This is a genomic window from Pedobacter nanyangensis (assembly GCF_003313505.1).
Lineage (GTDB): Bacteria > Bacteroidota > Bacteroidia > Sphingobacteriales > Sphingobacteriaceae > Pedobacter > Pedobacter nanyangensis.
Genome location: NZ_QMHO01000008.1, coordinates 1 through 115,343 on the forward strand (window position 1 = coordinate 1; position 115,343 = coordinate 115,343).

The 115,343-nt window shown below is 41.1% G+C and carries 112 protein-coding genes (1 of these 112 running past the window's edge); 63 read left to right on the forward strand and 49 right to left on the reverse strand.

The window, feature by feature from the left end; genetic code table 11:
• Nucleotides 1-288, forward strand: a 288-nt coding sequence (locus DUT71_RS20385; RefSeq protein ID WP_205313946.1) for a hypothetical protein, incomplete at its 5' end; no start/stop codon positions are given.
• 25 nt (nucleotides 289-313) lie between these two features.
• Complete coding sequence (locus DUT71_RS13580) at nucleotides 314-1,102, forward strand: acetolactate decarboxylase (protein ID WP_113663091.1); 789 nt, start codon at nucleotides 314-316, stop codon at nucleotides 1,100-1,102.
• Nucleotides 1,103-1,104: 2 nt separating this feature from the next.
• Here DUT71_RS13580 and DUT71_RS13585 read toward each other — a convergent pair whose 3' ends face one another.
• Nucleotides 1,105-2,007, reverse strand: coding sequence for an MBL fold metallo-hydrolase (locus DUT71_RS13585; protein ID WP_113663092.1), 903 nt, complete (start codon nucleotides 2,005-2,007; stop codon nucleotides 1,105-1,107).
• A gap of 59 nt (nucleotides 2,008-2,066) precedes the next feature.
• Entirely contained in the window at nucleotides 2,067-2,270 is a 204-nt protein-coding gene (locus DUT71_RS13590) for a hypothetical protein (RefSeq protein WP_113663093.1), read from the reverse strand.
• A 79-nt stretch (nucleotides 2,271-2,349) separates the two neighbouring features.
• Here DUT71_RS13590 and DUT71_RS13595 point away from each other — a divergent pair, with 79 nt between their 5' ends.
• The 3 genes from DUT71_RS13595 (at nucleotide 2,350) to DUT71_RS13605 (ending at nucleotide 4,128) form a co-directional block, all read left to right on the forward strand.
• The gene (locus DUT71_RS13595; protein ID WP_113663094.1) at nucleotides 2,350-3,006 is read left to right on the forward strand and encodes an NAD(P)H-binding protein; all 657 of its coding nucleotides are present in this window, start codon (nucleotides 2,350-2,352) and stop codon (nucleotides 3,004-3,006) included.
• A 63-nt stretch (nucleotides 3,007-3,069) separates the two neighbouring features.
• Nucleotides 3,070-3,543 carry a YdeI/OmpD-associated family protein gene (locus tag DUT71_RS13600; RefSeq protein ID WP_113663095.1) on the forward strand — a complete coding sequence of 158 codons (474 nt, stop codon included), beginning with the start codon at nucleotides 3,070-3,072 and terminating at the stop codon, nucleotides 3,541-3,543.
• 33 nt (nucleotides 3,544-3,576) lie between these two features.
• Entirely contained in the window at nucleotides 3,577-4,128 is a 552-nt protein-coding gene (locus DUT71_RS13605) for a DNA-3-methyladenine glycosylase I (protein WP_113663096.1), read from the forward strand.
• Nucleotides 4,129-4,328: 200 nt separating this feature from the next.
• Here DUT71_RS13605 and DUT71_RS13610 read toward each other — a convergent pair whose 3' ends face one another.
• A complete protein-coding gene (locus DUT71_RS13610; RefSeq protein WP_113663097.1) occupies nucleotides 4,329-5,477 on the reverse strand; it encodes a cysteine desulfurase family protein in 1,149 nt (382 codons plus the stop codon).
• A gap of 94 nt (nucleotides 5,478-5,571) precedes the next feature.
• Entirely contained in the window at nucleotides 5,572-6,960 is a 1,389-nt protein-coding gene (gene glmM, locus DUT71_RS13615) for a phosphoglucosamine mutase (RefSeq protein WP_113663098.1), read from the reverse strand.
• A 229-nt stretch (nucleotides 6,961-7,189) separates the two neighbouring features.
• On the opposite strand from glmM, the gene DUT71_RS13620 reads away from it, so the two are divergent.
• The 15 genes from DUT71_RS13620 (at nucleotide 7,190) to DUT71_RS13695 (ending at nucleotide 19,276) form a co-directional block, all read left to right on the forward strand.
• The gene (locus tag DUT71_RS13620; RefSeq protein ID WP_113663099.1) at nucleotides 7,190-7,921 is read left to right on the forward strand and encodes a class I SAM-dependent methyltransferase; all 732 of its coding nucleotides are present in this window, start codon (nucleotides 7,190-7,192) and stop codon (nucleotides 7,919-7,921) included.
• A complete protein-coding gene (locus DUT71_RS13625) occupies nucleotides 7,918-8,481 on the forward strand; it encodes a phosphatase PAP2 family protein (RefSeq protein ID WP_113663100.1) in 564 nt (187 codons plus the stop codon). Before DUT71_RS13620 ends, DUT71_RS13625 begins: the two co-directional genes overlap by 4 nt.
• The gene (locus tag DUT71_RS13630; RefSeq protein ID WP_113663101.1) at nucleotides 8,481-9,203 is read left to right on the forward strand and encodes a ZIP family metal transporter; all 723 of its coding nucleotides are present in this window, start codon (nucleotides 8,481-8,483) and stop codon (nucleotides 9,201-9,203) included. Before DUT71_RS13625 ends, DUT71_RS13630 begins: the two co-directional genes overlap by 1 nt.
• Nucleotides 9,204-9,326: 123 nt before the next feature.
• Nucleotides 9,327-9,989, forward strand: coding sequence for a heme exporter protein CcmB (locus tag DUT71_RS13635; protein ID WP_113663102.1), 663 nt, complete (start codon nucleotides 9,327-9,329; stop codon nucleotides 9,987-9,989).
• Between the two features lie 99 nt (nucleotides 9,990-10,088).
• On the forward strand, nucleotides 10,089-10,751 hold the full coding sequence (gene ccsA, locus DUT71_RS13640; RefSeq protein ID WP_113663103.1) for a cytochrome c biogenesis protein CcsA: 663 nt from the start codon (nucleotides 10,089-10,091) through the stop codon (nucleotides 10,749-10,751).
• The gene (locus DUT71_RS13645) at nucleotides 10,751-10,969 is read left to right on the forward strand and encodes a CcmD family protein (protein ID WP_113663104.1); all 219 of its coding nucleotides are present in this window, start codon (nucleotides 10,751-10,753) and stop codon (nucleotides 10,967-10,969) included. Before ccsA ends, DUT71_RS13645 begins: the two co-directional genes overlap by 1 nt.
• Nucleotides 10,970-11,107: 138 nt before the next feature.
• Nucleotides 11,108-12,529, forward strand: coding sequence for a Glu/Leu/Phe/Val family dehydrogenase (locus DUT71_RS13650; protein WP_113663105.1), 1,422 nt, complete (start codon nucleotides 11,108-11,110; stop codon nucleotides 12,527-12,529).
• Between the two features lie 170 nt (nucleotides 12,530-12,699).
• A complete protein-coding gene (locus tag DUT71_RS13655; protein WP_113663106.1) occupies nucleotides 12,700-13,131 on the forward strand; it encodes a cytochrome c maturation protein CcmE domain-containing protein in 432 nt (143 codons plus the stop codon).
• Nucleotides 13,131-15,599 (forward strand): heme lyase CcmF/NrfE family subunit, encoded by a 2,469-nt coding sequence (locus DUT71_RS13660; RefSeq protein WP_113663107.1) that lies wholly within the window; start codon nucleotides 13,131-13,133, stop codon nucleotides 15,597-15,599. Before DUT71_RS13655 ends, DUT71_RS13660 begins: the two co-directional genes overlap by 1 nt.
• Entirely contained in the window at nucleotides 15,599-16,360 is a 762-nt protein-coding gene (locus DUT71_RS13665) for a Rossmann-like and DUF2520 domain-containing protein (protein ID WP_113663108.1), read from the forward strand. The genes DUT71_RS13660 and DUT71_RS13665 overlap by 1 nt, the downstream gene beginning before the upstream one ends.
• A 42-nt stretch (nucleotides 16,361-16,402) precedes the next feature.
• Nucleotides 16,403-16,735 carry a 2Fe-2S iron-sulfur cluster-binding protein gene (locus DUT71_RS13670; protein ID WP_113663109.1) on the forward strand — a complete coding sequence of 111 codons (333 nt, stop codon included), beginning with the start codon at nucleotides 16,403-16,405 and terminating at the stop codon, nucleotides 16,733-16,735.
• Between the two features lie 85 nt (nucleotides 16,736-16,820).
• Entirely contained in the window at nucleotides 16,821-17,063 is a 243-nt protein-coding gene (gene iscX, locus DUT71_RS13675) for a Fe-S cluster assembly protein IscX (protein WP_113663110.1), read from the forward strand.
• A gap of 76 nt (nucleotides 17,064-17,139) precedes the next feature.
• On the forward strand, nucleotides 17,140-17,664 hold the full coding sequence (locus DUT71_RS13680; protein WP_113663111.1) for a KdsC family phosphatase: 525 nt from the start codon (nucleotides 17,140-17,142) through the stop codon (nucleotides 17,662-17,664).
• Nucleotides 17,665-17,870: 206 nt separating this feature from the next.
• Nucleotides 17,871-18,263, forward strand: coding sequence for a hypothetical protein (locus DUT71_RS13685; protein ID WP_113663239.1), 393 nt, complete (start codon nucleotides 17,871-17,873; stop codon nucleotides 18,261-18,263).
• 437 nt (nucleotides 18,264-18,700) lie between these two features.
• Nucleotides 18,701-19,276 carry a Maf family protein gene (locus DUT71_RS13695; protein ID WP_113663113.1) on the forward strand — a complete coding sequence of 192 codons (576 nt, stop codon included), beginning with the start codon at nucleotides 18,701-18,703 and terminating at the stop codon, nucleotides 19,274-19,276.
• Between the two features lie 93 nt (nucleotides 19,277-19,369).
• Here DUT71_RS13695 and DUT71_RS13700 read toward each other — a convergent pair whose 3' ends face one another.
• The 8 genes from DUT71_RS13700 to DUT71_RS13735 all read right to left on the reverse strand — a co-directional run bounded on the left by DUT71_RS13700 (nucleotide 19,370) and on the right by DUT71_RS13735 (nucleotide 29,900).
• On the reverse strand, nucleotides 19,370-20,641 hold the full coding sequence (locus DUT71_RS13700; protein ID WP_113663114.1) for an efflux RND transporter periplasmic adaptor subunit: 1,272 nt from the start codon (nucleotides 20,639-20,641) through the stop codon (nucleotides 19,370-19,372).
• A 9-nt stretch (nucleotides 20,642-20,650) separates the two neighbouring features.
• Nucleotides 20,651-21,934, reverse strand: coding sequence for a TolC family protein (locus DUT71_RS20390; RefSeq protein WP_205313948.1), 1,284 nt, complete (start codon nucleotides 21,932-21,934; stop codon nucleotides 20,651-20,653).
• A 34-nt stretch (nucleotides 21,935-21,968) separates the two neighbouring features.
• Nucleotides 21,969-25,151, reverse strand: a complete 3,183-nt coding sequence (locus DUT71_RS13705) for an efflux RND transporter permease subunit (RefSeq protein WP_394341148.1) — start codon at nucleotides 25,149-25,151, stop codon at nucleotides 21,969-21,971.
• A gap of 145 nt (nucleotides 25,152-25,296) precedes the next feature.
• Nucleotides 25,297-25,623 (reverse strand): DUF6660 family protein, encoded by a 327-nt coding sequence (locus DUT71_RS13710; protein WP_113663115.1) that lies wholly within the window; start codon nucleotides 25,621-25,623, stop codon nucleotides 25,297-25,299.
• A 22-nt stretch (nucleotides 25,624-25,645) separates the two neighbouring features.
• Nucleotides 25,646-26,050: a hypothetical protein gene (locus tag DUT71_RS13715; protein WP_113663116.1), complete on the reverse strand. Its 405-nt coding sequence runs from the start codon at nucleotides 26,048-26,050 to the stop codon at nucleotides 25,646-25,648.
• Nucleotides 26,051-26,067: 17 nt separating this feature from the next.
• The gene (locus DUT71_RS13720; RefSeq protein ID WP_113663117.1) at nucleotides 26,068-27,903 is read right to left on the reverse strand and encodes a response regulator; all 1,836 of its coding nucleotides are present in this window, start codon (nucleotides 27,901-27,903) and stop codon (nucleotides 26,068-26,070) included.
• 34 nt (nucleotides 27,904-27,937) lie between these two features.
• The gene (gene gldC / locus DUT71_RS13725; RefSeq protein WP_113663240.1) at nucleotides 27,938-28,273 is read right to left on the reverse strand and encodes a gliding motility protein GldC; all 336 of its coding nucleotides are present in this window, start codon (nucleotides 28,271-28,273) and stop codon (nucleotides 27,938-27,940) included.
• A 316-nt stretch (nucleotides 28,274-28,589) separates the two neighbouring features.
• Nucleotides 28,590-29,900 carry a DEAD/DEAH box helicase gene (locus tag DUT71_RS13735; protein ID WP_113663119.1) on the reverse strand — a complete coding sequence of 437 codons (1,311 nt, stop codon included), beginning with the start codon at nucleotides 29,898-29,900 and terminating at the stop codon, nucleotides 28,590-28,592.
• Nucleotides 29,901-30,055: 155 nt separating this feature from the next.
• On the opposite strand from DUT71_RS13735, the gene DUT71_RS13740 reads away from it, so the two are divergent.
• Together DUT71_RS13740 and DUT71_RS13745 are read left to right on the forward strand one after the other, a co-directional pair.
• Entirely contained in the window at nucleotides 30,056-31,390 is a 1,335-nt protein-coding gene (locus DUT71_RS13740) for a dihydroorotase (RefSeq protein WP_113663120.1), read from the forward strand.
• Nucleotides 31,391-31,445: 55 nt separating this feature from the next.
• Complete coding sequence (locus DUT71_RS13745; protein ID WP_240186935.1) at nucleotides 31,446-32,480, forward strand: DUF3810 domain-containing protein; 1,035 nt, start codon at nucleotides 31,446-31,448, stop codon at nucleotides 32,478-32,480.
• 43 nt (nucleotides 32,481-32,523) lie between these two features.
• On the opposite strand, the gene miaE is transcribed toward DUT71_RS13745, so the two are convergent.
• Nucleotides 32,524-33,105, reverse strand: a complete 582-nt coding sequence (gene miaE / locus DUT71_RS13750) for a tRNA-(ms[2]io[6]A)-hydroxylase (protein ID WP_113663241.1) — start codon at nucleotides 33,103-33,105, stop codon at nucleotides 32,524-32,526.
• A gap of 180 nt (nucleotides 33,106-33,285) precedes the next feature.
• On the opposite strand from miaE, the gene DUT71_RS13755 reads away from it, so the two are divergent.
• The 4 genes from DUT71_RS13755 to hscA all read left to right on the forward strand — a co-directional run bounded on the left by DUT71_RS13755 (nucleotide 33,286) and on the right by hscA (nucleotide 37,740).
• Complete coding sequence (locus tag DUT71_RS13755) at nucleotides 33,286-34,515, forward strand: glycosyltransferase (RefSeq protein WP_113663122.1); 1,230 nt, start codon at nucleotides 33,286-33,288, stop codon at nucleotides 34,513-34,515.
• 20 nt (nucleotides 34,516-34,535) lie between these two features.
• Nucleotides 34,536-34,883: a hypothetical protein gene (locus DUT71_RS13760; RefSeq protein ID WP_113663123.1), complete on the forward strand. Its 348-nt coding sequence runs from the start codon at nucleotides 34,536-34,538 to the stop codon at nucleotides 34,881-34,883.
• 64 nt (nucleotides 34,884-34,947) lie between these two features.
• Nucleotides 34,948-35,796, forward strand: coding sequence for a hypothetical protein (locus DUT71_RS13765; RefSeq protein ID WP_113663124.1), 849 nt, complete (start codon nucleotides 34,948-34,950; stop codon nucleotides 35,794-35,796).
• 84 nt (nucleotides 35,797-35,880) lie between these two features.
• On the forward strand, nucleotides 35,881-37,740 hold the full coding sequence (gene hscA / locus DUT71_RS13770) for a Fe-S protein assembly chaperone HscA (protein WP_113663125.1): 1,860 nt from the start codon (nucleotides 35,881-35,883) through the stop codon (nucleotides 37,738-37,740).
• 44 nt (nucleotides 37,741-37,784) lie between these two features.
• On the opposite strand, the gene DUT71_RS13775 is transcribed toward hscA, so the two are convergent.
• Nucleotides 37,785-38,231, reverse strand: a complete 447-nt coding sequence (locus DUT71_RS13775) for a DUF2059 domain-containing protein (protein WP_113663126.1) — start codon at nucleotides 38,229-38,231, stop codon at nucleotides 37,785-37,787.
• Nucleotides 38,232-38,375: 144 nt separating this feature from the next.
• On the opposite strand from DUT71_RS13775, the gene DUT71_RS13780 reads away from it, so the two are divergent.
• The 4 genes from DUT71_RS13780 to DUT71_RS13795 all read left to right on the forward strand — a co-directional run bounded on the left by DUT71_RS13780 (nucleotide 38,376) and on the right by DUT71_RS13795 (nucleotide 42,539).
• Complete coding sequence (locus tag DUT71_RS13780; RefSeq protein ID WP_113663127.1) at nucleotides 38,376-39,635, forward strand: DUF2268 domain-containing putative Zn-dependent protease; 1,260 nt, start codon at nucleotides 38,376-38,378, stop codon at nucleotides 39,633-39,635.
• Nucleotides 39,636-39,693: 58 nt separating this feature from the next.
• Entirely contained in the window at nucleotides 39,694-40,224 is a 531-nt protein-coding gene (locus DUT71_RS13785) for a PH domain-containing protein (RefSeq protein ID WP_113663128.1), read from the forward strand.
• The gene (locus DUT71_RS13790) at nucleotides 40,224-41,726 is read left to right on the forward strand and encodes a PH domain-containing protein (RefSeq protein ID WP_113663129.1); all 1,503 of its coding nucleotides are present in this window, start codon (nucleotides 40,224-40,226) and stop codon (nucleotides 41,724-41,726) included. Before DUT71_RS13785 ends, DUT71_RS13790 begins: the two co-directional genes overlap by 1 nt.
• A gap of 159 nt (nucleotides 41,727-41,885) precedes the next feature.
• Nucleotides 41,886-42,539: an alpha/beta fold hydrolase gene (locus DUT71_RS13795; RefSeq protein WP_113663130.1), complete on the forward strand. Its 654-nt coding sequence runs from the start codon at nucleotides 41,886-41,888 to the stop codon at nucleotides 42,537-42,539.
• 129 nt (nucleotides 42,540-42,668) lie between these two features.
• Here DUT71_RS13795 and DUT71_RS13800 read toward each other — a convergent pair whose 3' ends face one another.
• On the reverse strand, nucleotides 42,669-42,986 hold the full coding sequence (locus DUT71_RS13800; RefSeq protein ID WP_113663131.1) for a DUF493 domain-containing protein: 318 nt from the start codon (nucleotides 42,984-42,986) through the stop codon (nucleotides 42,669-42,671).
• Between the two features lie 192 nt (nucleotides 42,987-43,178).
• Here DUT71_RS13800 and DUT71_RS13805 point away from each other — a divergent pair, with 192 nt between their 5' ends.
• From DUT71_RS13805 to DUT71_RS13830, 5 genes are all read left to right on the forward strand, one after another.
• A complete protein-coding gene (locus DUT71_RS13805) occupies nucleotides 43,179-45,467 on the forward strand; it encodes an ATP-dependent helicase (protein WP_113663132.1) in 2,289 nt (762 codons plus the stop codon).
• A 594-nt stretch (nucleotides 45,468-46,061) separates the two neighbouring features.
• The gene (locus tag DUT71_RS13815; RefSeq protein ID WP_113663134.1) at nucleotides 46,062-46,712 is read left to right on the forward strand and encodes a DUF4290 domain-containing protein; all 651 of its coding nucleotides are present in this window, start codon (nucleotides 46,062-46,064) and stop codon (nucleotides 46,710-46,712) included.
• A 16-nt stretch (nucleotides 46,713-46,728) separates the two neighbouring features.
• Nucleotides 46,729-48,054 (forward strand): UDP-N-acetylglucosamine 1-carboxyvinyltransferase, encoded by a 1,326-nt coding sequence (murA, locus tag DUT71_RS13820; RefSeq protein WP_113663135.1) that lies wholly within the window; start codon nucleotides 46,729-46,731, stop codon nucleotides 48,052-48,054.
• 313 nt (nucleotides 48,055-48,367) lie between these two features.
• A complete protein-coding gene (locus tag DUT71_RS13825; protein WP_162796047.1) occupies nucleotides 48,368-49,474 on the forward strand; it encodes an acyltransferase in 1,107 nt (368 codons plus the stop codon).
• Nucleotides 49,475-49,505: 31 nt separating this feature from the next.
• Nucleotides 49,506-50,009 (forward strand): GNAT family N-acetyltransferase, encoded by a 504-nt coding sequence (locus DUT71_RS13830; RefSeq protein ID WP_113663137.1) that lies wholly within the window; start codon nucleotides 49,506-49,508, stop codon nucleotides 50,007-50,009.
• A 150-nt stretch (nucleotides 50,010-50,159) separates the two neighbouring features.
• Here DUT71_RS13830 and DUT71_RS13835 read toward each other — a convergent pair whose 3' ends face one another.
• Entirely contained in the window at nucleotides 50,160-52,727 is a 2,568-nt protein-coding gene (locus tag DUT71_RS13835; RefSeq protein ID WP_113663138.1) for a zinc-dependent metalloprotease, read from the reverse strand.
• A 121-nt stretch (nucleotides 52,728-52,848) separates the two neighbouring features.
• Nucleotides 52,849-53,868, reverse strand: coding sequence for a DNA polymerase III subunit delta (gene holA / locus DUT71_RS13840; protein WP_113663139.1), 1,020 nt, complete (start codon nucleotides 53,866-53,868; stop codon nucleotides 52,849-52,851).
• Between the two features lie 96 nt (nucleotides 53,869-53,964).
• Here holA and DUT71_RS13845 point away from each other — a divergent pair, with 96 nt between their 5' ends.
• Nucleotides 53,965-54,429 (forward strand): type I restriction enzyme HsdR N-terminal domain-containing protein, encoded by a 465-nt coding sequence (locus DUT71_RS13845; RefSeq protein WP_113663140.1) that lies wholly within the window; start codon nucleotides 53,965-53,967, stop codon nucleotides 54,427-54,429.
• 285 nt (nucleotides 54,430-54,714) lie between these two features.
• On the opposite strand, the gene DUT71_RS13850 is transcribed toward DUT71_RS13845, so the two are convergent.
• From DUT71_RS13850 to ubiE, 14 genes are all read right to left on the reverse strand, one after another.
• Entirely contained in the window at nucleotides 54,715-56,616 is a 1,902-nt protein-coding gene (locus DUT71_RS13850) for an amidophosphoribosyltransferase (protein ID WP_113663141.1), read from the reverse strand.
• A 114-nt stretch (nucleotides 56,617-56,730) separates the two neighbouring features.
• The gene (gene murI, locus DUT71_RS13855) at nucleotides 56,731-57,555 is read right to left on the reverse strand and encodes a glutamate racemase (RefSeq protein WP_113663142.1); all 825 of its coding nucleotides are present in this window, start codon (nucleotides 57,553-57,555) and stop codon (nucleotides 56,731-56,733) included.
• 63 nt (nucleotides 57,556-57,618) lie between these two features.
• The gene (locus DUT71_RS13860) at nucleotides 57,619-58,215 is read right to left on the reverse strand and encodes an OmpH family outer membrane protein (protein ID WP_113663143.1); all 597 of its coding nucleotides are present in this window, start codon (nucleotides 58,213-58,215) and stop codon (nucleotides 57,619-57,621) included.
• Nucleotides 58,216-58,251: 36 nt separating this feature from the next.
• On the reverse strand, nucleotides 58,252-58,782 hold the full coding sequence (locus tag DUT71_RS13865) for an OmpH family outer membrane protein (RefSeq protein WP_113663144.1): 531 nt from the start codon (nucleotides 58,780-58,782) through the stop codon (nucleotides 58,252-58,254).
• A gap of 21 nt (nucleotides 58,783-58,803) precedes the next feature.
• The gene (bamA, locus tag DUT71_RS13870) at nucleotides 58,804-61,341 is read right to left on the reverse strand and encodes an outer membrane protein assembly factor BamA (RefSeq protein WP_113663145.1); all 2,538 of its coding nucleotides are present in this window, start codon (nucleotides 61,339-61,341) and stop codon (nucleotides 58,804-58,806) included.
• A 63-nt stretch (nucleotides 61,342-61,404) separates the two neighbouring features.
• Nucleotides 61,405-62,145, reverse strand: a complete 741-nt coding sequence (locus tag DUT71_RS13875) for an isoprenyl transferase (RefSeq protein WP_113663146.1) — start codon at nucleotides 62,143-62,145, stop codon at nucleotides 61,405-61,407.
• Between the two features lie 25 nt (nucleotides 62,146-62,170).
• Nucleotides 62,171-62,989, reverse strand: coding sequence for a type IX secretion system protein PorG (gene porG / locus DUT71_RS13880; RefSeq protein WP_162796048.1), 819 nt, complete (start codon nucleotides 62,987-62,989; stop codon nucleotides 62,171-62,173).
• A 1-nt stretch (nucleotide 62,990) separates the two neighbouring features.
• Nucleotides 62,991-63,872: an NAD kinase gene (locus tag DUT71_RS13885; RefSeq protein ID WP_113663243.1), complete on the reverse strand. Its 882-nt coding sequence runs from the start codon at nucleotides 63,870-63,872 to the stop codon at nucleotides 62,991-62,993.
• 7 nt (nucleotides 63,873-63,879) lie between these two features.
• A complete protein-coding gene (locus DUT71_RS13890) occupies nucleotides 63,880-64,542 on the reverse strand; it encodes a CBS domain-containing protein (protein ID WP_113663147.1) in 663 nt (220 codons plus the stop codon).
• A gap of 5 nt (nucleotides 64,543-64,547) precedes the next feature.
• Nucleotides 64,548-65,312, reverse strand: a complete 765-nt coding sequence (locus DUT71_RS13895) for an alpha/beta fold hydrolase (protein WP_113663148.1) — start codon at nucleotides 65,310-65,312, stop codon at nucleotides 64,548-64,550.
• Nucleotides 65,313-65,424: 112 nt separating this feature from the next.
• Nucleotides 65,425-65,874 carry a GatB/YqeY domain-containing protein gene (locus DUT71_RS13900; protein WP_113663149.1) on the reverse strand — a complete coding sequence of 150 codons (450 nt, stop codon included), beginning with the start codon at nucleotides 65,872-65,874 and terminating at the stop codon, nucleotides 65,425-65,427.
• A 101-nt stretch (nucleotides 65,875-65,975) separates the two neighbouring features.
• On the reverse strand, nucleotides 65,976-66,734 hold the full coding sequence (locus DUT71_RS13905) for an SDR family NAD(P)-dependent oxidoreductase (RefSeq protein ID WP_113663244.1): 759 nt from the start codon (nucleotides 66,732-66,734) through the stop codon (nucleotides 65,976-65,978).
• Nucleotides 66,735-66,783: 49 nt separating this feature from the next.
• Nucleotides 66,784-67,518: a type IX secretion/gliding motility protein PorT/SprT gene (gene porT, locus DUT71_RS13910; protein ID WP_113663150.1), complete on the reverse strand. Its 735-nt coding sequence runs from the start codon at nucleotides 67,516-67,518 to the stop codon at nucleotides 66,784-66,786.
• Entirely contained in the window at nucleotides 67,515-68,243 is a 729-nt protein-coding gene (gene ubiE / locus DUT71_RS13915; protein ID WP_113663151.1) for a bifunctional demethylmenaquinone methyltransferase/2-methoxy-6-polyprenyl-1,4-benzoquinol methylase UbiE, read from the reverse strand. The genes porT and ubiE overlap by 4 nt, the downstream gene beginning before the upstream one ends.
• A 123-nt stretch (nucleotides 68,244-68,366) precedes the next feature.
• Here ubiE and yihA point away from each other — a divergent pair, with 123 nt between their 5' ends.
• The gene (gene yihA, locus DUT71_RS13920; RefSeq protein WP_113663152.1) at nucleotides 68,367-69,011 is read left to right on the forward strand and encodes a ribosome biogenesis GTP-binding protein YihA/YsxC; all 645 of its coding nucleotides are present in this window, start codon (nucleotides 68,367-68,369) and stop codon (nucleotides 69,009-69,011) included.
• Between the two features lie 20 nt (nucleotides 69,012-69,031).
• Entirely contained in the window at nucleotides 69,032-69,889 is an 858-nt protein-coding gene (locus DUT71_RS13925) for a UbiA-like polyprenyltransferase (protein ID WP_113663153.1), read from the forward strand.
• Between the two features lie 110 nt (nucleotides 69,890-69,999).
• On the opposite strand, the gene DUT71_RS13930 is transcribed toward DUT71_RS13925, so the two are convergent.
• Nucleotides 70,000-71,964 (reverse strand): KUP/HAK/KT family potassium transporter, encoded by a 1,965-nt coding sequence (locus DUT71_RS13930; RefSeq protein ID WP_113663154.1) that lies wholly within the window; start codon nucleotides 71,962-71,964, stop codon nucleotides 70,000-70,002.
• 196 nt (nucleotides 71,965-72,160) lie between these two features.
• Between DUT71_RS13930 and DUT71_RS13935 the strand changes: the two genes are divergently transcribed.
• The 4 genes from DUT71_RS13935 (at nucleotide 72,161) to bcp (ending at nucleotide 75,678) form a co-directional block, all read left to right on the forward strand.
• On the forward strand, nucleotides 72,161-72,682 hold the full coding sequence (locus tag DUT71_RS13935; RefSeq protein WP_240186936.1) for a T9SS type A sorting domain-containing protein: 522 nt from the start codon (nucleotides 72,161-72,163) through the stop codon (nucleotides 72,680-72,682).
• Nucleotides 72,683-72,789: 107 nt separating this feature from the next.
• On the forward strand, nucleotides 72,790-73,401 hold the full coding sequence (locus DUT71_RS13940) for a fumarylacetoacetate hydrolase family protein (protein WP_113663155.1): 612 nt from the start codon (nucleotides 72,790-72,792) through the stop codon (nucleotides 73,399-73,401).
• A 3-nt stretch (nucleotides 73,402-73,404) separates the two neighbouring features.
• Nucleotides 73,405-75,129 carry a M23 family metallopeptidase gene (locus DUT71_RS13945; RefSeq protein ID WP_113663156.1) on the forward strand — a complete coding sequence of 575 codons (1,725 nt, stop codon included), beginning with the start codon at nucleotides 73,405-73,407 and terminating at the stop codon, nucleotides 75,127-75,129.
• A gap of 87 nt (nucleotides 75,130-75,216) precedes the next feature.
• Nucleotides 75,217-75,678, forward strand: a complete 462-nt coding sequence (gene bcp, locus DUT71_RS13950) for a thioredoxin-dependent thiol peroxidase (protein WP_113663157.1) — start codon at nucleotides 75,217-75,219, stop codon at nucleotides 75,676-75,678.
• Between the two features lie 354 nt (nucleotides 75,679-76,032).
• Here the strand turns inward: bcp and DUT71_RS13955 are convergent, their stop codons facing one another.
• Genes DUT71_RS13955 through DUT71_RS13970 form a run of 4 tightly spaced genes read right to left on the reverse strand, consistent with a single transcriptional unit; the run spans nucleotide 76,033 to nucleotide 82,032 of the window.
• Nucleotides 76,033-78,012, reverse strand: a complete 1,980-nt coding sequence (locus tag DUT71_RS13955) for an OmpA family protein (protein ID WP_113663158.1) — start codon at nucleotides 78,010-78,012, stop codon at nucleotides 76,033-76,035.
• Nucleotides 78,013-78,024: 12 nt separating this feature from the next.
• On the reverse strand, nucleotides 78,025-78,999 hold the full coding sequence (locus DUT71_RS13960) for a PorP/SprF family type IX secretion system membrane protein (RefSeq protein ID WP_113663159.1): 975 nt from the start codon (nucleotides 78,997-78,999) through the stop codon (nucleotides 78,025-78,027).
• Between the two features lie 4 nt (nucleotides 79,000-79,003).
• Entirely contained in the window at nucleotides 79,004-80,197 is a 1,194-nt protein-coding gene (locus tag DUT71_RS13965) for a gliding motility-associated C-terminal domain-containing protein (RefSeq protein ID WP_113663160.1), read from the reverse strand.
• Complete coding sequence (locus DUT71_RS13970; protein ID WP_113663161.1) at nucleotides 80,194-82,032, reverse strand: collagen-like domain-containing protein; 1,839 nt, start codon at nucleotides 82,030-82,032, stop codon at nucleotides 80,194-80,196. Before DUT71_RS13970 ends, DUT71_RS13965 begins: the two co-directional genes overlap by 4 nt.
• Before the next feature lie 224 nt (nucleotides 82,033-82,256).
• On the opposite strand from DUT71_RS13970, the gene DUT71_RS13975 reads away from it, so the two are divergent.
• The 10 genes from DUT71_RS13975 (at nucleotide 82,257) to DUT71_RS14020 (ending at nucleotide 89,879) form a co-directional block, all read left to right on the forward strand.
• Nucleotides 82,257-83,102: a transketolase gene (locus tag DUT71_RS13975; protein ID WP_113663162.1), complete on the forward strand. Its 846-nt coding sequence runs from the start codon at nucleotides 82,257-82,259 to the stop codon at nucleotides 83,100-83,102.
• A gap of 72 nt (nucleotides 83,103-83,174) precedes the next feature.
• Nucleotides 83,175-84,134, forward strand: coding sequence for a transketolase family protein (locus DUT71_RS13980; protein ID WP_113663163.1), 960 nt, complete (start codon nucleotides 83,175-83,177; stop codon nucleotides 84,132-84,134).
• Between the two features lie 3 nt (nucleotides 84,135-84,137).
• On the forward strand, nucleotides 84,138-84,689 hold the full coding sequence (locus tag DUT71_RS13985; RefSeq protein WP_113663164.1) for an RNA polymerase sigma factor: 552 nt from the start codon (nucleotides 84,138-84,140) through the stop codon (nucleotides 84,687-84,689).
• A gap of 60 nt (nucleotides 84,690-84,749) precedes the next feature.
• Nucleotides 84,750-85,340: a hypothetical protein gene (locus DUT71_RS13990; RefSeq protein WP_162796049.1), complete on the forward strand. Its 591-nt coding sequence runs from the start codon at nucleotides 84,750-84,752 to the stop codon at nucleotides 85,338-85,340.
• Between the two features lie 59 nt (nucleotides 85,341-85,399).
• Nucleotides 85,400-85,855 carry a hypothetical protein gene (locus tag DUT71_RS13995; protein ID WP_113663166.1) on the forward strand — a complete coding sequence of 152 codons (456 nt, stop codon included), beginning with the start codon at nucleotides 85,400-85,402 and terminating at the stop codon, nucleotides 85,853-85,855.
• 162 nt (nucleotides 85,856-86,017) lie between these two features.
• Entirely contained in the window at nucleotides 86,018-87,154 is a 1,137-nt protein-coding gene (locus DUT71_RS14000) for an aspartate aminotransferase family protein (protein ID WP_240186937.1), read from the forward strand.
• A 6-nt stretch (nucleotides 87,155-87,160) separates the two neighbouring features.
• A complete protein-coding gene (locus DUT71_RS14005) occupies nucleotides 87,161-87,838 on the forward strand; it encodes a response regulator transcription factor (RefSeq protein ID WP_113663168.1) in 678 nt (225 codons plus the stop codon).
• A gap of 10 nt (nucleotides 87,839-87,848) precedes the next feature.
• Nucleotides 87,849-89,174: a sensor histidine kinase gene (locus tag DUT71_RS14010; protein ID WP_113663169.1), complete on the forward strand. Its 1,326-nt coding sequence runs from the start codon at nucleotides 87,849-87,851 to the stop codon at nucleotides 89,172-89,174.
• A 102-nt stretch (nucleotides 89,175-89,276) separates the two neighbouring features.
• The gene (locus DUT71_RS14015; RefSeq protein WP_113663170.1) at nucleotides 89,277-89,489 is read left to right on the forward strand and encodes a hypothetical protein; all 213 of its coding nucleotides are present in this window, start codon (nucleotides 89,277-89,279) and stop codon (nucleotides 89,487-89,489) included.
• Nucleotides 89,490-89,597: 108 nt separating this feature from the next.
• Nucleotides 89,598-89,879, forward strand: a complete 282-nt coding sequence (locus DUT71_RS14020; protein WP_113663171.1) for a GNAT family N-acetyltransferase — start codon at nucleotides 89,598-89,600, stop codon at nucleotides 89,877-89,879.
• A 96-nt stretch (nucleotides 89,880-89,975) separates the two neighbouring features.
• Here DUT71_RS14020 and DUT71_RS14025 read toward each other — a convergent pair whose 3' ends face one another.
• On the reverse strand, nucleotides 89,976-90,896 hold the full coding sequence (locus tag DUT71_RS14025; protein ID WP_113663172.1) for a DUF58 domain-containing protein: 921 nt from the start codon (nucleotides 90,894-90,896) through the stop codon (nucleotides 89,976-89,978).
• A 58-nt stretch (nucleotides 90,897-90,954) separates the two neighbouring features.
• On the opposite strand from DUT71_RS14025, the gene DUT71_RS14030 reads away from it, so the two are divergent.
• Nucleotides 90,955-91,890, forward strand: coding sequence for a DUF3078 domain-containing protein (locus DUT71_RS14030; RefSeq protein WP_113663173.1), 936 nt, complete (start codon nucleotides 90,955-90,957; stop codon nucleotides 91,888-91,890).
• Nucleotides 91,891-92,116: 226 nt separating this feature from the next.
• Here the strand turns inward: DUT71_RS14030 and DUT71_RS20235 are convergent, their stop codons facing one another.
• The 3 genes from DUT71_RS20235 to dnaE all read right to left on the reverse strand — a co-directional run bounded on the left by DUT71_RS20235 (nucleotide 92,117) and on the right by dnaE (nucleotide 97,334).
• Nucleotides 92,117-92,275, reverse strand: coding sequence for a hypothetical protein (locus DUT71_RS20235; protein WP_162796050.1), 159 nt, complete (start codon nucleotides 92,273-92,275; stop codon nucleotides 92,117-92,119).
• Nucleotides 92,276-92,326: 51 nt separating this feature from the next.
• On the reverse strand, nucleotides 92,327-92,644 hold the full coding sequence (gene trxA / locus DUT71_RS14035) for a thioredoxin (RefSeq protein ID WP_113663246.1): 318 nt from the start codon (nucleotides 92,642-92,644) through the stop codon (nucleotides 92,327-92,329).
• Nucleotides 92,645-92,903: 259 nt separating this feature from the next.
• Nucleotides 92,904-97,334 (reverse strand): DNA polymerase III subunit alpha, encoded by a 4,431-nt coding sequence (gene dnaE, locus DUT71_RS14040; RefSeq protein WP_113663174.1) that lies wholly within the window; start codon nucleotides 97,332-97,334, stop codon nucleotides 92,904-92,906.
• A gap of 185 nt (nucleotides 97,335-97,519) precedes the next feature.
• On the opposite strand from dnaE, the gene DUT71_RS14045 reads away from it, so the two are divergent.
• The gene (locus DUT71_RS14045; RefSeq protein WP_113663175.1) at nucleotides 97,520-99,283 is read left to right on the forward strand and encodes a sensor histidine kinase; all 1,764 of its coding nucleotides are present in this window, start codon (nucleotides 97,520-97,522) and stop codon (nucleotides 99,281-99,283) included.
• A 112-nt stretch (nucleotides 99,284-99,395) separates the two neighbouring features.
• Here DUT71_RS14045 and DUT71_RS14050 read toward each other — a convergent pair whose 3' ends face one another.
• Complete coding sequence (locus DUT71_RS14050) at nucleotides 99,396-99,695, reverse strand: hypothetical protein (protein ID WP_113663247.1); 300 nt, start codon at nucleotides 99,693-99,695, stop codon at nucleotides 99,396-99,398.
• Nucleotides 99,696-99,822: 127 nt separating this feature from the next.
• Between DUT71_RS14050 and DUT71_RS14055 the strand changes: the two genes are divergently transcribed.
• Nucleotides 99,823-100,959, forward strand: coding sequence for a tetratricopeptide repeat protein (locus DUT71_RS14055; RefSeq protein WP_113663176.1), 1,137 nt, complete (start codon nucleotides 99,823-99,825; stop codon nucleotides 100,957-100,959).
• 5 nt (nucleotides 100,960-100,964) lie between these two features.
• On the opposite strand, the gene DUT71_RS14060 is transcribed toward DUT71_RS14055, so the two are convergent.
• The 3 genes from DUT71_RS14060 to accC form a co-directional block, all read right to left on the reverse strand.
• Entirely contained in the window at nucleotides 100,965-101,426 is a 462-nt protein-coding gene (locus DUT71_RS14060; protein WP_113663177.1) for a DUF4268 domain-containing protein, read from the reverse strand.
• Between the two features lie 277 nt (nucleotides 101,427-101,703).
• Nucleotides 101,704-102,291: a riboflavin synthase gene (locus DUT71_RS14065; protein WP_113663178.1), complete on the reverse strand. Its 588-nt coding sequence runs from the start codon at nucleotides 102,289-102,291 to the stop codon at nucleotides 101,704-101,706.
• A gap of 76 nt (nucleotides 102,292-102,367) precedes the next feature.
• Complete coding sequence (gene accC / locus DUT71_RS14070) at nucleotides 102,368-103,855, reverse strand: acetyl-CoA carboxylase biotin carboxylase subunit (RefSeq protein WP_113663179.1); 1,488 nt, start codon at nucleotides 103,853-103,855, stop codon at nucleotides 102,368-102,370.
• Nucleotides 103,856-104,165: 310 nt separating this feature from the next.
• Between accC and DUT71_RS14075 the strand changes: the two genes are divergently transcribed.
• On the forward strand, nucleotides 104,166-104,597 hold the full coding sequence (locus DUT71_RS14075) for a DUF2721 domain-containing protein (protein WP_113663180.1): 432 nt from the start codon (nucleotides 104,166-104,168) through the stop codon (nucleotides 104,595-104,597).
• Nucleotide 104,598: 1 nt separating this feature from the next.
• Here the strand turns inward: DUT71_RS14075 and DUT71_RS14080 are convergent, their stop codons facing one another.
• Nucleotides 104,599-105,627 (reverse strand): threonine aldolase family protein, encoded by a 1,029-nt coding sequence (locus DUT71_RS14080; protein WP_113663181.1) that lies wholly within the window; start codon nucleotides 105,625-105,627, stop codon nucleotides 104,599-104,601.
• A gap of 317 nt (nucleotides 105,628-105,944) precedes the next feature.
• On the opposite strand from DUT71_RS14080, the gene DUT71_RS14085 reads away from it, so the two are divergent.
• Nucleotides 105,945-106,796, forward strand: a complete 852-nt coding sequence (locus tag DUT71_RS14085) for a BadF/BadG/BcrA/BcrD ATPase family protein (RefSeq protein ID WP_113663182.1) — start codon at nucleotides 105,945-105,947, stop codon at nucleotides 106,794-106,796.
• Between the two features lie 465 nt (nucleotides 106,797-107,261).
• Here DUT71_RS14085 and DUT71_RS14090 read toward each other — a convergent pair whose 3' ends face one another.
• Nucleotides 107,262-107,951 (reverse strand): NUDIX hydrolase, encoded by a 690-nt coding sequence (locus DUT71_RS14090; RefSeq protein ID WP_113663183.1) that lies wholly within the window; start codon nucleotides 107,949-107,951, stop codon nucleotides 107,262-107,264.
• A gap of 122 nt (nucleotides 107,952-108,073) precedes the next feature.
• Between DUT71_RS14090 and pfkA the strand changes: the two genes are divergently transcribed.
• The 3 genes from pfkA to gap all read left to right on the forward strand — a co-directional run bounded on the left by pfkA (nucleotide 108,074) and on the right by gap (nucleotide 110,982).
• The gene (gene pfkA, locus DUT71_RS14095; RefSeq protein WP_113663184.1) at nucleotides 108,074-109,063 is read left to right on the forward strand and encodes a 6-phosphofructokinase; all 990 of its coding nucleotides are present in this window, start codon (nucleotides 108,074-108,076) and stop codon (nucleotides 109,061-109,063) included.
• A gap of 6 nt (nucleotides 109,064-109,069) precedes the next feature.
• Nucleotides 109,070-109,912: a hypothetical protein gene (locus DUT71_RS14100; RefSeq protein WP_113663185.1), complete on the forward strand. Its 843-nt coding sequence runs from the start codon at nucleotides 109,070-109,072 to the stop codon at nucleotides 109,910-109,912.
• 71 nt (nucleotides 109,913-109,983) lie between these two features.
• Nucleotides 109,984-110,982 carry a type I glyceraldehyde-3-phosphate dehydrogenase gene (gene gap, locus DUT71_RS14105; protein WP_113663186.1) on the forward strand — a complete coding sequence of 333 codons (999 nt, stop codon included), beginning with the start codon at nucleotides 109,984-109,986 and terminating at the stop codon, nucleotides 110,980-110,982.
• A gap of 892 nt (nucleotides 110,983-111,874) precedes the next feature.
• Here the strand turns inward: gap and DUT71_RS14110 are convergent.
• The gene (locus tag DUT71_RS14110) at nucleotides 111,875-112,423 is read right to left on the reverse strand and encodes a hypothetical protein (protein ID WP_113663187.1); all 549 of its coding nucleotides are present in this window, start codon (nucleotides 112,421-112,423) and stop codon (nucleotides 111,875-111,877) included.
• A gap of 180 nt (nucleotides 112,424-112,603) precedes the next feature.
• Here DUT71_RS14110 and DUT71_RS20240 point away from each other — a divergent pair, with 180 nt between their 5' ends.
• Nucleotides 112,604-112,780 carry a hypothetical protein gene (locus DUT71_RS20240; RefSeq protein WP_162796051.1) on the forward strand — a complete coding sequence of 59 codons (177 nt, stop codon included), beginning with the start codon at nucleotides 112,604-112,606 and terminating at the stop codon, nucleotides 112,778-112,780.
• 125 nt (nucleotides 112,781-112,905) lie between these two features.
• Here the strand turns inward: DUT71_RS20240 and DUT71_RS14115 are convergent, their stop codons facing one another.
• Nucleotides 112,906-113,157 (reverse strand): helix-turn-helix domain-containing protein, encoded by a 252-nt coding sequence (locus DUT71_RS14115; RefSeq protein WP_113663188.1) that lies wholly within the window; start codon nucleotides 113,155-113,157, stop codon nucleotides 112,906-112,908.
• Nucleotides 113,158-113,286: 129 nt separating this feature from the next.
• Here DUT71_RS14115 and DUT71_RS14120 point away from each other — a divergent pair, with 129 nt between their 5' ends.
• Together DUT71_RS14120 and DUT71_RS14125 are read left to right on the forward strand one after the other, a co-directional pair.
• Nucleotides 113,287-114,117 carry a hypothetical protein gene (locus DUT71_RS14120; protein ID WP_113663189.1) on the forward strand — a complete coding sequence of 277 codons (831 nt, stop codon included), beginning with the start codon at nucleotides 113,287-113,289 and terminating at the stop codon, nucleotides 114,115-114,117.
• A 5-nt stretch (nucleotides 114,118-114,122) separates the two neighbouring features.
• A complete protein-coding gene (locus tag DUT71_RS14125) occupies nucleotides 114,123-114,614 on the forward strand; it encodes a hypothetical protein (protein WP_113663190.1) in 492 nt (163 codons plus the stop codon).
• A gap of 10 nt (nucleotides 114,615-114,624) precedes the next feature.
• On the opposite strand, the gene DUT71_RS14130 is transcribed toward DUT71_RS14125, so the two are convergent.
• Nucleotides 114,625-115,343 carry the 3' portion of a hypothetical protein gene (locus DUT71_RS14130; RefSeq protein WP_113663191.1) on the reverse strand. Its footprint extends 28 nt past the window's final position, so the window shows 719 of its 747 coding nt (coding positions 29-747); the start codon falls outside the window, past its right edge; the stop codon is at nucleotides 114,625-114,627.

Genomic DNA, 115,343 nt, shown 5'->3' on the forward strand with positions numbered 1-115,343 from the left:
ATTTTTGAGAAGCAATGTTCGTCAGCTTTTCATCGCAGCATTAGTCCCGCTATCCGCTACAATCTTTTGCCAGGTTCGTCATTGCCGAAACAGAGCAATCTCAAGCAAAAGTATTTACGCTGCTATCGGGTTTATTCAACTTCGGCCTATGAAACTATGATAGAGCTGCCCGCCATTTTCGTTTATCAACCGCAACCCCGTACATACGGGATAAACATTCGCAAAGGAACGCACAGTTTAAAATGCAGTAAATCTGTAGAACGCATTAAATATTTTAAACTATCTTAGGTCTACAAATCAAATTAAACAACTAATGGCTTCTCGTTCAACGCTTCTAATTTTATGCTATTTCTTATCCAATCATTTATTTGCCCAAACCAGCAAGCCCAACCACCTTTACACTTTTGGTCATGCCAGCGCTTTTATTGGAGGTTTATACGATGCACACATCAGCTATGAACAAATAAAACCTTATGGAAATTTTGGATTGGGCGCCCCCGATAAGCTAGATGGAGAAATCGTCATTTTCAACAATAAGTTTTACCAAACACAATCCTCTGGAAAAACCTTTGAAGTTAAATACACCGAGAAGACTCCTTTTGTCATCATCAACAATTTCAAGAGCGATCAAACCATCAACAAAACAGGTCCTTTCACCAAAAGCCAGCTCTTTCAGTTTTTAGATAGCGTTTTAACCAAAAAGAACGGCATGTATGCCATACATATCAAAGCGAAATTTGCCTTCATAAAAACACGTGCATTTCCAACAATTACCCAAAAACCCTACCCACCCCTGGCACAACTGTTGCCTCTTCAGCATTTTTTTGCCTCACAGGATATTGAAGGTGATTTAATAGGGTATCGACTTCCAAGCTACATGGAAGGAGCAAATATTACTGGCTATCATTTCCACTTCCTTTCCAACGATAAAACCAAAGGAGGCCATTTAATCGATGTTATCCTCAACAACATGACCATCGAAATTGATGAACTGGATGGTTTTTCCGTTTTTCCGCCACCAACCGAAGCTTTTCAAAAATTTGATTTAGAAAAAGACCGCAGCAGCGAAGTAAAAGCAGTGGAACTGGGCAAGAAAAACTGAACCTATTTCACTGCTAATTCTGCGTAAGCCGCATTCAAGCTCCTCGCAATACCATCGCCCTGCCATTCTGGTGCACCAGGAATTTCCGTCGCTTTTAAAATGTCGTCCTTTGATTTTCCCGCTTTAATCTCTTTCCCCACAAAGTCAAGCAACGATTGCAGATAGTTCTTAAATGCCAATACATCGGCCTTGCCGCCCGTAATTTTTTCAGGATCGCGACTGTGCCCAAAAACAAACACAGTATCTTGATCAAATTGTGCTGTAATCCTATCTAAAACATTTACCCAGTTGGCAATATTTGCGCCATTGGCAGTATCAATAAACGGATAGCGGCGATTGAATACCAAATCGCCCAGATGGGCAATATTTGCATTTTCAAAATGATAAATGCTGTCGCCATTGGTATGACCAGGCCCAAAATAATAGGCCGTTATTTTTTCTGTGCCAACATTTGTTTTCCAGCCATCATTCCCAAAAGCAAGGTCAGGCAACAATTGCTTATCCAAACTGTTGGCTTTTTCGGCCGTAGCACGCTGATTTTTCAAGGAATTTTCATGTGCCACTACATGTTCTGCTAAGCCCCTAAAAGCAATATTCCCGCCCGTATGATCGCCATGATGATGGGTATTCAACAGATATTTAAAAGGTTTATTGCCTAGTTTCTTCAATTCTTCGATCACATGCGGCGCAGAATTTGGAAACTGCGAATCAACTACGGTAAAACCAGCTTGGCTGTTTAGCCAAGCAATAGTACCACCCTGTTCGGTAAAAACCCCCACGTTGTTCCGTAAAGGCTTAAACTGATAGGCCTGTTGAAAAATACCATGAGCAAAGGCGTTGGATTTATAAATAGAAAGCATGGCTAATGCCAAGGCTGATTGTTGGATGAATTGTCGACGTTCCATGATATGAAATAAAAAACCACGACTTAATTGCCGTGGCCTAAATTTAATAAATATGTTGATTAAAAACCGGTGCCCGGTGTAGTTCCAGGCTCATGGCCATCGCCAAGTGGCTCATGCTTGCGAGGATGTCTTTTACCAAAATTAGTATTGATCGTTGACGAGGAAGTACTTTCTATGTTTTCCTTGGTCCTGGTCGGTTTTGTTTCGTCAATATCAATCAGGTCGTTCCTCACTTTCTTTTCTTTCTTATCTTTATTTTCCATGATCTTTAAGTTTTTGGTACACTTGTTTAACAAAACTCATTTAGCGATTGTTTGTAACATAGCTATACTAATTTAACGGATGAAAAAGGCAATCTTATTTGGCGCCAGTGGCTTCGTTGGCAGTTATCTACTTCGTGATTTGCTACAAAACGATATTTATGAGGAAGTGATAATCGTAGTACGCAAACCTTTGGGACTGCAACATCCCAAATTAAAAACCATTATTGCCCACTATGAAACTTTAGCGCAGCATCAAAATGAACTCGTGGCCGATGAGGTCTTTATTGCATTGGGCACAACCAAGAAGAAAACTCCCGACGAGAAAATCTATTATCAAATAGACCACGATTATCCTGTATTGGCAGCACAGCTAACCAAAGCTAATGGCGCCAAATCTGTGCTTATGGTAAGTGCCGTGGGTGCCAACGTCAATTCTTCTATTTTCTACGTTAAAACAAAGGGCGAAACCGAAAGGGATGTCATTGCCGTTGGTTTTGAGCAAACGCATATTTTCCGGCCATCCATGATTATGGGCAACAGGGCAGAAAGCAGACCTCTGGAAAAAGTCTTTATCAATATTTTCAGTGTAGTAAATGTCTTATTGATTGGGAAACTGAATAAATATAAAGGCATTACTGCTTCAAATATTGCAAAAGCAATGTTGGCAGCAGCCCAGCGGCCTGCCGAAAAAGTAAAGTTTTACCACTGGAAAGAAATGCAGGAATTATTGCATTAATTTTTTCGGACTGCCATAGGGTTGTCAGTGCGAATTTTATTTTTGCCACAAATCACCTATCAAATGTCACCACAGAAACCACTTGTAGAAAAAGAATACCTCCTTAAAAAATTCAACGGGAAAGGTGGCTGGACTTTTATTGAACTCCCAGAAATAAAATCGGATAGGAAACGCTATTTTAGTTGGGTAAAAGTAAGCGGTTTTATCGACGACTATGAACTTCGGCATTACCCTTTGCAGTCTATGGGTAACGGCAATTTGTTTTTGCCTGTTAAAGCAGAAATACGCAAGCACATTAACAAACAAGCGGGAGATGTGGTGAGAGTGGTTTTATTTAGCGATATTGATACCGATACGAATATCACAGAAGAACTGAAAGCGTGTTTGGAAGAAGTTCCAGAAGCTTATGATAAATTCAGCACCCTTTCTGCAGGTAAGCAAAAAGCTTATATCGATTGGATTTCTGCCGCTAAAAACGACGACACTAAAGTTCAGCGCATTATCAGTACCATTGACCAAATTTTGGCATTAAAATAATCATTAGAAACAGCATTTAACGATCAACAAAATATGAGCTATTGTAGCGTTATCCCCAGCATGCAGCCCGACGAGCGCAGGGCCTTACATTCCAACTACCATGATAACCATTACGGTTTTCCCATTCACGACGATAATGAGCTTTTTGGAAGGTTAATTTTAGAGATTAACCAGGCTGGCTTAAGCTGGGAAACCATTTTAAAGAAAGAAGAGGGTTTTAGAAAAGCCTATGCCGGTTTCGATATTAAAAAAGTGGCGAATTTTAGCGAAACTGATCGAGAACGTTTATTGCAAGACCCTGGTATTATCCGCAATAAGTTAAAGGTAAATGCCGCCATTGAAAACGCTAAAACCATTCTACAACTGCAACAAGAATTTGGCAGTTTTGAGCAATGGCTGGAAAACCATCATCCTAAAACCAAAGCAGAATGGGTAAAGCTGTTTAAAAAGACTTTTAAGTTTACCGGAGGAGAAATTGTGGGCGAGTTTTTAATGAGCATTGGCTTTTTGCCAGGTGCGCATGATGCCAGTTGTCCTGTTCATGGGAAAGTGTTAAAGAGCAATCCGAAGTGGGTTAATCAGTAAATGTATCATATGCAATAAACCTTTTAGGTTTTAACATCCTTTCACGATGAGTTCTGAAGGTAGTCAACATTGCAAGCAAACCTCGTAGGTTTTAAAAACCTACGAGGTTTAAAGATTCCTCGTTCCTTGGAATGACCGCGAAAACCAACAAAAAAGGGAAATCTTTTCAGATCTCCCTTTTTTATGGATCAATATTCAGCTTAGGCCAAAGCATTCTGCTTTACAACCATTTTAACTTTCTCCAACGTATAGTCAATTTCTTCTTTAGTGGTGTATTTACTAAATGAGAAACGAACCGCAGGACGATTTGGATCGGCTTTGATGCCATTAAGTACGTGCGAACCGATATTAGAACCCGATGAGCAGGCACTGCCACCAGAAGCGCAGATACCGTTAATATCCAAGTTGAACAACAGCATATCCGCCATTTCCATTTCAGGGAAAGATACGTTCAACACGGTGTACAAACTTTTATCCGCATCGGTTTCGCCGTTGAAAGAAATCCCAGGAATTTCGGCAATCAGCTGCTGCTTCATGTAGTCCTTTAAACCTTGTATATGGCTTTGGTGCTGTTCCATTTCGGCATAGGCAATTTCCAGTGCTTTGGCCAAACCCACAATGCCATACACATTTTCGGTCCCACCACGCATGTTGCGCTCTTGTGCACCACCATAAATCATTGGCGGAATTTTAATGCTATTGTTCACATATAAAAATCCTACACCTTTTGGCCCGTGCAATTTATGTGCCGCACAAACAACAAAGTGGGCCTTCAGTTTGCGCACATCATGTTGGTAATGGCCCATCGTTTGCACCGTATCGGCATGGTAAATGGCATTATATTTTTCACATAAATCGCCTACTTTCTCCATGTCGGTTAAAGTACCCAACTCGTTATTGGCATGCATTAAAGAAACAAAACTGCGTTCATTGCTCTGCAAAAGCTCCTCTAAATGGGCATAGTCTATATTCCCTTTTTCATCGATATTTACAAAACTAAGTTTATCTATCACGCCATCTTTAAGCAACATGTTCAAGGTATGCTCTACCGCATGGTGTTCAATGGTAGAGGTAATGGCATGTTTAATCCCATAAGCGGCAATTCCGCAACGAATGGCGGTATTATCTGCTTCGGTACCGCCTGAGGTAAAGAAAACTTCCGAAGGCGACGCATTAAGCAGTGTAGCTACCGTTTTGCGTGCTTTCTCTACCAAGGTCCTTACCTCGCGGCCCAGCGCATGTATGGCAGAAGGATTTCCGTAGTAATTTTGCATTACATTGGTCATTTCTTCTATTACAGCAGGATCCAGTGGCGTAGTTGCTGCATTATCTAAATAAACTCGTTTCATTTTTATGTGTGTTAGTTAGTATTTTTCAGTGGTTAGGTATCAATGGCTAGGCCTTGGTAGTTAGTTTATCTAATTCCTAGTATCAAAACCCACGCTAGTTGATCTGTAATATTTCTTTAATATCAGAGATGATTTTTTGTGCTAAGTTTTCTGCGGTAGTCTCGTTTTCGGCCTCGCTGTAAATACGGATAATTGGCTCTGTATTCGATCGACGCAAATGCACCCATTCTTTATCAAATTCGATTTTAAGCCCGTCAATGGTGCTATGAGGTTGTTTTTGGTATTTTTCTTGCACTTTCTCCAACAACAGGTCAATGTCCATTTCTGGAGTGAGGGTGATTTTGTTTTTTGAAATATGGTAAGCTGGATAACTTGCCCTTAGGATAGAAATAGGTTTACCAAATTTAGCCAAATGAGACAAGAAAAGTGCAATTCCTACCAGCGCATCTCTACCGTAGTGAGATTCTGGATAGATGATTCCTCCATTTCCTTCGCCCCCAATGATGGCATTAGTGGCCTTCATCTGATTCACCACGTTTACTTCACCAACAGCCGCCGCATTGTATGCCATGCCTGCTTTCTCGGTCACATCTCTTAATGCTCGGGTAGAAGAAAGATTGGAAACCGTATTGCCTGGCGTATGTTTCAGCACATAATCAGCTACGGCAACCAAGGTATATTCCTCGCCAAACATCGAGCCATCTTCGTTTACAAAGCACAGCCTGTCCACATCTGGGTCAACCACAATCCCTAAATCAGCATTTTTTTGCTGTACAACTTTGGCAATTTCAGTTAAATTTTCGGGTAGCGGCTCAGGGTTGTGCGGAAATTGTCCGTTAGGTTCACAATAAAGCTCATAAACGGTATCAACGCCCAAAGCTTTCAATAAAGGTGGCAGAAAAATCCCTCCTGTGGAGTTCACACAGTCAATAGCTACCTTAAAGCTGGCCTTCTTAATGGCCTCAACATCAACCAAAGGAAGCGCCAAAATCGCATCGATATGTTTTTGGATATAAGTATCGTTTTTAATTACCTGTCCCAAGTGGTCTACTTCGGCAAAGCTGAAATCTGAATTTTCGGCAATGTCCAGTACTTCTTTTCCATCGGCATCGCTAATGAATTCGCCTTTGGCGTTTAAAAGCTTTAAAGCATTCCATTGTTTTGGGTTGTGGCTAGCCGTTAAAATAATTCCACCAGCAGCTTTTTCCATAGGTACGGCAATCTCCACGGTAGGCGTAGTAGAAAGTCCCAGATCAATCACTTCTATGCCCAAACCCTGCAAGGTGCCCACCACCAGGTTGTTTACCATTTCGCCAGAGATACGTGCATCACGCCCAATAACAATCCTTTTATGTGCTGCTTTGCTAATTACCCATGAACCAAAAGCAGCCGTAAATTTTACAATATCAATGGGGGTTAAACCTTCGCCAGCCTTGCCGCCAATAGTTCCCCTAATGCCTGAGATAGATTTTATTAAAGTCAAGTCTTCTATTTTTCGTCAAAATTAAGAAAAATAAATGCTTTAACTTTAGCTTAATTATCATGATTTTGAAATTTAAACTTCAAGTAAATCTATGAGTTAAGTAGTTGATAGCTCTTGCCAATGGCTTTTGTTTAGCGTATTTTTGGGCGTGCAAACAAGATAAGCCGCAACATTTTATTGCAACATTATTGCACAAACACTATATTTGTCGTCCTAAATTTGAATAGAAATGCAACGCAAATGGTTTCAGTACTGGTTTAACTCGCCCTATTACCACATTCTTTACGGCAACAGAAATGATGAAGAGGCGGAGCTGCTCATCGATAATCTACTGGCCCATTTAAAGCCAAGTGTGGATAGCAAAATTATCGATATTGCTTGCGGCAGAGGCCGGCACTCCATTTACCTCAATAAAAAGGGATACGATGTAACGGGCATTGACCTTTCTGAGCAGAACATTAAATATGCGCAGCAGTTTGAGCAAAAGAACCTGCATTTTTATGTACATGATATGCGCAAGCTGTCGTACATCAATTATTTTGACATCGCACTCAACCTGTTTACCAGTTTTGGCTATTTCGAAACGGAGAAAGACCATGTAAATGCACTGAAAGCTTTCAGAAAAAGTTTGAAGGCTGATGGTACTTTTGTGATTGACTATTTCAATACGCAGAAAATCCTCAAAAACCTTACTAATCAGGAAATCAAGACCGTTGATGGCATTGAGTTTCACCTGCACAAATTTGTGGCCGACGGAAAAATCATCAAACATATTAATTTCGAGCACAAACTAAAGGATTATGCTTTTGAAGAGCGTGTACAGGCATTTTTATTGAGTGATTTCGAAAACATGCTTGAGAAAGCTGGCATGCAGATCATCGAAAAATTTGGCAACTACCATCTGGAAGAGTTTGATGAACTGAAATCTGACCGTTTGATTCTTATTTGCAAAAAAGCATGATGCAAGAACTTTTACAGTTTGATACCGAGTTATTTTTAAAGATACACCGTGGTTTGAGCAATGGCTTTTTCGATTGGCTGATGCCTTTGTTGCGCAATCGCTTTTTTTGGTCGCCGCTGTATTTGTTTATCGTAATTTTCTGTATCAAGCAGTATAAAAAAGCAGGCCTTTACATTATTGGCGGCGTATTGCTAACATTTGCCCTGGGCGATATGATTTCGTCGAGGATCATTAAGCCAAATGTAAACCGCACCAGGCCCTGCAACGAAGTCCGTTTGGCTGATCAAATTATACACAGGGTACCCTGCGGTAGCGGCAAAAGCTTTCCTTCTTCGCACGCCACCAACCATTTTGGTATTGCGGTATTTTTAATTGGTGTTTTTTACCGAAAGTGGAAACCTATTTTACCTATCGGCATTTTATGGGCGTGTTCTATCAGCTTTGCGCAAGTATATGTAGGCGTACACTACCCTATCGATGTTTTTTGCGGCAGCCTACTCGGAATTAGTTTAGGATTGCTCACTACATTTATCTATCATAAAATAAAACCAGCTCAATAATGGAAATTTGGAAATTTTCGGTTTTGTTCTTTTCTGCCTTTTTAGGAGGGTTGGCCATTTTTTTGGTTAAAAACGATAAATCGCAGCTTCTAAAACTAATCTTGTCCTTTAGTGGTGCTTATTTATTTTCCATCACCGTGTTGCATCTTATTCCCGATGCCTACAGCGGCAACGATGGGCACGAGATTGGCATCTATATTCTGATTGGTTTTTTGCTACAGGTTTTCTTGGAGCAGTTTTCGGAAGGTGTTGAACATGGGCATATCCATAAGCATCATCATGAGCATTCTTTTCCTTACGGGATCATGATCAGTTTATGTTTGCATGCTTTTTTAGAGGGGATGCCTCTGGCCAAAGACCATCACAACGAGTTTATCTTTGGCATAGCACTGCACCACATACCAGCAGCTTTTGCTTTAGCCAGTATCTTGTTACAAAACCATATTAAAAAAGGCTCCATTATTTCCTTACTGATTTTATTTGCCGTAATGGCACCTTTGGGCTACTGGGTAAGTTTAGGATTAAGCAACGGAAGTTTGGGAGGAATTGAAGCCTATTTCAATAAAATCATGGGGATTGTGATCGGTATTTTCCTTCATATATCTACCACCATTTTATTTGAATCAAGTGCCGATCATAAAATCAACAAACGCAAAATGCTGGCCGTATTATTGGGCATAGGCGTAGCGCTGATTGGTTTTTATGCAGGACACGGGCATTAACCCCTCTCTGTCCGTTGGGCAAGGTAAAGAGCTACCTCGGGAGCAACTTGCCTCAATAATTTATGACATTTTAACCAAAGTCCCCTTTAGGGGATTTAGGGGTTAATTTCTATCTTTGCCACAATGCACTTAGCTCAACAGGTAAAACATTTAATCAAAAAGGAAATCATTTTAGAGTGGCGATCCAAGTACGCCCTTAATGGGGTGTTGCTCTATGTCGTTTCTACCGTTTTTGTTTGTTTCATGTCATTCCAAATTATTGATAAGATTACCTGGAACGCACTTTTTTGGATCATCATGCTTTTTGCATCCATTAACGCCATTGCCAAAAGCTTTCTTCAGGAAAGTAGAGGCCGGCAGTTATATATCTACACTTTAGTAAGCCCCGTAGCCCTAATTATTGCCAAAACCATCTACAACAGCTTGTTAATGATGATCCTTACGGTAATTGCTCTGGCATTTTATAGCTTGGTATTTGCACCCAACCAAGATATTGACATTTTAATGTACCTATTAGCCGCTGTATTGGGCAGTTTAAGCTTTTCCACCATTTTTACCATGGTATCGGCCATTGCCTCAAAAACTGGCAACGGAGGAATGCTAATGGCGATTTTAAGCTTCCCCATCATTATCCCCGTACTAATTGTACTAATCAAATTTGCCAAAAATGCGATGGACGGATTGGATAGAAGCGTGAGTTTAGATGAAATTGGCCTTTTGGCCTTGATAAATGTAATGGTGATGACAGTTGCTTTATTGTTATTTCCTTACCTTTGGCGAGATTAAAAACAAATGATTAAATGAAAGGATTAGTGAATGCTTGTTTTTTAGCGCCCCACACTATCCAATCATTCAAAATTCATTCAATCAATAATTATAAACCGTATGTATAAAACCTGGTGGAAAATATTAGCCGCTGTTTTAGTAGTGTATACCGCAATTGCGGGTTTATTGTTAGAAGTACCGCGATTGGCGATCTTAAATGAGACCATCCGAAATTTGTATTTCCACGTGCCCATGTGGTTTGCCATGGTGGTGCTATTTACCATCTCTGTTTTCTATAGCATAAAATCTTTAAGCACGCAAAGCGAAGCTGATGATATTAGAGCTGTAGAAAGTGCCAATGCCGGGATTATCTTTGGCGTGCTAGGCATTATCACCGGAGCGGTTTGGGCCAAATTTACCTGGGGCCAATTTTGGAGCTTCGATCCAAAACAGAACTTCGCAGCCATTTCGCTGCTGCTTTACTTTGCCTATTTTGTATTGAGAAATGCGATAGACGAAGAGCAGAAAAGAGCCAAAATTGCGGCAATCTACAATATTTTTGCTTTTCCAATGATGGTAGTACTCCTATTTGTATTGCCACGTCTACAGGATTCGCTACACCCCGGCAACGGTGGCAACCCAGGCTTTAACAGCTACGATTTGGACAGTCGCATGCGCTTGGTATTTTACCCAGCCTGCTTGGGCTGGATTTTGGTAGGCTATTGGGTCTACACTTTACGATTCAGAATAAAAACATTAGAAAATAAACACAACAATTTGTAATGAAGAAGATTTTAACCATACTCATTCTCCTTTTTTCATCGCTCAACCTGCTAGCTCAAAATAGCGATATCGAAATGGCCGACAAGCTGCGTGCTGATGGAAAAATTTATATTGTAGTGATTTGTATCGTCATTATTTTGGCAGGCCTGCTATTTTATCTTTTCACCTTAGACAAACGTTTGAAATTGTTGGAAAAAAAATCAACCAGCAAAAACTAATTTTAAATGCATTAGGCACGTTTTTTTGAACCAAAATGCAATAGTGTTTACCATACACTAAGCAAAATATTCTTGCAAGAATGGTTTATTTTACTGCAATTTTGCACCCGTAAAAGCATAAAACCAAAATTCAAAAAAATGGCTAGTACAGCAAATGAAACAAGTTTTTTCAGCGATGTCTGCAAGAACTTTGACAACGCCGCCAAATTCACCTCACACCCTGAAGGTTTATTGGCACAAATTAAAGCATGTAACAGTGTATACCGTTTCCAATTTCCTATTCGCAGAGGAAACGGATTTGAAGTAATTGACGCATGGCGTGTAGAGCACTCGCACCACATGAGCCCTACCAAGGGTGGTATTCGTTACAGTGACATGGTTAACGAAGATGAGGTGATGGCTCTAGCAGCGCTGATGACCTATAAATGTGCCATCGTAAATGTACCATTTGGTGGTGCAAAAGGCGGTATCTGCATCAACCCTAAGAATTATACCGTTGCCGAATTAGAAACCATTACACGCCGTTATACTACAGAGTTAATCAAGAAAAACTTTATTGGCCCAGGTATCGACGTGCCTGCTCCCGATTATGGATCGGGAGAGCGTGAAATGAGCTGGATTGCAGATACGTATATGACCATGAACCCGGGCTCTTTGGATGCCCTTGGCTGTGTGACAGGAAAACCTATCGCATTGCACGGTATCCGTGGACGCAAAGAAGCCACCGGCCGTGGGGTTGCCTACGCCGTTCGCGAGTGCGTAAGCCATGCTGACGACATGAAAAAGCTAGGCCTTACCGCGGGTTTGGCCGACAAAAAAATCATTGTACAAGGTTTGGGTAACGTAGGTTACCACTCGGCTAAATTCTTAACTGAATTTGGCGGCACCATTGTAGGGGTTTGCGAATTTGAAGGTGCAATATACAACGCAAACGGACTTAACATCGACGAGGTTTTTGCGCACCGTAAAAACACCGGTTCAATTTTAGGTTTCCCAGGCGCTACAGATTTCAAAAACTCTAAAGAAGGTTTGGAACAGCCATGTGACATCTTGGTTCCTGCCGCTTTAGAAAACCAAATCACCGCCGAAAACATCCGCAACATCAAAGCTAAGGTAATTGCCGAAGGCGCAAATGGACCATGTACACCAGAAGCCGAGGAAATCTTCACTGAAATGGGCGGCATCATTATCCCAGATATGTATTGCAACGCCGGTGGTGTAACCGTTTCCTATTTCGAGTGGTTGAAAAACCTTTCGCACGTAGCTTTTGGCCGCATGGAAAATCGCTATGCAGAAAACTCAAATGCTAATTTGATCAATACCCTGGAAAGCCTTACCGGAAAAACCATCCCGGCTGAGCACCGTTTAATGATTGTTAAAGGGGCATCAGAACTGGAACTGGTAAACTCTGGTTTAGAAGATACCATGATCCACTCCTACCGCGAGATTAGGCAAACTCTGATTGACAAACCAGAAGTTAAAACCTTAAGAACTGCTGCTTTTGTAAATTCGATCGACAAAATTGCCGTTTCTTACATGAATTTAGGCGTTTGGCCATAGATTGGTTCTAAATAACACACAAAGCCCCGTAATTAATCTGTTACGGGGCTTTTTTGTTTATCAATTAATTGTCAAGATATAGATAAATGGAGTAGCATAATGCCCTAGCCTATATAGTTTTCCTATCTTTGTTGACTGTATTTTAAATCATACCAACACCATTTGTACAGATGAGAAAAAGTGCCATCATCGGTTTAATTACCATTGCTATTTGCATAGGCTTTTTAGTTAGCCTAAATGCCGACACCGACTCTTACGCAAACTTCAATGAAGCTGCCGAATCACAAAAAGAAGAACACGTGATGGGCTATTGGGAAAAAGACAAAGGCATGTACTATGATGCCGTTAAAGACCCTAACCATTTTGCGTTTTATATGAAGGATGAAAAAGGCACCGTAAACAAGGTGGTGCTTAACGGCTCCAAGCCTCAGGATTTTGAGCGCTCTGAAAAATTGGTATTGATTGGAAAAATGGAAAACAACACTTTCTACGCTTCAAAGATTTTAATGAAATGTCCTTCAAAATACAATGATAATATGGTTGAAGTAAACCAGGACGGGACAGTTAAAGAGATAAAGGGGACAAAAGAATCAAAATCTTAATGGATATACAGTTTATTGGAGAGAACCTCCTTCCGGGCAAGATAGGCCAATTTTTCATCGTACTTTCGTTTGGCGCATCACTACTTTCAACCATTGCCTATTTTTTTGCTACAAAAAACAAAAATCTAGAAGACAAATCATGGACCAGAATTGGCAGAATAGGCTTTTGGACCAACGCCATCAGTATTATTGGTATAGGAGCTACCTTATTCTACCTGATCTTAAATCACTACAACGAATACAACTACGTTTATTCACACTCTTCAAAGGAACTCCCTGTTTATTATATCGTTTCTGCATTTTGGCAAGGACAGGAAGGTAGTTTTTGGCTTTGGGCATTGTGGCAAACCGTTTTGGGCCTAATCCTAATCTTTAGGGCTAAATCATGGGAAAATGGGGTAATGACCATCATTGCGCTTTCCCAAACCTTTTTAGCTTCAATGCTTTTAGGGGTTGATGTTTTAGGCCTCCGTGTAGGTTCTTCGCCTTTTATCTTATTAAGAGATGCGATGGACCTAAAGTCTATGGCACCTATTTTTGCCGATCCGGAAAATTATAAAAACTATTTGAGTTTCATTACCGATGGCCGTGGCTTAAACCCGCTGCTGCAAAACTATTGGATGGTAATACACCCTCCAACCCTATTTTTAGGTTTCGCCAGTATGATCGTTCCTTTTGCTTACGGCATTACGGCGCTTTGGCAAAAACGTTATAAAGAATGGGTTAAACCGGTATTGCCTTGGGTATCATTTGCGGTAATGATTTTGGGCACGGGAATTATCATGGGTTCTTTTTGGGCCTACGAAGCGCTTAATTTCGGTGGCTTTTGGGCCTGGGATCCAGTAGAAAATGCTTCTATCATTCCCTGGCTTACCTTAATTGGTGGTTTGCACGTTATCATTGCCTATAAAAATACCGGCCATGCTTATTTTACGGCAATGGCCTTAATCCTGGTAAGTTTCATCTTGGTTTTATACGCATCGTTTTTAACCAGGAGCGGTATTTTGGGCGAAACTTCCGTACACTCATTCACCGACCTAGGGATGTTTGGCCAATTGGTTTCCTATATTGTAGTCTTTTTGGGCATTGCCGTTTTCTTTGTTGCTTGGCGGTGGAAAGAACTTCCCATCACCCACAAAGACGAAGAAACTTATTCACGTGAATTTTGGATGTTTATTGGCGCATTGGTGGTTACTGTTTCTTGTATCCACATCATTTTTGCCACCTCGGTACCGGTATTTAATGCCGCCTTTGGCACCAACTACGCTCCTATTAAAGATGCCGTAAAGTTTTATAACCAATGGCAGGCGCCTTTTGCGGTGTTAATTGCGTTGATTTCTGGCTTTTCCCAATTCCTTAAATACAAACGTACCGACCCCCGCAAGTTCTACAGCAGTTTAATTTCTTCGGTGGTATTTGCTATGGTAATTACCGCTGCCATGGTGTGGGTAACGGGTATTTACACCAACTTAATGTACATTATCCTTACTTTTAGCTGTATTTTCGCCATACTGGCCAACGCCAGATTGCTAACCGGCATTTTCACCAAAAAAGGAAGCAAATTGGCTGGTTCGGCCATTGCACACATCGGCTTTGCCCTTTTATTAATTGGTGCTTTGATTGCCGCGGCCACCAGCAACCCAATTTCCATCAACGAAACTAATTTTATCCCGGTTAAGGACTTCGAAAAAGCGGCCAAACCAGGTGAAAATATCATGCTTTATAAAAACGAGCCCAAAAAAATGGGCAAATACACCGTTACTTATGTAAGCGATACCACCATTCAGCCAAATACCTATTATAAACTTAACTTTAGGGTAATTGACGAGCAAACAGGTAAAGTAAAAGAAGATTTTTCTGTTAACCCCAGCATTCAGGAAAATGATAGAATGGGCTTAATTGCTTCTCCAGATACCAAACATTACCTGTTAAAAGATATTTATACCCACATTACCAGTGCGGCGCAGAAAAAAGAAGAGCATGCCGACCACGAAGGGCATACGGAAGATGAAAACTACAAAGCTCCCCGTATTGTAACTTTAAAGGTGGGTGATACCGTACATACCAGCAGCGGTGTGTTAACGGTAAAAGCACTGAATAACAAACCTGTGGTTAGGGACCTTAAAATAGAGCAGGAAGATTTAGCGGTAAGCCTGCCGTTGGAAATTAACGTAAGCGGCAAAATTTACCATGCCGAGCCGTTGTTCCTGATCAAGGGCAACAATACCTTTGATTTTGCCCGCAAAATTGACGAACTAGGTTTAAGGGTTAGGTTTACCAGGATTATTCCCGACCAAGACAGGTTTGAACTTCAGATTTTCGAGAAACCTCAGCAAGCAAAAGATTGGGTGGTGTTCAAATCCATCGAATTTCCTTATATCAACTTATACTGGATTGGCACCATTGTGATGGTAATTGGTTTCTTGATGTCTATCTTCAGACGGAAAAAAGAACTGAAAACTGATTAATGAGAGCGTCCATCATAGGTTCGGGAAATGTAGCTACACACTTAGCCAAAGCTTTACACCAAGCCCAAGTAGAAATACATGGCATTTGGTCGCACCAATTTGAAAACGCCGTACTATTGGCCAAACAAGTTGGGGCAAAGGCTGTCCGCCAGATTTCCGAAATCATCCAGGATGAAAGTGATATCGTTTTAATTTCAGTTAAAGATGATGCCATTGCCGAAGTTGCCGCACAGCTAAGAAACTATCGCGGTATTGTGGCCCATACTTCGGGGGCAATTGCTTTAAATGCCTTGAGCGGAAATGCTAATTACGGGGTGTTTTATCCATTGCAAACTTTTTCAAAACATAAGAACTTGGATTTTTCACAGGTGCCATTGTGTTTGGAAGCCAACACCAACCAAAACCTGCAGCAATTGAAAATGCTGGCGGCGCTGCTCAGCAATAGTGTTTTTGAGGTGGATACCGAGCAGCGGAAAATATTGCACCTTGCTGCCGTTTTTGCCTGTAATTTCCCCAACTATCTCTATGGCGTTGCCCAACAATTGCTGGCACAACACCAACTTGATTTTGACATCATCAGGCCTTTAATTGCCGAAACTGCCCAAAAGGTACAAACGGCGCTACCTATTGAAATGCAAACTGGCCCGGCGATTAGAAATGACCAACAGACCCTAAAAAAACATGAAGATTTGCTTAAAGGGCATGCTGATTGGTTAACGATTTATAAACTATTGAGCGAGCAGATTAAAAAAAACAGATAATACCGTTTTTTTGATTTTGGCTGCTTACTTTTGCATTGTATTATGAGTATTTTCAAACTAAAGATAAATTTCGAAGAAGAGGGAAAAGAACCCGTTGAGCTCCCTATTGCTGCTGGTGAAGATGTATTAGATGTGGTTTTAGACAACGGCATTGAACTACAACACAATTGCGGCGGCGTTTGCGGCTGCAGTACCTGCCACATTTACGTGAACAAAGGCATGGACAATATTCAGGAAATTTCCGAAAAGGAAGAAGATTTTATTGACCGTGCAGTGAGGCCAAGGATTACTTCTAGACTGGCCTGCCAATGCATCGTTTTGGATGGTGATATTGAAGTAACCATTCCAGACCAATCAGGCTTTTTGGGCCATTAGATAGTTTTCAGTTAACAGTCGTTAGATATCAGTTGACCGAACAACCAACTAAACAGTTAAACTACATTACAAACCTTACAATAATATGAACAACGATAGATTTGCACTCCCTATTTACTGGAAAGACCACGAGGATATTGCCTTGGAACTTTACGAAAAATTTGGAGACGACTTTGATGAGCCAAAAATCTACAGAATTAGGTTTACTGAACTTATTGAATGGGTTTTGGAACTTCCTAATTTTGCGGGCACCAGAGAAGAGTGCAACGAAGGCCACTTGGAACAAATCCAATCTGCTTGGGTTTACGAGTGGAGAGATAATCAGTAATTAGTTACGAGTTGAAGGTTACGTGTTGTAAGCTTGAAAACTCCTAACCCATAACTAAAAAACACGCAATCTAACTATGTTAGAAAACCTTAAAAACATTAGCACGTTTATTTTTGATGTTGATGGCGTATTGACCAATGGAACCGTGATAGCCACTGAAAACGGTGAACTGCTCCGCTCTTTCAATATCAAAGATGGCTACGCCCTACAGTTGGCGGCCAAAAAAGGTTACCATATCTGCATCATTTCGGGAGGTAAAGGCCTTGCCATGAACAAGCGCTTTGAAAGTTTGGGCGTTGCCGATGTTTTTCTTGGTGTGAGCGATAAAGTAGAGATTTTCAACAACTACCTTCAACAAAAAGGAATTAGCCCCAACCAGGTACTGTACATGGGCGACGATATTCCCGATCTTGAAGTGATGAAACTTGTAGGTATCGCTACCTGCCCATCAGATGCCGTAGAAGAGATTAAGGCCGTTAGCCACTATATTTCTCCCCAAAAAGGTGGCGAAGCCGCTGTTAGAGACGTTATAGAAAAGGTACTTAAAGTGCAGCACAATTGGCACGGAAGTACGCCTTCCGCAGCAGAAGCCAGCAGATAGCAATCATTTTCGTATATAAAACCACGAAAAACCCTATAAAACCTCCCTAACGCATTGCCCGGCAACAACCGTAATTATAAAACAATGCCTAAGCACGCCACCTACTCTTCCCTTAACATTTTTTAACACAATATCTTTTCAAGCAAATTAAACCTCTTGTTAGTTTTATGCTCCAAAGAAAAAACAAAAACAATAATTCTAAACACATGAAAAAATTGATGATGATTTGCGGGCTATTATTTGGTATGGTAGCATTTGCACAGGCACAACAGGAAGGTGCAAGACCAGGTGGCCGCATGGGAATTAATCCGGAAGCCAGAGTTAAACAATTAGATGAAAAACTTAAGCTTTCCGATGACCAAAAAGCAAAGTTAACCACCCTTTTTACCGAGCAAACGGAAGCACAAAAAAAATTACGCGACGAAACAGCTGGCGACAGAAAAGCGATGATGGAAAAAATGCAGAAAATGAGAGCCGACCTTGAAACCAAAATAAGCGCTGTACTAAACGATGAGCAAAAGAAAACCTACAAAGCCATGGTTGAGGAGCAAAGAGCTGAAATGGAAAAAAGAATGAAAGAACGCCAAGGAGGCAATTAATTTCAGTTTAACTAAAATAAACAAAGCGGCCCTGCGCCGCTTTTGTTGTTTAATTCCTCAGAAATCCATACAACATTTATAAAAATTCATACAGAACCTGCAAAAGTTCATACAGAACTTGAAAAAATTCATGCAGAATCTGAAAAAAATCGTATAAGATTTACAAAATGCTATACAGCAATCACAAAAATCTATACAACATTTGCAATATTTCATACAAAAAACAAAAAAAGTCATACAGAAATTTCAAGATATTATACAGAATTTACCAATTTCCATATAGAAAACACCAGCTGTAGCGTATCAAACCAAAGCCCTAGCCTTAAACCTATGGCACAAAGCGCTAACCGGCCAAAGGGCCGTACTAAATGCCAAATAGATAAGCAGCCTTGTACAATTGTTTATTTTATTTTTAAATTTGGCCAATAACTAAGCGCATGTTTCAACCTACCAGTCCAATTATACTCGCTTCAAAATCGCCCCGCCGACAGGAACTCCTGCGCTTAATGGGCCTAAGTTTTTCCATCGAACTTAAAGATGTTGACGAAAGCTTTCCTGCAAGCCTAAGTGCACCTGAAATTGCGGTTTTTATTGCCGAAAAAAAAGCAAAGGCATTTATTGGCGATGCCAACCATATGGTAATTACCGCTGATACCATTGTGGCCATTAATGGTGAAATTTTGGGCAAACCCCAGCACCATGCCGAGGCCCAGGAAATGCTTGCCAAGCTATCAGGCAGTAGCCACGAGGTTTACACCGGCGTAAGTATCAGTTACCAGGGCAAAATCACTTCCTTTTACGATAAAACCACGGTGTTTTGCCGTGTACTAAAAAGCCAAGAAATTACCTACTATATTGATAACTACCAACCGTTTGACAAAGCGGGCAGTTATGGTATCCAAGATTGGTTTGGCCTTGCCGCAGTGCAAAGGATAGAAGGCTCCTACACCAACGTTATGGGCCTTCCTACCGAGAAACTATATGAACATTTGTGCAGGCTAGCTGGCTGCTGACAAAAAGATGATGGGCAAAAGACGACAGTGCTTAAAACGACCGTCACCTTTTGCCCATTCCTACCAGCTCCTGGCCACTAATTCCTAGCTCCTCTAATGCTCATGCCCACCGGTATTACTGAGCTTGGCGTTCACAAAAAAGGCTCCTTTTACCACTATGGAGGCATTTGGAGGAATTTCGTTGATAAAAGTTACGGCAGTATATCCCATATCAGACACCCCTTTAATTATCTCTACCCTTTCAAAATTCAAACTGCCCTTGCTTTCCTTTTTGGGTTGTCCTTCCTTTTCATCATGCTCATGGCCCTCCGCTTCTTGGTGGCTTTCGGCAACTTCGGCTGTTTTCAAGAACACGTAGTACTTCCCATCGGCAGCCACAATGGCCTCATTGGGTACCGCAGGAGTCATCACATGGTTAAGGCTTACTAAGCCGGTAATGTTCATCCCATCAATAAGTCCCTTTTTGTTACCATTTACCCTACAATGTACGGCAATGGTTTTGCTATCATTTTCAAACGAAGATCCTATACTGAACACTGTAGCATCATACTCGGCAGTGGGGTTGTTGGTAAGCGTAAAATGGATGGTTTGCCCTACTTTCACCAAGGGCAAGTCCTTTTCAAACACATGAAGATCCAAATGCAGCGAGCTATTGTCCACCACTTCTATTACCGGCGACGATACATCCACGTAACTTCCAATTTTGGCAAACACATTGCTTACCGTGCCACTTAACGGACTGGCAACCACCAATGCCGATTTTAAATTGCCATTATTTACCAGGTTTGGATTAATGCCCATCAGCGTTAGCTGCTGGTACAATGACGCCCTACGGGTACGCAAGGTATTAAGCTCCGTAGTTGCATTTTCTAGGTTTTTGCCCGTACCGGCATTACCTTGGTTCAAAACCTTTTGCCGCTGTAGCTCCTGCTCGGCAAGCATAATTTTGCTGGCAATGGTTAAATATTCTTCCTGCAACTGTATAAACTGCGGATTTGTAATGGTGGCAATAACCTGCCCCTTTTTCACATAATCTCCTATTTGTACCTGAAGTGATTTAACCACTCCCCCATAAAGCGAAGTGGCATTGGCTTTATTATTATTGGGTACGCTTAATATTCCGTTGGCCCTAATGGTAGCCGTAAGCTCCTTATGTTCAACGGGCGCCCATCTTATTCCCACGGTTTCTATCTGTTCTTGCGTGAGCGTGGCAATACGGGTATTTTCCGCATGGTGAGCATGGCTTTCTACGGCCTGGCCACCTTCCCTTTGGGTACTATCTGTAGGTTTGCCACCATTGCAGGCCATAAATACGCCCGCGGTTGCAAGGGCTATCCAAAATTGTTTATTGATGCTGAATTTCATGATGTTTTCTTATTGATTGATGATTGCATAGATATTGATGACAGATTGGTTTACCTGCTGGATACTTTTGAGATAGTTCAGCTGGATATCGGTTGCGGTTTGCAGGGCGTACAGATATTCCAGATAACTGGCATCGCCGGTTTTGTAGCCCAACTGTGCCGCAGCCAATATCTCTTTGGCATTTGGCAGGGCATCATTCACAAAATACTGGTATTGTTTCATGTCCTGCTGATATTGCAGCAGCGCATTCTGCATTTGCGCCATCAAATTTTTTTGCTGCTGCTGTGCATTGGCTTCTGCAGCCTGCTGGCTATAATCCAGGGAACGAACCCGGGCCTTATTGGCCCCAAAAGTTAGCGGAATGGCCAAACCAATATTTACCGAACTGAACCTGTTGCCTGCACCAAAATACGTTTCGGTACCGTTTACGGTTTGAAAGCCAATTAATGACTGGTTCACGTAGCCCAGGGTAATATCAGGCAGGCCTTGCGATTTTTCGACCTTTTTGCTTCGTGCCGCAATTAACGCCTGCTGATAAAAGGACTGTACCGCCGGATGACTGGCCACGGCGGCACTGTCCAACAGTTGGTTAATTTGCAAGGGTACAAAAGCATTTGGTCCAAGCAGTTCAAAATCTTCCTTGGTATTTAACAAAGCAGCCAAGCTGGTATGCGCACTGGCCAGATATACCTCGTTTTGTTTTAACAGCAAATTAATTTCTCCCTGCTTGGCCTGGGCAGTACTTACATCTACCTTTTTGGTATCCCCTGTTTTATACCTTAACCGAGCAATCCTGATAAAGTCCGTGTAAAGACTATCCAGCTGTTTCAGTTGCTGGTGGTTGTGCCGCAGGTAAAGGATCTGGTAATAATAACTGCGCACCTGGCTTTTTAGCTCTAGTACGGTAAGCTCCCTTTGCAATTGCTTGCCCTTAATTTCGGCATTGATAAGCTGCTTCCTGGCGCCAAACAAAGTTGGGAACGGTATCGTTTGTGACACCTGGTACGATTGGTCAAAGTGGGTACTGTTGTACTGTCCCAGTTGGGCGTTCAAATCAAGCTTGGGCAGTTCGCTGGCGGTTTTCATCAATGATTGGCTGGCCTTAATGTCCAAATTGCTTGCCTTAAGGTTTAAATTACCGTTAAGGGCCATTTGTATGGCTTGGTCAATGCTCAGCTGCATTTTGTTTTGGGCATGGGCCCCAAGGCTAAATATCAGCAGCACCAACAAACTGGGTAGTTGAAATAACGGTGAATATGTGCCCGTTGTGCTGTTTCTTAAAATCTCTTTCATGATAAATATTTTGATGTTTTTAATCGTGTAGGGCTCAATTATCCTGCTTTCTTTTGTTAAAAATCATATACAGCAAGGGCAACACAAACAAGGTGAGGAAAGTGGCCGTAACCAAGCCGCCTATTACCACGGTAGCCAAAGGTTTTTGCACCTCGGCTCCGGCACTGGTACTTAAAGCCATTGGCAAAAAGCCCAAGCTGGCCACGGTGGCGGTCATAAGTACGGGACGCAAACGTATTTTAGTGCCTTCCAACACCCTTTGGAGCGTATTGCTCCAACCTTCTTTTTGCAATTGGTTAAAGGTGCCAACCATTACAATGCCATTAAGTACCGCAACCCCAAAGAGCGCAATAAAGCCTATGCCCGCACTAATGCTAAAGGGCATGCCTCGAAACATTAAGGCCAATACCCCGCCAATGGCACTCATGGGAATGGCCGTAAATATCAGGGCCGCCTGTTTAAAGGAATGGAAAGTAAAATAAAGGAGTACAAAAATGAGCAGCAGCGATACAGGAACGGCAATCAATAATCTATTGTTCGCCTCCTGCAGATTTTCAAACTGTCCGCCATAGGTAAAATAATAACCCGTTGGTAGTTTTATTTGCTGGTTCAGCTTTTGCTGGATATCCTGTACTACGCTCTGTACATCCCTGCCTGATACATTAAAACCGATTACAATTCTGCGCTTGCCCGCCTCGCGGCTAATTTGGGCAGGGCCTAACTTGTATCCAATGGTTGCCACTTGCGACAAGGGGATTTGATTTCCCTTTGCGGTGGCAATCATCAAATTGCTAACATCGTCTATATCGCCGCGGTGTGCGCTGTCCAAACGTACTACCAAATCAAAACGGCGTTCATTCTCGTACACCACTCCCGCACGCTTACCAGCAAAAGCGGCACTCAATACATCGTTCACTTCCTCCACGTTGAGGCCATAATTGGCCATCCTTGTCCGGTCGTAAGTAACATTTATTTGCGGCAAGCCACTTACCTGTTCCACCTGAGGTGATGTAGCCCCCTCCACCTTTTGTATTACTTTGCTCACTTGGTTGGCGTAAACTGAAAGTGTATCAAGGTTTTCGCCAAATATTTTTACGGCAACATCTTGCCTTATGCCCGTCATCAATTCATTAAAGCGCATTTGTATCGGTTGGTTCTTCTCAAAAAACACCCCGGGTATAGCATCCAGTTTTTCCATAATAGCATCAGCCAGTTCTTCGTAGCTCCTATCGCTTTTCCAGTCTTCCCTGGGCTTCAGCAAAATCATCAAGTCGCTGGCTTCGGGCGGCATGGGATCGGTAGGCACTTCGGCGGCTCCCGTTTTCCCCACTACCATCCTCACTTCATCAAACTGTTTGATAATGCGGGACGCCTGCATGGAAGTTTCGATACTTTGGCTCAACGAACTGCCCTGCGGCAAAATACAATGGAAAGCAAAATCCCCTTCCTGTAACTGCGGAATAAACTCGCCACCCATATTTTTGAACAGCAATAAACAAAAGGCAAAAACGGCTATCGTAGCCCCTACCAACCAGTATTTAATGCCAATGGCTTTTTGTAGCAAAGGCTGATATTTGCCTTGCAGCCAGTTCATCATCCTATCGGAAATGGTTACCTTGTGCGATACCTTTTTAGAAAGGAACAGGGCGCACATCATGGGAATATAGGTAAGCGACAGCAACAGCGCACCAAAAATGGCAAAGCTTACGGCTTGCGCCATAGGGCGAAACATTTTCCCTTCAATACCTACCAAAGTGAGGATAGGAATATATACCATCAGAATGATGATTTCGCCAAATGCGGCACTGCTGCGAATTTTGGAGGCCGATTCGAAAACCTCGTGGTCCATTTCCTGTTGGGTAAGCTTGTTCACCGATTTACGCAGTCCCAAATGATGCAGGGTGGCCTCCACAATAATTACGGCTCCATCTACTATCAGCCCAAAATCAATGGCTCCCAAGCTCATCAGGTTGGCACTTACCCCAAATACGTTCATGAGCCCTAGGGCAAATAACATGGAAAGCGGAATGGCCGATGCTACGATAAGGCCCGCCCTTAAATTGCCCAGAAAAAGCACCAGCACAAAAATCACGATGAGCGCACCTTCGATAAGGTTTTTCTCGACGGTGCTAATGGCACGGTCCACCAAATCTGTTCGGTCAAGATAAGGCTCAACCACCACGTCCGGTGGCAACGATTTTTGGATAACCGGCAGTTTCTCCTTGATCCGTTTTACTACTTCATTGCTATTTTCGCCCTTCAGCATCATCACAACACCGCCTACAGCATCCACTTGGCCATTGTAGGTTATGGCCCCATATCTGATGGCATGCCCAAAGCGCACTTCGGCCACATCTTTAATAAAAATAGGAACGTTGCCCGTTTTGTTCTTTACGCTGATATTCCTTACATCGTCCAGCGAAGTGGCTAAACCAATGCCCCTGATAAAATAGGCGTTGGGCTTTTTATCGATATAGGCTCCGCCCGTATTTTGGTTATTTTTTTCGAGGGCGTTAAACACTTCGGTTATCCCAATGCCCATGGCCCGCAAACGGTTCGGGTTAACGGCTACTTCATATTGTTTCAGTTCGCCGCCAAAGCTGTTCACCTCGGCAATACCTTTGGTGCCGTACAGTTGACGGGCCACAATCCAATCCTGCATGGTACGCAGGTCTTTGGCATTGTATTGATGTTCACTTCCCTTTTTAGGGTGTATGATGTATTGGTACACTTCTCCCAATCCGGTACTTACGGGAGCAAGTTCAGGCGTACCAATTCCCTTAGGTATCTTTTCTTCGGCTTCTTTCAATTTTTCGTTGATAAGCTGCCTGGCAAAATAAATGTCTACTTCGTCCTTAAACACCACGGTAATTACAGAAAGTCCAAACCTTGATATGCTTCGGGTTTCTAGCAGGCCAGGAATATTGGCAATGCCCTGTTCAATAGGAAAAGTTACCAACTGCTCCACTTCCTGCCCCGCCAAGGTAGGGCAAACGGTAATAATCTGTACCTGGTTGTTGGTAATATCAGGCACGGCATCAATAGGTAGCTTGGTGGCGCTCCATACGCCCCAAACCATTAGCAACAGGGTCATTGCACCAATAACCAACTTGTTTTTTATGCTAAATTTTATAATACTGTCTAACACGGTAATGTGGTTAATTTTTTTAATAGATTGGTAGCCCCTTTTAAGCGGCAACCTTAAATAATTAAGCACCAGTTAGCACTAATTGAAACGATTTAAGCAGATTGTTTGGGCAGCAACAGCCACAAACGCAGGGATATACCTTGCCTTAGGGCCATACCAAACCAAAAGCTTTTGCCTAGGCTGTTTCAACCAGCAACATGGTGATCTAAAAAAATTAAGCGGTAAGTTTTGGAGGGTTCCAAATGTTTCCGTAGTAGTTGGAAACTAACTGGTGGTGATGTAAAGCAAGGTTCTTTTCTGCAAAGATTGCTTTAGGTTGCGCAATCTCTATTAATTTAAAATCAAACGAAGCAAGACTTACGCTGCAACAGCTGCAGTAGCAGAAAGGAGCACACTTATCGTCCTTGTCTTTCTCGTGGTTGTGAGCTTTTACGGTCTCCATTTTTGGCCCATCATCTTTACATTGGTTACCGACATCGCTACAGGGCAACGAAGCAAGTCCCAACAAATAAAAGGCCCATATGAAAAGTAACCATTTCATTACAATCCAAATATAGATTATTTTATGCGTTTAGTGATTCTTTTTTGACACTGAAAAGTAAAAGTACGGTACCGATAGCCAAAATAATCCATCCCCATTGGAAATGGATGGCCTTGCCCAAAATGTTATCGGCAAACTTAAGCCCAAAATAATGGGTTGATTTAAAATATACGGCTGCCGCCATTAAAAGCACCCAAACAAATATCAACCTGCTGAGCAGCCTAAAAGCTTTTAACTGCCTTACAAAAAAACATAAGGCCGTTAATGCAATAAGCGAATAGGTGATTAAAAAAAGACGGATATCTGTTTTATATAGGCCCCAGTTTACCCATTCGAAGATAATTTTAACCTGTAACATTGGGCAAAACCCCGCTACAAATACTAAAACTAGCCCTAAAAGCGCCATTGGTTTATTTACAATTAGCATAACATGTATTTAGGCTGCTAACTTAAAAAAATAGATTGGGTTTTGGCTTTGTAATTGACAATTTTTGGCGCCCATTTTTTAATAACTTCTTCTATTTCGGCGGGCTTAAACGGTTTTGCAATGAAATCTTGCATTCCGGCTTCCAGGCATTTATCCTTCCCGTCGCCAAGTGCATTGGCCGTAAGGGCTATAACCACCGGATATTCGTACACCCGATAATGCTTCCTGATTTCGGTAGTGGCTACCGTACCGTCCATGATAGGCATCTGCATATCCATAAAAATGAGGTCAAATTCATTTTCCTTGACCAGCTCTACCGCCAACTGCCCATTAGATGCCTTTTTACAATTGTATCCCAGCTTGCTCAATGTTTTGGTGATCAGCATCAGGTTAATTTCGTTGTCGTCAACCACAAGGATATCCAAGGGGTAAATGCTAGCCAAAGCTACATCCAGTACAGGTTGCTGCCCAAACGCGGTCTTGGTCTTTTGTCCATCGCTCATTTCCTTGGTTACGATAAAAAAAGTAAATATGGATCCTTTTCCAACAATGCTGTCAACCTTTACCTTACCTTCCATCATCGAGATGAGGTTATAGGCAATGTTAAGGCCCAGGCCAGTACCGCCGTATTTTCGTACGGTGGTGTGGTCAACCTGTACAAAAGGCTTAAAAAGAAGCTTAATACGGTCTTCGGCGATGCCTATTCCCGTATCTTTTATGATAAAGCCCAAACGCATAAAACCATTTTCGTCGCGATCTATCACCTTACACTCTAACGAAATGCTGCCTTTTTCAGTAAATTTCGCAGCGTTTCCCAAAAAGTTCAGCAACACTTGTTTTAATCTTATTTGGTCGATATAAACAAACTGCGGCACGTTTTCATCAACCCAATAGTTGATGGTTAGCTGTTCCGAAGATTTTTTGGGAAGTATGGCAAAGGTTTGGGCGATAAGCTCACGAATATTGGTAGTGGTTTTGTCCAGCTGTACCTTTCCCGCCTCTATTCTGGAGAAATCGAGCACATCATTTACAATACGTAGCAATGACTCTGCGCTGTTGTGGATCGTTTTTGCATATTCCTTCTGCTCATCGTTAAGCGAGCCCTGTAACAAAAGGTTGGACATGCCCAGTACGCCGTTCATAGGGGTACGGATTTCGTGGCTAATCATGGCAAGATATTCGGACTTGGCGTTATTTGCCGATTGTGCAGCAAGTTTAGCATTCTGGATCTCTTTGGCATGGGCCAATTGTTTATGCAGCGCCTTTTGCGAACGGAAATAAAGAATAATGATCATGATCATGACCAAAATGCCTATACCTACTACAAGCAAAGCAAGATTTTGATAAAAGCTTTCGTTTTGCGAGATCTTCATTTTCAGATCGTCCCGTTCTTGTTTAACCAGTTTATTTAACAGTGGCAAGGTGGCGCCTGCTTGCTTACCAGTTCCGCCTACATCTAAAACATTGCCGGTTTGTACCAGCTGGCCACTGTAAAAGCGAATCTCGGTTTCCAGGCTGTTCAGGATAGAATTTACTTCTGCCTTATTGGATTCGGCCTCTTGTGATAGCACCTCCAATACTTCTTTGTTCCTGCCCAAAGTATTGAGGTAGGCGCTTAGGCTATCTGCCTGGGCCGAGTCGGCGCCAAGCAGGTTTATATAAGCATAATTGGCGCTTTGCAGCACATTGCTCAATGACACCAATTGATCTACAAGATGTTGCTTATGTTTAAAATATGCTGTATTTTCCTTGTTGTAGGAAAATAGCGAAATACCCCCGCCAATAATGGCGAGGATCAGCAACAACTTAACCATAAAGTTGACAAACAATTTCTTCGACGCAGGCAGACTCATAATTTTTATCAAACTTTATTACAGGTTAATTTGGTTAACCTTTGGTATTGATGCCCATTTTGTCTGCAAAATGCGCACAATAGTCCCTCAGGTCCTCAACAATATTTTTTTCGCCTGTAGCCCTTAAAAAACTATCGCCCATGGTTTGCAAGGTTTCGTAAAAGAAACGTTTCATCTCGTCAACAGGCATATCTTTGGTCCATAAATCTATCCTCATCGAGTTTTTATAGTTATGGTCCCAAAGCGCCAGCATCATAGATTTTGCGGCCATTTGGTCTTGGTTCTGTGAGTCTGTCGATTCCCAAAGGATGTTTTCGGGAACATTTTTCTCATCTAACTCTACGGTAATCTTTATTTCTGCTTTTTTCATTTCTTTACTTCTCATTATGATCTGCTGTTCGGTTACCCGAAAACAGTTATTTTCAAAACCAAGATGAATATGGCAGTTAAGACTACAAGCACAAGTTGTATTAGCCAAAGTCTTGCCAAACTTGGTATAAATTTTCTAAAAATTTGATCGCTTAAAAAAGACACGAAGAAAACCAACAAGCCCAAGGCTATAAAAACACCCTTAAATTCTTCGTTGGCGGGTGCCAAAATCCAGCGTTTATTAACAATTAGACTAAAAACAGCCATAATACTCAACGCTGAAACAATGTTCAATGGGGTCAGTTTTACTCTCAAAGCTATCTGCGTTTTGGTTTTGGTTTGTTTATTTTTTTTGTACCTTTTTTTGTATTGTTGCCAAACGACTTCTTTTTTTCGTGGAACGCTCCCTTAAAGTCGGGATTTTCTTTCCGCTTTTGGGCATCAATTTCCCGAGCTATGGTTTGCCTTTCCTCATAGGGGGTTTCTTCTACAAAAACTTCGGCAGGTAATTGTACTTCTGGAATTTGCTGCCTGATAAGTTTTTCAATCTTTTCCACGTAGTACTTCTCGGCTTCGTTATAAAAGGTAATGGCGGTTCCTTCATTAAATGCCCTGCCTGTTCTGCCAATACGATGTACATAATCTTCGATAACGATGGGTACATCAAAGTTAATTACATGGCTAACTTGGCTTACGTCAATCCCTCGGGAAGCTACATCGGTAGCCACCAATACCCTAATGTTCCCTTCCTTAAAGCTGTTGATGGAGTTGATGCGTGTATTTTGTCCCTTATTGGCATGGATTACCCGCACTGCCTCCTCTCCAAAGCGCCGCGAAATAAAATTGTTGATGTTATCGGCAACGGTTTTGGTTTTACAAAAGATGATCAGCTTCTTAAATTCTTCATCGTTCTTGAGCAAATATTGCAACAGGTTAATTTTAGTTTTGAAATTAGGCACTGCATATAACACCTGTGTTACGGTTTGTGCAGGCGTGGCTTGCGCTGCCACTTCAATGGTCAGTGGGTTTTTGAGGAAATCGCCCGCTATTTTTTGCACCAAATCACTCATGGTAGCAGAAAACAGCAAGTTTTGGCGCTTTCGCGGCACTACTTCCAAAATACGATGGATGGAACCAATGAAACCCATATCCATCATTTTATCGGCTTCATCCAGCACTAAGAACTGTAAGCTTCGGGTATTGATATCCCCGGCAAGGTAAAGGTCTAAAAAGCGGCCAGGTGTGGCCACCAAAATATCCAAGCCTTTTGCAATTTGTTCTTTTTGAGTTTTAGGCCCAATCCCTCCAAAAATGACCACGGTACGGAGATCGGTATAGGTTGAAAACAATTTTACCTGCTCCTCTATTTGCAGGGCCAGCTCACGGGTAGGCACCAAAATCAGCGCACGCGGATTTTCGCCCTGCGCATATTTCAGTTTCATGAGCATAGGCAGCACATAGGCGGCAGTTTTTCCGGTTCCCGTTTGCGCAATGCCAAACAAATCCTGACCAGACAAAACCGGACCTATGGCTTTTTCCTGTATCGGGGTGGCTTCTACAAAGCCTGCTTCTTCCACTGCGTTCAGTATTTGTCTGTTGAGCTTAAACTCGTCGAATTTTTTTGGCATAGCTGCAAATTTACGATTATTAGTTAGAAGTGCGATGTTCGAGGATAGAAGTTCAGCAGGATAGGTATAAACTTACAACCATTCAACAATCGAAAAACGACTTTTCTTCGGGTGGTCAACTTCCGACTTACGACTTTATCTATTACCTTTGAAGCATGAGCACAATCTTGATTAAAGCAGCCAGTATTGTAAACGAGGGCAACATATTTACTTCAGATCTTTTCATCGAAAACGGAAGGATAGCAAAAATTGATTCGAACATTAACGCCACCGCCGATATAGAAATCAATGCAGAGGGCTTACACCTTTTACCGGGTATGATTGATGACCAGGTGCACTTTCGTGAGCCGGGGCTAACGCATAAGGCGGATATTTTTACGGAAAGCATGGCGGCTGTGGCTGGAGGTATTACCTCTTTCATGGAAATGCCTAACACCGTGCCCAACACTTTAACTCAAGAACTTTTGGCAGATAAATATGCCATCGCCAAGCATACTTCATTGGCCAACTATTCCTTTTATATGGGTGCCAGTAACGATAACATTGAAGAGGTGCTCAAAACCGATCCGAAAAATGTTTGCGGCATTAAGGTTTTTATGGGCTCTTCAACGGGCAACATGCTGGTTGACAACGAAAAAACCTTGGAGAATATTTTTAGCAAGGCACCAATGTTGGTGGCCACGCATTGCGAAGATGAAGCCACCATTCGGCACAACCTTGCCACTTATAAAGCGCAATATGGAGAGGATATCACCATCGATATGCACCCGCTCATCAGAAGTGCGGAGGCTTGCTACAAATCGTCGTCGCTGGCGGTTGAACTTGCCAAACGTTACCAAACCCGCTTACATATCTTACATATTTCCACTGCTCAGGAAGTAAGCTTATTTGACAATACCCTTCCTTTGGCAGAGAAGAAAATTACCGCCGAAGCTTGCGTACATCACCTTTGGTTTAACGATACCGATTATGCTACAAAAGGTAATTTCATCAAATGGAACCCTGCCGTAAAAACCGCAGCAGATCAAGCGGGCATTTTACAGGGCTTATTGGATAACCATATCGATGTGATTGCCACCGACCACGCTCCCCACACCATCGAGGAAAAAAGCCAAGCTTATTTACGGGCACCTTCTGGTGGCCCATTGGTACAACATGCCCTACCGGCCTTGCTAGAAATGCACTTGCAAGGTAAAATATCCCTGGAAAAGATTGTAGAAAAGGCTTCGCACAATGTGGCTACCTGTTTTAATTTGAGCGAGCGTGGCTTTGTAAGGGAAGGCTATTGGGCTGATTTGGTTTTGGTTGATTTAAACGACCCTTTCAAAGTGACCAAATTAAACTCTTTATATAAATGCGGGTGGTCGCCATTTGAAGGGCAAACTTTTGGCGCCAGCATTACCCACACTTTCGTTTCCGGAAATTTGGCTTACCAAAAGGGAAAATTCATGACCAGCGAAACGGGACAGCGCTTAGCTTTTAACAGGTAATTTTTGTTTTAAATTGACATCCATTAGGCATACACGCAACAAGACCTTTGCCCTGTTGGCAATCGCATTGATCATCTTTGTTTTAGGACTTTATCCTGAAGCGATTGAAAACTATTACAGCGAATTAGTCTATCCTGTAATTTCGATGGTACAACGTTGCATTGCTTCGTTTTTCCCTTTTGCCATTGGCGATTTACTTTATGTTTTGCTGATCATTTATGTCATCAGAAAGGTAGTGACCTTTATTAGCAAAACTAAAAAGGATCAGGATGCCTATCTTTGCTTCGCTTTGCAAGGGCTAAACTTTTTCCTCATCATCTATATTTCTTTTAAAGTATTGTGGGGCTTGAATTACTCTCGCCCACAAATTAATGAGCAACTTCAAATCAATAAAATGCCTTACCAAAAAGCGCAGCTTTTGAACCTCAGCTCCCTGTTCATCAATAAACTAGAGAAATTAGGCAAAGCCATTGGTGATACCCCTGCCAATTACACCATAGAAGAACTACAGGATCGTGCCGCAACCAGCTACAACGCTTTAGCCATACAACAGCCTTTGTTCGAATACAAATACCAGGCGGTAAAAGCTGTACTTAGCGGCTGGCTCACCAGCAAAATGGGCATAGAAGGCTATTATAACCCTTTATCTGGCGAAGCCAATATCAATACCAAACTCCCTGAATTTGTTTTGCCTTTTGTGGTTTGTCATGAAATGGCGCATCAAGTAGGTGTTGCCCGTGAAGACGAAGCCAATTTGGTAGGATACTTGGCTGCCATACACCATGAGGATATCCATTTCCAATATTCTGCCTACTACAACATGCTAAGGTATGTGCTATTCGAAATCAGGATGAAATATCCCGAGGATTACAATGTGCTCATTACCAAAATACCGCAGCAAGTGATGGACAATTTTAAGCGGGAAAGAGCATTTTGGGCCAAATACAATGGCTCCATGTCTGTTTATATGGGTAAAACCTTTGATAAGATCCTAAAGCTCAACAACCAACAAAAGGGTATCAATAGCTATCAGGACATTGTGCTCTGGCTGGTGAATTATCACGAGAAAGAATTAGCAGTTCTCCATTAACAGTTTTCAGTTTTACCTGCCAATAAATAATGCTAACCGAATGTTATCCGTGTATAGCCTCTTTATTGCCGTAGCTTTTGATCAGGTTGCCTTCAAATTCCAACCATTCCTTCCAACGTTTATCCACGTCAACATCAACGGCGTACTTACGTGCAAAGTTTAGGAAAGTGGTATAGTGCGTAGCTTCGGAAACCATTAGCTCATGATAGAATTTAGCCAGTGCTTCGTCTTTAATGTTTTGCGATAAAACCCTGAAACGTTCACAGCTACGGGCCTCAATCATGGCTGCAAACAGTAATCTGTCAATAAAAGCCTGGTTTCGGCTACCGTCTTTTTTGCTGAACTTTACCAATTTACCTACATAATCGTCCTTACGCTCGCGCCCCAGGGTATAGCCGCGTTCTTTGATGATGTTGACCACCATCTGAAAATGTTGCATTTCCTCCAAAGCTATGGTTGTAAGTTCATCTACCAAATCCTGATGTTCCGAGTTCTGCGTAATTAGCGTAATGGCATTACTAGCCGCCTTCTGTTCGCACCAAGCATGATCAGTCAAAATTTCTTCCAGGTTAGCTTCGGCAATGTTTGCCCAACGAGGGTCGGTAAGTAACTTAAGTCCTAACATGGCCGCAAAATTAAGAAAATAGCTACAGATGCACAGTTTTTTTGTTTTGAAACTGATTTCCTCCCATTCATTGGCATTCATTTTTCGTCATTGCGAGCTAGCGAAGCAATCTCTATCGATAGCTAATATTTTAAAAAACATCTGTGCATCTGTGGCTGATTAAATGCACCTTTGTAAAACATGGCAACTAGAAAAGTTTTGTTCATTGGCTTGGTTTGGCCAGAGCCTACGTCATCGGCGGCGGGTACCAGAATAGTGCAGTTGGTGCAATTGTTTTTAGCCAATGGCGATGAAGTTCATTTTGCTTCGGCTGCTTCCAAAAATGAGTTTAGCTTTAACTTGGCAAGTTTGGGAGTAATCAACCATCAGATCAGGCTTAACGACAGTTCTTTTGATCCGTGGCTTGCAGCCTTAAACCCCAATGTTGTGGTTTTCGACAGGTTCATGATTGAAGAGCAATATGGCTGGCGGGTACAGGAAGCCTGTCCAAATGCCTTGAGAATTTTAGATACGGAAGACCTCCATTTTTTACGACAAGCCCGACAAACAGCCCTTAAACACAAAAAAAGCCTTGCACAAATTGATTTTTTATACAACGACGTAACCAAACGGGAACTGGCCGCTATTTTACGTTGTGATTTGTCGTTAATCATTTCTCAAGCGGAAATGGAGCTTCTGCAAATGTTCAACATCAGTCCGCAAATCCTTTACTATCTGCCCTTTTTAGAGGATGAAATTACCGCTGCCACAAACTGGAATGCTTTTGAGCAACGAAAAGATTTGGTGTTCATTGGGAATTACCTGCACGAACCCAACTGGCAAACCCTTCAACACTTAAAAACAGCGGTTTGGCCACTACTGAGAAAAAAACTACCCGAAGCTACCTTACATATCTACGGAGCTTATGCTTCGGAAAAGGTGACTCAATTACATAACCCGAGAGAGAAATTTGTGGTACACGGCAGGGCCGAAAACGCCAGAACAACCATTGCCAAGCATCGGATATTGTTGGCTCCCCTCCTATTTGGAGCAGGCGCCAAAGGCAAATTTGTGGATGCCATGCAAACCGGAACGCCCATTGCCTCCAGCAGTATTGGTGCAGAGGGAATGGCCAATGGTTTGGATTGGGCGGGAATCATTAACGACAATTTAGAGCAATTGGTTGACGAAACCGCTAAGCTTTACCATGACCAAATCAGTTGGAAACAAGCACAGCAAAACGGTATTCAAATCATCAACCAATTATACTCGAAAAGCAAGTTTGAAGTCCCGTTTTTGAAACAACTTTCTCGTCTGGAGGAAAGCCTTACAGCGCATCGACAACAAAATTTTTTGGGGGAAATATTGAAACATCACACCTTGCAAAGTACCAAGTACATGTCGCTGTGGATTGAGGAAAAGAATAAGTAAACAAGTATATTTATCAAAATATGGAAAACATTAGTGAATTAGAAGCCATCTTATTAAATGGCCTAACCGAAAAATATCCATCGTTAAAACCACATATTCCGCACTTAAAGGTTTCCAAAAGACAAATATCAGGCTTCAGCTTATACGTATATTTTTCGTATGTTGATTTTAACGAAGAACCAGAAATGATCAATAGCCTATTTAGCAATGGCGAAAAAATTATGACACCTGCGCTAAAAGATGGTTTAAGCTATGTGATTGACGTTACCGCAGGAATGATTGAACATATCGAGTTTTCTACCTACAAAGAACAGTGGGACGGCACTTTTGGAGAATATCAAATTGTAGAAAGCGAAATAGGTAATTAGTCTATCTAAAATTGTAGTTTTAAGCTTGAATTAACCTCATTATCACCTCTAAATTCATCTCAGCATGGCTAAAGAACAAAAACAACTCGATCTAGAAAAATATCATACCGTTGTATTAGCCACTATAGATTATTTGAGGGAACGTTTTGAACGCAGCTTTGTTTTTGATGGCATTGATTCAGTTGCAGAATATTATCACGAACAAAAAATACAAGCGGAGAAGAATTTCAAACAGCGTCGCTTAGATAGACTTCAAAAAAGATTGACTAGCCTTACCAAAGGTCTACAGCATAAAGTCGACCTGAACTTCTCAACCTATATCCAAGAAAAAACCGGATATGAAGTAGATATTTTCGATGATTTGCGAAAACATACCGAAGTTATTATCGCAAAAGACAAGATATCTGACCAACAAGACCTCAACAATGTTTCCAATGCCTTGCAATGGTACAAGCAAATCCCAAATGAGGAAGAAAAAGTTAAGAAACTTAATGAACTACTTGTTAAATACTCGGAAGATCAATCCATCTCAAAACCACGCAACATAACGGTAATTAAAAGAGTGGTTACAAAACCTGATGGCGGAAGCGAAGAAGTAAGGCTAACCGAGACATCTGGTCCCAAACCGAAGCGTTTCGAAGAAGAGATACAAATTTCTCCAGATGGCAAACGAAGGGTGCGTACCACTCAATGGGCAGACAAGCATTCTGCATCCACCTATGTTTCAATAGATTTCCCAACAGCCAACGGTCCAATTTATGGCACAAGTGGCATTAACCCAATAATTAAAGCTTGGTGGAAAGATAATTCGACCATTGTTATTGAAACAAGCAAAGAGCTTACTGCGAATACACAATTGAGAGAAGTAAGTAGTTTCGACGACCTAATCTCCATCGAATACGTAGAACGCTAATTAGCGCTTAAGTATAACTCACCTTTTTACAACATTCAAACATTCCAAGCCCCAAAGCTTACAACATTATCGTAAATTTGCCGCATGGCAAAAATATCCATCAACCTGGCAACAGGTTCATTACAACAAGAAGAAATCATTGTAGGCATTGATTTAGGCACCACCAATAGCTTGGTTGCATTTATCAATCCAGAAAAAAATCCGCAAGTGATTAACGATGCAGGTAAAGGCGTACTCGTGCCTTCGGTGATTCACTTTAACGAACAAGGCGATGCCGAGGTTGGGAATGAAGCAAAAGCTTACTTAACTACCGATCCCACCAACACTATTTTTTCCGTAAAACGATTGTTAGGCCGTTCTTACAAGGACGTTGCTGAACACCGTGATATTTTCAGCTACAAAGTTATTGACGACGATACGGATGCTTTAGTGAAAATTAAAGCAGGCGATAAATTCTATACCCCCATTGAACTCTCGGCCGAGATTTTAAAGGAGTTGAAAGCCCGTGCCGAACACGCCTTAAAAACTCCTGTAAATCGTGCAGTAATTACTGTTCCTGCCTATTTTAACGATAGTCAGCGGCAAGCCACCCGCGATGCAGGAAAACTTGCAGGCCTTGATGTGCTGCGTATTGTAAATGAACCTACCGCGGCAAGTTTAGCTTATGGTTTGGGCCTAGACCCTTCGCAACAAAAAACCATTGCCGTGTATGATTTAGGTGGTGGCACCTTTGATGTTTCCATTCTTCAAATCCAGAATGGCATTTTTGAAGTGTTGAGCACCAATGGCAACACCTTTTTAGGTGGCGATGATTTTGACCGTGCCATCTTCAATTATTGGATAGAGAAAAACCAGCTTGATGCAGCTAAAATTGCCAAAGACAGCGTATTGACCCAAAACTTACGACTACAAGCAGAGGCCGCAAAGAAAGCGCTGACGACCCAAAACCTCTATAATGAACCATTAGGAGAGATTTGGTGTACACTAGATAAACAGACGTTTGAAAGTTTGATTGCAGCCAAAGTACAAGAAACCATCGAAGCCTGTCAATTGGCTTTAAATGATGCCTCATTAAGCATCGCTGATATAGACGAGGTTGTTCTGGTTGGCGGTTCTACCCGTACTCCCTATGTGAAAAAAGCAGTAAGTGAGTTCTTCGGAAAAACAGCCCACGACAATATCAACCCTGATGAAGTAGTAGCTTTGGGTGCTGCAGTACAAGCTGATATTTTAGCGGGTAATCGTTCGGACATTTTATTGTTAGACGTTACGCCGCTATCCCTTGGCATCGAAACCATGGGCGGCTTAATGGATGTTATCATCGCCAGAAATAGCAAAGTACCAACCAAAGCCGGTCGTCAATATACCACCTCTATAGACGGACAGGTGAACATGAAAATATCCGTTTACCAGGGAGAGCGTGACTTGGTCAAAGAAAACCGTAAACTGGCCGAGTTTGACCTGAAAGGCATTCCTGCCATGCCTGCCGGATTACCTAAAGTAGATATTAATTTCCTGCTCAATGCGGATGGTATTTTAACCGTTCAGGCCATTGAATTACGTTCTGGCGTGAAGCAGGAAATTGAGGTTAAACCCAGCTATGGCCTGAATGACGAAACTGTAGAAAAAATGTTGATCGACAGCATTACCAATGCGCAAAGCGATGTGGCCCAACGCATGCTGATTGAAGCACGCAGCGAAGGTGAACAATTGGTTTATACCGCCGAGCGTTTTATAGAAAAAAACAAAGCACTGCTTACCGAAACCGAAATTACAGATACCCAAGCTTATATCCAGCAGGTAAAAGATGCCCTCAATACGGGTGAGAAAGATTTAATCCTGAAGAAAACAGATGAGCTGAATGAATTTACCCGCCCATTTGCGGAAAGGGTAATGGATACCGCCATTGGACAAGCCATGAAAGGCAAAAAAATAGACGAATAGAAATAAAAAAAGCCATTAGTGATAATGGCTTTTTTATGAACTTCTTATTGCTTGAAGGCTTCTTTGATCATTCTTTCGAGCTCTGGCTTATGTTCTTCAACCAACTTGCGGCCCAATTCCATGCCTTTTTGCGTTAAACCGGCCATTTTACCCGCAAATTTCTTTCCCGTTGCAGACGAATAAAATTTAGTCAGCTCATTTAGTTCCTCTTCCGTAAACTCGTCGGCATACATTTTCGCAAAGCTTGGTTTCAACACTTCATAGCTGAAATATTTTCCCATAAATTTTTTCATCACGCCTATAAACTTCTCTCTATACTGTTCTGGAACAGCTCCAGTTTGTGTGTTGAGGATCATCCCAACCATATCATCAAAACTAGATTTTAGGCCCGATACTTCAACAAATTGCTCACTGGCTTTTAAATGCTGTGCAGTTTGCGAAAAAGCCAAACTTGGTAATGCAACTAATATTGCAATCAAAAATTTCTTCATAAACTTGTTTAAAAATTGCCTTAATATAGGGAGAATTCTTACAGGGAGTAAAAAATTAATTAGTTTAGCAACATAAACCTATTGCTAACTTTATACACATTCGTGAAAAAAACCCTATTCCTCGCCAGCCTTTTGCTAATTTGTATGAATATAGCTTCGGCGCAACAGCAGATCATTACTACCGATATCAAAAATTTTTGGCAAGCTTACGATCAAATCAAACTCACTACCGATAGCGCCAGGCAAATTGATTTAATCAACCAACTTTATATCCAAAAAGGGACCCCTGGCTTAAAAGCGCTCATGCGGGTAAGGAACTACCATGCACAGGGCTTTGTATATGCCATTAAAAACTATCCGAAATTTTGGGCATCTGTTAGAAACAACACCCTAAAAGCCGATGGTTATGCCAAGGAAATTGAGAAAGCCATGGTATTGCTTCGAAAACTGTATCCCGAGCTGAAACCAGCCAGTATTTACTTTAGCATTGGTGCACTACGTACCGGCGGCACTACACTTGCCAACAAAGTATTAATTGGTGCCGAGATTTCGATGGCCGACGAGCAAACCAATACCGAAGAAATTCAAAAGGATTTCCCGCACTTACCTAGCTTCTTTAAAACCAGGCCTATTGGCGGGTTGGTTTTTACCAATACGCATGAGTATGTGCATACCCAACAAAAAAGTACTATCGGCAATACGTTGTTAGCTCAGGTGGTTATCGAAGGCGTTGCCGAATTGTTGGCAGAAAAATCTTTAAAGGCAGCCTCTCCCAATCCACAAATAGCATTTGGAAAAGTTAATGATGCGCAAATAAAAGTTGCGTTTGAAAAAGAAATGTTCTCAAGTTCGATGGCGAACTGGCTATACAACAGTTTGGCCAACCAGTTTAAGATGCGTGATTTAGGTTATTACGTAGGCTATGCTATTTGCGAGCAGTTCTACAACCAGTCAAAGAATAAAAAAGCCGCCATCAAAGAAATGATCGAGCTGGACTACAACAAAGAAGAGGAACTGGTTGCCTTTGTAGAAAAGTCGAAGTATTTTGCAAAACCTTTAGCGGTTTATAAAGAAGCCTTCGAAAAATCGAGGCCACAGGTGATCGGCATCAAAGAATTTGAGAATAATAGCCAAAATGTAAATGTGAACACCAAAACGGTAACCTTATACTTTTCGCAGCCAATGAACGTCAACTATCGAGGTTTTGATTATGGGCCAACTGGCGAAAAAAATGTGTTAATGGTACAAAAAGTACTTGGCTTTTCGGAAGATAAAAAATCTTTCAGTTATGAAGTAAAGCTTGAACCCAACAGGCATTATCAAAGTGTAGTTACCGAGAGTTTTAGAAATGAGGCGGGCATTCCCTTGAAAGCTTATTTGATCAACTTCAAAACGGCAGAATAATAGATCACTCCCAAATCATTATCGAAACAACTATCTTTCAATTCTACAAATTTACCGCATGCAATATTTCACTAACGAAACGATAGATTTAAACACGCTTCCCAAATACGAAGAAACGACATTAGCCAATCCAGACCCAAAATACTGGAAGGTCATTGTCATTAACCTATTTATTTTCTTGTTATTGATCGCAATTGGTCTTGGTATATTTATTCTTTTTAATGAAAGTGTACGTATCAATTGGATCTTATGGACCTCGCTCTATATCATTTTTGCGGCATTGCTATACTTAATTTCTCGTGCGAGTTTTAAAAAAAGAGGCTTCGCCTTAAGAGAAAAAGATGTTTTGTACAAAAGCGGCATCGTTGCCGAAAAAACGACCATTATTCCTTTAAATCGCATCCAACATGTGGCCCTAAACGAAGGAATGTTCTCGAGGATGTTCGGTTTGGGTACGCTACAAATTTATACAGCTAGTGGTTCAAGCGGCGACATGCACATTGCAGGAATTGAAATAGAACAAGCCAAAGCCTTCAAAGAAGCGCTGGTACAACGATTGGACATTAACACCAAAGCAGAAAACGAATAATGTCTTTAGATTTTAGCCAACCTCAACGACAATCTGCTGCAGGCATCATTATCAATGGCGCATATGTGGCGCAGCATTTGGTAAGGGCCATGTTTATCCCTTTGGCACTTTTCATTGTTAAAGCCAATAAAACAGCACTATTATATACGGCATTTGGTATTATCGCATTGGTAGTGCTGGCATTGGTGTACGGCTATTTGTACTACCTCAAGTTCACTTTCTACCTTAATCCCCTTAAACAGGAGTTTGTGATTGAAAAGGGCATTTTTAGCCGTAAACATTTAACCATTCCCGTAGAAAAAATACAGCAGGTAAATATTAACCAAGGTTTTTTGCAGAAGTTAATTGGCGTTTATCAATTGCAAATTGATACCGCTGGCGCAGACAGCAAAGAGGTTGACATTAGAGCCATTAGCGGGGAAATTGCGCAAGCATTGCGACAGCATTTATTGCATGGACAACAAGCGCCCGCAGTTCAGGAAATCGGTATAGAAACTTCAACGAACACTGATATTCCTTTGATTAAGATTAAGGCCTCGACCTTGTTAAAAATTGGTCTTACCAGCAATTATGGACAAAGTTTTGCCTTGTTAATTGGTTTTGGTTATGCGGCTTTTCACAATATCAAAGAATTGCTTAAAGCTTTTGACAACGACAACGGACAAATAGAACAATTTGTTAAAAGTGGTTTTACCTTGTTCTCTATTGGCATTCTATTGGCTGCCATTGCAGTGCTACTGTTGGCCACCAACATCATCAAGACTTTTATAAAATATTTCGACTTTCAACTAAGCAAGCACAGTCAATCATTGTTAATTTCTGCTGGACTGTTAACCAAGAAAAATACCCTGCTTCACCCCAATAAGGTGCAAATTACCGAGTATAGTCAAAACTATCTGCAAAAGAAAATTGGCCTGTTCAAGATGCTGTTAAAGCAAGCTCATGCGGGCCGCGAGCAATCGGAAAAGGAAATGAAGAACAACAACACGGAAATTCCTGGTTGTAGCGCAGCAGAAAAAGATGAGCTTTTAAGGATGATTCTGGATAAACTGCCCGAGGAAGGCAGTACATTTAAACCAAATTGGCGTTACCTTAACCTACCTGTTTTATTCCAAGTGTTTTTGCAGATGTTGATCTACAGCACCTTCTACTATTTTATTCCGGAAGTAAGCGCATATTATCCGCTGGCTGTCGCTTATTTTGTCATTGCATTCATTATGACCTACATCGGTTATACCAAACATCGCATCACAGTATCTGAAAACTACATCATTAAACAAAGTGGCATATGGGACATTTCCCAAGAAATTATAGAGCCCCATAAAATACAATCCATTAGCACTTCACAATATCCTTGGCACAAAAAGCTAGATATTGGGCATGTAACCTTTCACACCGCAGCGGGTAGCATTTCCTTCGGCTACGGAAACTTCACCGAAATAAACACATTAGTGAATTATTGGCTTTATCAAGTAGAAAGCAGTGATGAAGAGTGGATGTAGAAGGGTTTGAGGAATAAAGAGCAAAGAACAAGGAGTAAAGATTAACTCTATCAAAAAATAAACTTAAATGTCTGATGTAGCAAAAAAGTAATCATTAAGAAATTAAGATGTTCTTAAATACATTAAGATAGCAAATAACTATACTCAACCCCCAAGCAAATGAAGAAAATCTATATACTAAGCGGATTAGGAGCAGATGAGAAGGTGTTCAGATATTTAGATTTTAAAGATTTAGACGTCACGTTTGTACAATGGATCAAACCCTTAGCCAATGAAACCATCATCCACTATACTCAAAGAATAAGTGAACAAGTCCTAAGCAAAAACCCAATTCTTATAGGCCTATCGTTTGGGGGTATTATTGCTACCGAGCTTGCTAAAATAATTCCTGTTGAGCAGCTCATCTTAATTTCTTCATTAAAAACAAGAGCGGAAATCCCATTCATTTATCGATTAGTGGGTCAACTTAATTTACATCGATTGATCCCCTATTCATTCCTGAAAAAAGACCATGCTTTAAACAGATGGTTATTTGGGGTGATTCGTAAAAGCGATAAAGACTTATTCAAGAGAGTATTAGCTGATACCGACCTCGATTTTCTAAAATGGGCCATTAACATCATTGTCACTTGGAAAAACACTCACTTACACTCGCACTTACAACATATCCATGGAACTAAGGACAAATTACTTCCTTTTAAAAATGCTGAAAAGGCTATCGCTATTGAAAACGGTGGGCATTTGATGGTATTGGATAAAGCTAAGCAGGTTAGCGAGGTGTTACATCAGGTTATTAACATAAAAACCACCTAAAACACCTAAGAGCATTTAAGATAATTAAGGAATAACCGAGCTAAAAACTTAATGTTCCTTAATGCCTTAATGGTTCAAAAACTAAGATATTATTAAACGTATAAGGTGGTAATAAACAGCTTTCAACTCCTAAAGCAGCATAATTCCTTTAATGGCACTGGCCTGCTTGTAAATATCCACTACTTCATCAGCATTTTGCACCTGCTTATTCACTGTAATAGCGATGTATTTACCCGTTTTGGAAGGCTTTTCTACAAACTCGTCGTTAGGCAAAACCGCCCTTAGTTCCTCAATTTTGGTATGGTCACCGGTAATGATGAACTTGAAGGTATAAGTTCCCGGAAAGCTTTGTACATTTTCCAGCTTTTCCTTAAAGTTTGCATATACATCGGCATTGCTCCCTTCAGGAATATCGTTAAAATCTATGTTTATTTTTTTATCATCCATACCCTTACCTATCAAATTCTGTTCCTAAGCACAATCATGCTATTTTGTCATAAAGTTAAATATTCAAAAATATAAGGCAAAAAGTGGAAAGCATAACCCAAATGGGTGCTTTAAACTTTCAACACCTCCATTTTTAACTTTAATAAGCGCTCTGCTTTTGTTATTTTTGGGCTTTAAAAAGGATATAAGATTTTGGATTATTTAGCAGGATTAAACCCACAGCAAAGAGCAGCAGTAGAGAATACCGAAGGTCCGGCAATGATTGTAGCCGGTGCAGGTTCAGGAAAAACGAGGGTAATTACCTATCGTGTGGCACATTTGATACAGAAAGGTGTTGATCCGTTCAATATTTTGGTATTAACCTTTACCAACAAAGCCAGTAAGGAAATGCGTGAGCGTATCGAAAAAGTGGTTGGTGCCGATGCCAAAAGCATTTGGATGGGAACTTTCCACTCGGTGTTTGCCAAAATTTTACGTGTGGAAGCGGAAAAAATCGGTTATCCCAGCAATTTTACCATTTACGACACCGATGATTGCAAAAGTTTAATCCGTACTATCCTTAAAGAAATGCAGCTAGATGACAAGCTGTATGCCGCAAATATTGTTTACAACCGTATTTCCCAGGCAAAAAACAATCTCATATCCGTTGCCGAATATGTCAATAACCCTACCATACAGGCAGAAGATATTGGCAATAAAAGACCCGAGTTAGGCAAAATTTACGAAACCTATGCCAAACGTTGCTACAAAGCGGGTGCCATGGATTTCGACGATTTATTGTTCAAGACCAACGTGCTACTCAAAAAACATCCAGAGGTACTGCACAAGTACCAGCACAAGTTTAAATATTTGATGGTAGATGAGTATCAGGATACCAACTTTTCCCAATACACCATTGTAAAAAAACTTGCCGCAGCGCATGAAAATTTATGTGTAGTGGGCGATGATGCACAAAGCATTTACGCTTTCCGTGGAGCAAATATCCAGAACATCCTCAATTTCGAACGTGATTATCCGGATTTGAAGGTTTACAAATTGGAGCAGAACTATCGTTCTACGCAAAACATCGTTGAAGTGGCTAACAGCATCATTGCCAATAACAAAAACCAGTTAGAGAAAAATGTATTCTCGGCTAATGAGCAGGGCGATAAAATCAAGATATCAAGGGCTTTTACCGATAACGAAGAGGGTAAATTAGTGGCCGAGGCCATTGTACAGGAACGTACGGGAAATGGCCTTAACTATACCGATTTTGCGATCCTTTACCGTACCAACGCACAAAGTAGGGCCATGGAGGAAGCTTTGCGTAAGCTCAATGTTCCTTATAAAATTTACGGTGGACTTTCTTTCTACCAACGCAAGGAAATCAAGGATTTGATTGCCTATTTCCGTTTAACTTTTAACCCTGCCGATGAGGAAGCGCTGAAACGTGTAATCAATTACCCCCGCCGTGGTTTGGGCGATACTACCTTGGAAAAAGTATCGGTAGCAGCCAACGAGCATGGCATTACGATGTGGGAAGTGATCTGTAATCCGCAACAATACTTGGGCGGACGCATACCTAGCCAACTGAATGATTTTGCCATGATGATCAGAGCGTTTGCTGCAGAATCAAAAAAATTAGATGCCTACGAAACGGCGTTATACATTGCGCAACACTCAGGCATTTTAAAAGAACTGCACAGCGATGATAGCGTGGAAGGCAGGGCCCGGTACGAAAATATCCAGGAGTTATTGGCCGGTATTAAAGAGTTTTCCGAACGTGAAGATATTGAAGACCGTAGCTTAGCAATTTTCATGCAAGATGTGGCCTTGTTAACCAATGATGATAAAGACAAGGACAAAGACGCAGATACGGTTTCTTTAATGACCATCCACTCGGCCAAAGGTTTGGAATTTAAAAATGTGTTTGTGGTTGGCTTGGAAGAAAACCTGTTCCCATCGCAAATGTCGCTGACCTCGAGAACCGACCTGGAAGAAGAGCGCCGTTTGTTCTACGTAGCCATTACCAGAGCCGAGAAAAAACTGACTTTAACTTACGCTACCTCACGTTACCGTTGGGGACAATTAACTTCGTGTGAACCTAGCCGTTTTATCAATGAAATTAGCCCTAAATACCTGGAGTTAGATGCCATTAAACAGGCCAAACCTAGCTTTAGCAGTGGCGGTTTTGATACAGAGCGCAAAACATGGAGCCAACAAAGGGAGCTTCAGCCAAAACCTGCTTCGCAACAAACGGCATTTAAACCCAAACCAACAACCTCTATCCTACCCAAAGCGCACGTACCAACCGCTGGCTTTACCCCCAATGCAGCGCATGAATTTCAGAATGGCATGGAAGTAGAACACGAAAAATTTGGTTTCGGAAAAATTGTACAGCTCGAAGGAATACTGCCTGATGTTAAAGCAACGGTGTTTTTCCAAGGTTTGGGCAATAAACAATTATTGCTAAAGTTTGCGAAGTTAAGAATAGTGAAGTAGTTGTTTTTTGGGGATTAGTTTCAAGCACTAATTATGCCCGAAGTTATTCAACAACGAAACGGCCCCAATTTAGGACAATGTTGTAAACCGGCATCTCCAAAGATGTTTTTGCTGTCCCCGGAAATGACGAAACACCAATGGCATTACAAAACCTGAACTTGTACCCCTAAACTTATCACTTATTCCCCAAAACTTTACTATCTTTGCGAGCAACAAGCCATTCCGGTGAATTTCATAACTGAAAACATCTTTGGAAGTTGAGGGTTTTCCCTTAGTCTGTAACTTCTGTTTCAGTTATTTCATAATGGTAAGAAAAGATCATTGAGTTATTTCGGTTTTTGCAACAATAAAGGAATAAGCAATGGCTGTTTTGGACAGGCCCTTGTTTAATAAACCTGATGGTAGTGAAAATACTTTTTGTGACACCTGCGTACCACAAACCTCGCAGGTTTTAAAAACCTGTGAGGTTTTTAGCATTAACGTTAGCAAAAAGATTGCAACGTACAGCAGGGCTGCCCTGGCCATGAAATGCCTAACACCGTTTTTCAAATTGTGATAAGATTGAAATAACCTATAACCGTTAATTTTATTAAAATGAATTTTGATTATAATACCACCAGAAGCGAATTGATTTTGGCCGAGTACGGACGTAACGTACAAAACATGGTAAAGTACATTATTACCCTGCCTACCAAAGAAGAACGTAACAAATATGCACAGGCCGTGATTGATTTGATGGGCTTTTTAAACCCGCATTTGCGTGATGTAGCCGATTTTAAGCACAAGCTTTGGGACCATCTGCACATTATCTCCAACTACCAGATTGATGTGGACAGCCCCTACCCTAAACCTACGCCTGAAACGAAGGAATTTAGGCCAGCACACATTGGCTATCCGCACCAACGCATTAAATACAAGCACTACGGCAAAACGGTTGAAAAACTGATTGCCAATGCCATTGAAGAGCCCAATCCAGAACGCAAAGCGGCCATGGTGCAAGGCATTGCCAATTTCATGAAAATGGCTTATGTACAATGGAATAAGGATAATGTTGCCGATGAGGTGATCATTAAAAACCTGAGAGAACTTTCGGGAGGTGCTTTAACCTTGGAAGAGCATGTGAACCTTCAAAAAGTGGAGTTCAAATCTCAAAACAACCGACAAAACAATAATCGCGGTCGTCAGAACAATAAAAAGAACCGTCAGCGCAACAACAATAATAACAATAATAAACAGAGACATTAACCAGAAAATTATTGCAATGAACGCATTTGAAATTATTGGTGGTAAAAAATTAAAGGGCGAAATTACCCCCCAGGGAGCCAAAAACGAGGCTCTACAAATTGTATCGGCAGTATTGTTAACCGAAGAAAAGGTAACCATCAGCAATATTCCTGATATTAAAGACGTCAATAAACTGATTGATCTTTTAGCTGATTTAGGCGTAAAAGTTGAGCGATTAAGCAAAGACACCTACACATTTGAAGCTAAAAATATCGACCTGGACTTCTTCCAGTCGGAAACTTTTAAATCAAAAGGTGGTAGCCTACGTGGCTCTATCATGATCGTAGGACCATTATTGGCCCGTTTTGGCAAGGCGGCTATCCCTAAACCGGGAGGCGATAAAATTGGCCGCCGCCGTTTGGACACCCACTTTTTAGGCTTCGAGAAATTGGGCGCCAAATTTGTTTACGACAGTAAAAAATCTTTCTTCAATGTAGATGCCACCAACCTTAAGGGCACTTACATTTTGTTAGACGAGGCCTCGGTAACGGGAACGGCCAACATTGTAATGGCAGCCGTTTTGGCCAAAGGTACTACCACCATCTACAACGCCGCCTGCGAGCCTTACCTGCAACAGCTTTGCAAAATGCTGAACCGCATGGGCGCCAAAATTAGTGGCATTGGCTCTAACCTGCTAACCATCGAAGGCGTTAAAAAACTGGGCGGAACCGAACACCGCATGTTGCCTGATATGATTGAAATTGGTTCCTTTATTGGCTTGGCAGCCATGACCGAATCGGAAATCACCATTAAAAATGTGCAATACGATGAGCTGGGCATTATTCCAGAGGTGTTTAAAAAACTGGGAATCAAACTGGAGCGCCGTGGCGACGACATTTATGTGCCGTCTCAAAAGCACTACGAACTGGACACCTTTATTGATGGCTCTATCCTTACCATTGCCGACGCCCCTTGGCCGGGCTTTACGCCAGATTTACTGAGCATTGTTTTGGTAGTGGCCACACAAGCTAAAGGCAACGTACTGATCCACCAAAAAATGTTCGAAAGCCGCTTATTCTTTGTTGATAAACTGATTGACATGGGGGCGCAAATTATCCTCTGCGACCCGCACCGTGCCACCGTGAACGGTATCGACAAAAAGTATAAGCTACGTGGCATCAGCATGACTTCGCCAGATATCAGAGCGGGTGTTTCCCTGTTAATCGCGGCCCTGTCTGCCGAAGGGAAATCAACCATCTTCAACATTGAGCAAATTGAGCGTGGCTATCAGGATATCGACACCCGTTTGCGCGCCCTTGGGGCCCAAATTAAACGTGTTGATGCCGCAGCACCAAGCCACTAATATTTACCATTTTAGCCATACAAGCTAATCCATATTTAGAAAAGCAGGACCAGTACCCTTAACCATGTTAGTCCTGCTTTCTCTTTTAGTCCTCGCTACGTTTCACTCCGCTGTGGGCTAACCGTTCAATCAGGTTTAATGCACAAAGGCCTGTGCTTCAAAAACCACATCATTTTCGAGCGCTATATCGCTTCTATGTAGTTGTATTTACGCTTTAGAGGGTCTACACCTCCAAATGAACCACATACACACATCGTAAACCCATCGCACTAAAATTATTATTGTCTGTTATAATGGCAAAATGACGACCTATGTGGTTATATTTTCCCTTCAACAACGATCTTTAGTTTTCGCCAAAAGCTTTACGTTAAATATTCCTATTTTTGACGCACAAAACAGCAGATTGAAAAACTACATCAGCAACTTGAGGAACATTGCCACCTTTGCAGTTATTTTACTGCATGTAGCCGCCCCTTTTGTGCTACAATTCAACAAAATCAGCTTTGCCTCGTGGCAATTGGCCAACCTGCTGGATTCGATGCTCCGCTTTGGTGTTCCTGTATTTGTGATGATTTCTGGAGCAGTATTGCTTGACCGCAGCGAACCATTGAGCACTTTCCTATCCAAACGCTTAAAGCGGGTGTTGCTCCCGTTTTTATTTTGGAGCATTGTTTATTTCGTTTTTGTATATGCAGGCAGCTTCCAAAAGCTTTCAATGCTGCAACTTTTGCAAACACTCTTTAATAAACTACTTAAAGGCACCTATTATCATTTGTGGTATGTGTACATGATTTTGGGCATTTACCTGTTTGTTCCCATTATTAGGAAATGGGCTCAAAACAGTACCAAACAAGAACTACAATACTTCCTGTTTTTATGGGCAGTTACGCTATTGATCAACACCAACGTAGCCAAATATTTGCCCAGCGTAGAAGTTTTATATTTTAGCAGATATTTGGGCTATTTTATATTAGGTTACTATCTAGACAAGCATGTAAGCACCTCCAGGCCTAAAAACAATCTATATTTAATGTGCTTTGTGTTTGGGGCTGCACTAACTTTCCTGTCCACCAGTTACCTTTCCGTGAAACAAAACCATCTTAACATAACTTATTATAACTACCTGTCGCCAAATGTTTGCCTGCTTTCTATAGGCATTTTTCTGTCGGGAAAAAGCTTATTGCACAATTCCAGCAAGCTTTCCATTAATTTGGACAAGCATAGCTACGGCATTTACTTGGTGCATGTATTAGTACTACATTATGTTTATCGTTTTACGGCCTATCTTACCTTTGATAAAAATTCGCCGTTATGGCTGCTGATGTACATCATTTCAATATCGATAATTACGTATCTAGTTTCTTACGCATTGATTTGGGTTTTGGCCCTTCCTAAAAAACTTCGCCCATTAATTACCTAGCTGTCTTGTTAACACTGGAAAAACCGATGTCATGATTTTAAGAAAAGCGAAATCCACAGAAATAAACCAAATTTGGGAAATTATCCAATACGCCATTGCGCAGAGAAAAGCCGATGGGAGTACACAGTGGCAAGATGGCTACCCCAATGAAAACACCATACAAGCAGACATTGAACAGGGCTATGGCTATATCATTGAAGAAAAAGGCACTGTACTATTGTATGCAGCTGTGATATTTGGTACAGAACCCGCCTACGAGAACATCGTGGGAAAATGGTTAAGCAATCAAGATTATGTGGTGATCCACCGTGTTGCCGCCTCGCCGCTGGCCAAAGGGAAATCCATTGCCACCAAATTTTTCCAAATGGTTGAAGGCCTTTGCCTGGAGAAAAAGGTGTACAGCATTAAAGTTGATACTAATTTTGATAACATGGCCATGTTGAGGATCTTGGAAAAACTAGCTTATACCTATTGTGGCGAAGTATATTTTAGGGGCGCAGCCAGAAAAGCTTTCGAAAAAGTTTTGCCGAGGTAACGCTTAAGGATGGAAAAATGCGGGCATTTTTTGGATAAAGTGCTTGCGAAAAAGAGATTCTTTGTTACGGCCAAAATCACAAAGCCATCGCATATAAAAAATCCCCTTGGAGCTATCCAAGGGGACTGCGGTATGCAACAAATCAAAAGATTATTTTTTCTTCTCTAATGCTTGCTCAATACGGTCAGATAAATCCTCTAAGTGATATTTACTTAAAGTATCTGCCTGTGAACTTGCTTTGATGGCTTTATCCAACTCACGCAATTGCCCCTTAACCACTGAAATTGCATCAGTTTGGCTGGCCGTTAAACCTGTAGGCGCACCAGCACCTCGGCCAAAAGCAGCCGCCGTACCAGTAGGAGCAGCAGGAGGGTTTACAATGGCAATTAATCTATCTACATAAGCTTTTTGTAAGTTTCGGCGGTAAACATCAATTGCTGCTCCACCTTTCAGCTCCGTGAAAATTGAAGCATTCAGATCCTTAAATAAATCAGAGATTTTATAAGCAGTAGCACCGTCAGTAGCTTCGGCCACAATTAAGTTGCCTAAAACTCTGGTGGAAACAATGCGTGATAAAGCCGCATTTTGCAATCTAGAAACGACTACCAGTGGGCTTTCGTTAATATTATCTAAAATAGACTGGTCTAACAACCATTTTGGTGTAGTAAATACTTGCCTGTTTAAAAATTCCATGGCTTCTTTTTGAGTTGCCGCAGGAGTACGCTCATACACCAAACCTTCTTGGTCTACTGTTTTAGGGTTTTCGTAGATACCGCCAATGTTTTTGCTTACGTGGCCAACGTAACGGCCAAACTGAGTAGTTAACTGGCCGTACATATTACCTAGTTCATCATAGTTCTCTCCAGGTTGTTTAGTCCAAGTTTTGAGGTTGGCTAAAATTACCTTTAAGTTTTTGATACCATAATCACTAGCTTTCATGGCGTTATCACCTAAATCCTCATTTTGTGAATGCGGATCATCAGGGTTGATCTCGGTACCAAACCACAAGCGTCTGTTCTTAGCAGCTTCAACAGTCATCTTATCTAATATTTTCATATCAGAAGCTACCGTTTTGCTATCAGGGAAATATCTATATCCCCACTCAATTGCCCATTTGTCATAATCGCCAATGCGAGGGTACAAACCTGATTTAGAAATGTTATCCTCTGGCTGTGCCACATAGTTGAAACGAGCATAGTCCATGATTGATGGCGTGTGGCCATTTTCTTCTACCCATTTCTTGTTACGTAAATTTTCTACCGGTACAGATGAGCTTGAGCCATAGTTATGGCGTAATCCTAAAGTATGGCCCACTTCGTGAGAAGATACAAAACGGATCAAATCGCCCATTAATTCATCGCTAAAGTTAACAGTACGGGCTCTTTTATCCACTGCTGCCGTTTGGATAAAATACCAATCACGAACCAGTTTCATCACATTATGGTACCAGTTGATATGGCTTTCCATGATCTCGCCGGTACGTGGGTCTGAAATACTCGGTCCGCTTGCATTAGGAATTTCTGAGGGTTTGTAAACGATGGCAGAGTTACGTGCATCATCCAAACTCCAGGTAGAATCCTGTGCTTTTGTTGGAGCCATTTTACCTATTACCGCATTTTTAAAGCCAGCTTTTTCAAAAGCTTTTTGCCAATCGTTAACTCCTGCAATTAAATATGGCACCCATTTTTTCGGCGTAGCCGGATCAATATAAAAAACGATAGGTTTAGCCGGCTCTACCAATTCGCCGCGTTTATATTTGGCCATATCCTGCGGCTTTGGCTCTAATCTCCAACGTTTCACCAATTCAACCTCTTTAACACCTTGTGGGTTTAAATCAAAATCAGTATAGCCTACTGCGAAGTAGCCTACACGAGGGTCGAAATAACGAGGTTTCATAGGAACTTTAGGTAAAATCACCAATGAAGTGTTCAATTCTAAAGTAACGGAACCTGTTGGGGCACCACCGCCACCAAATGAAGGCATGCCGCCACCGCCACCCATTCCTGAGCTTTGCGCAGCCTTGGCATAAGTTTTTACGGTTTTGATTTCCACATTGGTAGGGAAACTTTTAACATCTTGGATATAACTTCTATCTGCTTGTTGTGCGCCAATGCCAAATCTAGATTTGAACATCGAAGAGCCAAAATAGAAAATATCATTATCGCTGTTGATATATGTAGTTACGTCAATTACACTACCATTTTTGCCTGGCGTATAAGCAGCAATATCAAATGCAGCGGCAATAGGCTGTACACTTGAGTTTTTCAAAGACTGGTACATCGACGAGGTGCTATCGGCACCGTAAGCCCTAAAGCTCACCTTACGCATGAAAATACGGTTGTTTGGTCCTTTTTCAAAACGGATTACCGAGCTGCCAATTTGGTCGCCGGCGTAACCTTGGGCAGCACGTACCTCGGCTCCCGATTTTGAGATACGGCTTACCACCAAAATATCTCTGTTTAGGGTACTGTCCGCAATTTCAAAATAGAATTTATCTTCAATTCTATGGGCGGTGATCATTCCCTTGCGAGTAAGCGCCTTATTGGTGATCACCTGATCATAAGGTTTTGGTTGGGTTCTGGCAGCGGTTGGAGCACCAAATGCGCCTGGGGCTCTGCGTGTGCTATCGCTGGGCACACCACCACCTTGTGGTCTTTGGGCATGTGCAAAAGTCACCGCACCAGCAACCATTAATAGGGTAAATAAATTTTTCTTCATCAATTTTTTGAATAAGTTAATTGCTAGGAGTAAAAATAAGTTTAGCGCTACGATAATTTCAGAATTACGTATAACTTCTTAGTTACATCTAAAAGATTTTAGCGTAAGGGCCTATGGAGCCTTAATGAAGAATCTTAAAAACCAATTCTTTCAACAAATCGCCATCTGAAATATTGCCCGTACTCTCTAAACCCTTGCTCTTTAGATCATATTCCCGAAGCAAGCTGATGATATCGAAAGTTTTTCCGGCACTAAAGGTTCTGGCAGCAGCTTCATAATCCTTAATAAAGTATGGACTCACGCCGAGCTCCCTTGGGGCATCAGCCTTATTGGGCAGATAGTGGTATTTTAATATCTTGGAAAAGTACGAATTAAGATTTGCCATGACCATGATCATGGGATTGGCTTTTGGGTTGCCCGCAAAATAATTGATGATCTGGTTGCTTTTAACCACATTTCTGCTAGCCAACGCTTTCTGCAGTTCGAACACATTATATTCTTTACTTATTCCAATATTCCTTTGGATATGGTCTGTTTGAATGGTAGTTGCCTTATCAATATTTAAACAAAGTTTTTCTACTTCATTGGCAATCTTCGAAAGGTCAGTGCCCAGGTATTCAGCCATCAAGGCAACCGCCTGCGGTTCTATTTTATAGCCTTTGCTTTTAATATGGTCTTCTATCCATGGCACTAACTTATAGTCGCGTACGGGGTCGCTCTGAAAAACAATTCCATTACTGTTAATGGCTTTGTAAATTTTCTTACGCTTATCAAAATTAGCATATTTATAGGCCAGTACCAGAATAGTGCTTGGCAAAGGTTTTTCAAAATAAGCCAGTGTAAAATCTGCCTCCTTGCTGGTCCCTTCGTTTGCCCATTTCAAATCCTGCGCCTCTTTGACAATAATCAATTGATATTCGGACATCATGGGATAGCGCTTTGCGGCGTTCATAATGGTTGCCATATCGGTATCTTTTCCGTACAGAACCGTTTGGTTAAAACCTTTTTCACCTTCAGCGAGTACGTTTGCTTCCATATAATCTACAATCTGATCTATATAAAAGGGTTCTTCTCCCTGCAAAAGGTAAACTGGCTTAAACTTTCTTGCTTTTATATCCTTGATGATTTCATCGGCGCTCATTAGCCAAAATTACGATTTTCGATTTACGATTTTAGATTTGTGAATGATTGTGAGTAATTTTTGGCTTTTAGCGTTTAGCTTTCTACTTTTGGGGCAATGTCATTCAACCCTACACCGCTTAACTTGCCATTTTATCCTTTTAAAATTACCGAAAAGGATGGCATTCATTATATTTTTGATGAGGCCAGAAAGAAGCATCTGGTACTCACTCCCGAAGAATGGGTACGGCAGCATTTCATCAAATATCTGATCAGCGAAAAACGGTTTCCGGTAAGTTTAATGCAAATTGAGGGAGGCTTAAACCTTAACCAAACAAGGAAACGTAGCGATATTTTGATTTATACCAATACTGGAGAAAAATTGATGGTGGTAGAATGTAAAGCGCCTTCGGTAAACATCACTCAAGCTACCTTTGACCAGGCAGCCAGATACAATTCTGTTTACAAAGCCAAATGGATTGTAATTACCAATGGGCTTAACCATTATTACGCACAAATAGACCACGAAAACAAGGGCTTTCTTTTTGTAGAAGATTTGCCAATTTATAGTGTGTTAGTTTAGTGGAATTTAATAGCGCTTCATTGGGGGCTTTGCGAAGCAATCTTACAACAAATGATTGTGCAAGTTAGCGTTACGCTATTATTCTTACACCTGCATGTGTAGGTGGTTTTGAAATTGTAAATAAACCACAAATAGAAACACAACGTTAAATAACCTTTCTTTAAGATTGTTTCGTAGTGCCTCCCGCAATAACGCAAAGTATTTTCCATAAAAAAGGGAGAAACCTTACTAGATTTCTCCCCTTAGTTAAAATAACGGCCATTTATTTTTGCCGTTTCATTTAGCTTAATATGCTCTTTGGTTGTTTCCTTCTTTCCAGTTCACAAAAGCCTTGTTTACTACTTTGTTGCCTCCTGGTGTTGGATAATCTCCTGAAAAATACCAATCGCCCACGTGATGCGGACAAGCTTCGTGCAAGTTTTCTAAAGTTTGATAAATCACCTCCACTTCTGCAACGGTTTCCGCAGGAGTAATGATTTTAGCAATCTGATCTGAAATTTCCTGAGGGGTAAACGGAGCGTAAATCTCTTTTACGTGGTTTACAATTTCCTCTTTAGGCAATTCTAGCGAAGCTTTACATTTTTGGTAAACTTCTTCAATGATATTTGCCTGCCCTCTTTCTTTCAACAGCTGGATTGCTGCATCGAAAGCAACAAATTGCCCCATCTTAGACATGTCGATGCCATAGCAATCAGGATACCTGATTTGCGGTGCGGATGATACAATGATGATCTTTTTGGGGTGCAACCTGTCAATAATTTTGATGATACTTTGCTTCAAAGTAGTTCCTCTCACAATCGAATCATCTACGGCCACCAATGTATCTGTATGGTTTTTGATTACGCCATAAGTAGTATCATAAACGTGAGCTACCATTTCTCCCCTATCCGCATCCTGCGTAATAAAAGTACGGAGCTTCACATCTTTAATCGCTAATTTTTCTACTCGAGGACGCATTGACAATAAATCATCCAGTGCAGCATCATCCAAAACCTCCTTGCGCTGCAACAAAGTTTCTTTCTGCACATCCGTGATGTATTTATGCAACCCATCCACCATTCCATAAAACGATACCTCTGCAGTATTAGGAATAAATGAGAAAACGGTATTCTTCAAATCGTAGTTTACGGTTTTCAATACTTGTGGGCACAATAGCTCGCCCAGTTTTTTACGCTCTTTATAGATATCGGCGTCGCTACCTCTTGAGAAATAAATTCGTTCAAAAGAGCATGCCTTTTTCTCTAAAGGTTCACGGAACATCTCTTCCGAAACAGTTCCATCTTTCTTGATAACCAAAGCATGTCCTGGTTTAATTTCCTTTACGCTATTGATCTGCACTTTAAATGCGGTTTGTATGGCGGGGCGCTCTGAAGCAGCTACCACTACTTCATCGTCCACGTAGTAAAATGCCGGACGAATACCTGCGGGATCCCTCATGACAAAGGCATCTCCATTGCCTACAATCCCCGACATGGCATAACCACCATCCCAATTTTTGGCCGAACGACGCAGGATATTAGCTACGTTAAGGTTTTTAGATATCTTTTGGGTAATTTCTACGTTGCTCAGTCCTTCTTTTTTATATTCATCAAACAGAAGCTGATTTTCATCATCCAAAAAATGTCCAATTTTTTCCAAAACGGTTACGGTATCGGCTTTCTCTTTTGGATGCTGCCCCAACTCGTACAACTGTTCCAACAGTTCATCAACGTTGGTCATGTTAAAGTTGCCGGCAATAACCAAATTTCTGGTCATCCAGTTGTTTTGGCGTAAAAAGGGGTGGCAGTTTTCGATACTGTTTTTGCCGTGTGTGCCATACCGTAGGTGCCCTAGTAAAACCTCTCCAATGAAACTTACGTTCTGCTTTAGGAACTCAGTGTCTTTCATTAGTTCGGGGGTTTCTTCCTGTATACCTACAAATTTGTTCTGCACGTAACCAAAAATATCTGCAACGGCATTTTGCGCCATGGAGCGATAGCGGCTGATATAGCGGCTGCCCGGTTTCATGTCTAACTTAATGGTGGCAATACCCGCTCCGTCCTGGCCACGGTTATGCTGTTTTTCCATCAACAAGTATAATTTGTTGAGGCCATAAAGCGCAGTACCGTATTTTTCCTGGTAATATGAGAGAGGTTTTAACAAGCGGATAAAGGCTATTCCGCACTCGTGTTTGATTTGTTCGCTCATTGATTGTGAATGAAGGGGCAAATTTACCCTTTTGCACAATGAAAACCTAGTAAGAAAATACTTGATTTTCTACGGATACATCATTTTTGTGTTATATTTTTGAGAAAGAAAAAGTTACACTTTAACTTTTATGGATTTGATGCTTCTTTCTAAAAATACCGAAGCGTGTTCATCGAACGTTTGGGTATCCCCGGTGGTGTAAAAAGACTGCATGCTTTGCTGTCCTAAATGCGCATTTACCTCAGGGTGTCTTTCCAGATAGTTGAGCAAACTTTTGGCTACAATATCACCTTGGGCTACCACGTTAATGTTTGCACCAATTTGCGCCTTTATTTTAGGCACCAACAGGGGATAATGTGTGCAGGCCAGCAAAATTGTATCTATTTGGCTTGATTGCCGCAATAACTCATCCAGGTATTTCCTAACAAAATAATCAGCGCCTTCGTTTTCATGTTCGCCATTTTCGATCAGTGGCACCCACATGGGGCAACTTTGCTGATATACCTTAACTTCGGGAAAAAATTTATGTATTTCAATCAAGTAGGATTCGGAACGCACAGTTCCCCTTGTTCCCAATACGCCTATTGATTTGCTTTGGCTCATCTCGCCAATTACTTCTGCCGTGGGCCTAATTACGCCCAACACTTTATTTGAAGGGTATTTTTTGGGCAAATCAAGCTGTTGGATATTTCTTAAAGCTTTAGCGGATGCGGTGTTACACGCCAAAATCACCAAGGGGCAACCCTGGGCAAATAGCCATTCTACGCATTCTAGCGTGTACTGGTAAACCGTATCAAAAGAATGATCACCATAGGGCGAGCGGGCGTTATCCCCTAAATAAATATAATTGTAATTGGGCATTTGCTGGGCTATAGCTTTGAAAACCGTTAAACCGCCAAATCCGGAGTCAAATACACCTATCGCATTTTCAACATTCATGTCATAAAAAAAGCGGAATTAAGCTCTCCTAATTCCGCCAGTTAAAATTCATTTATTTAAAAACTATGGTTTTTTAGTTGGCCCTGCGGCAGGTTTTGAGGCTGCTGGAGCGCTTGCCGAAATTCCCAATTTAGCTTTAATTGCGGCGGTAATATCTTCGCCACCATCAAAATATACCAAGTTGTTGAAACCTTGCGAGGCAGCAGTATCAAAAACATAAGCCAAACCTTTTTCTTTTGCAATTGAATTGATCGCGGTAGCTACTTTTTGTTGCAAAGGAGGATATAATTCTGATTGTTTATCTCTCAGGTCTTTATCTGCTTTTGTACGTGCATCTTCAATTCTTTTTTGCAAGTCCTGCAACTCAACTTGAGCGGCTTGTAGTTCTTTAACCACTACCTCTCTATTGGCCTCACTCAAGGTTCGCTCTTTTTCTTGAAAACCTTTTAACTTAGTTTGATATTCAGCAATCATCTTGTCAATTTCAGCTTGCTTTGATTTTGCTAAATTTTCGATAGTAGTGGAAGCGGTTTTGGCTTCTGGCAATACTGCAAAAATCTCGTCTGAGTTTAAATGACCTAATTTTTGTTGAGCGTTTACAACCTGAGTAGTTAAAAGTAATCCCGCAGCTACAAATAATCCTTTAATTAACTTTTTCATTTTTTATTTTTCCTAATGTTTGTTTTCTATTGTGTGTTACTTAACCAATGTACCTGGCTTAAATCCTAGTCTAATAATTACATCGTTGCTGATATCGTAGTTGGCACTTGCGTAAATCATCATGGTGCTTTCGCTACTTTTATCAAAAACGAAGTCAATGTATTTGTTTTTTGCAACTTCTGCAACGGTAGTTGAAACTTTTTCTTGGATAGGTTTCAACAATTTCGTCCTGGTTTGGAACAAATCTCCCTCAGGGCCAAATCTTTGGCGTTGCAATTCCTTGGCTTTTTTTTCTTTTTCGATGATATCGTTTTCTCTACGTTTACGCATATCATCTGTTAAAAGTACCTGATCGGCCTGGTAAGTTCTATACATGGCATCTACCTCTTTAAATACATCGTCAACTTCTTTCTGATATTGTTTAGATAAACCTTCTATCTGCGTTAACGATGATTTATAATCAGGAATATGTTTCAGGATATATTCTGTATCAACATAAGCTGTTTTTTGTGCCGATACTCCCAATGCCATCAGAAGTAGGCAACTTATAAAAAATATCTTTTTCATAATGGTTTCCAAATTGTGTTATTAATTAAATCCGCCTAATTGTTGGGCTATACTAAATGTAAAGCTTTGCTTTCCTCCATCTTGTACACCTGGAATTCTATCAAAGGCATGTCCATAATCGATACCCAATAATCCAAATATCGGTAAAAATATTTTAGCACCCACACCTGCTGACCTTCTCACATTAAACGGGTTAAAATCTCCAAACTTATTCCAAGTGTTACCCGCCTCGCCAAAAACAGTTAAGAAAGCGGTTGCCTGCTGCGAATTAATTACCGGATAACGCAATTCCATTACGTACTTGGTAAAAATTGGGCTACCTGAACTTTGCGCAATGGATGGGTTTGCACCTACCGGAATTACGGCATTATTGGCATAGCCACGCATGGCGATAATTTCTGATCCTTGCAGGAAGTCGAAACCTTGCATACCATCGCCACCTAGTTTAAAACGCTCAAAGGCCGATTGTCCGACCGCACTGTTATACGACCCCAGGAAACCAAACTGAGCTTGGCCCTTAAATACCAATTTGCCCACTACAGTTTCAAAAAACTGTGCCTCAAATTTCCACTTGTGGTATTCGGTAAATTTATAGCGCTGCTTATCTGATGCGGTAGCATAGTTTACATTATTAAGCAGCGAGTATGGTGGTGTAGCCTGTATGGTAAATCTTAAATAGGCACCGCCTGTAGGGAAAATGTGGTGGTTTCTTGAATCCCTTGCAATTTCCTGGGTAATGTTTAAGTTGTACGACTCGCCCGTGCTGAACAAGTAACCCGGATAGTTGTTTAAAACATATTGGTTTAAGTTGATAGAGTGAACCAAGGAGAACCAGTTATCTGGCCATTTCAGTTTTCTACCCAGGCTAAACGAAACCCCGTTCAAACGGATACCATAATAGTCAACATTGCTCTTGGAAAGGCCGTTGGACTGCAAGGAAGTAAATGCGCTCACCCCAAAACTTACCGGCTTTTTACCTCCAAACCAAGGCTCCGAGAATGAGAAGCTGTATGATTGGTAGTATTTACCGTTAGTTTGTCCACGTAAGCTTAGCTTTTGCCCGTCGCCTTTAGGTAATGGCCTGTAAGCTTCGCCTTTAAATAAATTCTTTAACGAGAAGTTGTTGAAGGTTAAACCTAGGGTACCAATTACACGGCCGCCACCAAAACCGCCTGATAGTTCAATCTGATCTGAGGGCTTTTCCTCAACATGGTACACAATGTCTACTGTACCATCTTGGTTAGGCTTAGGTACCGGGTTGGTTTTGGATTCGTCGAAATTACCCAATTGGCCAATTTCACGTACACCACGGATCAAAGCTTCTTTTGAGAAATAATCCCCAGGTTTTGTACGGATTTCCCTTAACACTACCCTATCATTGGTAATAGTGTTACCTACTACGCTTACTTTGTTCACGGTGTATTTCGGGCCTTCGTAAATACGCATTTCAACGTCAACGGTATCTCCATAAATTCTGGTTTGCACGGGATCAACGTTAAAGGTCAAATAACCATCGTTCAAATAAAGACTCGACACGTCATCGCCGTTGGCGCTACCTCTTAGCTTTTTCTCCAGTTTTTCTTCGCTAAATACTTCGCCCTTTTCGATCCCGAAAATTTTTGCTAATATTTCTGTGGGATATTTGGCATTGCCTACCCAGCTGATATTACCGAAATAATATTTGGGCCCCTCATACATCTTGATTTTGATGCCTACGGTTTTATCGTTATAGCGATATACGCTATCGCTGATCAGTGCGGCGTCACGGTATCCTTTTTCGTGCAATTTGGCCACGAAATTAAGCTTATCTTCTTCGTATTTCTCTTTATTGAACTTACCGCTGCCAAAAATTTTGTAGAAAGCACGTTGTTTGGTTTTCTTTAGGTACTTTCTAAGCTTGGCCGATTTAAATTCTTTGTTTCCTTCGAATTCGATTTTCTGAACTTTAACCCTTTTGCCCCTATCAATGTTTACCTGAAGAATCATACTGTTCTCCTGATTTGGGTCGGGCTTTGTTTTATAATCGATTTTGGTATAGAAAAATCCTTTTTCGAACAAGTATTTAGTGATGATTGACCTTGTAGTATTGTAAAGGTTATCGTTAATGATCGTTTTACCTACCTTATCGCCCAATTTTTCCTGGATATCGGTTTTTTGGGATTTGCTAATGCCGGTAAATTCCAAACCGCTCAAACGTGGAAGCTCAACTACTTCAATATCAAAATAAACGGTGTCTCCGTTAATTTTAGATACGTTTAGCTTAATATCGTCGAATAGGCCCTGCGCCCATAAGTTTTTAATGGCATTGGCTGTTCCCTCACCTGGGAGCATGATGGTTTCTCCCTTTGTTAATTTAGAAAGCACGATGATTACATCTTTATCTAAATATTTAGCGCCAGTAAGTGTTGTTCCTCCAATGATGTATTCTCTTGGGGCAAAATAATCTAAGTTTAGACCATTTACTTTTAATGAAGGTACGGCTTGTTGTGGGTTACGAATTTGAGCTAGTGCTGGGGACCCCATCAATAGCAAAAATACTAGGTGATATATTCTTCTCATTTACAATCTAAAAAACGTTGCTAAGTTAATTTAAACTCCTGTTAAAAAGTGTTAAAAGAAAAATTAGTTAAGTTGTTCACTAATTTTGCCGAAGCGACGTTCGCGTTTTTGGTAATTTACAATGGCTTCGTAGAGGTGTTCTCTTCTGAAATCGGGCCATAAGGTTTCGGTGAAATACAATTCTGTATAGGCCATTTGCCACAAAAGATAATTGCTGATACGGTGCTCTCCGCTGGTACGGATCATGAGCTCTGGATCAGGAATATTTGCCGTGGTAAGTTTAGCGGCGAAAAGCTGTTCGTCAATTTGATCAATACCAAGCTGTCCGGCTTTAACCTGCTCGGCTATTTTCTTTGCTGCCTCCACAATTTCCCATTTTGCACTGTAGCTTAAGGCTAATGTTAAGGTACATTTGGTATTGTCCTTGGTTTTGTTCATGGCATCGGCTAAGTCATCAATACATTTTTGCGGCAGCGATTTTAAATCGCCTATGGCATTTAGCCTGATGTTATTTTTGTTAAGTGTTTCGGCTTCCTGGTTGATGGTAGAAATCAGTAGTTCCATTAATGCGTTTACTTCCTCAATTGGACGATTCCAGTTTTCTGTTGAAAAAGCATAAACAGTAAGATATTTAACGCCTATTTCTACACAGCCTTCCACGATATCCTTCACGGAAAGCACACCACTCTCATGGCCAAAAACCCTAAATTTGCCCTGGTTTTTTGCCCAACGGCCATTACCATCCATAATGATGGCAATATGCTCTGGCAAGCGACTAATATCTATTTGATCTTTAAAATTCATTTACTGTTTTAGAGGGCGTTAAGAGTTAAAAACACTTTTGGCTCACAAAGGTATAAGTTATGCCAATACCTACAAACATATAAGTATCTCTTTTTCTAAAATCTCCACGCTGGGTGTTGGGCACTCCAATGTAATTGCCGGTGATTTCTCCCGAGCGATCCGACAGAATTTGCTGCATTTGACGGATAGGGGCATCGTTAGATAGTTTACTTGGATCTGGATAGTTGCCGCTTACATCGTCTAAATAGCGGGTATAGGCATTTCTATAGCCTATATTGCTCATTACACTCCATCTTTCGCCAACCCTGTATTTCACGCCCAATCCAAAGGGAATACTCAATGCGTAAGTTTTATAGGCTTCTCCTTCTGTTTGATAATCGGCCAGGTCATATTTTTTCCCCTGGTAAATTGCTGTTGGATTAAAAATCACGCCGCCAATCCCAGTAAAAAGGTAGGGTGAAAATTTGGAGAAGCCTCCTCCGGCAAAATAATCAAAAAAGTTAAAGTCGACCATCAAACTAATTTCATGGAGATTATTGCTGAAACTGAGATTACGCGTCCTGAAACCTTCGTTAGAGGATTTTGCGTCGTCAGCCTTTATCTTGCCAAAATTATAGTTGAGGGAGAGCGCCCAATTGGGATCGAAATTAATTTTCGCAAAACCACCAAAGGAAATCCCACTGATTTTTAGGGGCTGTGTAGGATTTAAATCGCCCATGTATCCAGCCCCGCCGGCCTGGGCACCTAGTTCCCATACCTGGGCACTGGCATTAAGAGCGTTAAGAACGTTAAAGGTAAAAAACGTACTTAAAACGATGGCTAATAGCGTTCTTTTATACCTCATCCTAATAGTTACGGGTATCAATACCCCAAAGCAGTTTATTCCTTAACGTAGTTAAAAACGTTTCATTGTTAAGACGGATAAGATTTATGTTAAATTTTGCTTTGTTGATATTAATTTTCACACTTCGGTCTACCGTTTCGGTTCGGGAATCGCAAGTGAGCAAAAATTTGGTGCTGCGTGCTTCTACCTCAAAAGTAAGTTCTACGTTATCAGGCACAATGATGGGCCTTACGTTTAGGTTATGCGGTGCTACCGGGGTAATTACAAAGTTTTGGGCACTAGGCAAGATAATTGGCCCGCCGCAGCTTAATGAATAGGCGGTTGATCCAGTTGGTGTGGCAATGATCAGCCCATCGGCCCAATAGGAGTTTACAAACTCCCCGTTCATATAGGCATGGATGATCATCATGGCTGAATCATCCCTACGGTGAATGGTAATGTCGTTCAATGCGAAATTTTCATCGTTAAACAACCCCGTTTTTGATTCCAGGTTGAGTAAACTGCGCTTGTCGATGGTGTATTCTCCATTGACCAGTGCTTTTATTGCGGCATTGATTTCGGCTTTATTGATACTTGCCAAAAAGCCCAAGCGGCCAAAATTGATCCCTATTACCGGAATTTGCGAATCGCGAACGAATGAAAGCGTGTCCAACAAAGTTCCATCGCCACCTAAGCTTAACAGGATATCTGCACGGTTTACCAATTCCAGGTGTCCTGAAAAAGTGGTGAGGGTATTTGGCAAAACCAGTTTGTTTTTGATAAAATCAAAAAACTTTTGATAAACGGTTATTTCAATTTGTTGTGCCACAAGGGCATCAAATACCTCTTGTACGAAGGGCAGCACACTGTTGTTAAAATCTCTCCCGTATAAGGCTATCTTCATGTAAGAATTATACATTTAAATAGTTCATGAACGAATCAAATCTATCCATTGAACCATCATCATGACTGCTGTTGTTAAATACTGCTTTAACTTCATAATCGTAGCGCTCAAAAGCAGCCACTATTGCAGAAATTTCTGTTTTATTAATTTTCAAGGTCACTTCCAACCTCGTGGAATCGGGGTAGGAACTGATGTACGAGGAAAGGATCTGGGCGTTATCTGCCTCCACTATTTGCGCCATGTGTGCCAAAGAGTTGTTCCTATTGCTAATAGAAAGTATAATGATCCCGCCTGGTTCATTTACCGAATAAAGGTTGGCGGTAAAATTGAGCAGGTTATTAATGGATATGAGCCCCAGATAGTTCTTTTGCTGATCAAGTACGGGCACTACCGATAGTTGCAGTTCACTAAAAAGCCTGATTACTTCGTAAATATGTACATTTTCGAATGTAAAGGTATTCAATAGCTTTACGGGCAATGCTCCAATGGCAATTTCCATATCTCTGGCTTCCATCAGTTCCTCCTCAGAAACCAAGCCCAAGTATTGGGTTTCGTTAACGATAGGCAAATGGTATAGCTTAAACTCATTCATGCGCTCCAAGGCCTTCCGCACAGTATCGGAGGTACGCAATGGAGGTATGATGTTCGATATGAGTTTTCCTGCAAGCATATCATTTACTTAAGCAAAATTCTGTCCAAAAATTTTTGCAGATAATTGTTAAATATTTCGGGCTGCTCCATCATTGGGGCATGGCCACATTTATCTACCCAGTTCAATTCAGAGTTGGGCAGTAATTCATGAAATTCCTCGGCAACGTCCGGAGGGGTTACCTTGTCCTGTTTTCCCCAAATTAACGACACAGGAATGGTAATTTTTTTAAGTTCTTTGGCCATGTTGTGCCTAATGGCCGATTTGGCAAGCGCTAATATCCTAATTACACGCGAGCGGTCGTTAACGGTTTGGAATACCTCGTCAACCAGTTCCTTGGTTGCTGTTGCCGGATCGTAAAAAGTGAATTCGACTTTTTCTTTGATAAAATCATAGCTCTCCCTACGTGGGAATGATCCTCCAAAAGCATTTTCGTACAAACCCGAGCTTCCGGTAAGCACCAATGCTTTTACAAATTCCTGATGGGCCACAGTGAACACCAGCCCTACATGGCCGCCCAAAGAATTGCCCACCAAAACTACTTGGCCCAGCTTTTTGAACTTAAGGAACCGATGCAAGTACTTAGACAAACTTTTTACTCCCAGAGTTAGGATGGGCAGTTCGTAAATTGGCAAAATAGGTACCAGCACCCGATAATTCGATTTGAATTTATCCACGGTATGTTCCCAGTTGCTTAGTTCGCCCATTAAACCATGAAGTAATACTAAAGGCTCTCCTTCTCCAACCTCAATAAATTTAAATCCCTCTTGTTCAATTACTTCGTAATTCATAAATATAATTATGTATTGTCTTGGTATATGCCACTAAGTTAATAGAGTAAATGTAATTAATGAGAATTAAAATCACATTTTAACATTTATAGTGCTTAATGATACTTTTAAATTACTGGGAAAGTTGGCTTTTTACAATTTCTCCGATCAACTTACCTTCAGCTTTTCCTGCCAGTTCTTTATTGGCAATGCCCATCACCTTTCCCATTTCTTTGATAGAGCTGGCGCCAGTTTCGGCAATAATTTTAGCAATAATGGCCTCAATTTCTGATCTTTCCAGCTGCTTTGGCAAAAACTGTGAGATCACCTCAATTTCTTCCTGCTCTACCTGGTAAAGGTCATCCCTTCCCTGCGATTGATAAATATCAGCCGATTCTTTACGTTGCTTAACCAGCTTTTGTAAAATTTTTATTTCAGCTTCCTCATTGATCTGTTCAGTTTGGCCTTTTTCTGTTTTTGCCAATAGCAATGCAGATTTTATAGCCCTTAGGCCTCTCAATTTTACCTGGTCTTTAGCCAACATGGCTTGTTTTATTTCCTGATCTATGTTTGTTGATATCATATCTGAGTTATATGTGATGCGTTATCGGCTGCGTGCTGCTATTCATTATCATTTTTAAGTTGGTGGCTTAAGCTTATAACTTGCAGCTCAAAACAATGTTTTTAGTCTCTTTTTACAATGGTTCCTGTGGCCTGTGCAGTTGGCATAATCAGCATATCATTGATATTGACATGCGCTGGCCTACTTACCACGTACCAAATGGCATCGGCAATATCCTGTGCAATTAGGGGTTCCAAGCCATCGTAAACTTTTTTGGCTCGGTTCTCGTCACCCTTGAAACGCACAATAGAAAATTCCGTTTCTACCATTCCCGGGTTAATTTCCGTTACTTTAATGCCGTGGGGCAAAAGATCAATACGCATTCCCTTGCTGAGGGCATCAACGGCATGTTTACTGGCACAGTACACATTCCCGTTGGGATAAACTTCTTTACCGGCAATGGAACCTATATTGATGATATGTCCCTGCTTCCTTTCCACCATCCATGGAGCTACCGCTCTGGTTACATAGAGCAGGCCTTTTACGTTAGTGTCTATCATCCTGTCCCAGTCTTCGGTGTCCCCCTTATCAATGGGATCTAGTCCCTGGCTTAAACCTGCGTTGTTTACCAGCACATTTACATTCTTCCACGCTGCGGGCAAAGTTTCCAGCACATAATTGATATTTTCTTTATCTCTTACGTCGGCAATCAATTTCTTGATTTTAACTCCGTAATTTCCGATAAGCTGTTGTGCTTGGCTATCAAGTAGGTTTTCTCTGCGTGCAATGAGGATCAAATCATAACCTTGTGCGGCAAAAGTATCAGCACAGGCAGCACCAATGCCAGATGTTGCCCCGGTAATTAAAGCTATTTTGGCCATTTGTTTTTGTTGGATTTTGCACAAAGTTATGCTTTTTATTAAAAGCGCTTTACTCAAAAAACAAGCTAAAAGTAAAATTTCGCAAAATTGCCCGATCTATCGGGGTATCATAAGGGTGTCCCTCCCTTTTGGTAACATCTTTAAAAGAGTGACTTACTTTAATTTCTGGAGACATTTTAAAGTACTCGAAATAAAGATCAAAACCTATACCGGCTTCGTATGATGTATACCTGTTTTTGTTCTTCAACATCCGCTCGGCCCATGCAAAGCCTTCGTCTTTCGGCTTTTTACCTGCACCTAAGTCCATCGAGTACTTAAGCCCCAAAAGCACGTAAGCCCTGAAGTCCTTGCGCCTTTCTGATTTCAACTTGATGCCCAAAGGTAAATCCACAATCACTGGACTAACTTTCTGTTCTTTAACTGTGCCGTCGTTGAAACTATAGTCTACCAGTTTATCGGCAAAAATCAAACTGGGGGTGCTCCGCAAATCGAGATTGTTATTGAGTTTATAATTAACCACAAAACCAATCCCAAATCCTACCGTGGGCTTGGCCTTAATTCCTGTAAGTGGTGGTGTTACTGGCCCTAACGGGCCTTCCTGAGGGTCGGTATTGATGAAAGGCTCACGCCAGTTGGATTTTGTAATAATTTTGTATTCCGAAAGTACATATTGGAAACTGAATCCCCAGTTAAAATCCTGCTGATCGATACCGCCACCCCAATTTTGGGCATTGGCGGCTTTAGCAAACAGGAAACATAAGAGAATCAATAGCGGTTTCTTCATTTAATACCCGTATAGATGGCACTTATACCAAACGTTAACGAACGGTGTTTGGTATGCTGGTACCCGATTTTTTCCATCAAAGCCGTAAAGTCCTTCCCGTCAGGGAAAGCCTGTACTGATTCTTCTAAATATGCGTAGGCTTTTTTATCCTTCGAAAACAACCCTCCAAAAAATGGTGTAGCGTATTTAAAATAGAAGTGATACAGCTGCTTCACGGGGAATACTCTAGGTTTAGAAAACTCCAAAATCACTACCTTTCCACCAGGTTTAAGCACGCGGAACATATCGGCCAATCCCTTTTCGAGATTTTCGTAATTGCGCACCCCAAAGGCTACCGTAATGGCGTCAAAAGCATCATTTTCAAAATGCAGGCCTTCCGAATCGCCCTTTTGCACTGAAAAAACATCTCCCAAATTTCTTTCGGCGATTTTCTTTTTCGCGACCTCCAGCATCCCTTCCGAAATATCTACGCCAATGATCTGTTGTGGTTTCAAAATCTTGATGGATTCTAAAGCAAAATCACCTGTTCCGGTGGCTACGTCTAATATTTTTTGTGGCCTGGAAGGCAAGAGCTCTTTAATGGCCTTTTTACGCCAGATAATATCGATACCCAGGGACAAAAAATGATTGAGAAAATCGTAAGTACCAGAGATATTGTTGAACATGCTGGCCACCTGCTCTTTTTTTGTTTCGGTACCTGAATAGGGAGTGATTTGTGGATTCATAATGTTGTGCAAAGTTACGATTTTAGATTTACGAATTACGATTTGAAAACCTAGATATTGATGATTCCTTTATCTGGTTTTTTCAACTTTCGGTCTTTCGGACTTAAACGTTACCTTTGCAATATGATTATTAAATCGGCAACCTTTGTAGTTAGCAACACCAAAGTATCGGCTTTGCCCTTACCAGACATGCCCGAGTATGCGTTTATTGGTCGTTCTAACGTGGGAAAATCATCATTGATCAACATGTTGGTGAACCAGCAAGGCTTGGCAAAAACCTCCCAAAAACCAGGCAAAACACAGTTAATTAATCATTTTTTAGTTAACGAGAAATGGTATATTGTAGATTTGCCGGGTTATGGCTATGCCAGGGTTTCTAAAACCAGTAGAGAAAAATGGGAGAAATTTATCAGGGCATACCTTACCAAGAGGGAGAACCTGCAATGTGTTTTTGTATTGATAGACAGCCGCTTGGAGCCACAAAAAATTGACCTAGAGTTTTGTTCTTGGTTGGGCGAATGCCAAATTCCTTTTGCTTTGGTGTACACCAAGGCCGATAAGCAGTCTGGCCCAAAAACTGATCAGCATGTTGCCAAGTTTAACAAAGCTTTGCTGGGCTGGTTTGAGGAGGTGCCTCCATATTTTATCACTTCCTCTGAAAAAGGGCAAGGCCGAGAAAAATTACTGCAATTTGTACAGGAGGTAAATGAAGACTTTGTAAAACCTGTAATCGATCCTCAATTTTATACGGCCAGCAAATCGGAATAATCAGTTTTTTTAACATTTCAATGAAGAAGTTTTTTTCGTTAGTTTTATTTGCCCACTCCATATTTGCAATGCCTTTTGCTTTCATCGGGTTCTTTTTGGGCGTAACCACCACTGATCAGCCTTTTAACTGGTATTTGTTACTGGCTGTGGTACTATGTATGGTTTTTGCCCGAAATGCTGCCATGGCATTCAACAGATATTTGGACAGAGATATAGATGCCAGAAACCCTCGTACCGTAATGAGGGATATCCCTTCCGGGAAGGTTTCGGCCAAGGAAGCGCTCATTTTTGTGATTATCAACGGTGTGCTTTTTATTGCTACCACCTATTTAATCAACCCGCTTTGTTTCTACTTATCGCCCGTAGCCATTTTTGTGGTGCTGTTTTACAGTTACACCAAGCGTTTTACCGCCTTATGCCATTTGGTACTAGGACTTGGATTGGGACTAGCTCCAATAGGTGCCTACATTGCGGTAACGGGTCAATTCAACATTGTTCCGGTATTATATTCATTTGCGGTATTGTTCTGGGTGAGTGGTTTTGATATTATCTATGCGCTTCAGGATGAAGAGTTTGACCGCTCGGAAAAACTACATTCTATTCCTTCGGCTCTAGGTCGCAAAAATGCGTTAAAGCTTTCTTCGTTCCTGCATGTTTTGTCGGCCGCCTGTGTAATTGCACCAATTTATTTCATGGATTTTGGCTGGCCCTACTATGCTGGTGTGGTATTTTTCTGTGCAATGCTTATCTACCAACATCGCTTGGTTAAACCTAACGACATCAGTAAAGTGGATAGAGCTTTTGCCACAACCAATGGCTATGCCTCAGTAGTTTTTGCAATTTGCTTTTTAGCGGACGCTTATTTAAGAGGTAGATAGTTTTAGGTTAATGGCTTAGTTTTTTCCGCTGATTTGGGCAGATTGATTTACAAAACATACTACCTTCCCGATTTCTGACACCCGCTCCTAACTATCCATACCAGTCCATACTAAACGGGCAACCTGTTCAATTCAATATCATCAGGGCTCACAAAAATTAACGGTACTTTTTCTACATCTACATAACTTGAATCTAATCCAAAACTGGTTACTTCAGATAAACTAAGTTTTTTAAGGATAAAATAATAATCCATTATGGTTTCTTCGTAGAAACTCAGGTTGGTAAACTTGCTCAGGTGTTTCTCCAACAATACAAACCTAAAATCGCCTGCAATATTATGTTTGTTTAAGGAGGTATATTGGCTGGTGATATCTACTTCTCCGTTTTTCACCAGCTCCTCAACTACTTTGCGATAGAGCAAATTTACACGCTGTTCGATCCTAAAACCTAGCTTAAAATCAATCCTGATCAGTTTTCCAGGGATAAGGAATTCAACCTTATAGTCCATCGTATAAGGTTCGTCCATTACATCAACATGCACCAACCAATAAACATCGGCCCGCTTAGGTTCTTTTTGAATGATAGAATAAATGATCTTCGACTCTATTTCTGTTTTGAAGTTGGCGCTGGTCAGATACACCAGCTGTGATGAAAATTTAGGTACAGAGGTATCATTGCTAAGTTCTTTTATGATCTCGTAGTAGTCTTCAATTTCCACATATTTAACAAATCTATTTTTGATCTTGCGGGATGCGTACCAAGTCCACATTACGCTTAGCAATACCATGCTGATCAAGAGCGTTACCCAACCACCATGTACAAATTTAGCCATGTTACCAATGAGGAACGACAGTTCAATTGCCATATAAATAGTCACGAAAGCCACAATTAAATACATCGGGAACTTTTTCCTCAACATATAAACCGCCACCAAAATGGTGGTCATCAAAAAGGTAAGGTTAATGGCCAAACCGTAAGCTCCCTCCATGTTGTCGGACTTCTGGAAAACCAATACAATGATGATACAGCCAATACAAAGCAACCAATTGATAGAGGGCACATACAATTGTCCTTTTTGCACGCTTGGATAGTTAATGCGCACCTTTGGCCATAGGTTTAGCCTTACCGCTTCCGAAATTAAGGTGAAAGAGCCAGAAATCATTGCCTGTGAAGCAATTACCGCCGCTGTAGTAGCTAAAATTACCAAGTACAGCACCAGGTTTTCGGGCACCAACTTAAAAAATGGATTAGAAAGAGCGTCGTGGGGGTCGTAACTTCCAGCGTTTTTCAGCACCCACACTCCCTGACCTAAATAATTGAGGATCAGCATTATCTTCACAAAGATCCAACTAATACGAATGTTGTTTCTGCCACAGTGTCCCAAATCGCTGTAAAGAGCTTCGGCCCCGGTAGTACAAAGAAAAACCCCGCCCAAAATTAGCAGTGCCCCTGGGTTGGTGGCCATTAAATGTATTGCATAATAAGGATTTAGCGCTTTAAAGATCCAAGGATCGTGGACAACCTGCAATAATCCGATCACCCCTAAGGTACCAAACCAGAACATCATGATGGGTCCGAAAAGTTTACCCACCAAGTTGGTTCCAAATTGCTGAATGATAAACAACAGAGCGATGATAGAAATTACGATAGGAATAACCTGTACCTCAGGGAACTTCAGTTTTAAACCTTCTATTGCCGAGGTTACGGTAATACTTGGCGTGATCATCCCATCGGCTAAAAGCGCAGCCCCGCCAATAATTGCAGGCACCACCAGCCACTTGGCCTTTTTTCGTACCAGTGAATAGAGCGAAAAAATCCCGCCTTCGCCCTTATTATCGGCCCTAAGCGTGATAATTACATATTTGATCGTGGTTTGCAGGGTTAACGTCCAAATGATACACGACAAGGCTCCGAGCACTAAATCGGGCGTAATGTGCTGCCCCGTATCTATTACTGATTTAAAAATTGCTTTTAGTGTATAAAGGGGAGATGTCCCTATATCACCAAACACTATTCCCAGTGTAACTAATAACCCTCCGGCAGTAAGGGCATTAACGTTTTTATGACTTGACACTTACTTAAAAATTTGACTGCAAAATTACATTAAATAATCAGGATAAAAATCTATTTCATCAAAAAGCCAAAACTTTCCAAAAATATGAGCGCCAGGTGCGGCATTTATACCTTGTTAAATATTGTTAAATAATACCGCAACACCATCTTTTGTTTGAATTCTTTGTTTATTTATTTATATTTTTGTGAAACATTTAATGAAAGCAAAAGGAGTAAAAATAGCGCTCAAATCACACATGGCATCCCTTACGGTTATGCTCTTGCTTTTATGCTCTGCTGTTTTTGCGCAAAAAGCTGATACCAGTCGAATTTCAGTAAGGCCTAAAACCAAGCCTGCCGCTAAATTCCCAACCATAAAAGGCAGCGTACAGCCCTACAGGCCAAATATTTACAATTACCTACCAGCTACCAACCCAACCCACAACGCACCTGTTGCCAACAAGGAAAAGGGCGAAAAAAACCTGACCATCCTGAAAATATACCCTAACCCGGTGTTAGAACAGCTGAACATTAACCTTCGTTTGGATAAGGAAACTAGCATATCCATCAAAATTACAGACTTACTGGGTAACGATATTGTAACACTTGCCAATGAAAGATTACCGCACGGCGAGCATACCAAAACATACAATATGCCTTCGAAACTAAACGCAGGCATCTATTTTTTACGTATCGTGGCTGGCGGCGAACCTGTGATTAAAAGAATATCGGTACTCTAATATCAGTTTTTCTTTTGCTAGCTTTGCCATACGAAACCGTCGATGATTTTTCAGTGGCTTGAAAAACCTGACAGCTTCATCACAATTGAAAAGCAAATTACAAACAGATGAAAATCATTGCAATAGGCAGAAATTACGCCGCCCATGCCGCAGAACTCAACAATGCCATTCCAACCAAACCTATCATTTTTTTAAAGCCTGACACCGCTGTTTTAAAAGACAATAAACCCTTTTACCTTCCTGGCTTTTCTAATGATGTGCATTACGAATTAGAAATTGTTCTAAAGGTTTGCAAAGAGGGCAAACATATTGCCGAGAAATTTGCGGCCAACTATTATGACCAGATTGGCCTGGGCGTTGATTTTACCGCTAGGGACATTCAGGCCGAACATAAGGAAAAAGGCCTACCTTGGGAACTTGCCAAAGCCTTTGACAACTCAGCCGTGGTGAGCAATTTTTTCCCGAAAAACGACTATAGCAATCTTTACGACCTTAAATTTGAACTACAGAAAAACGGTGAGACCAAACAGCTTGGACATACTGCCAACCTGCTATTTTCGTTTGAAAAGATAATCGCCTTCGTTTCGCAGTACATCACACTTAAAAAAGGCGACCTTATCTTTACCGGAACGCCAGAAGGCGTAGGAAAAGTGAGCCAGGGCGATAAATTAGAAGCCTGGCTTGAAGGCAAACAACTCCTTAATTTCGAAATAAAATAAAAGATGCGCAATTACATTACCTATTTAGCTGCTTTATCGGTATTCTTCTCATTTCATTTAAAGGCTCAACAAATCTATAGCAGTAACCCCTATCCCTTAACGGATTTTAGGTCGCCATTGGATATCGAGCCACCGGCATTGGCGGGTTCTTTTGGAGAGTTGCGGGCCAATCACTTCCACTCAGGCATTGATTTTAGGACCAACCAGCGTACTGGCTACCCCGTGTATGCCCCAGCCGACGGTTTCATTTCCCGCCTGAGAGTGCAAAACAGTGGCTTCGGACTCGCTTTATACATCAACCATCCAAACGGCTATACTACCGTTTATGGACACTTATCAAGGTTTAACCCCAAAATAGCGCAAATTGCCAAAAATTTCCAGTACAAAAAGCAATCGTACGAAATTGACGAATTTCCGGTAGCCGACCTTATTCCGGTTAGAAAAGGCGAAGTGATTGCCTACACCGGAAACACCGGAAGCTCTGGAGGCCCACACCTACATTTCGAAATACGCGACACCAAAACCGAGGCTACCATCAATCCGCAGCTATTGGGCATCAGTATACCTGACGATATTCCACCCGTAATCCATGCCATGTACGTTTACCGTTTAAACGGAAAGCCCTTCAACGAATTTACGCCAAAACAATATTTTCAAGTAGCCGGAGGAAAAGGCACCTACAAGCTTAACCAGGTAAATACCATCCACCTAAACGGCGAAGTGGGCTTTGGCATTGTAGCTAACGACCGGCACAACGGGGCATCGGGCAACAACGGGGTGTATGCCATAGAACTTGCTGTGGACGATGTAACGGTTTATACTTCGGCGCTGGAACGCTTTACATTCGACAACAGTAAGGCCATCAACTCGCATATTGACTACCCTACTTATCTACGTACCAAACAAAGTATCCAAAAAAGTTTTGTAGACCCGGGAAATCCGTTACAGATTTATTTCAATTTGGTAAACAGTGGCCGTGTTACCTTTAACGACGGCAAGCTACATGCAGTTAAGTACACTATTACCGATGCCAAGGGAAACAAAAGCACCTTGACTTTTAATGTACTTGCAGATACAAAAGCAGTAATTAACACGCCCGATTTGCCCCCAGGCACCTTGTTTGGCTACCACAAGCAAAATGAATTTGGCAATAACGAGGTAAAAGTGGTATTGCCTAAAGGCACCTTATATAACGACCTGAATTTCATTTATAAGAAAACAGCCAAGCCACAGCAAAATGCCTTTTCCGAAGTTCACCATATCCAAAACAACCTTACCCCCTTACACACAGGTTTCGACCTTTGGATAAAGGCCGACAGCACACTAGCCAAATACGAAAGTAAGGCCTTAATCGTGAACAGCAATAGGTCATCGCAGGGCGGATATTTCGACAACGGATGGGTTAAGGCCAAGCCCCGTAATTTCGGCAGTTTCTTCATTGCTGTAGATACTATTGCCCCCAGCATTACTCCCGTAAATATCGCCAATGGCAAAAACATGGCTGGACTTAGCAAAATGAACTTTAGGATCAGCGATAACCTTTCGGGTATCAAAAGCTTTAACGGATACATAGATGGCAAATGGATATTAATGGAATTTGACGCCAAAACCGCCAGCCTTTGGCACAACTTTGATGAAAGAACCACTGCGGGTAAACATACTTTCGAATTACTTGTTGTTGATATGAAGGAAAACACAAAAAGGTACGCCATTGAATTTTATCGTTAATTTTTGAATTTGCAAACAACGGTTTTAGCTTGAACAGCCCCCAGTACCCATACAAATCCTTAGCTTTAAATTCAACCATTAAAAAATATGAGCACATTAAAAGAAGGCGATAAAGCGCCGGCATTTTCTGCAAAAGACCAACATGGAAACACCGTTACCCTTAACCAATTTAAGGGCAAAAAAGTGGTTTTATATTTTTATCCAAAAGATGATACCCCTGGCTGCACGGCAGAAGCCTGCGATTTTAGGGACAATTACCAAGGCTTACAAACCAAAGGCATTGAGGTACTTGGTGTAAGTGTTGACGACGAAAAATCTCATCAAAAGTTTATCACAAAACATAGTTTGCCTTTTACACTTTTAGCAGACACAGACAAAAACATTGTAGAAGCCTACGGCGTTTGGGGAGAGAAAAACATGTACGGCAAAAAATACATGGGCACCAACCGTACAACCTTTGTGATTAATGAAGACGGCAACATTGCACACATTATTAAAAAAGTAGACACTAAAAATGCCACTGCACAGGTGCTCGAATTATTAAAATAATCTTTTTGGCAACGTACGATATTAGAGATTTATGAAGTTTCAAAAACTTCGTAAATCTCTTCCCTTTCCAAAATCTATTTCTATTTTTTGGAAATCAAATCAAGTACTACCATCTTCCGGTAGTCCCGCTATCCGCTTTACTCGGCCCCAAACCAGCCCCCACCCTTAGCCTTCGTGCCCGCTACTATCGGGTTTAATGGGCAAACACATTGCTACTATTTTAAATATTTGCGTTTTTAAAACATATCGGGCCTACGAAGTTTTAGACACCTCATAAGCCCCCCTTCCAGAACAGCCGCATAAAAAAATCCTCTCCAAAAACTGGAAAGGATTTCAGATTTATGTGTGTTGAAGTTAGTTCATTTGTTGTTTATCGTTTTTAACCACGGCCATTACCGGCGTAATTTTTACGATTTTAAACTCAGTACGACGGTTAAGTTGGTGCTGTGCCTCGGTACATTTCACTCCATCTGCACATTGGTTAAGCAGTTCGCTCTCGCCCTTACCCACAGCGGTCAATCGATCAGCAGATACACCTTTGTTAAGCAGGTAGTCCATGGCACTATTCGCCCTTTTTTCAGACAATATTTGGTTATAGGCTGCTGTACCCCTGGCATCAGTATGCGCTGCAAGCTCCATTTTTACATTGGGCATATTAGCCATAAACGCATGTACTTTATTCAAGCCAGAAACGGCGTCAGGCCGGATATTCCATTTATTAAAGTCATAAAAAATATTATCAAGCTTTACCGTAAAAACATCTTTGGCTCTTTCCAGCTCAAACTTAATATCGTAAATAGTAGATTGGTTCACGCCCTTGGTCGAAATTTCGCCAGTTTGGCTGGTAAAATATTGTTGCGGATTACCTTTCACCACATAATCCGTTTCTTTTTCCAAATTAAAGGCAAACTTACCGTTAGCATCGGAGAAAACAGAAACTTGCGTTCCCCTATCCTTGTTGAGCAGCAAAATTTCCAAACCAGCAATAGGCTGGCCTGTTCCTTTTTCTACAACTTCCCCATTAATGGCGTATATCTTATCTGGAGATTTCGGCTCGGCCTTGATTCCGGTGGCAAACCTGTAAATATCGTCCAATCCAACCCCGCCATTTCTATTGCTCGAAAGATACCCCGTTTTATGATCTGCATTAAACATGATCCCGAAATCATCTTTGGGCGAATTAAGCGGTGCCCTTAAATTTTCTACATCCTTAAAGCTATTTTTACTGCCCACCGCCGAGAAAACATCTAATCCGCCCATACCAATATGCCCCCGTGAAGCGAAATAGAACTTGCCGTCACTTCTCACCGTTGGAAAAACATCATCCTGAGGGGTATTGATCTGATTGCCACAGTTTACCGGTTGGCTCCAACTTCCATTGGCCAACTTCTCGCTGTAATAGAGGTCCATCCCTCCAAAACCGCCTGGCATATCAGAAGCAAAATACAAAAGCTTACCATCAGGCGACAGGGCCGGATGCTGCACCGAAAACGCCCCTGCATTGTTGAACGGCAGCTTATCTTTTTCTACCCATTCGTCTCCTTTTTTAATGGCAATTAACAGGTATTGCTTTCCAACCTCTCCCAATTTCGACTTTTTGTTGCTGGCCAATACCGATCTGGTAAAGATCAGAGTGTCTAAACTAGGGTACACCGCTACCGGGCCGCTATGGTAGCCCTTATTGATAGAGCCTTTTAAAATCTCAACCTGTTTTGAAGAAGGCACTGCACTATATATTTTCAGGTATGGATTACCCGTCCAGCCGTATACTTCTTGGCCTTTTTTGTTTTTTTGCCAGCGGTCAGAAATGAAAAGTATATTTGAGCCAAATTTAGACGGGCTGAAATCCGAGTTTTCAGAATTTAAGCCAATTTCGCTTTCTACCGAAGCACCAATATCGGGGTTTTCGGCCCACATTTTTGCTACACCGCAAATATTTGCTTGCTTCTCTGCCTCTTGGGCTTGTGCTGGATTTTTCTGTCCCCAAATGGTAAAGTTATTGGCAGCTTCGCCAAACTTTCCATTTTGCTTTAAGGCTTCAGCGAGGTATTTATAATTATCCGAAGTTGCATCAGGATAGCTCAATGTTTTTTTATACCAAATTTCAGCGGCTTCGGTATTATTGATAAACCTGTAGCAATTAGCAATTTTCTGCGCCACATCCATGCTTGGGTTGGCTTTCATGATTTTATCATAAATCTCCAGTGCATATTTATAATCAAGCTGCCTGTAAAGTTTATCGGCCTCCTTGATATCATCAGAAAACAGTACCGAAGGCAAGAGGTAAATAATCAAGAAAAGAGCTGCAACCCTGAAAAACTTTTTAAATGTCATAGAAACTCTGCGTTAAAAGTACCGCGGAGTAGTTAAAGCATTATTTCTGTAGTTTTTTCCAATAATCAATCCTAACGATATTTCGTGGCTACCAGATGAATATGAATTTAAATCGGACAAATTATAATCGTAGGCATATCCAATCCTAAATTTTTTGGCAACAAAAACTTCAACTAATCCAACAAGCGAATTTTGTTGAAAAGTCCCACTTAAATTGTTAGTTTTTTTCCACATATCCACACCCATCCTGTAGGAGCCGCCTATCCATAAAACATCCCTAAGTAAAAAAGATGCGTTTATATCGAAATTACCCATGGTATTGGGGTCATCGCGGAGCATTAAAGAGGGCTTAAATTTCACATCGTTACTAACATTTAAAATTGCTCCGGTTGTTAAAAAAATGTGGACAGGGGGCAAAATGATAAACCTTGCACGCTGGTTATTTTTATTTAAGGCTGTAGTAAGCAGGTTATTTGCCGAAAGCCCCGCATAAAAGACATCGTCGCTGTAGTGCAGCCCAATTTTTGCATCGGGCGAAATGTAGTTTTGCGTTCCGCTAAAGGCAGCGTCCGTTGGATCACCAATAATAGCTTTTTCACTATTCAACGAAAACTGAACCGCTCCCACGCCTACACCAAAACTTAGCCTGCCTTGGTCTCCTACGGGCAGCCTGTAGGCATAATTTGCCATAATGGCCGTTTGCCCTTGGATACCTGCCCTGTCGTTTAAAATAGAAAGCCCCAGGCCTACGTTATTATTGTGAAAAAAAGCACCGTCAACAATTAACGATTGCGTAGTAGGCGCCCCTTTTACGCCAACCCATTGGTTGCGGCTAAGCAGATTAATGTTTAAATCTTCCTTATAGCCGGCATACGCCGGATTGACCAACAAATTATTGAACATGTATTGGCTATAAGTCACCTCATTTTGCGATTTTGCCATGAAAGGGCACAACACAATCAAAATTTGGAAGAAAAATCTTTTCATCGCTTTAGTTTTTAACCATGGTGATAGATCCTTTAAAAAGCTGATCTTTTCCGTCTATTTTAACCCTTAGCACATAAAAATAGGTGCCTGAACCAACATTTTGCCCATCCCAATATTTAGCAGAGCTATAGTTGGCCACCCTGTAGATCAAGTTGCCTGAACGATCAAAAATTTTCAGGTCATTATCAGGAAAGGCATCTATGTTTTTCACTTCCCATTTATCATTTTTGCCGTCTCCATCAGGAGAAAAAGCATTGTAAATTTCAAGCGGGCCGGCATTGGTTACCTGGGCAAAAGCAAAAGGGGCATCAATGCCGCTAACCAATTTAACGCCCTGCGAAACCAAGGACTTACTAAGCCCAGGAAAAAAGCTGCTATTGTCTTGGGTGCTCATAGGAAATACGCGGTCCCAATTGTTCTTGGCGGTCCAATTCACCAAGGTAGTGTACTTTTCGGCAGAGGAAGTATAAAAGCTTACATCTACCGCACCGCTCCCTTTCCAATTCTTCAAAATGTGGTAATAGCTATCATTAACGTCAATGATGGCATTTTCCTTGCTAAACCTGCTATACCCATCTACGGAAGGGTCTTTATCATAAAATGAAGCGCCAATTATACTGGCATCTTTTGATTTAACCGACACAAACCGCATTATCCCAAGCCTACTTGAGCCCAAAGGAAAAACATAATCGAGGCCCGCATCCATATGCCTTACAAACTGGCCGCTGCCGGTAGTACTAACAAACCCCTTGTTGCGGAGCAGGGAAGACCCGCTATTATCCAAATGAAGCTGGCTATCATTCAATTGCACTTCAGCATCGCCCAAATCCAAGGACAGCCTTACGTCAACATTGTTCTTGATCTCAAAAACTCCTTGCCCAGCAAATGCCAGTCTCGGAAAACTGGTGGTACTGTTTCCTGAAAAAACAGCTCTTTTTGCCGTAAACCTTACCTTACCGTTTGATTCCAATGCGAAAACGGCCGTTCTGTTACTCACCCAATCACCTCCAACCACCATTTCACCGTTGTTCAATATTGAGCCAAAATTATGGGTAACCTTATCGCCAACGTACAGCAATGCGTTTTGATCGATAAAAATCTTGGCCCCATTATTTACCAATTGGGCAACAGCATCGCTATTTGACGCCATTAGCACTATGGCCGCAAGGAAAATACCTAAGCGTTTTTTCTTTATCATAACACAGCGCTTATGTAGAACGTAGCCGCAGGCAGATCGATAGGGCCATCACTAACATTCATAAACTTAACTTCAATGATATTAGCGCTTACCACTCTGGCGTAAGCTATGATCAGCCCATAAGGCAGCTCAACACTTGGCGATACCGCTACGCTAGCGCCCATATCTACTCCGGTAAGTGTAAAAGTTTGCTTGTCGAAAGACTTTGCCCCAATTGTAGGCAGATCTCTTGTGAAAGAAGCTTTGGAAACCGAGGTAATACCTGAACCATTTACGCCAATTTTCACTTTTCCGTCAGTTGCAATCCTTATTCCTTCTACTCTGTTTGCCGCAATAACAAGTTCCTTAGCATCAGTAGTTCCTACAAAATCAGCATTAACCCCTGGGTTGGTAGTTCCACCAATGCTTCCGGCACCGTTACCTGTTCTTAACCAGGCCGTGGTACTTCCAGAAGGGCCTTGCGGACCAGCCGGGCCCTGCTCTCCAGGGTCACCTTGATCACCTTTTGGGCCTTGAATCCCTTGCGGGCCAGCGGGACCCTGTAAGCCCTGGGGACCAGTAGCTCCCGGATCACCTTTATCTCCCTTATCACCTTTTGGACCTTGGGCACCTTGCAGGCCCGTAGCCCCCGTTGCACCAGCCGGACCCTGCGGACCAACCTCACCAGTATCACCTTTAGCGCCTTGAGGGCCAGCTGGGCCCTGAATTCCCTGCGGACCAACGGGTCCAATATCTCCCTTATCGCCTTTGTCTCCGGTATCTCCTTTTAAACCTTGCGGGCCAGTTAAACCGATAGGGCCTTGCGGGCCCACCGCTCCAACATCCCCTTTATCGCCTTTATCTCCAGTATCTCCTTTTAAGCCCTGGGCACCCTGCGGGCCAGTTGCTCCAGTTGCACCAACAGCACCTTGTGGGCCAGTATCCCCAATATCGCCTTTGGCACCTTGAGGACCTGCAGGACCTTGAATACCCTGGGGACCAACAGGTCCCACATCTCCCCGGTCACCTTTTGGACCCTGAGCACCAGTTAAGCCAATGGGCCCCTGCGGGCCAGTTGCACCCGGATCGCCCTTAGCTCCTTGTGAACCTTGTTGGCCTTGCGGACCTTGTGTGCCCATATCGCCTTTAGGGCCCTGCGGACCTACTACGCCAGTGGTCAAATTGGCCAATACCAGCCAAGTTCCATCTGCCTGCTTTTTAAATACGCTACCGGTGTTGTTATTTAAATAAAGATCACCTTCTTTTGTCCCAACAGGTTCCGTTGCAGTACTTGGCGGATTAAGCACACCATTGTACCATTGCGCACCAGCTGGACCTATCGGCCCTGCCGGCCCTACCACCCCTGTGGTTAAGTTAGCCACCTCTTTCCAAACACCGCCAGTTCTTACAAACACCTTCCCACTGTTGTTGTTCAAATAATAATCACCATCCTTAGAAGCTGCTGGCTCGGTGGTGGCCGTTGGCGGGTTGAGCGTACCATTAGACCAACTTGCACCGTTAGCTCCCGGCGCACCTTGGCTACCAGGATCGCCCTTGTCTCCTTTAGACCCTTGTGAACCTATCTCTTCCCATTTATCTGAGTTCCAAGTATTAAACTTATTGGTGCTGGTGTTGTAAATCAACAAACCATTGATGGAGGTATTGGTAACACCTACGGCCTGCAATGCGTTTCGCTGAACCTCACTCAAACGAGGAATCAACAAGCCTTTTTCCGTAGAATAAATCTCTAGAATTGATTTACTGTTAGGCTTTTCTGTGCCAATACCTACTGACCCATTTTGGGCATAAGCAAAACACGAGAAAAACAAGAATGTTAAAAAAGTAGAAATCCTCATAAGCGAAAACGTTTATTTGTTGACTTTTGGGTAATTATCTACTCAAAATAAGAATATATTTATGAATATAACAAACTTATCAACATTTATTTTATTTCAGGCGCCTTATTGTGGAAAACTATACCTGTTAAAAAAGGCCATTGTACACAAAAAAGCTAGTCTAAATAATGGGCAAACCGATATTTAAATTAACTTTGTTACCATTACAATAATTATTTTTTTGGATGAAACATACAATCAGTGAACTAGAAGATATCGCTTCGCAAGTAAGAAGAGATATTCTGAGAATGGTACATGCGGTACAGTCTGGGCACCCGGGCGCATCTTTAGGCTGTGCAGATTTTTTTACAGCTTTATATTTCGAGGTGTTGAACCACAACCCGAAGTTTGACATGGATGGTAAAAACGAAGATCTTTTCTTTTTATCAAATGGCCATATTTCGCCGGTTTGGTATAGTGTACTGGCCAGATCAGGATATTTTAACGTTAGCGAATTGAGTACTTTTAGAAAACTGAACTCGAGATTGCAAGGCCACCCCACTACCCACGAAGGGCTGCCTGGCGTTCGTATCGCATCTGGCTCATTGGGGCAAGGCCTGTCAGTGGCTATTGGCGCAGCGCTCGCCAAAAAAATCAATGGTGATAAATCATTAGTTTTTGCCCTTTTAGGAGATGGAGAATTGCAAGAGGGCCAAAACTGGGAAGCGTTTATGTTTGCTCCTCACAACAAAGTGGACAACCTGATTGCCAGCATTGATTACAATGGCCAGCAAATTGACGGCCCTACAGAAAAAGTACTTTCGTTAGAAAACCTTCAGGCAAAATTTGAAGCTTTCGGATGGCACGTAATCACCACCAATGGCAACAACATGGATGAAATTGTTAAAGGCCTAGAATATGCCAAATCGTTAACTGGAAAAGGGAAACCTATTTTAAATCTGATGAGTACCCAAATGGGCTACGGTGTAGACTTTATGGTTGGCACCCACAAATGGCACGGCTCAGCTCCAAACGACGAACAACTGGCTAACGCCCTGGGACAAATCAAGGAAACCTTGGGAGATTACTAAATCAAGTATAGCGCAGCGAAATAATGGTTACCAAAATCAAATTGCAATGCGCCATACCCAACACCATTAGAAATGAAAAAATACACTTACACTGATAAAAAAGATACACGCTCTGGATTTGGAGCAGGCCTGCACGAAGCAGGTAAAAGAAATGAAAATGTAGTTGCCCTTTGTGCCGATTTAGTAGGCTCGCTAAAAATGGATGCTTTCATCAAGGATTTCCCAGAGAGATTTTTCCAAATTGGCATTGCAGAGGCCAACATGATGGGCATTGCCGCAGGCTTAACCATTGGCGGAAAAATTCCTTTTACGGGAACATTTGCCAACTTTTCTACAGGTAGGGTCTATGATCAAATCCGCCAATCTATAGCTTACTCGGGCAAAAATGTTAAAATATGTGCTTCTCACGCTGGCTTAACCCTGGGAGAAGATGGCGCTACCCACCAAATTTTGGAGGATATTGGGTTGATGAAAATGCTGCCCGGAATGACCGTAATTAACCCTTGCGATTACAACCAAACCAAAGCGGCAACCTTGGCCATTATGGATCACGAAGGTCCTGTTTATTTACGCTTTGGTCGCCCGGTAATTCCTGTATTCACGCCAGAAGACCAAAAATTTGAAATTGGCAAGGCATGGATGGTAAATGAAGGTACAGATGTAACCATTGTAGCCACCGGACACATGGTTTGGAGGGCGATACAGGCAGGCGAGGAATTAGAGAAATTAGGTATTGATGCTGAAATTATAAATATCCATACCATTAAACCTTTGGACGAGGAAGCGATCTTAAAATCGGTGAAAAAAACCGGCTGTATCGTTACCTGCGAAGAGCACAATAAATTTGGCGGTTTGGGAGAGAGTATTTCTCACCTATTGACCACTACGTATTTAGCTCCACAAGAGTTTGTAGCTGTTAATGACAGTTTCGGCGAAAGCGGTACACCTGATCAATTAATGACCAAATATAAACTGGACCCTTCTGACATCGTAGCAGCTGCCCAAAAAGCAATAGCTAGAAAATCGAAATAATCTATGAAGCAAGTTGAAGACGCCGAGATCCTTTCTAAATTTCAAGATGAAAAAACTCGCAATAACGGCTTCAACTTGCTTTTACAAAAATACCAGCAAAAAATTTATTGGCATATCAGGCGCCTGGTTATTGACCACGACGATGCCGATGACCTGGTACAGGAAACCTTTGTAAAGGTTTGGAAAAACCTGCATTCCTTTCGTAGTGATTCGCAGCTATATACTTGGATTTACCGAATTGCCACCAACGAATCCATCACTTTTCTCAACAAGAAGAAAAACAGAAACAATGTTTCCCTGGATGAAGTAAACTCTGAACTGGCCGAAACGCTGGCCTCTTCCAGCTACTTTGATGGTGATAAAATCCAGCGCAAATTGCAGCAAGCCATCCTTACCCTTCCAGAAAAGCAACGCATCATTTTCAACATGAAATATTTTGACGACATGAAGTACGAAGAAATTTCGGAAGTTTTGGGCACTACGGTGGGGGCTTTAAAAGCATCGTTCCATATTGCAGTCAAAAAAATCGAAGCAATTTTAATAAATCAAGATTGACATTAAACCTTTTGCCTAAAAAAACATCAATAAATACGAATGAGTAAAATGGCCGAAAATATGGAATGGGAAAACGAAGCGCCACAACTAGCGAAACTGGAAAGATCTAACCCCTTTACGGTTCCAACAAATTATTTTGGGGAACTTCAGGAGCGAATCAATCAGTCTGTATTTATGAGTTCGTTGGAAAAAACAACCAACGCTGGTTTTGCCACTCCACCAAATTATTTTGAAAACCTTAACGAGCAAATCATTTCCAAAGCTAAATTATCAACGTTTGTAAATGCGCAACAAGGTTTTAGTGTTCCCGATGGATATTTTGATCAGTTGCAGCAAAGTATTACCGCCAAAACCATCAACCATAAAAAAGTGGTTAAACTTTGGCACCAACCATTATTTAAATATGCTGTTGCCGCTTGTTTGGTAATTGCCTCTACCACTGGATGGTTTGCAAACCAGCAATATCAGAGCCGCCAGTTACGAAAAACGGAACTTGCCAAAGAGCAGTTGCTGTATGATATAGACGAAAGTGTGATTATTGAATATGTTCAAGAGGCGCAACTTGGAAAAACAGCCAATGTTACCGACAGTGAAATGGAGGCCTATATTTTAGATAATTTCTCTACTACAGATCTATCTAACAACTTATAAATCGGGTGAGGTGATCATCATCAAAACCCGTTCAATATATTAATTAACAAATTAAACAGATGAAAAACTTTGTTTTTGCACTATTAATCTTTACTCCTTTTTTAGCTTTAGCACAAGGGCCTAAAATGGGTGGTGAAAAAATGGAAGCCAGAAAAGTGGCTTGGCTAACCACAAAGCTGGACCTATCTGCTGAAGATGCCAAGATTTTTTGGCCAATCTATAATGACTATGTAAGAGAGCAGTCAACGTTGAGAAAAGAACGGATGCAAAAGATGATCAGCTTTAGAAAACTTAAGGAAATTGAAGATTTAGATGATGAAGAAATTCAAACCTTAATCTTAAATGATTTCAACTTCAGGCAGCGAGATTTAAATATCGAACGCAAATATTACAATAAGTTCAAATCAAGCTTACCCATTAAAACAGTGGGAAAGTTTTACCGGGCACAAGAAGCATTCAAGAAAGAAATACTGCAACAATACAGGGCAGCAATGCCAGCCCCTCAAACGAATTAGATCGCACAGATGATTAACCAAAGAGGACGTCCCGAAAAGACGTCCTTTTTTATTTGACATCATTTCCAAAAAAATGAAGCTTAAATCCGCTACTTTTGCAACATGCTTACCCAACGACAACTTTTTTTAAAACATAACGCCCAAACATCTACCACACCTTTAATGCTAGAATTTGTAAAAGCACAGGGCGTTAACTTATATAATAGTGAAGGAAAAGCCTATATCGATTTGATTGCCGGCATTGGGGTAAGTAACGTAGGCCATTGCCACCCTAATGTGGTTGCAGCAGTGCAAAAACAGGCAGAAACTTATATGCACCTGATGGTTTATGGCGAGTTTGTACAAAGCCCACAAGTGAATTTTGCAACCGCTTTGGCATCCGTTTTACCTGAACAGCTTAACTGTACTTACTTTGTTAATTCTGGAGCCGAGGCCGTAGAGGGAGCTATGAAACTGGCCAAAAGATACACTGGAAAAAAAGGTTTTATTGCCTGTAAAAATGCTTATCATGGCAGCACGCAAGGCGCCGAGAGCTTAATGGAAAGCGATTTTTATTCTGCCGGCTACGGACCATTTTTGCCACACGTTGATTTTATTATACACAACAACATTGACGATCTACAAAAAATCACTGACCAAACGGCAGCCGTTTTTATTGAGCCCATACAAGGCGAAGCTGGGGTGAGGGTGGCAGATCAAGCTTTTATGGAAGCATTAAAAGCAAGATGTTTGACTACTGGTACGCTTTTAGTATTTGATGAAATTCAAACAGGCTTTGGCCGAACGGGAAAGATGTTTGCTTTTGAGCATTATGGCGTTACACCAGATATTCTTCTGTTAGCCAAGGGCATTGGTGGCGGAATGCCCATTGGCGCCTTCATCAGTTCGGCAGAAATCATGTCGGTATTATCCTTTAACCCTATTTTGGGCCACATGACCACTTTTGGTGGCCATCCCGTGTGCTGTGCAGCAGGGCTAGCTACGCTAAATACACTGCTTAACGAAAATATTGTGGCTCACGTGGACGCAAAGGGTAATTTATTTAAGGAATTGTTACTACATCCGGCGGTAACAGAAATCCGTGGCAAAGGCTTGATGCTTGCCCTGGGCTTTGACAGCTTTGAAACCAACAAAGCGATTATTGACGCCTGCATTGAAGATGGCATTATTACCGATTGGTTTTTGCACTGCAGTGATGCCATGCGCATTGCTCCGCCCTTAACCATTACTGAAAGTGAAATCAGGAAAGCATGCGATATTATACGAAGAAATATAGAGAAAATTTGCCCTTCAAAATAAATTGGAATGAACGTACTGATTGTTGAAGACGAAAAAAGCCTGGCACTAGAAATTAGCGATTTCCTGAGCAAGGAAGGCTATATCATTGATCATGCCCGAAGAAAGGCTTCGGCAGAAGAGAAAATTTTCGTGAACAGCTATGATTTTATCCTCCTTGATTTGGGGCTGCCGGATGGCGATGGTTTTGAGCTGCTGAAACTGCTCAAAGGTTTGAAAGACCGAGATGATGCCATCATCATCCTTACGGCCAGAAGCGCGGTAGATGAACGTATCAAAGGGCTTGAGGAAGGTGCCGACGACTATTTGCCAAAACCTTTCTCTCTGAATGAACTCTTGGCCAGAATGCATGCCGTAACCCGCAGGAAACACAAGCTGGAAAAAAACGATATCCAGGTACACGATTTTGTATTAGATATCCAGAACAGGGTGGTCACTTTTAAAGGCGAAAGAATACATCTGACCAAAAAGGAATTTGAAATCTTAAATTATCTGGTATTGAATAAAAACCGTGTAGTTTCCCGCACCAGCCTTACCGAACACGTTTGGGGAGATATTCTGGAAGTTAATTCAGATTCGAACTTTGTGGATGTACACGTAAAAAATCTACGCAAAAAACTGATGTGCCACGCCAAAACCGATTGGCTGGAAACGGTGAGAAGTATTGGCTATAGGATCACGCTTTAATTACGATACGATGAGACTGCAAGAAAAACTTACTTTATACAACGCCGCTACCAAAATTGCACTCATCTTTATTCTCGGAACCATTATCCTCTTTTCCCTAGAAAAAATTTCCATTAACCATCTAGATAACAGGCTATCCAAAAAAGAAACCAAACTCATCAAAAACCTTAATGATAGCGAGGTGGATAGCTTATTAAATGCCCAGCAAACATTTACCGATTACAATATTTTAAAAGATGAGTTTATTGTGCTTAAGCTTATCCCAAGGCAAAAAAGCATTGATCCCACTGAAAAATTCAGCACCGACGATCGAGAGATTATGGGCGATATTGAAGCTTATCGCATCCTTACCAAGCAATTTAAGTATAAAAACAAGTACTATCAGTTAGAGCTAGGCACCACGGCCGCAGGAGCTATTTCTATCAAAAAATCATTGGGAATTTACATGTTTATTGTATTGATGGTTTCGCTTTCCATCACCTTGGTAACCGACTATGCCTTTACCAGATTTCTACTTAAGCCTTTCTATAAAATCCTAGATCAGAAAATAAATAAAGTAAATGACCCCATAACCTTCGATTACAGCAAGATCCCGACCAACACTACCGATTTTGTGCTCTTAGACGATAGCATTAATGGACTGATGCGGAAGATTACCGATCTGTTTTTATTGGAAAAACAATTTATCGCCAATGTTTCGCATGAATTGCTTACCCCTATTTCTATTTTAAATGGCAGGTTGGAGAATATTCTCGCTTCAGAAACTTTGCCAGTGGAGCATGAAGAAAAAATCATGGCCTCGCTAAAAACGTTGAGTAGGTTAAAATCTATCATTAACAGCCTATTGTTGATCTCGAAAGTAGAAAATGAGCAATATGTAAAGAAAGACCAAGTTATGGTTAAACAGGAACTGGAAGATATCCACGAGGATTTGAAGGAGCGAATTTTAGACAAGCGCATTGCCTACGAAGACCAAACCAAGGAAAACTTTATCTTTTTGGGAAACCAGCCTTTAATCCATACGCTACTGGTCAACATCATCAATAATGCGATCAAGTACAGCAATCAGTTGGGCAAAATCGTTATCGCTGATCAGTTAACTCCCGAAAACTACCTCCTTTCCATCACAGATAACGGCATTGGGATGGAAAATGAAATTGTCAAAAAGGCCTTCCATCGCTTTGAAAGGGAAACCAATGAAGAAGTGAGTGGTTTGGGATTGGGATTAGCCATTGCTAACAGTATCGCCAAATTTCATCATATTTCGATCTCTATTGCTTCAAAAAAGCACCAGGGAACCAGGGTAGTCATTAGCTTTCCAATAGCAAAAGCATAGCCTGATCACAATTTCCCAGGCTTTAAAAACTTCATGATTTCTTCATATTGATAGATGAACTTAGTATGGTTAAACAACATTGTTCACTAAAACAAAAAGAAAATGAAAACAGTGAAATTTTTAATGCTTGCAATGATCGCAGCATTTACCCTAAACTTTGCAAACGCACAAACACCTGCCAAAGCACCAGTAAAAACAGTTGCCCCCGCTACTAAAACAATGGAAAAGAAAGCTGAAAAAAAAGCTGAAAAAGTAGAAGCTAAAGCTGATACCGCAGCTAAAAAAGTAAAGCACAAAGCACATAAAAAACCATAAGTACTTGTTCCTAGTTAGTACAATGCGCAGTGGCTTTGCCCTGCGCATTTTTTGTGCCCCTATTTTGGGCACTTCTTATTATCTTTATGCAAATAATTCATCAGGAACATGGAAATCATTCAAGAAAACGAAGATAGAAGAGGTTTATTTAAAGCGGTAGAAGATGGCAAAGAAGCTGGTGTAATGACCTACACTTGGGCCGGGAGCACAAAGTTCATCATTGACCATACGGAAGTTAATCCCAACTTTAAAGGAAAAGGTGTGGGGCAACAAATGGTTATGAAAGCCGTAGAATATGCGAGAGCCAATCATTTAAAAATCATGCCATTGTGTCCGTTTGCCAAATCAGTTTTCGATAAAAATCCCGATATCGCAGACGTGCTATTTTAAATGAACTGCCCTATGTGTTTATGTCTTTTTAAATGAAAATACAAGCACATAGCAAATTCACATCGTTTATTAATGCTTTAAAACTGGTATTGACGATCAACTCATTTTCTGGCGCTTAATCAAATAAGCTTCTAAAATATGGTTAAAGCCGGCATTGATATCAGCATCCACCATATCAATTTTATATTGGGCGCATTTTAATGCCAGGTTTTTCCTGTACGTGGTCATTTGCGACAGGTAAGCATCTTTCACCTTCGCAGCATGGGCTTTTAAAACAGTGCCCGTTTCCATATCTACAAATTCATAGGGCCTGTTTTCGAAATCAAAATCCTGCTCCTTCGCCTTATCTGTTACGTTAAAAACAACCACTTCATGCTTATTAAATTTCAAATGCTGTAAGGCTGAAAATAGCTGGTCAAGTTTTTCGGCACTATTAACCGTTTGCAACATGTCGCTAAAAACCACCACTAACGAGCGTTTGTGAATAAGATCGGCTATTTGGTGCAATGCCAAAGAAAGATTGGTTTGAACATTCAGCTTAGCGGCCGTTAAAACTTCTTCCAACTTGGCAAATAAAAACTTTTGGTGCACGCTGGTTGATTTAGCCGGGGTATTTAACTTCAATTCATGGGTAAAAAGACTTAAACCAAAAGCATCACGCTGCCTTTTAAGCAAATAAATTAAGGCTGCGGTACTTTGTACGGCAAAAGTGAGCTTGTTGTATTTATCGCCAGGAAAATACATGGACGAAGAGATGTCTATCACAAACTGGCACCTCAAATTGGTTTCTTCCTCATAACGCTTGCTAAACAGCTTATCCGTTTTGGCAAACAATTTCCAGTCTATACTTTTAACACTATCGCCGTTGTTGTAAAGCCTGTGCTCTGCAAATTCAACAGAAAAACCATGGAATGGACTTTTGTGAAGTCCGGTAATAAATCCTTCAACCACTTGCTTTGCTAAAAGCTCCAAACTGCTTTCAAATCTAATTTCCTCAGGTTTTTGCGATGCTTGCATACGTAAAACTAATAAAAAAGATTTTGTTTAGCTTTGTTAAATCACTAAATAACATCATATGAAAAGATTATTACTTTTTATCATTAGCGCTATAATTGTTAATAGCAGCTATGCCCAAAAGGTGCAAGGTGGAAAAGTAAACACCGAAAGCGCCAAACTTGCTGGCAAGTTGGATACGGCAAAAAAACAAGAAGGTTGGACAGTTAGAGGAACCAATACCCTTTTACTAAACCAAGCAGCCTTTTCCAATTGGGTTGCAGGGGGAATTAACTCCATTGCATTAACGGGCCGTGTTGATTATGAATTTAATCTTAAAAAAGGCAAAAACCTTTGGGAAAACCGCATTTTGGGCGGCTATGGCTTACGTTCAGAAGAAAACAACAAAGCAACCAAAGTAGAAGACGTGATCGACTTCACTTCAAAATACGGTTATCAGTTGGGCAAGAGCAATTGGTATAGCGCTATTGCCTTAAACCTTAAAACCCAATTTGCAAAAGGCTACGACTATGGCAAGCCTGAGCAAAGCTACATTTCCAATCTGTTCTCGCCAGGTTACGTTACATTGGGCGTGGGTTTTGACTATATCCCGAACGACAACTTTCAATTTAGCGTTCACCCCCTAACGTCAAGGTTTACCATCATTGCCGACAAGGCTGTTTTTGACCCCGACAGAGATGGTATCCTTACCGAAGCTTACGGCGCCCAACCTACCGAAAGCCTGGTTTACCAGCTAGGAGCCTACATCGGTGGCCGATACAAAGTAAAACTGATGGAGAACATCATGCTTGATAACCGTTTCGGCCTTTTTACCAATTACCTGGAGAAACCGCAAAACATGGTATTATCGTATTCGGGCATTTTGGACATGAAGGTGAACAAATTTATCTCCACACAAATTACTGCCGATTTATTTTACGACGACAACCAAATTGGCAAGCTACAGCTAAAAGAAACTTTGGGCGTGGGCTTAACCTATAAGTTTGGCAGATACTAGGGCCTGTGCAGAAATTCAAACAAAATCATTTATAGCACTCCCCCAAAAAAAAGCTACGAGCGCCACTGCAAGGCCCAAGGCAGTTGCCAGCACATTACCCTTCTCGATAGCTCGGGAAGGTTTTTTTTTGAAAATCAGTTGCACTGCAACGATCTCCCGAAAGCCCTTCTTTCCGCTATAGTCCAAAGCTCGTAAACTCGCCTTGGAGCTGCCGCTTCAATAAGGTTTAGCCAATAAACACCCGTAATACTTCGGTAAAATATTGCCCTGCAATACCATAAACAGCGGCCCCAAACCTCAAAGCAGCGTAGGGCAAAAAAACGGCTTGGCGGGATAGCGGGCCAAATACCCGGCAAAAATGCTCTCCAAAAAAAAAATCCGACATGTAAATACACCTCGGATTTAATATATTTTGGAATTAGTTCCAGACCTATTCTTATAATTGACCGTCTAACTTACCAGCCAAAATTGATTTTGGCACTGCGCCAATTTGTTTGTCAACCACCTGACCATCTTTAAAGTACAACAAAGCTGGGATGTTACGGATACCAAACTGCATCGAAATTTGTGGATTGTTGTCAACGTTTACCTTGCCAACCAAAGCTCTACCTTCGTATTCTTTAGCAATTTCTTCTACCACTGGACCAACCATACGGCAAGGACCGCACCATTCTGCCCAAAAATCTACCAAAACAGGTTTATCCGATTTTAATACTACTTCCTCGAAGTTAGCATCTGTTATTTCTAAAGCCATATCTAAATTTTTATTATGTACAAATATATTATCAATTGTGATGCCATCAAAAGCCAAATGCCAATTTGACATTGTTTTGTTCATTGGTCCATTGGCTCGTCGGTTAACTGTTGAATCGTTTAGCTGGTTAATTGATTCCTTTGCTCAGCTTGTAGGTATCTAAACTAGCACCAAGCGAAGTAATTTCCCGCTTCCCCGCAGATTTAAAACGCTGATTGGAGGAGACTTCACCAGCCCGCTAATCCCTAGCCACTAACCACTAATTTAACCTATAATCCACAAAATCAAGCTTCTTTATTCCGTCCAAAAATTGGTTATTTGGGTTAATTTTTTGGTTTTTGGAAGGCAGCTCCAGTTTTAAACCTTTCTCTACGTCATAAACCTCAAAATTAAGCTTACAGTTTTGAGCATCTGTATTTTCCCTATTTTCATCTAAAATGGCTTGTATTTGTTGCATAAAGCTATCGTTCACAATTTCAATAGGGAAAAATATGGTTAACGATTTGGTGAGCTTATCCCTCAAGCCCGATAGCAAATCAATGCTGGTAATTTTAAACTCCCAATCACCTTCCTTTCCAAAACGCAGCCCTAGTTTACCACGGATCTGCAGGAAATATCCTTCGGTTAAAAATTGTTTAAATTTCAGGAAATCATCACCAAACAAAGCAATTTCGCAACTATCATCGTAATCCTCAAACACAAAAGTACCGAAAGGCTTGCCTGTTTTGGTAATCCGTTGCGAAGCCATCACCACCAAACCACCCACTACCAGTTCACGATTTTTCAGGGTTTCAAATTCTGCCATAATCTCTTCATTTGAATCGCCCATCCTTACTTTATTGATGATACTTAAATGCTTCACTTTATGCGGACAATACCTATCCAGTTCAAAACGGTAATCATCCAGCGGATGTCCTGAAAGGAAAATTCCGATGGCATCTTTTTCGTATTTCAGCTTGTCAATCAGTCCCCACTCCTGTGTCATGGCAAAAGAAGGCTCCAAAATCAAATCAGCTTTTGAACCGCCAAACAACGAAGACTGCGACGAGTTTTGGTTATTCTGGAAGTCGTTGGCATACTTGATCAGTTTTTCAATTCCATTTAATTTATCATTAGGGCCAATAAAGAAAAATTGCGACCTATTGAAACCAAAAGCGTCAAAAGCACCGCCGTAAACAAAACTCTCGTAGGCTTTTTTGTTGACGATACGTGTATTTGAACGTTTGGCAAATTCGAAAACCGTTGGATAAGGGCCATTTTCTGTACGTTCTTCAATGATACTTTCCACGGCTTTTTCACCTACGCCTTTCACGGCTGATAACCCGAACCTAACTTCGCCCTTGGCATTTACCGAAAATTTCATCTCCGATTCGTTCACATCTGGCCCAAGTACGGGTACCCCCATTTGCCTACATTCTTCCATAAAGAAAGCTACCTGCTTAATATCACTCATGTTGTTGGAAAGTACCGCAGCCATATATTCGGCGGGATAATGTGCCTTTAAGTATGCGGTTTGGTAAGCAATCCAAGCATAGCAGGTAGAGTGCGATTTATTGAAAGCGTAAGAGGCGAATGCCTCCCAGTCTTTCCAAATTTTCTCTAAAGTTTCTGCTTTATGGCCTTTTTCAGAAGCCTGTTTTACAAACTTGGGCTTCATTTTATCGAGTACGTCTTTTTGCTTTTTTCCCATGGCCTTACGCAAAACATCGGCCTCGCCTTTGGTAAAGCCTGCCAATTTTTGCGACAAAAGCATTACCTGCTCTTGATAAACCGTAATTCCGTAGGTTTCTTGCAAATACTCTTCGCAGGCATCCAAATCATAGGTAATGGGTTCTATCCCATGTTTACGCCTAACAAAACTTGGGATATACTCCATAGGTCCTGGACGGTACAGCGCATTCATGGCAATTAAGTCTCCAAATACGGTAGGTTTCAACTCCTTCATATACTTTTGCATACCAGGGCTCTCGTACTGGAAAATACCAACGGTTTCACCACGCTGGAAAAGTTCATAGGTTGCTACGTCATCTATCGGGAAATTATCTGGGTCTAAATCAATGTTAAAGCGTTTTTTTACCAGCTTAACCGTGTCTTTGATCAGGGTCAGGGTTTTCAATCCCAAAAAGTCCATCTTCAACAAACCAGCGCTTTCTACTACCGAGTTGTCAAACTGGGTAACATACAAATCACTGTCTTTTGCTGTGGATACCGGAACAAAGTTGGTAATATCATCGGGAGTAATAATTACCCCACAGGCGTGGATCCCCGTATTACGTACCGAGCCTTCTAGCACAATCGCTTGCTGTAAAGTTTCGGCAGCTAAATCTTTCCCAGAAGCTAAGTTTTTAAGTAAATTTACATTTTCAAATTCATCAGGCCTAAGCGCTTCCTTTAAAGCTTTTTCTTCCAAATTGAAGATTTTTGCCAGTTTCATGTTAGGCACTAATTTGGCTACCTTATCCGCTTCGAAAAGTGGCAAATCCAATACCCTGGCCGTATCTCTGATAGAAGATTTAGCTGCCATGGTACCATAGGTGATAATTTGGGCCACCTGACTAGAACCGTATTTACCAATTACGTAATCCATTACACGGCCACGCCCCTCGTCGTCAAAGTCGATATCAATGTCGGGCATGGATACACGGTCGGGGTTAAGGAAACGCTCAAAAAGGAGGTCGTATTTAATCGGGTCGATATTGGTAATTCCCAAACAGTAAGCCACCGCTGAACCTGCCGCCGAACCACGGCCGGGGCCTACAGATACGTCCCTTTTCCGGGCTTCGGCAATAAAATCCTGTACAATCAGGAAATAGCCCGGATAACCCGTTTTTTCGATAGTGGCCAGCTCAAAGTCCAAACGTTCGGTGATATCAGGGGTAAGTTCCCCGTAACGTTTTTGGGCACCTACATAGGTCAAATGACGAAGATATTTGTTCTCCCCTCTTTTTCCGCCATCGGTTTCATCTTCAGCCACCAAAAATTCCTCAGGAATATCAAATTTTGGCAATAATACTTCCCTTGCCAGCTTGTAGGTTTCTATTTTATCAATCACTTCTTGTACATTGATAATCGCCTCTGGCAAATCGGCAAAGAGCTCCTTCATCTCGTCTGCCGACTTGAAATAATATTCTTGGTTTGGCATCCCATACCTAAAACCTCTACCACGGCCAATTGGCGTAGCAAGTTTCTCGGCATCTTTTACGCAAAGTAAAATATCGTGGGCATGCGCATCTTTTTTATTAACGTAATAGGTGTTATTGGTGGCTACTATTTTTACGCCGTTTTGGGCGGCCATTTTTACCAACACTTCGTTTACACGGTCTTCATTTTCCTGTCCGTGGCGCATCAGCTCAATGTACAAATCATCGCCAAATTGCTCTTTCCACCATAGCAAAGCTTCTTCTGCCTGCTTTTCACCAATATTTAAAATCTTGCTAGGCACTTCACCATACAGGTTACCAGTAAGTACAATCAGATGCTCCTTGTACTGCTCTACCACGTTTTTATCTATCCTAGGCACATAGTAAAATCCTTTAGTGTAGGCTATTGACGACATTTTGGCCAGGTTGTGGTAGCCCTGCTTGTTTTTAGCCAAAAACACCACTTGGTAACCATCATCCTTCCGGGTCTTATCTGTATGGTTTTCACACACAAAAAACTCTACGCCAACAATAGGTTTCAATATTGTGGCGGTAGGTGTTTCCCCCTTTTCCAGCGCTTCGGCATTTTTAGCCTCCGCAGCTTTATTATGGTTAAGTACGTTGTTCACAAAATGAAACGCTCCCATCATGTTGGCATGATCGGTTAAGGCCACAGCCGGCATCTTCTTTTCAACGGCTGCTTTTACCAAAGCAGGTACGCTAATGGTACTTTGCAGCACCGAAAACTGCGTATGATTATGTAAATGCGCAAAAGCAGCATCAGCCAAAGCAGCTTTATTACTTTCTAAAGTTTGTTTAGAAACACCATCTGCACCGGCACCTTTTCTCTTCCTTATCTCGTCTGAGGCCGCTTTTAAATTGATGTGCTTTAGCCCAACAGACTCTATGGTGAAAGGATTAGCCTCTTTAAACTTCAGGAAGTAATCAGTATCAACTTGTAACTCCTCTTTGGTAAAAACCTGTTTTTTAATCAGCTCCAAAAAACAACGTGTAGTAGCCTCCACGTCGGCAGTGGCATTGTGGGCTTCAGCAAAAGGCACTCCAAATAAATATTGGTGTAATTCGGTAAGGTTGGGCAACTTAAATTTACCGCCCCTGCCCCCCGGGATTTTCAAAAGCTCGGCAGTAACCTCGGTACAGGTATCCAATACGGGCATGTTGGCCAGCAAATTTTCCTGACCAAAACGATACAGCTCGCAACCCATAATATTAAGGTCGAAGCCGATGTTTTGTCCCACTACAAATTTGGCTTTCCCTAAAACTTCCTTGAATTTCTCCAGCACCTCGGCCAAGGGAATCCCTTGCTCCTGCGCCAGCTCGGTAGAAATCCCATGAATACGTTCGGCATCATAGGGGATATTAAACCCTTCAGGTTGTACCAGATAGTCTTGGTGCTCCAACAACCTTCCCATATCATCATGCAACTGCCAGGCAATCTGTATGCAACGCGGCCAGTTATCGGTATCGGTAATTGGGGCGTTAAAATTGCGTGGCAAACCCGTTGTTTCAGTATCAAAAATCAAGTACATAGCTAAAAAATGAGGATACCAAAATTAACGAAAAATATAGGGGATTTGGTCAGCTAATTATCAACATATAAAGAGTGGTTTACCCACATTGGCCCCTCGTTTTTATTTGGTTGATTTTCCGTTTTTAATCGGTAAATTAAATTTTTTAATTTTACTTTCTATAAGATAAATTAATTATTGCTCCAATGAATTTTACGTTTAACGGTTATGGATTAGTTTTACTGTTTTTTGGAACCTTAACGGCCGTTTTAGCGATATATATTTACAAACGTGGCACTAGCGTAGTACGATGGTTTGGCTTAATGATGGGGTCAAACGCCATCTGGTCTATAGCCTACGGTTTTGAACTTTCTAGCCACAACTTGGCACAAGCGTTATTTTTCATCAATATTGAATACCTTGGCATTGCCACCTTACCGCTAAACTGGTTTTTATTTTGTTTGAACTTTTGCAACAAGGAGTGTTGGTATAAAAAACCGCTTAACCTTACCCTGCTGCTTATTGCGCCAATTACCACGCTGGCCATGGTGTGGACCAACCCCATGCACCATTTACATTATAAAGATGTAAAAATGTTTTTTGACGGTCCTTTTCCAATGGTCAAAATATATCCTGGAACATGGTACCGTATCTTCACCGTATATTTTTACTTATTGCTGGCCTGCGGTTGCTATTTAATTTTCAACAAGTTCCGGAGTGCCGACCCTATTTATCGGAAGCAAAATTACAGTATCCTTATTGCAGCATTAATTCCATGGGTTGGCAATATCAGTTACCTCATTGGCATAAGGCCATTGGGCTTTATTGATATCACCCCCTTTGCATTTATCCTCACTACGTTCCTGATATTGCTGGGAATTTATAGGTTTAGGTTGTTTGATGTAGTGCCCATTGCCCGAGAAAAGGCCCTTGAGCTTATGGATGATGGCTTTTTGGTTTTAGACAAAAAGCACCGGGCTATTGACTACAACACTTCTTTATACCGCTACATCAGCTGCTCAAAAAATTCGAAAATTATAGGCCAGTCCATAGGTGAATTATTCCCTAAGCACATCGACTTTGTCCAAAAAGTAGAAAGCGGCCTTAGTGGTAAAATGGAAATGCAGGCCATTGTAAGAGACGAAATCATTTATTTTGAGGCGGAAATATTGTTATTGAATGAAAACAAAATTAATGAGGCTTTTACCATTATTAAGTTTCAGGACCTCACCTCGGCCAAAAAAGATGCGCTTATTGCCAAAGAACAGGCATTGGAACTGGAGAAGGTAAACCAATTGAAAGACCGCATTTTTTCGATCATTGCGCACGATTTGAGGGGACCACTGGTAAATCTTTCGGAAATATTGAAAATGGTTTCCTACAATCAGGTTAGCCAAGAGGAATTTGAAAAAATATCGCCAGAATTGAGCAAGGACATTATTTATACTACCGACTTACTCGAAAACGTACTGCATTGGTCCAGAAGCCAGTTACACGGTTTTGGCATACAGAAAGAATTTTTTAATGTAAGGAACATTATCCTTAATGAAATTAACTACCACCTTCCTTCGGCTACCCTAAAAAAGGTGACTATTTTACATGACGTTTTTCCCAATGAGATTGCTTATGCCGATGTTTTGATGTTTCAAATTGTGATCAGGAATATCATCAATAATGCCATTAAATTTTGTAACGAGGGCTGTGAGATTGTAATTACAGCCAGCTACCAGCTAAGCCACATGCTAAAAATATGTATCAGCGATAATGGTGTGGGCATGGCCGAAAGCACTTTGGATAAGCTTTTCAAAGACGAGAATGTGTCTTCTAGGGGTACGCAAAATGAAAAGGGCACAGGACTTGGCTTAATGATCTGCAAAGATTTTATGCACCGAAATGGCGGTGAAATCAGCGTTACCAGCCAGTTGGGCAAAGGCACCACCTTTTGCCTCCTTGTGCCAACGGGCGACTAAAGAAGCTATCCCACTATTTGGAGCTAAGCTAAGAACACTTCCACAGGGCTAACTGTCTCGAATTCCGCTCCTCTGAATAGCAGAATAGCTTTTTATTTTTCAGCCAAAAAAACTATTTGCCAGTAGCCTGGTTAATGGCTTGCTGCTCCTTTAGTTCTTCGACGTTGTTTTTGCTGCCAAATTTTTCTGTTTTATTGGCAAAATAATCCAGTATCCCAACAATGGTATCCAAATTATCAGCCACTCTTTGATGCATATCTGGCAAGTCCTGTTCTAGTTTTTTGTCGCCAAGCTCTATGTTGTCGACTTCAATTTTGCCTATTTTTTGTATGATCGCCTGTTGTGAGTGCTGCAAATCTTCCAGTTCCCTCACTATCTTCTCCATCAGTTCAAATTTCTTTAAAGTTTCCATAAATTCTGTTTTATTTAAATAATACACCCTCTTTAACAACCACTCCCAAGCGGCTTTGTTTGATTTTATTATTTTTTTGTGGGCTAAAAATTTGCACGTTCCATTTATAACTAATAATTTAGTTTTCATGAAAAACCTTTATATTTCCTTATTCCTTTTATTGATTACAGCATTTTGCAAGGCCCAACAGCCCCAATTAGACCGAGAAAAGCTTTTAGAGTTTTACCAAAACCAACGCTATGCTGAAGCCGCAACTTATTTAAGCAGTATTTATCCTTCGGAAACCAACGATGTAAAAATATTGGGCCAAATTGCCTATTGCAACATGATGGCAGGGCAATTGGTAGATGCAGAAAAGAATTACCACAGAATAAACGAATTACAGCCCAAACAAATCTCTGTATTGTTCAGTTTGGCCAACATTAACTCGAGGCGAGGGAACAACAAAAACGCCATAGTGTATTTACAGGAGATTATTGCTTTAGATAGCACCAATTTTAGTGCGTTTAAACGTTTGGCCGATTATACGGACAGCCTGACATTAAAGGTCAATTATCTGCAAAAGGCCAATAAGCTCAATACCACAGAAGCCGATGTTGCCTATGATTTGGCGGCCAGTTATAGAAAACTGAAGCTATTTCAGCCTGCGTACGATGTGCTAAAAATTGCCATTGGGGCCGATAGCGGAAATTTGGTGCTGCAACAGGCGTTACTGCCCATAGCCAACCAACTGAACAAATACAGCGAGGTAGTTAACGTTGGCGAAAGACTGCTTAAAAATAGCGCTGATGCAAATGTAGTTGCTGATGTGGCCAAGGCATATTTTTTCTTAAAAAACTATAAAAAGGCCGTCAGTTTGTACCAAATGCTTGAAAAAAATGACATGCAAACGGAAAGCACTTTATATTTTACCTCGCTTTCGTACCGTGAACTGAAAAGTTACGACCAAGCGGCCAGCTATGCCAAGCAAACCATTACCGAAGGTATTTCGCCCAACACAGCCGCTTACTACAATTTACTGGGAGGGATTTACGAAGAGAAACAATTGTTTACCGCAGCTAGCAAAGCTTATAAAAAAGGCCTAGAGTACCAGACCAACAAAAACAGCTATTACAGATTGGGCTTGTTGTATGATTTGAAATTGAAGCAAGCTAAATCTGCTTTAACCTATTATAATCTGTATTTGAAAAGCAAGGAACTAGATCAAGATGATGCGCCACAAATAGCGTACGTGAAAGCCAGGTTATCAGTGCTGAAACGTTAAGCTGGTTATTTCAAATCTTCGAAAATAGGTTTAACGCTCGACCAAAATTCGTCGAGAGCCATTATTCGCGGTTTTAAAAAGGAAATGATTTGGGGCCACTGCTGCTGATTGTAGACGCTTACGTTTGGTAGCACACATTCAATTTTGGCTACCTGTTTATCAAAGGTGTTGGTGGTTTGTGGTAACCAGTCCCATTCTTCGTTCAGGGTATTTTCCAGCATTTTTTTAAACTCCCCGAACTGTTCGAAAAGCAAGGCGCTCACGCCTTCGTCTGGATGGGCAATTTCAATGGCAATGCTGGCATGTTTTTTTTCAGCATCCATACGGAAGAAGATGTGTTTTACGCCAGTTTTATAGTTCACCCAGTTCACGGGCAATCCTTCTGCCCCGGGAATTGGCTTCATGTACTGGCCAAAACTGATCCAAAATTGTTGCCTTAACCTGGCGGCTTCTTCTCTGCTGAACATTTTATTTTATAAAGTTAAAAAAAGTAGAAAGTGAAAAGTCTAAAGTTAAAAGTTTACAGAAGGTCCTATCAATATTTCCCTTTGCGTTCTTTGCGAAACTCTTCTTTCTTTACGGTTAAAAATTTAACGCAAAGGTTTTGGAAGTATCCGCCAAGAACGCAAAGCTTTGTTGTTTAAACCTGATAGTAGCCGGCACCCCCGAAATGAAATGAGGGAGTAAAGGCGAATAGCAGGGCTGCATTACACGATGGAATGCTGCCGGAGTTTTTCCAAAAAATTAAGATTTCGCCATTAAACGGGCCACATATTTTCCGATAATATCGAATTCCAAGTTCACCAAATCGCCTGGTTTTACTTCTTGCAAATTGGTGTGCTCGTGGGTGTAGGGTATGATAAAAACTGAAAATTCATTGTCGGCAGAGTTAACCACGGTTAAGCTGATCCCGTTTACGCAGATGGAACCTTTTTCGACCGTTACGTTGCCTTTGGCGGCATCGTATTTAAAGCGATATTCCCAACTTCCATCCAATTCATTCACCAAAATACAGGTAGCGGTTTGGTCTACGTGGCCCTGTACAATGTGCCCATCTAAACGGGCATTCATTTGCATACAACGTTCTAAATTTACTTTTGCGCCTACTTTTAGGCTGCCCAAATTGCTTTTCTGCAAGGTTTCTTCAATGGCGGTTACGGTGTGTGTATTTTCCGTTAGCGATACCACGGTTAAACAAACGCCATTGTGCGCCACGCTTTGATCTATCTTTAGCTCGTTGCTAATGGCTGATTGAATGGTGTAATGTACATTTCCGCCCTCGTGCTGTATATTTTGAACGGTACCTAAGGTTTCTATAATTCCAGTGAACATGCTTTTAAATTAGAATGGCAAAAGTAAAAAGTAAACGGCAATAAAGCTTGGCATGGGGCATTTTTTGACTTTTACGTTAATATGCTTTCCTGTTTTTAACCCAGTTACTTTTTTGCGTAGTGGATGCCGACAATGGTTGAGCGGCTGTTTTTTGCTCCTGCAATAACCATATCGCACTTATGGCAGCAATTAAAGCTTCCCGCTCATCTTCTGTTTTAAGGCTATCGGCAGTAAAATATTTGCTCACGAAGTGTGTATCAAACTGGCCCGAAACGAAGGCTGGGTGCTGCATGACAAACTTGCCAAAGCCCAAAGTGGTTTGTATGCCGGTAATATCGTATTCTGATATGGCCCTAATCATGCGTTCTATGGCTTCTGCGCGGTCTTTGCCGTGAGTAACCAGTTTGGCAATCATTGGATCGTAATAAATAGGGATTTCCATGCCTTGCTCAAAGCCGTCATCAACCCTTACGCCAGGGCCTTTTGGGGTTTGATAGGTTTGCAAGGTGCCGATATCTGGCAAGAAATTATTCAGGGGATCTTCGGCATATACCCTCAATTCAATGGAGTGACCGTTTATTTTGAGGTCTTCCTGCTTAAAGCTAATGGCTTCACCACGGGCAATTTTAATCTGTTCCTTCACCAAATCCAAACCTGTAATCATTTCGGTAACCGGATGCTCTACCTGTAGGCGGGTATTCATTTCCAGGAAGAAAAAGTCGAGGTTTTCGTCCAAAATAAACTCAACGGTACCTGCGCCTACATAATTTACGGCACGGGCCACATCTACAGCACATTTGCCCATCTTTTCCCTAATTTGGGGGTTGAGTACTGATGATGGCGCTTCTTCAACTACCTTTTGGTGGCGGCGCTGTACAGAGCATTCGCGTTCGAAAAGGTGTACAATATTGCCGTGGGTATCGCCCAGCACCTGTATTTCAATATGCCGAGGCGAGGTCACATATCGCTCAATGAACACTGCCCCATCACCAAAAGCCGAAGTAGCCTCACTAACGGCCAATTGCATCTGCTCTTCAAAATCATCCACCGTATTTACAATGCGCATGCCTTTGCCACCGCCGCCAGCTGCTGCTTTAATCAAAATAGGAAATCCTACTTCAACTGCCCTGGCCTTGGCTTCTTCTACATTGGTAATGGCCTCTTCGGTGCCTGGCACCATGGGGATATCATATTTTAAAGCCGCGGCTTTTGCCGAGAGCTTGTTGCCCATAATCTCCATGGCTTGGGGGCTTGGGCCAATCAGGATTAATCCCGCATCTTTTACTTGTTGGGCAAAAGCTGGATTTTCTGAAAGGAAACCATAGCCCGGATGAATGGCTTCAGCTCCTGTTTGTTTACAGGCATCAATGATTTTGCTCCCTACCAGATAGGATTGATTGGAGGCCGCAGGGCCAATGCAAATCGCTTCATCGGCATAACGAACATGCAGGGAATTACGATCTGCTTCCGAAAAAACCGCCACGGTTTGAATGCCCATTTCCTTTGCCGAACGCATGATGCGAAGCGCAATTTCACCACGATTTGCAATTAGTATTTTTTTCATGTCATTAACAGATGTTGATTTCATTTGGTTAGGCCTACAAGATGAAGAAATTATCCTGAAATGGCAAATTTGTTTTGGGAAGTAGTGGTTAGTGTGGGATTGTTCAATGGGTAGATGGTTTAATTGTTTTGGAAGTTGGTTAATCGTTGAATTGGTTAACTGGTTAGTTGCTTTTACAAAATAGCACCAACAATAGCGCATAAAAACATATTGTAAATTGTTATATTGTCTCGTTCTTGTATTCTGGCAGCAAAAGCTTTCGTACAAGCCAATGAACAAGTGAACCAATGAACTAATGAACCCTTAAAAAATGCAACTAAGCCTAAACGTACCTGCCCTTTTTTTTCCTGCCATAAGCCTTATTATGCTGGCCTACACCAATAGGTTTTTAGCCCTGGCTACGCTGGTAAGAAGTTTAAAATCCAAATACGAACAAACCAACAATGATATTGCCTTACAAAAGCAGATTAAAAATTTACGGTACCGCTTAAAGCTTATTAAAAACATGCAAGCTTTTGGTGTAGTAAGTTTTGCCTGCTGTTTATTTTGCATGCTGTTTATCTATCTCGAAAAAAACGTTACTGCCGAGGTGTTCTTTGCGCTGAGTTTGGTTTTTTTCATGGTATCGCTATTAATTTCGCTGTTAGAGATACAACTCAGTACCAAAGCGCTCGAATTGGAACTGAGCTCTATTGAGGAAGACGACTCTATCGTTAAAAAAATCAAGAAAAAGTTCGAATAGCTTAGCTGTCCAACTTAGCCATAATTTCAATAGCCTGGTCTATCATAAGGGGCGAGATATCTAAATGGGTAACCAAGCGAACGGTTTTGGCAGAGGTGGCATTGCAGAGAATCCCCTTTCTACCCAATGCCCTCACCACTTCATCGGCATGCAGTTTATTTGCAACCTCAAAAAGCACTATATTGGTTTCTACAGGCATTACCTGCGCCACATAATCCATTTGCGCCAAGGCATGCGCCAAAGCTTTGGCATGTTGGTGGTCATGGGCCAAACGATCTATATGGTGGTCCAAAGCGTAAATGCCCGCAGCGGCCAAAAAGCCAGCCTGCCTCATGCCGCCGCCCAGCACTTTTCTGATCCTGCGGGCCTGTTTAATCATGCCCGCCGATCCCAACAGCACCGAACCCACCGGCGCCCCCAGGCCCTTTGAAAGACAAACGGATATGCCATCAAAAAAATGCCCATAAGCGGCCGCCTGATCACCGGTAGCCACCAAAGCATTAAAAATTCGGGCACCATCTAAATGTAGTTTCAGTCCCTTAATGGCACATAAATTATGGACGGCCTCAATTTGATCCAAGTGGTAGCATTTGCCACCGCCCTTATTCACCGTATTTTCCAGTACTACCAAACTACTTTTAGGTTGATGAACATCATCGCCATTAATCTCTGGTTCAATCAGCTCAGGGGTTAAAATCCCCCTTTCGCCGTTTAACAGCCGTACCGATGCCATCGAGTTAAAGGCAATACCTCCACCTTCGTAGCGATAAACATGTGCGGTTTGGTCGCAAATCACCTCGTCCATGGGCTGTGTAAAGCATTTGATGGCAATTTGATTGGTCATGGTACCCGATGGGCAAAACAAACCCGCTTCCATATGGAACATATTTGCCAACTTGGTTTCAAGGGCATTAACGGTTTCGTCTTCGCCATATACATCGTCACCAACCTTGGCGCTCAACATGGCATCCAACATGCCCGCTGTAGGCTTGGTTACGGTATCACTTCTGAAGTCAATTTTCTGTTCCATGGTTTTGTTTGTTTTTTCCAAATATGCTGTATTGAAGATGGCGAAAATCTTTTTAATGAAAAAATTACATTTTGCTGCCGAGATTTTTTTTCCACTTTTTTCAACAAATTCCCAGGCATGGCACCTGGCCTAAAAAAAGCCCCTATTAGTGTAAAAAATACACTTTATGAAAAAACCGCCCTATCTATCTTCAATCAAACGTTTGAATCGTTTGTAGGTTAACTAATAAAAAACTTAATATTAATTTTTTATTTCCAATAAAGGCTGATATATTGCCAAACTTTTATACAAAATTTACAACTTAACAAACCAAAAAAATGATAGTTATTGCAGATGGTGGATCTACCAAAACCAACTGGTGCTTAATTAATGAGGCGGGTAGGAAAATTCACTTTAACACCGAGGGCTACAACCCTTATTTCGCAAAGCAAGATTACATTGAAAATTCCCTAAGAACCACTTTACCTGACAGTTTAGACCCTAGCAAGCTCGAAGAAGTTTACTATTATGGGGCTGGCTGCTCTACCGATGCCAACAAAAAGATTGTAGCCGATGCCATGCAAAAGGTTTTTGTGAACGCAAAAATAAATGTAGACCATGATTTGCTGGCTTCTTGCCGTGCACTTTTAGGTGATGAACCTGGCTTTGCCGCTATTTTGGGCACGGGTACCAACACTTGTTTATATGATGGCAAGGGCATTACCCTAAATATCGACTCTTTAGGTTATTTCCTTGGCGATGAAGGCAGCGGCAGCAACATTGGCAAGCGTTTATTGGCCGACTACATGAAAGGATTTATGCCAAAAGGCCTAAGCGAAAGTTTCTTTAACATCTACGGCTTAAGCAATGAAGATATCTTCGACAATATCTACAACAAACCTTTGCCTAACCGTTTCTGCGCTAGTTTCAGTAAGTTTTTATACGATTTCAAAACCGTTTATACCGATTATGCCGAAGACGTGATAGATACCGCTTTCACCGCTTTCTTTGAGAAATTGGTAGTACATTATCCAAACTACAACAAGCACCTGTTAAACGTGGTAGGCTCGGTAGGTTATAGCTTCAGAGACCGTTTGAGCGTGGTAGCCGATAAGTTTGAAATGGGCGTAGGAAAAATTATCCGTTCCCCAATAGACGACCTGGTAGAGTACCACTTAAGCAAAAGATAATCCTAAATGATTTGCATATATAAAGCCTCGAGAACATCGGGGCTTTTTTGTTGAGTTAATTTTAATTTGAAAAGGTACTTTATCGCTCCTTACTTCCGCAAGCCCCGCTTTTCATTACAAGTCCGCACTCGCAAGCTCGCTTACGGGCTTTCCATTTCAATCGGGTTTAGTTAACAAAAGCAACACCAACCTAACGAGTTTAAAAGCCTATCCATTACTGATACGATTAGCATCGTAATGAGACTAAACTTTGACCATTCTATCTTGCAAGGTGTAATTAATATTGGCAAAGTGGGAGGTTCTGCTATAAGACTTACGAAGTTTTCAAAAATTTCGTAAGTCTGTTGATAGTCAATAAAAAACCTCACAGATTTTTAAAACCTGCGAGGTTTGATATCATAACTACACACCAATACCTAGCCACTATTTCCTAACAACTAACCATTAGTTCCTAGTTCCTAGTTCCTAAAAAGAAATCTCTTTCCCAAAAAGTTTATTGTATTTGCGTTTGTCAAATTTGTAAAGCGTAGCCGCCCTGAACGAAACACCCCGTTGCTTTTCTTCCAGTTCCTTCAATACCTTAAAGCTCAAAATCTTCTTCCTAAAATTACGCTTATCCAGTTTTTTGCCCAAAATCAGTTCGTAAACACTTTGCACTTGCGTAAGGGTAAATTTCTCTGGCAACAATTCAAAAGCCAATGGCAAATGCTTAATCCTTCGCTTAATTTTCTCCAGGCCCTTATTTAGGATATGTTGATGGTCAAAAGCAAGCTTGGGCAAATCGGCCACATTAATCCACTGTGCTTTTTTGGCATAACTGCTTAAAGGTTTCAGCGGCTTTTCGCCGCCCAGGCGCAACATGGCATAATAGGCCACGGAAATTACCCTGCCCTGCGGATGTCGGTCAACCTCCCCAAAGGCATAGTACTGTTCCATATAAATATCACTGAGGCCAGTGAGCTCCTTTAAAATACGCTGGGCCGATTGGTCCACGCTCTCGTCCTTATTTACCAAGTTGCCAGGCAATGCCCACCAATCCTTGAAAGGCTCTTCATTTCTCTCGATCAGCAATATCTTGAGCTCGCTGCCATCAAATCCGAAAAGCACGCAATCTATAGATACTGCAAAGTCAAAACCGGGGGTAATTTCTGTCAAAGCAATAATTTAAAATGTTCCTAATTTGAAACAAAATAAAGACACTTATTTCGTTAATTCATAAAATTTTTGAAAAAAAATTACTTAGTGTAAAAAATACACGTTATATTCGTATAATCAGAATGAAACCAAATATCAAGAACATAGCAGTACTGACCTCAGGAGGCGATGCTCCGGGCATGAACGCCTGCATTAGAGCTGTTGTGCGTACCGGAATTTACCATGGCAAAAACATGTTCGGTGCCATACAAGGCTACCAAGGTTTAATTAGTAACAATATTATTCCCATGAATGCCCGCTCTGTAAGCAACATTTTACACATGGGCGGAACCATCCTTAAAACGGCCAGGTGCCTGGAGTTTAAGGAAGATGCCGGAATGGAAATTGCCTTTAAAAATTTAAAGGAAAAAGAAATTGACGGATTAGTGGTGATTGGCGGCGATGGAACCTTTACCGGAGCTAAAAGATTTGGCGAAAAATTCGGCATCAATGTTATTGGAGTACCAGGCACTATAGACAATGACCTTTATGGATCTGATTTTACCTTGGGCTACGATACGGCCATCAATACCGTAATTGAGGCCATAGATAAAATCAGGGACACTGCCGACTCGCACGACAGGCTGTTCTTTGTGGAAGTAATGGGCCGCGATTCTGGCTGCATTGCCCTGCGCAGTGCCATTGCCAGTGGCGCCGAAGCCGTGTTGTTGCCCGAAAGAGAAACCTCCCTAAAAGAGCTGATCACGAAACTTAAATCAGGAGCCTCAACCAAAAAATCATCCAGCATCGTGATTGTTTCCGAAGGAAATAAATACGGTGGTGCCTACGATATTGCCAAGGCGGTGAAGCGTAAGTTCACCCACTATGATACCAAAGTGACCATTTTAGGACACCTACAGCGCGGTGGCAGCCCCAGCGGTTTCGACAGGATTTTGGGAAGCCGCCTAGGTTTTGCGGCAACCAATGCCCTTATTGCCGGCGAAAGCATGAAAATGGTTGGGCTTAAGGGCAATGAAATAGGACTTACGCCATTAAGCGAGGCCCTAAGCGGATTAAGTAACTACAAGCTGGAAGACGACTTGCTTGAAATGACCCATGTTTTATCCATATAAACGAAAATGATTGCAGTAGTATATAGTGGTTCCAAGAACGCTTGCTGGAAAATTTCACAAGATGGTAAATCGATGATCGAAACGCATACCGCAGGCATTAACCCTTGCTTTAATGACCCCAAGCAAACGCTCCAGATCCTAAGCAAGAACATTACCTTGATCCATAATGCCGAGAGCATTAAAAAGATCTATGTTTTCGCCGCTGGCGCATCGGCCAAAGAGAAACAAAAAGAACTGGCTGCTACCCTGGAACAGTTTTTTGTGAACAGCAAAATAAAGGTAAAAGATGACCTGTATGGCGCCGCCATTGCCGCCTGCCACAACCAAACCGGCATTGTAGGCATTTTGGGTAGCGGAGCAAACTGTGCTTATTACAATGGCAAAAAACCTGAGAAGAACAATTATGGCCTTGGCTATATTTTGGCCGATGAAGGCTCGGCCAATTATTTCGGGAAAATGCTGTTAAAGAATTTTCTGGAAGACAAGCTTCCTGCGGAGCTGAAAACAAAAATTGAAGCACAATACCATGTTGACCGCCCAACCATTTTGGAGCGCGTTTACCGGAAACCCCAGGCACAAACCTATCTGGCTTCGTTCCTCGATTTCTACATCGAGAACAGAAACCATAAGTTTATCCAACAGTTGGTAGCGCAGGGCTTTGAAAAATATTTCAGCACCTATATCCTCCCTACCCTTGAAAAACATCCTAATGAAGAAATACATTTCGTGGGCTCGGTAGCCGGGCATTTCCAAGATCAGCTTAGAGAAGTGGCCGCACAGCATCAGCTCAAAATCATGTCTGTAACCAGAGAGCCCATACACAACATATTGAATTATTACACCAATTAAATTACCATGAAACGGTTTTGACCCTCCTCGGAACTTTTTCATGACCATTAAAACAAAAAATAGATAAAAAGATGAAAATAGGAATCAACGGATTTGGCCGTATTGGCCGCCTAGCCTTTAGAGCCGCAGTAAAACGTAGCGATATCGAAGTAGTTGGAATTAACGATTTAGTGGAGCCAGATTACATGGCCTACATGTTAAAATATGATTCGACCCACGGTAAATTTGATGGAACCGTAGAGGTTAAAGACGGTAACCTGGTAGTAAACGGAAAAACCATTCGTGTAACTGCCGAGAAAGATCCTGCCAACCTGAAATGGGATGCTGTAGGTGCCGAGGTGATCATCGAATCTACAGGTTTGTTCCTAACTCAGGAAACTGCTCAAAAACACCTTGATGCTGGCGCTAAAAAAGTAATCATGTCTGCTCCTGCCAAGGACGACACGCCTACTTTTGTAATGGGCGTAAACCACAAGGAATTGAAAGCGGATCAAAACATCGTTTCTAACGCTTCATGTACCACCAATTGTTTAGCGCCAATTGCTAAAGTATTGCACGATAAATATGGCATTTTAGAAGGACTAATGACTACCGTTCATGCGGTAACTGCTACCCAAAAAACAGTTGACGGTCCTTCGGCCAAAGATTGGAGAGGTGGCCGCGGTGGTTTCTCTAACATCATCCCTTCGTCTACTGGCGCTGCCAAAGCCGTAGGTTTGGTATTGCCTTCGTTAAAAGGCAAATTAACGGGGATGTCGTTCCGTGTACCGGTTGCCGATGTTTCTGTAGTAGATTTAACCGTTCGTTTAGAAAAAGGAGCTTCGTACGAAGAGATCAAAACTGCCATGAAAGAAGCTTCGGAAGGGGAGTTAAAGGGTATCTTAGGTTACACTGAGGATGAAGTAGTTTCTTCAGATTTCTTAGGTGATGCCCGTACTTCTATCTTCGATGCCAAAGCTGGCATTTCTTTGAGCGATAACTTTGTGAAAGTTGTTTCCTGGTACGATAACGAGTGGGGCTACTCTAACAAAATCATCGACTTGGCTCAAGAAGTAGGTAAGTTTATTTAATCATAGGTCTTTCCTAACCAAAATAGTAAAAGCGGTACCCAAGGGTGCTGCTTTTTTGTTTGATGGGTAGGCACACCAAGCATGCCATTCGGAACGTATCAGCGAAGCCCGCTAGCAGCCACGGCGTAAATGTCTCCTCAAAGCGTGCTTCCTTCTCCTACTTGTCATTCCGCACCTAGTTGTTATCCCGAGCTTAGCTAGGAAGCTCCAATTATTCGCTTAATAAGGTCCTTCGCTAACAATCTGGATAAAGCATCAATAAATGCGATTAGCCAATCTACAGCTCTCTGCGCTACGGCCCATATGACGGGAGTAGGAAACTAATTGCTGATGAACCGATGAACAAATAAGCTAATGAACAACTTTCTAAAAAACCAAACAATCAACAAACTGACAAACCATTCAGCTACCCTCAGATGTTAATTAAAGTTAAATACCGTATGAACAAAACTATTTCTCGTTGCGGTTAGCAATGCGTTTAGTATTTTTGCGTTTAACTAATAGTTTTTGCGGTGGAAACCTGCAATGTTCATTGAAATTGACAATACTTTGTATCATGTTTGCACAAACACGCAACACAAGGTCACAGAAATGTCATAACAAATGACAAAATAAAATTTTCTTAGTGTATTATTTACACTAAGAAAAATAATCCCTACATTTGTATCGTTGGTTTAAGAGCCGACCTTTGAAAATTAGAAATTCCTCCTTAATTGGAATAAAGATCAACCCGTTCATACAGGTTTATATTTGGTTAGAAAGAGAGACAAGTCTGGATGGATTGTCTCTTTTCTTTTTAGTGGGTATTTCAAGCAAATTAAAGCTGTTTTTATACCATAACACAATTTAGTACAACCACTAAAAACACTTTATTTCTTTCTAAAAAGAGCTATTATTTTACGTTTTCATTACTTTTTTTATTACTTCTATTACGCTTTTCTTCTGCCTTTAAATCATATTTAAGTCGTATTTCTGATACTGGCGTGGGTTCTTCATCTCTATTAGTTATTACTTTTGCTGACTTTATTTCTTCAAAAACATCTTTTATTAGTTGTTTGGGGTCTGATGCTGCGTGCTTTTTCGCACTACTAGAAGCACCTAAAATATAGCCAGTAAGTTCTTTAATTAAGCTTCTTAATTTAAAAGAGCTTTGCAAATGATTCACATTAAATAATTGCTTGTATAGCTCTATCAGAAAATCTAAATCATCTATCCACTGGATTACATCTTCATTTGAGAATTTAAAACCAACATTAACACCTGTCTGCTCTTTATCTTTGATATGAGCCAATAATTTCTTTATTGTAGTAATATCGTTGTTAGGAAAGTTAACACCATTATAAAGCAGTCTAACACTATTATTGAAGCTACTACTATTTAGCTGCTCTACCTTCAATATCTTACTTTCCACTACTACCACATTAAAATTGCTGTTTTCCATTTTAGTGAGTTTTAATAATTTACATTATCAGAAATAAGGTTAAAGAATTAATATTCAAAATTTTTTGCCGAAAAAATTTGCGCACTTCACGAATGTACTTGCTCATATTAATTATCCCCCCCTGCCCACTATTAAGAAAAGGGATACCAATGCTCGACTATTTATATTAAACAATGTATTATGAAAGCGAGAAACCATGACAAACCAATAACCCAGAATATAATAAATGAAGTGATGAAACTTGTAAAATTAAATTACAATGCTCAAGAGATTGCCAATCGTCTAGGGCGTAGTAAAAACTCAATATATAACATTACTAGGCAGCATAGAATTGATTTACAGAAAAAAAGCAATTAACTGCACTGTCGTTACGGAAAATACCGTAAAACAAGTTAAAAAAGGCTGACTTTTAGAGCCAATAACCGCAAAATTACATAGATAAGCGTAGGTTATGGATATGTTTAACCTAGGTTATTGCAAGGTTAATCTTTGTCCTCAATAGGCTTCTCGGGTAAAAAATCTCTCGGGCTACATTTAAAAATGTTTGCCAAACGGTTTAACTGTTCAATGCTGTACTTACTCCTACTTTTAGGGCTTTCAATCTGACCAACAAAAGCATCGGAAACACCCAATTTAACGGCAAGTACAGCTTGGCTTATTTTGAGCTCTATACGCAGTCTTTTTACATTCTCTATTACTAATAGGTCAAACTCGCTTTTTGGTTGTCCCCTCATGAAAGCTAAGGACGGAACATATCAAAAGCGACACACTAAGCAATACTTGGTAAGTAAAAATAATTTGCATATTATTGTCTTTATAAATCATAACTTCATACAAAATGCCCCTCAATTAAGCGCACTCTCATGAAAAAAAACAATCTACTGTTATTAATATCCATTACTATTATTACTTCATGCTCTAAAAAATCCCCAGAGGAATTAGCTAAAAAGGCATGTGACTGTTACAAAGAAGCAAAATCAATAAAAAATCAAACCAAACTTCTACGGAAGATGGATGAATGCTTTAATGTGGTACAAAGCAGCCTACAAGAGTTAGAGCAATTAGGTATCGACAACGATTGGAGTGATGAGCAAGTAGAGCGAGCTAAAAGCACCTTCAACAAAATCTATGATAACTGTGATGGCAGCAAATCGGAAAATTCCGTAAGTGATGATTACGCCAGTGGCACAAATGAAACTTACGACAATACAGTAAATCATGATGCCGCAACTACTACATTAAATGAAGTTAGTAATGCTCCCTTAATGCATGATAATCAAACAATAAATAATGCTGTAAAAGAGATTAAAGCAAAATTTTATGCTATAAACTATAAAAAACTACAGACCGACACAATTGAAACTAGTGAAAATTTTGAAGATGACCTTACCATCGTATTTAAGGATAAATCTAATAAGGTAGTGAAAATTATAGCACAAATGCGAGGTGCTAACATTATAAGCTCTGCCGAATATTACTATTCTAATAATAATCTTTATTTCATTTATGAGCATCAGAATGCTACCAACACCAATCCTAATGGTTATCAAAAAAGAACTTACGTTTACAATAATGACATTATCAAAATCATAGAAAATGGAAATGAAATATCTTGTAAAGAAGATTGTGATTTTAGTCTACAAAGTAAGCCATACAGACTAATGAGACATTATTACGCACTTGAAGGAAATTAAAAATCATGGAAAATTTTATAGAAAATGAAACAAAAATAGCTGATATAGTTATTGGTTTAGAAACGTTTACGGTTACAAACAAAAGAGTGCTATATAACAATGGTAACTACAATACATTTATTGGTATTGACGAGCTAAGAGGTGCAGAGACAAGAGATGAGAATGTAAAACACTCTAAATTTGATATAAATATCGAACAACTTGTTCTACGCTCATCAATTATAATGTTTCTATTAATATATTTCTATTTCTGGTTTATAGAAGATAACATTCTAAGTGGATTCATTTTCGGCTTTTTTGGCTCATTATCCCTAACAGCTATACTAGCTATTATTGCATTTATTATAAAGAAAGCTGCTACTAAACACGAACTACTTACCCTACTTACGATAAATAAAAAGGATAATACATTATTCGCAAACCAATATTATGACACTTCTAATAAAAGTAGGATAGTTGAATTAACAAACACGATTAACAACACCATCTATAAATAAATACACAATATTAGCAAGCAGCTTTTAAGGACGTAGTGTTATAAAACCAATAGTCAATTTGTGATTGCTTTTGCTTATTATTAGTATTTAATTTATCTATTATGTAAACCAAGGACTCTTCTTTATCGGTTATTAGCTCCGAATAATTATAACCTTTTTTAATGCTAAATATTTGATATATGTATTTATCATATTGGTCTTTTGTTAGTCCGTTATCATCAACTACATAGTGAGTATGCACATGATTATCCGCATACTCTACACCTATAAAATAACTATTAATTATCCCTCTTTTTAGCAAGGTTTCAAAAATATAATAAGCATCTTTATAAGCACCAAACATTGAGATGTTGTTCCTATATGTTAAGCTACCTTTTACCTTAAAATCAAACTCTTCTAGGTAGTTAAACATATCATTTTTATACCCTAAATGAAATTTTAAATTATCGCTCTCTATACAATTCGTTTTTTGGCAACTGGCATTCTCTAATCTCCTTCTTTCTTTTGAAGTTATCGGAATGATATTACTTTCCGCTAACCATTTCCTTGTTTTTAACTGGTCATATTGGTAATTTATATATCCCAAACTATCTTTTTCTTTATTAAACTTTCTCTCTTGGTAGTAAAAAGCATTTTCTAATTTTTTTCTTTCTACTGAAGATAAAGGCAGAATATTTCCTTCTGCCAACCACTTTTTAGTTCTCTTTGCTCTTCTTGTCTTTTGCGTAT

Bases quoted from the DNA above. Each gene is read 5' to 3' on its own strand.
- DUT71_RS14020 (WP_113663171.1), top strand. From the start codon at position 89,598: ATGGAAATCATTCAAGAAAACGAAGATAGAAGAGGTTTATTTAAAGCG.
- DUT71_RS13660 (WP_113663107.1), top strand. From the start codon at position 13,131: ATGGATATACAGTTTATTGGAGAGAACCTCCTTCCGGGCAAGATAGGC.
- DUT71_RS13860 (WP_113663143.1), bottom strand. From the start codon at position 58,215: ATGAAAAAGTTAATTAAAGGATTATTTGTAGCTGCGGGATTACTTTTA.
- DUT71_RS20240 (WP_162796051.1), top strand. From the start codon at position 112,604: ATGAAAGCGAGAAACCATGACAAACCAATAACCCAGAATATAATAAAT.
- DUT71_RS13780 (WP_113663127.1), top strand. From the start codon at position 38,376: ATGAATATAGCTTCGGCGCAACAGCAGATCATTACTACCGATATCAAA.
- DUT71_RS13600 (WP_113663095.1), top strand. From the start codon at position 3,070: ATGTCACCACAGAAACCACTTGTAGAAAAAGAATACCTCCTTAAAAAA.
- DUT71_RS13940 (WP_113663155.1), top strand. From the start codon at position 72,790: ATGAAAATCATTGCAATAGGCAGAAATTACGCCGCCCATGCCGCAGAA.
- DUT71_RS13585 (WP_113663092.1), bottom strand. From the start codon at position 2,007: ATGGAACGTCGACAATTCATCCAACAATCAGCCTTGGCATTAGCCATG.
- DUT71_RS13890 (WP_113663147.1), bottom strand. From the start codon at position 64,542: ATGCTTGCAGGAAAACTCATATCGAACATCATACCTCCATTGCGTACC.
- DUT71_RS14120 (WP_113663189.1), top strand. From the start codon at position 113,287: ATGAAAAAAAACAATCTACTGTTATTAATATCCATTACTATTATTACT.
- DUT71_RS14045 (WP_113663175.1), top strand. From the start codon at position 97,520: ATGAATTTTACGTTTAACGGTTATGGATTAGTTTTACTGTTTTTTGGA.
- holA (WP_113663139.1), bottom strand. From the start codon at position 53,868: ATGAGCGCCGATGAAATCATCAAGGATATAAAAGCAAGAAAGTTTAAG.
- DUT71_RS13790 (WP_113663129.1), top strand. From the start codon at position 40,224: ATGTCTTTAGATTTTAGCCAACCTCAACGACAATCTGCTGCAGGCATC.
- DUT71_RS13715 (WP_113663116.1), bottom strand. From the start codon at position 26,050: ATGCTAATTGTAAATAAACCAATGGCGCTTTTAGGGCTAGTTTTAGTA.
- DUT71_RS13720 (WP_113663117.1), bottom strand. From the start codon at position 27,903: ATGAGTCTGCCTGCGTCGAAGAAATTGTTTGTCAACTTTATGGTTAAG.
- DUT71_RS14080 (WP_113663181.1), bottom strand. From the start codon at position 105,627: ATGGAACAGAAAATTGACTTCAGAAGTGATACCGTAACCAAGCCTACA.
- DUT71_RS14060 (WP_113663177.1), bottom strand. From the start codon at position 101,426: ATGTTCAGCAGAGAAGAAGCCGCCAGGTTAAGGCAACAATTTTGGATC.
- DUT71_RS13830 (WP_113663137.1), top strand. From the start codon at position 49,506: ATGATTTTAAGAAAAGCGAAATCCACAGAAATAAACCAAATTTGGGAA.
- DUT71_RS20235 (WP_162796050.1), bottom strand. From the start codon at position 92,275: ATGTCGGATTTTTTTTTTGGAGAGCATTTTTGCCGGGTATTTGGCCCG.
- DUT71_RS13650 (WP_113663105.1), top strand. From the start codon at position 11,108: ATGGCTAGTACAGCAAATGAAACAAGTTTTTTCAGCGATGTCTGCAAG.
- DUT71_RS13655 (WP_113663106.1), top strand. From the start codon at position 12,700: ATGAGAAAAAGTGCCATCATCGGTTTAATTACCATTGCTATTTGCATA.
- DUT71_RS14000 (WP_240186937.1), top strand. From the start codon at position 86,018: ATGCTAGAATTTGTAAAAGCACAGGGCGTTAACTTATATAATAGTGAA.
- DUT71_RS13900 (WP_113663149.1), bottom strand. From the start codon at position 65,874: ATGATATCAACAAACATAGATCAGGAAATAAAACAAGCCATGTTGGCT.
- DUT71_RS14110 (WP_113663187.1), bottom strand. From the start codon at position 112,423: ATGGAAAACAGCAATTTTAATGTGGTAGTAGTGGAAAGTAAGATATTG.
- DUT71_RS13740 (WP_113663120.1), top strand. From the start codon at position 30,056: ATGAGCACAATCTTGATTAAAGCAGCCAGTATTGTAAACGAGGGCAAC.
- porT (WP_113663150.1), bottom strand. From the start codon at position 67,518: ATGAAGAAACCGCTATTGATTCTCTTATGTTTCCTGTTTGCTAAAGCC.
- DUT71_RS14050 (WP_113663247.1), bottom strand. From the start codon at position 99,695: ATGGAAACTTTAAAGAAATTTGAACTGATGGAGAAGATAGTGAGGGAA.
- bamA (WP_113663145.1), bottom strand. From the start codon at position 61,341: ATGAGAAGAATATATCACCTAGTATTTTTGCTATTGATGGGGTCCCCA.
- DUT71_RS13670 (WP_113663109.1), top strand. From the start codon at position 16,403: ATGAGTATTTTCAAACTAAAGATAAATTTCGAAGAAGAGGGAAAAGAA.
- DUT71_RS13665 (WP_113663108.1), top strand. From the start codon at position 15,599: ATGAGAGCGTCCATCATAGGTTCGGGAAATGTAGCTACACACTTAGCC.
- yihA (WP_113663152.1), top strand. From the start codon at position 68,367: ATGATTATTAAATCGGCAACCTTTGTAGTTAGCAACACCAAAGTATCG.
- DUT71_RS14025 (WP_113663172.1), bottom strand. From the start codon at position 90,896: ATGCAAGCATCGCAAAAACCTGAGGAAATTAGATTTGAAAGCAGTTTG.
- DUT71_RS13795 (WP_113663130.1), top strand. From the start codon at position 41,886: ATGAAGAAAATCTATATACTAAGCGGATTAGGAGCAGATGAGAAGGTG.
- DUT71_RS14125 (WP_113663190.1), top strand. From the start codon at position 114,123: ATGGAAAATTTTATAGAAAATGAAACAAAAATAGCTGATATAGTTATT.
- DUT71_RS13775 (WP_113663126.1), bottom strand. From the start codon at position 38,231: ATGAAGAAATTTTTGATTGCAATATTAGTTGCATTACCAAGTTTGGCT.
- DUT71_RS13785 (WP_113663128.1), top strand. From the start codon at position 39,694: ATGCAATATTTCACTAACGAAACGATAGATTTAAACACGCTTCCCAAA.
- DUT71_RS13610 (WP_113663097.1), bottom strand. From the start codon at position 5,477: ATGAAACGAGTTTATTTAGATAATGCAGCAACTACGCCACTGGATCCT.
- DUT71_RS13625 (WP_113663100.1), top strand. From the start codon at position 7,918: ATGATGCAAGAACTTTTACAGTTTGATACCGAGTTATTTTTAAAGATA.
- DUT71_RS13925 (WP_113663153.1), top strand. From the start codon at position 69,032: ATGAAGAAGTTTTTTTCGTTAGTTTTATTTGCCCACTCCATATTTGCA.
- pfkA (WP_113663184.1), top strand. From the start codon at position 108,074: ATGAAACCAAATATCAAGAACATAGCAGTACTGACCTCAGGAGGCGAT.
- DUT71_RS13985 (WP_113663164.1), top strand. From the start codon at position 84,138: ATGAAGCAAGTTGAAGACGCCGAGATCCTTTCTAAATTTCAAGATGAA.
- DUT71_RS13980 (WP_113663163.1), top strand. From the start codon at position 83,175: ATGAAAAAATACACTTACACTGATAAAAAAGATACACGCTCTGGATTT.
- DUT71_RS13970 (WP_113663161.1), bottom strand. From the start codon at position 82,032: ATGAGGATTTCTACTTTTTTAACATTCTTGTTTTTCTCGTGTTTTGCT.
- gap (WP_113663186.1), top strand. From the start codon at position 109,984: ATGAAAATAGGAATCAACGGATTTGGCCGTATTGGCCGCCTAGCCTTT.
- DUT71_RS13865 (WP_113663144.1), bottom strand. From the start codon at position 58,782: ATGAAAAAGATATTTTTTATAAGTTGCCTACTTCTGATGGCATTGGGA.
- DUT71_RS13635 (WP_113663102.1), top strand. From the start codon at position 9,327: ATGCACTTAGCTCAACAGGTAAAACATTTAATCAAAAAGGAAATCATT.
- DUT71_RS14065 (WP_113663178.1), bottom strand. From the start codon at position 102,291: ATGTTCACTGGAATTATAGAAACCTTAGGTACCGTTCAAAATATACAG.
- DUT71_RS14075 (WP_113663180.1), top strand. From the start codon at position 104,166: ATGCAACTAAGCCTAAACGTACCTGCCCTTTTTTTTCCTGCCATAAGC.
- DUT71_RS14030 (WP_113663173.1), top strand. From the start codon at position 90,955: ATGAAAAGATTATTACTTTTTATCATTAGCGCTATAATTGTTAATAGC.
- DUT71_RS13620 (WP_113663099.1), top strand. From the start codon at position 7,190: ATGCAACGCAAATGGTTTCAGTACTGGTTTAACTCGCCCTATTACCAC.
- DUT71_RS13755 (WP_113663122.1), top strand. From the start codon at position 33,286: ATGGCAACTAGAAAAGTTTTGTTCATTGGCTTGGTTTGGCCAGAGCCT.
- bcp (WP_113663157.1), top strand. From the start codon at position 75,217: ATGAGCACATTAAAAGAAGGCGATAAAGCGCCGGCATTTTCTGCAAAA.
- DUT71_RS13850 (WP_113663141.1), bottom strand. From the start codon at position 56,616: ATGAGCGAACAAATCAAACACGAGTGCGGAATAGCCTTTATCCGCTTG.
- DUT71_RS14010 (WP_113663169.1), top strand. From the start codon at position 87,849: ATGAGACTGCAAGAAAAACTTACTTTATACAACGCCGCTACCAAAATT.
- DUT71_RS13960 (WP_113663159.1), bottom strand. From the start codon at position 78,999: ATGAAAAGATTTTTCTTCCAAATTTTGATTGTGTTGTGCCCTTTCATG.
- DUT71_RS14100 (WP_113663185.1), top strand. From the start codon at position 109,070: ATGATTGCAGTAGTATATAGTGGTTCCAAGAACGCTTGCTGGAAAATT.
- ccsA (WP_113663103.1), top strand. From the start codon at position 10,089: ATGTATAAAACCTGGTGGAAAATATTAGCCGCTGTTTTAGTAGTGTAT.
- DUT71_RS13965 (WP_113663160.1), bottom strand. From the start codon at position 80,197: ATGATAAAGAAAAAACGCTTAGGTATTTTCCTTGCGGCCATAGTGCTA.
- DUT71_RS14015 (WP_113663170.1), top strand. From the start codon at position 89,277: ATGAAAACAGTGAAATTTTTAATGCTTGCAATGATCGCAGCATTTACC.
- DUT71_RS13875 (WP_113663146.1), bottom strand. From the start codon at position 62,145: ATGAATTTTAAAGATCAAATAGATATTAGTCGCTTGCCAGAGCATATT.
- DUT71_RS14085 (WP_113663182.1), top strand. From the start codon at position 105,945: ATGATAGTTATTGCAGATGGTGGATCTACCAAAACCAACTGGTGCTTA.
- dnaE (WP_113663174.1), bottom strand. From the start codon at position 97,334: ATGTACTTGATTTTTGATACTGAAACAACGGGTTTGCCACGCAATTTT.
- DUT71_RS13590 (WP_113663093.1), bottom strand. From the start codon at position 2,270: ATGGAAAATAAAGATAAGAAAGAAAAGAAAGTGAGGAACGACCTGATT.
- DUT71_RS13595 (WP_113663094.1), top strand. From the start codon at position 2,350: ATGAAAAAGGCAATCTTATTTGGCGCCAGTGGCTTCGTTGGCAGTTAT.
- DUT71_RS13990 (WP_162796049.1), top strand. From the start codon at position 84,750: ATGGAATGGGAAAACGAAGCGCCACAACTAGCGAAACTGGAAAGATCT.
- DUT71_RS13885 (WP_113663243.1), bottom strand. From the start codon at position 63,872: ATGAAGATAGCCTTATACGGGAGAGATTTTAACAACAGTGTGCTGCCC.
- DUT71_RS13800 (WP_113663131.1), bottom strand. From the start codon at position 42,986: ATGGATGATAAAAAAATAAACATAGATTTTAACGATATTCCTGAAGGG.
- DUT71_RS13630 (WP_113663101.1), top strand. From the start codon at position 8,481: ATGGAAATTTGGAAATTTTCGGTTTTGTTCTTTTCTGCCTTTTTAGGA.
- DUT71_RS20390 (WP_205313948.1), bottom strand. From the start codon at position 21,934: ATGAAAGAGATTTTAAGAAACAGCACAACGGGCACATATTCACCGTTA.
- DUT71_RS13735 (WP_113663119.1), bottom strand. From the start codon at position 29,900: ATGCCAAAAAAATTCGACGAGTTTAAGCTCAACAGACAAATACTGAAC.
- DUT71_RS13765 (WP_113663124.1), top strand. From the start codon at position 34,948: ATGGCTAAAGAACAAAAACAACTCGATCTAGAAAAATATCATACCGTT.
- DUT71_RS13975 (WP_113663162.1), top strand. From the start codon at position 82,257: ATGAAACATACAATCAGTGAACTAGAAGATATCGCTTCGCAAGTAAGA.
- DUT71_RS13935 (WP_240186936.1), top strand. From the start codon at position 72,161: ATGAAAGCAAAAGGAGTAAAAATAGCGCTCAAATCACACATGGCATCC.
- DUT71_RS14055 (WP_113663176.1), top strand. From the start codon at position 99,823: ATGAAAAACCTTTATATTTCCTTATTCCTTTTATTGATTACAGCATTT.
- DUT71_RS13760 (WP_113663123.1), top strand. From the start codon at position 34,536: ATGGAAAACATTAGTGAATTAGAAGCCATCTTATTAAATGGCCTAACC.
- DUT71_RS14115 (WP_113663188.1), bottom strand. From the start codon at position 113,157: ATGAGGGGACAACCAAAAAGCGAGTTTGACCTATTAGTAATAGAGAAT.
- porG (WP_162796048.1), bottom strand. From the start codon at position 62,989: ATGAGGTATAAAAGAACGCTATTAGCCATCGTTTTAAGTACGTTTTTT.
- DUT71_RS13955 (WP_113663158.1), bottom strand. From the start codon at position 78,012: ATGACATTTAAAAAGTTTTTCAGGGTTGCAGCTCTTTTCTTGATTATT.
- DUT71_RS13815 (WP_113663134.1), top strand. From the start codon at position 46,062: ATGAATTTTGATTATAATACCACCAGAAGCGAATTGATTTTGGCCGAG.
- trxA (WP_113663246.1), bottom strand. From the start codon at position 92,644: ATGGCTTTAGAAATAACAGATGCTAACTTCGAGGAAGTAGTATTAAAA.
- DUT71_RS13700 (WP_113663114.1), bottom strand. From the start codon at position 20,641: ATGAAATTCAGCATCAATAAACAATTTTGGATAGCCCTTGCAACCGCG.
- DUT71_RS13845 (WP_113663140.1), top strand. From the start codon at position 53,965: ATGTCATTCAACCCTACACCGCTTAACTTGCCATTTTATCCTTTTAAA.
- DUT71_RS13645 (WP_113663104.1), top strand. From the start codon at position 10,751: ATGAAGAAGATTTTAACCATACTCATTCTCCTTTTTTCATCGCTCAAC.
- DUT71_RS13580 (WP_113663091.1), top strand. From the start codon at position 314: ATGGCTTCTCGTTCAACGCTTCTAATTTTATGCTATTTCTTATCCAAT.
- miaE (WP_113663241.1), bottom strand. From the start codon at position 33,105: ATGTTAGGACTTAAGTTACTTACCGACCCTCGTTGGGCAAACATTGCC.
- hscA (WP_113663125.1), top strand. From the start codon at position 35,881: ATGGCAAAAATATCCATCAACCTGGCAACAGGTTCATTACAACAAGAA.
- DUT71_RS13605 (WP_113663096.1), top strand. From the start codon at position 3,577: ATGAGCTATTGTAGCGTTATCCCCAGCATGCAGCCCGACGAGCGCAGG.
- DUT71_RS13695 (WP_113663113.1), top strand. From the start codon at position 18,701: ATGTTTCAACCTACCAGTCCAATTATACTCGCTTCAAAATCGCCCCGC.
- iscX (WP_113663110.1), top strand. From the start codon at position 16,821: ATGAACAACGATAGATTTGCACTCCCTATTTACTGGAAAGACCACGAG.
- DUT71_RS13905 (WP_113663244.1), bottom strand. From the start codon at position 66,734: ATGGCCAAAATAGCTTTAATTACCGGGGCAACATCTGGCATTGGTGCT.
- DUT71_RS13895 (WP_113663148.1), bottom strand. From the start codon at position 65,312: ATGAATTACGAAGTAATTGAACAAGAGGGATTTAAATTTATTGAGGTT.
- DUT71_RS13685 (WP_113663239.1), top strand. From the start codon at position 17,871: ATGAAAAAATTGATGATGATTTGCGGGCTATTATTTGGTATGGTAGCA.
- DUT71_RS14005 (WP_113663168.1), top strand. From the start codon at position 87,161: ATGAACGTACTGATTGTTGAAGACGAAAAAAGCCTGGCACTAGAAATT.
- DUT71_RS13680 (WP_113663111.1), top strand. From the start codon at position 17,140: ATGTTAGAAAACCTTAAAAACATTAGCACGTTTATTTTTGATGTTGAT.
- murA (WP_113663135.1), top strand. From the start codon at position 46,729: ATGAACGCATTTGAAATTATTGGTGGTAAAAAATTAAAGGGCGAAATT.
- ubiE (WP_113663151.1), bottom strand. From the start codon at position 68,243: ATGAATCCACAAATCACTCCCTATTCAGGTACCGAAACAAAAAAAGAG.
- accC (WP_113663179.1), bottom strand. From the start codon at position 103,855: ATGAAAAAAATACTAATTGCAAATCGTGGTGAAATTGCGCTTCGCATC.
- murI (WP_113663142.1), bottom strand. From the start codon at position 57,555: ATGAATGTTGAAAATGCGATAGGTGTATTTGACTCCGGATTTGGCGGT.
- DUT71_RS13995 (WP_113663166.1), top strand. From the start codon at position 85,400: ATGAAAAACTTTGTTTTTGCACTATTAATCTTTACTCCTTTTTTAGCT.
- DUT71_RS13945 (WP_113663156.1), top strand. From the start codon at position 73,405: ATGCGCAATTACATTACCTATTTAGCTGCTTTATCGGTATTCTTCTCA.
- DUT71_RS13710 (WP_113663115.1), bottom strand. From the start codon at position 25,623: ATGAAATGGTTACTTTTCATATGGGCCTTTTATTTGTTGGGACTTGCT.
- gldC (WP_113663240.1), bottom strand. From the start codon at position 28,273: ATGAAAAAAGCAGAAATAAAGATTACCGTAGAGTTAGATGAGAAAAAT.
- DUT71_RS13835 (WP_113663138.1), bottom strand. From the start codon at position 52,727: ATGAAGAAAAATTTATTTACCCTATTAATGGTTGCTGGTGCGGTGACT.